This window comes from Methylobacterium sp. 1973 (genome assembly GCF_040545035.1).
GTDB lineage: Bacteria > Pseudomonadota > Alphaproteobacteria > Rhizobiales > Beijerinckiaceae > Methylobacterium > Methylobacterium fujisawaense.
The window spans coordinates 1-110252 of record NZ_JBEPLA010000001.1; the positions used below are offsets into that span (position 1 = coordinate 1).

Annotated in this window: 109 protein-coding genes, 1 tRNA gene and 1 other RNA gene (1 of these 111 running past the window's edge); 60 read left to right on the forward strand and 51 right to left on the reverse strand. The window is 70.2% G+C overall.

Translation table 11 applies throughout. The annotated features are described in order from the left end of the window. The 5 genes from ABIC70_RS00005 to ABIC70_RS00025 all read right to left on the reverse strand — a co-directional run. Positions 1-212: KUP/HAK/KT family potassium transporter (locus ABIC70_RS00005; protein ID WP_354438919.1), on the reverse strand; the 212-nt coding region annotated here is incomplete at its 3' end. A 230-nt stretch (positions 213-442) separates the two neighbouring features. Then, positions 443-1315, reverse strand: coding sequence for a carboxylating nicotinate-nucleotide diphosphorylase (gene nadC, locus ABIC70_RS00010; protein ID WP_354438538.1), 873 nt, complete (start codon positions 1313-1315; stop codon positions 443-445). Further along, the gene (locus ABIC70_RS00015; protein ID WP_043387524.1) at positions 1312-2835 is read right to left on the reverse strand and encodes an L-aspartate oxidase; all 1524 of its coding nucleotides are present in this window, start codon (positions 2833-2835) and stop codon (positions 1312-1314) included. Before ABIC70_RS00015 ends, nadC begins: the two co-directional genes overlap by 4 nt. Then, the gene (nadA, locus tag ABIC70_RS00020) at positions 2832-3848 is read right to left on the reverse strand and encodes a quinolinate synthase NadA (RefSeq protein ID WP_043387528.1); all 1017 of its coding nucleotides are present in this window, start codon (positions 3846-3848) and stop codon (positions 2832-2834) included. Before nadA ends, ABIC70_RS00015 begins: the two co-directional genes overlap by 4 nt. Positions 3849-3985: 137 nt before the next feature. Next, a complete protein-coding gene (locus ABIC70_RS00025; protein ID WP_354438539.1) occupies positions 3986-4810 on the reverse strand; it encodes an aldo/keto reductase in 825 nt (274 codons plus the stop codon). A gap of 313 nt (positions 4811-5123) precedes the next feature. On the opposite strand from ABIC70_RS00025, the gene paoA reads away from it, so the two are divergent. From paoA to ABIC70_RS00045, 4 genes are all read left to right on the forward strand, one after another. Continuing rightward, the gene (paoA, locus tag ABIC70_RS00030; RefSeq protein ID WP_274926228.1) at positions 5124-5774 is read left to right on the forward strand and encodes an aldehyde dehydrogenase iron-sulfur subunit PaoA; all 651 of its coding nucleotides are present in this window, start codon (positions 5124-5126) and stop codon (positions 5772-5774) included. A 10-nt stretch (positions 5775-5784) separates the two neighbouring features. Continuing rightward, positions 5785-6759, forward strand: a complete 975-nt coding sequence (locus tag ABIC70_RS00035; protein WP_043760371.1) for an FAD binding domain-containing protein — start codon at positions 5785-5787, stop codon at positions 6757-6759. 24 nt (positions 6760-6783) lie between these two features. Continuing rightward, positions 6784-9006 carry a xanthine dehydrogenase family protein molybdopterin-binding subunit gene (locus ABIC70_RS00040; protein WP_179697742.1) on the forward strand — a complete coding sequence of 741 codons (2223 nt, stop codon included), beginning with the start codon at positions 6784-6786 and terminating at the stop codon, positions 9004-9006. An 88-nt stretch (positions 9007-9094) separates the two neighbouring features. After that, the gene (locus ABIC70_RS00045) at positions 9095-10636 is read left to right on the forward strand and encodes an acetate--CoA ligase (RefSeq protein ID WP_053611152.1); all 1542 of its coding nucleotides are present in this window, start codon (positions 9095-9097) and stop codon (positions 10634-10636) included. 126 nt (positions 10637-10762) lie between these two features. Here the strand turns inward: ABIC70_RS00045 and mgtE are convergent, their stop codons facing one another. Further along, the gene (mgtE, locus tag ABIC70_RS00050) at positions 10763-12133 is read right to left on the reverse strand and encodes a magnesium transporter (protein WP_354438540.1); all 1371 of its coding nucleotides are present in this window, start codon (positions 12131-12133) and stop codon (positions 10763-10765) included. Between the two features lie 435 nt (positions 12134-12568). Between mgtE and pqqA (ABIC70_RS00055) the strand changes: the two genes are divergently transcribed. From pqqA (ABIC70_RS00055) to ABIC70_RS00065, 3 genes are all read left to right on the forward strand, one after another. Then, positions 12569-12658 carry a pyrroloquinoline quinone precursor peptide PqqA gene (pqqA, locus tag ABIC70_RS00055; RefSeq protein ID WP_007559223.1) on the forward strand — a complete coding sequence of 30 codons (90 nt, stop codon included), beginning with the start codon at positions 12569-12571 and terminating at the stop codon, positions 12656-12658. A gap of 80 nt (positions 12659-12738) precedes the next feature. Beyond that, positions 12739-12828: a pyrroloquinoline quinone precursor peptide PqqA gene (gene pqqA / locus ABIC70_RS00060; protein WP_007559225.1), complete on the forward strand. Its 90-nt coding sequence runs from the start codon at positions 12739-12741 to the stop codon at positions 12826-12828. Between the two features lie 158 nt (positions 12829-12986). Then, entirely contained in the window at positions 12987-13940 is a 954-nt protein-coding gene (locus ABIC70_RS00065) for a class I SAM-dependent methyltransferase (protein WP_354438541.1), read from the forward strand. A 4-nt stretch (positions 13941-13944) separates the two neighbouring features. Here ABIC70_RS00065 and ABIC70_RS00070 read toward each other — a convergent pair whose 3' ends face one another. Both ABIC70_RS00070 and ABIC70_RS00075 read right to left on the reverse strand, forming a co-directional pair. Next, complete coding sequence (locus ABIC70_RS00070; protein WP_182591180.1) at positions 13945-15192, reverse strand: NupC/NupG family nucleoside CNT transporter; 1248 nt, start codon at positions 15190-15192, stop codon at positions 13945-13947. A gap of 57 nt (positions 15193-15249) precedes the next feature. Further along, positions 15250-15912, reverse strand: a complete 663-nt coding sequence (locus ABIC70_RS00075; protein WP_051044742.1) for a TetR/AcrR family transcriptional regulator — start codon at positions 15910-15912, stop codon at positions 15250-15252. A gap of 99 nt (positions 15913-16011) precedes the next feature. On the opposite strand from ABIC70_RS00075, the gene ABIC70_RS00080 reads away from it, so the two are divergent. From ABIC70_RS00080 to ABIC70_RS00090, 3 genes are read left to right on the forward strand one after another with little or no spacing between them, the layout of a single operon-like run. Then, positions 16012-16857 carry an SDR family NAD(P)-dependent oxidoreductase gene (locus tag ABIC70_RS00080; protein WP_053611149.1) on the forward strand — a complete coding sequence of 282 codons (846 nt, stop codon included), beginning with the start codon at positions 16012-16014 and terminating at the stop codon, positions 16855-16857. 1 nt (position 16858) lies between these two features. Further along, the gene (locus ABIC70_RS00085; RefSeq protein WP_043387506.1) at positions 16859-17761 is read left to right on the forward strand and encodes an alpha/beta hydrolase; all 903 of its coding nucleotides are present in this window, start codon (positions 16859-16861) and stop codon (positions 17759-17761) included. Continuing rightward, entirely contained in the window at positions 17758-19236 is a 1479-nt protein-coding gene (locus ABIC70_RS00090) for a flavin-containing monooxygenase (RefSeq protein WP_354438542.1), read from the forward strand. Before ABIC70_RS00085 ends, ABIC70_RS00090 begins: the two co-directional genes overlap by 4 nt. Before the next feature lie 78 nt (positions 19237-19314). Here the strand turns inward: ABIC70_RS00090 and ABIC70_RS00095 are convergent, their stop codons facing one another. After that, entirely contained in the window at positions 19315-19968 is a 654-nt protein-coding gene (locus ABIC70_RS00095) for a protein-L-isoaspartate O-methyltransferase family protein (protein WP_043349657.1), read from the reverse strand. A 317-nt stretch (positions 19969-20285) separates the two neighbouring features. Between ABIC70_RS00095 and ABIC70_RS00100 the strand changes: the two genes are divergently transcribed. Beyond that, a complete protein-coding gene (locus ABIC70_RS00100; RefSeq protein WP_354438544.1) occupies positions 20286-21560 on the forward strand; it encodes a PQQ-dependent sugar dehydrogenase in 1275 nt (424 codons plus the stop codon). Next, positions 21560-22150: a c-type cytochrome gene (locus ABIC70_RS00105; protein ID WP_354438920.1), complete on the forward strand. Its 591-nt coding sequence runs from the start codon at positions 21560-21562 to the stop codon at positions 22148-22150. The genes ABIC70_RS00100 and ABIC70_RS00105 overlap by 1 nt, the downstream gene beginning before the upstream one ends. Positions 22151-22320: 170 nt before the next feature. Here the strand turns inward: ABIC70_RS00105 and ABIC70_RS00110 are convergent, their stop codons facing one another. Further along, complete coding sequence (locus ABIC70_RS00110) at positions 22321-23091, reverse strand: MOSC domain-containing protein (protein ID WP_043387500.1); 771 nt, start codon at positions 23089-23091, stop codon at positions 22321-22323. A gap of 199 nt (positions 23092-23290) precedes the next feature. Between ABIC70_RS00110 and clpB the strand changes: the two genes are divergently transcribed. The 3 genes from clpB to ABIC70_RS00125 all read left to right on the forward strand — a co-directional run bounded on the left by clpB (position 23291) and on the right by ABIC70_RS00125 (position 28662). Then, entirely contained in the window at positions 23291-25927 is a 2637-nt protein-coding gene (gene clpB, locus ABIC70_RS00115; RefSeq protein WP_354438546.1) for an ATP-dependent chaperone ClpB, read from the forward strand. Positions 25928-26112: 185 nt separating this feature from the next. Further along, on the forward strand, positions 26113-26457 hold the full coding sequence (locus ABIC70_RS00120; protein ID WP_279898654.1) for a hypothetical protein: 345 nt from the start codon (positions 26113-26115) through the stop codon (positions 26455-26457). Positions 26458-26715: 258 nt separating this feature from the next. Further along, positions 26716-28662 (forward strand): DUF4139 domain-containing protein, encoded by a 1947-nt coding sequence (locus ABIC70_RS00125; RefSeq protein ID WP_354438548.1) that lies wholly within the window; start codon positions 26716-26718, stop codon positions 28660-28662. A 92-nt stretch (positions 28663-28754) separates the two neighbouring features. On the opposite strand, the gene ABIC70_RS00130 is transcribed toward ABIC70_RS00125, so the two are convergent. The 4 genes from ABIC70_RS00130 to ABIC70_RS00145 form a co-directional block, all read right to left on the reverse strand. Next, complete coding sequence (locus ABIC70_RS00130) at positions 28755-29648, reverse strand: inositol monophosphatase family protein (RefSeq protein WP_354438549.1); 894 nt, start codon at positions 29646-29648, stop codon at positions 28755-28757. Beyond that, positions 29645-30220 (reverse strand): NUDIX domain-containing protein, encoded by a 576-nt coding sequence (locus ABIC70_RS00135; protein ID WP_083683686.1) that lies wholly within the window; start codon positions 30218-30220, stop codon positions 29645-29647. Before ABIC70_RS00135 ends, ABIC70_RS00130 begins: the two co-directional genes overlap by 4 nt. A gap of 7 nt (positions 30221-30227) precedes the next feature. Continuing rightward, entirely contained in the window at positions 30228-30935 is a 708-nt protein-coding gene (locus ABIC70_RS00140; protein ID WP_043760353.1) for a glutathione binding-like protein, read from the reverse strand. Positions 30936-31042: 107 nt separating this feature from the next. Next, the gene (locus tag ABIC70_RS00145) at positions 31043-31993 is read right to left on the reverse strand and encodes an SMP-30/gluconolactonase/LRE family protein (protein ID WP_043387050.1); all 951 of its coding nucleotides are present in this window, start codon (positions 31991-31993) and stop codon (positions 31043-31045) included. Between the two features lie 352 nt (positions 31994-32345). On the opposite strand from ABIC70_RS00145, the gene ABIC70_RS00150 reads away from it, so the two are divergent. Together ABIC70_RS00150 and ABIC70_RS00155 are read left to right on the forward strand one after the other, a co-directional pair. Next, positions 32346-32422 (forward strand) — tRNA-Pro (locus ABIC70_RS00150). Between the two features lie 25 nt (positions 32423-32447). Beyond that, positions 32448-32759, forward strand: coding sequence for an ETC complex I subunit (locus tag ABIC70_RS00155; RefSeq protein WP_043355257.1), 312 nt, complete (start codon positions 32448-32450; stop codon positions 32757-32759). Positions 32760-32775: 16 nt separating this feature from the next. On the opposite strand, the gene ABIC70_RS00160 is transcribed toward ABIC70_RS00155, so the two are convergent. Further along, entirely contained in the window at positions 32776-33234 is a 459-nt protein-coding gene (locus ABIC70_RS00160; protein WP_043355254.1) for a nucleoside deaminase, read from the reverse strand. 64 nt (positions 33235-33298) lie between these two features. Beyond that, positions 33299-34366, reverse strand: coding sequence for a spore photoproduct lyase family protein (locus tag ABIC70_RS00165; RefSeq protein WP_354438552.1), 1068 nt, complete (start codon positions 34364-34366; stop codon positions 33299-33301). Between the two features lie 306 nt (positions 34367-34672). On the opposite strand from ABIC70_RS00165, the gene ABIC70_RS00170 reads away from it, so the two are divergent. Further along, a complete protein-coding gene (locus ABIC70_RS00170) occupies positions 34673-36586 on the forward strand; it encodes a putative bifunctional diguanylate cyclase/phosphodiesterase (protein WP_354438554.1) in 1914 nt (637 codons plus the stop codon). Between the two features lie 33 nt (positions 36587-36619). Here the strand turns inward: ABIC70_RS00170 and ABIC70_RS00175 are convergent, their stop codons facing one another. Further along, positions 36620-36844 (reverse strand): hypothetical protein, encoded by a 225-nt coding sequence (locus ABIC70_RS00175; protein ID WP_179697730.1) that lies wholly within the window; start codon positions 36842-36844, stop codon positions 36620-36622. 830 nt (positions 36845-37674) lie between these two features. On the opposite strand from ABIC70_RS00175, the gene ABIC70_RS00180 reads away from it, so the two are divergent. The 3 genes from ABIC70_RS00180 to ABIC70_RS00190 all read left to right on the forward strand — a co-directional run bounded on the left by ABIC70_RS00180 (position 37675) and on the right by ABIC70_RS00190 (position 42823). Beyond that, complete coding sequence (locus tag ABIC70_RS00180) at positions 37675-39264, forward strand: TolC family outer membrane protein (protein WP_051045025.1); 1590 nt, start codon at positions 37675-37677, stop codon at positions 39262-39264. A gap of 197 nt (positions 39265-39461) precedes the next feature. Further along, entirely contained in the window at positions 39462-39992 is a 531-nt protein-coding gene (locus ABIC70_RS00185) for a PopZ family protein (RefSeq protein WP_043355243.1), read from the forward strand. A gap of 113 nt (positions 39993-40105) precedes the next feature. Continuing rightward, positions 40106-42823, forward strand: coding sequence for a valine--tRNA ligase (locus tag ABIC70_RS00190; protein WP_354438556.1), 2718 nt, complete (start codon positions 40106-40108; stop codon positions 42821-42823). An 85-nt stretch (positions 42824-42908) separates the two neighbouring features. Here the strand turns inward: ABIC70_RS00190 and ABIC70_RS00195 are convergent, their stop codons facing one another. After that, positions 42909-43274, reverse strand: a complete 366-nt coding sequence (locus ABIC70_RS00195) for a hypothetical protein (RefSeq protein ID WP_182591190.1) — start codon at positions 43272-43274, stop codon at positions 42909-42911. 327 nt (positions 43275-43601) lie between these two features. Here ABIC70_RS00195 and ABIC70_RS00200 point away from each other — a divergent pair, with 327 nt between their 5' ends. Beyond that, complete coding sequence (locus ABIC70_RS00200; RefSeq protein WP_354438558.1) at positions 43602-45128, forward strand: Do family serine endopeptidase; 1527 nt, start codon at positions 43602-43604, stop codon at positions 45126-45128. A gap of 175 nt (positions 45129-45303) precedes the next feature. Here the strand turns inward: ABIC70_RS00200 and ABIC70_RS00205 are convergent, their stop codons facing one another. The 6 genes from ABIC70_RS00205 to hpnA form a co-directional block, all read right to left on the reverse strand. Continuing rightward, a complete protein-coding gene (locus ABIC70_RS00205) occupies positions 45304-46002 on the reverse strand; it encodes a phosphorylase (RefSeq protein WP_043387061.1) in 699 nt (232 codons plus the stop codon). Between the two features lie 222 nt (positions 46003-46224). Next, a complete protein-coding gene (gene shc, locus ABIC70_RS00210) occupies positions 46225-48222 on the reverse strand; it encodes a squalene--hopene cyclase (RefSeq protein ID WP_043387030.1) in 1998 nt (665 codons plus the stop codon). A 42-nt stretch (positions 48223-48264) separates the two neighbouring features. Then, positions 48265-49566, reverse strand: coding sequence for a hydroxysqualene dehydroxylase HpnE (hpnE, locus tag ABIC70_RS00215; RefSeq protein WP_111473208.1), 1302 nt, complete (start codon positions 49564-49566; stop codon positions 48265-48267). Continuing rightward, a complete protein-coding gene (gene hpnD, locus ABIC70_RS00220) occupies positions 49566-50417 on the reverse strand; it encodes a presqualene diphosphate synthase HpnD (RefSeq protein WP_053611139.1) in 852 nt (283 codons plus the stop codon). The genes hpnE and hpnD overlap by 1 nt, the downstream gene beginning before the upstream one ends. Further along, positions 50414-51310 carry a squalene synthase HpnC gene (gene hpnC / locus ABIC70_RS00225; RefSeq protein ID WP_354438560.1) on the reverse strand — a complete coding sequence of 299 codons (897 nt, stop codon included), beginning with the start codon at positions 51308-51310 and terminating at the stop codon, positions 50414-50416. Before hpnC ends, hpnD begins: the two co-directional genes overlap by 4 nt. Then, positions 51307-52335: a hopanoid-associated sugar epimerase gene (gene hpnA, locus ABIC70_RS00230; RefSeq protein WP_043346872.1), complete on the reverse strand. Its 1029-nt coding sequence runs from the start codon at positions 52333-52335 to the stop codon at positions 51307-51309. The genes hpnC and hpnA overlap by 4 nt, the downstream gene beginning before the upstream one ends. A gap of 528 nt (positions 52336-52863) precedes the next feature. Between hpnA and rpsF the strand changes: the two genes are divergently transcribed. The 10 genes from rpsF (at position 52864) to ABIC70_RS00280 (ending at position 61698) form a co-directional block, all read left to right on the forward strand. Continuing rightward, positions 52864-53325 (forward strand): 30S ribosomal protein S6, encoded by a 462-nt coding sequence (gene rpsF, locus ABIC70_RS00235; RefSeq protein WP_020090632.1) that lies wholly within the window; start codon positions 52864-52866, stop codon positions 53323-53325. A gap of 3 nt (positions 53326-53328) precedes the next feature. After that, positions 53329-53580, forward strand: a complete 252-nt coding sequence (gene rpsR, locus ABIC70_RS00240) for a 30S ribosomal protein S18 (protein ID WP_007561044.1) — start codon at positions 53329-53331, stop codon at positions 53578-53580. 127 nt (positions 53581-53707) lie between these two features. Further along, complete coding sequence (locus ABIC70_RS00245; protein ID WP_182591195.1) at positions 53708-54787, forward strand: DUF2232 domain-containing protein; 1080 nt, start codon at positions 53708-53710, stop codon at positions 54785-54787. A gap of 41 nt (positions 54788-54828) precedes the next feature. After that, positions 54829-55401 (forward strand): 50S ribosomal protein L9, encoded by a 573-nt coding sequence (gene rplI, locus ABIC70_RS00250; RefSeq protein WP_043346875.1) that lies wholly within the window; start codon positions 54829-54831, stop codon positions 55399-55401. A gap of 369 nt (positions 55402-55770) precedes the next feature. Continuing rightward, complete coding sequence (locus tag ABIC70_RS00255; protein ID WP_043346877.1) at positions 55771-57258, forward strand: replicative DNA helicase; 1488 nt, start codon at positions 55771-55773, stop codon at positions 57256-57258. A 132-nt stretch (positions 57259-57390) separates the two neighbouring features. Further along, complete coding sequence (locus ABIC70_RS00260) at positions 57391-57840, forward strand: cupin domain-containing protein (RefSeq protein ID WP_354438561.1); 450 nt, start codon at positions 57391-57393, stop codon at positions 57838-57840. A gap of 10 nt (positions 57841-57850) precedes the next feature. Continuing rightward, positions 57851-58753 (forward strand): SMP-30/gluconolactonase/LRE family protein, encoded by a 903-nt coding sequence (locus ABIC70_RS00265; RefSeq protein ID WP_053611134.1) that lies wholly within the window; start codon positions 57851-57853, stop codon positions 58751-58753. Between the two features lie 5 nt (positions 58754-58758). Continuing rightward, positions 58759-59646 (forward strand): VOC family protein, encoded by an 888-nt coding sequence (locus ABIC70_RS00270; RefSeq protein ID WP_354438563.1) that lies wholly within the window; start codon positions 58759-58761, stop codon positions 59644-59646. A gap of 82 nt (positions 59647-59728) precedes the next feature. Beyond that, positions 59729-60631 (forward strand): prolipoprotein diacylglyceryl transferase, encoded by a 903-nt coding sequence (lgt, locus tag ABIC70_RS00275; protein ID WP_374701296.1) that lies wholly within the window; start codon positions 59729-59731, stop codon positions 60629-60631. Further along, entirely contained in the window at positions 60628-61698 is a 1071-nt protein-coding gene (locus ABIC70_RS00280) for a class I SAM-dependent methyltransferase (RefSeq protein WP_354438564.1), read from the forward strand. The genes lgt and ABIC70_RS00280 overlap by 4 nt, the downstream gene beginning before the upstream one ends. 43 nt (positions 61699-61741) lie before the next feature. Here ABIC70_RS00280 and ABIC70_RS00285 read toward each other — a convergent pair whose 3' ends face one another. Beyond that, a complete protein-coding gene (locus ABIC70_RS00285; protein WP_354438565.1) occupies positions 61742-61933 on the reverse strand; it encodes a fibronectin-attachment protein (FAP) in 192 nt (63 codons plus the stop codon). A gap of 144 nt (positions 61934-62077) precedes the next feature. Here ABIC70_RS00285 and pgeF point away from each other — a divergent pair, with 144 nt between their 5' ends. The 3 genes from pgeF to ABIC70_RS00300 all read left to right on the forward strand — a co-directional run bounded on the left by pgeF (position 62078) and on the right by ABIC70_RS00300 (position 64916). Next, on the forward strand, positions 62078-62848 hold the full coding sequence (pgeF, locus tag ABIC70_RS00290) for a peptidoglycan editing factor PgeF (RefSeq protein WP_354438921.1): 771 nt from the start codon (positions 62078-62080) through the stop codon (positions 62846-62848). 268 nt (positions 62849-63116) lie between these two features. Next, entirely contained in the window at positions 63117-63956 is an 840-nt protein-coding gene (locus ABIC70_RS00295; protein ID WP_354438566.1) for an outer membrane protein, read from the forward strand. Between the two features lie 198 nt (positions 63957-64154). Then, positions 64155-64916, forward strand: a complete 762-nt coding sequence (locus tag ABIC70_RS00300) for a DUF2076 domain-containing protein (RefSeq protein WP_354438567.1) — start codon at positions 64155-64157, stop codon at positions 64914-64916. A gap of 111 nt (positions 64917-65027) precedes the next feature. Here ABIC70_RS00300 and ABIC70_RS00305 read toward each other — a convergent pair whose 3' ends face one another. Next, positions 65028-65843: a L,D-transpeptidase gene (locus tag ABIC70_RS00305; RefSeq protein ID WP_502915927.1), complete on the reverse strand. Its 816-nt coding sequence runs from the start codon at positions 65841-65843 to the stop codon at positions 65028-65030. 278 nt (positions 65844-66121) lie between these two features. Between ABIC70_RS00305 and ABIC70_RS00310 the strand changes: the two genes are divergently transcribed. From ABIC70_RS00310 to ABIC70_RS00330, 5 genes are all read left to right on the forward strand, one after another. Next, positions 66122-66838 carry a protein phosphatase CheZ gene (locus ABIC70_RS00310; RefSeq protein ID WP_043382723.1) on the forward strand — a complete coding sequence of 239 codons (717 nt, stop codon included), beginning with the start codon at positions 66122-66124 and terminating at the stop codon, positions 66836-66838. 73 nt (positions 66839-66911) lie between these two features. Continuing rightward, entirely contained in the window at positions 66912-68966 is a 2055-nt protein-coding gene (gene uvrC, locus ABIC70_RS00315; RefSeq protein WP_354438569.1) for an excinuclease ABC subunit UvrC, read from the forward strand. A gap of 73 nt (positions 68967-69039) precedes the next feature. Then, the gene (gene pgsA / locus ABIC70_RS00320; protein WP_043355549.1) at positions 69040-69639 is read left to right on the forward strand and encodes a CDP-diacylglycerol--glycerol-3-phosphate 3-phosphatidyltransferase; all 600 of its coding nucleotides are present in this window, start codon (positions 69040-69042) and stop codon (positions 69637-69639) included. A gap of 54 nt (positions 69640-69693) precedes the next feature. Then, positions 69694-69945: a molybdopterin converting factor subunit 1 gene (gene moaD, locus ABIC70_RS00325; protein ID WP_287089235.1), complete on the forward strand. Its 252-nt coding sequence runs from the start codon at positions 69694-69696 to the stop codon at positions 69943-69945. 218 nt (positions 69946-70163) lie between these two features. Then, positions 70164-70394, forward strand: a complete 231-nt coding sequence (locus tag ABIC70_RS00330) for a hypothetical protein (protein WP_043355551.1) — start codon at positions 70164-70166, stop codon at positions 70392-70394. An 88-nt stretch (positions 70395-70482) separates the two neighbouring features. On the opposite strand, the gene xylB is transcribed toward ABIC70_RS00330, so the two are convergent. Further along, on the reverse strand, positions 70483-71259 hold the full coding sequence (xylB, locus tag ABIC70_RS00335; protein ID WP_354438570.1) for a D-xylose 1-dehydrogenase: 777 nt from the start codon (positions 71257-71259) through the stop codon (positions 70483-70485). Between the two features lie 150 nt (positions 71260-71409). Here xylB and ABIC70_RS00340 point away from each other — a divergent pair, with 150 nt between their 5' ends. Continuing rightward, positions 71410-71823, forward strand: coding sequence for a flagellar biosynthesis repressor FlbT (locus ABIC70_RS00340; RefSeq protein WP_043355555.1), 414 nt, complete (start codon positions 71410-71412; stop codon positions 71821-71823). Positions 71824-71836: 13 nt separating this feature from the next. On the opposite strand, the gene flaF is transcribed toward ABIC70_RS00340, so the two are convergent. Continuing rightward, the gene (gene flaF / locus ABIC70_RS00345; RefSeq protein ID WP_043355557.1) at positions 71837-72208 is read right to left on the reverse strand and encodes a flagellar biosynthesis regulator FlaF; all 372 of its coding nucleotides are present in this window, start codon (positions 72206-72208) and stop codon (positions 71837-71839) included. A gap of 168 nt (positions 72209-72376) precedes the next feature. Between flaF and ABIC70_RS00350 the strand changes: the two genes are divergently transcribed. Beyond that, positions 72377-72622, forward strand: a complete 246-nt coding sequence (locus ABIC70_RS00350) for a hypothetical protein (protein WP_043355558.1) — start codon at positions 72377-72379, stop codon at positions 72620-72622. On the opposite strand, the gene ABIC70_RS00355 is transcribed toward ABIC70_RS00350, so the two are convergent. The 3 genes from ABIC70_RS00355 to ABIC70_RS00365 form a co-directional block, all read right to left on the reverse strand. After that, positions 72623-72844, reverse strand: a complete 222-nt coding sequence (locus tag ABIC70_RS00355; protein WP_139231596.1) for a hypothetical protein — start codon at positions 72842-72844, stop codon at positions 72623-72625. A gap of 4 nt (positions 72845-72848) precedes the next feature. Continuing rightward, positions 72849-73163, reverse strand: coding sequence for a hypothetical protein (locus tag ABIC70_RS00360; protein WP_043355560.1), 315 nt, complete (start codon positions 73161-73163; stop codon positions 72849-72851). 138 nt (positions 73164-73301) lie between these two features. Continuing rightward, positions 73302-73811, reverse strand: coding sequence for a metallophosphoesterase family protein (locus ABIC70_RS00365; RefSeq protein ID WP_182591198.1), 510 nt, complete (start codon positions 73809-73811; stop codon positions 73302-73304). A 158-nt stretch (positions 73812-73969) separates the two neighbouring features. Between ABIC70_RS00365 and ABIC70_RS00370 the strand changes: the two genes are divergently transcribed. The 6 genes from ABIC70_RS00370 to ABIC70_RS00395 all read left to right on the forward strand — a co-directional run bounded on the left by ABIC70_RS00370 (position 73970) and on the right by ABIC70_RS00395 (position 81613). Next, positions 73970-74689 carry a cytochrome c biogenesis CcdA family protein gene (locus tag ABIC70_RS00370; protein WP_043760334.1) on the forward strand — a complete coding sequence of 240 codons (720 nt, stop codon included), beginning with the start codon at positions 73970-73972 and terminating at the stop codon, positions 74687-74689. 39 nt (positions 74690-74728) lie between these two features. After that, positions 74729-75775, forward strand: coding sequence for a selenide, water dikinase SelD (gene selD / locus ABIC70_RS00375; protein ID WP_043760332.1), 1047 nt, complete (start codon positions 74729-74731; stop codon positions 75773-75775). 104 nt (positions 75776-75879) lie between these two features. Then, positions 75880-77892, forward strand: a complete 2013-nt coding sequence (locus ABIC70_RS00380; RefSeq protein WP_354438571.1) for a glycosyltransferase — start codon at positions 75880-75882, stop codon at positions 77890-77892. Continuing rightward, positions 77889-79001 carry a glycosyltransferase gene (locus ABIC70_RS00385; protein WP_354438572.1) on the forward strand — a complete coding sequence of 371 codons (1113 nt, stop codon included), beginning with the start codon at positions 77889-77891 and terminating at the stop codon, positions 78999-79001. Before ABIC70_RS00380 ends, ABIC70_RS00385 begins: the two co-directional genes overlap by 4 nt. Before the next feature lie 280 nt (positions 79002-79281). Then, the gene (locus ABIC70_RS00390) at positions 79282-80757 is read left to right on the forward strand and encodes a GumC family protein (RefSeq protein WP_354438574.1); all 1476 of its coding nucleotides are present in this window, start codon (positions 79282-79284) and stop codon (positions 80755-80757) included. A 10-nt stretch (positions 80758-80767) separates the two neighbouring features. After that, positions 80768-81613, forward strand: coding sequence for a WecB/TagA/CpsF family glycosyltransferase (locus ABIC70_RS00395; protein ID WP_236961732.1), 846 nt, complete (start codon positions 80768-80770; stop codon positions 81611-81613). Between the two features lie 2 nt (positions 81614-81615). Here ABIC70_RS00395 and ABIC70_RS00400 read toward each other — a convergent pair whose 3' ends face one another. The 5 genes from ABIC70_RS00400 to ABIC70_RS00420 form a co-directional block, all read right to left on the reverse strand. Beyond that, positions 81616-82191, reverse strand: a complete 576-nt coding sequence (locus ABIC70_RS00400; RefSeq protein ID WP_043353113.1) for an NUDIX domain-containing protein — start codon at positions 82189-82191, stop codon at positions 81616-81618. A 38-nt stretch (positions 82192-82229) separates the two neighbouring features. After that, entirely contained in the window at positions 82230-82487 is a 258-nt protein-coding gene (locus ABIC70_RS00405) for a sulfurtransferase TusA family protein (RefSeq protein WP_043353112.1), read from the reverse strand. 105 nt (positions 82488-82592) lie between these two features. Beyond that, a complete protein-coding gene (locus ABIC70_RS00410; protein WP_043382692.1) occupies positions 82593-82940 on the reverse strand; it encodes a hypothetical protein in 348 nt (115 codons plus the stop codon). Between the two features lie 97 nt (positions 82941-83037). After that, entirely contained in the window at positions 83038-84405 is a 1368-nt protein-coding gene (locus tag ABIC70_RS00415; protein ID WP_354438577.1) for a glutamate--cysteine ligase, read from the reverse strand. A 294-nt stretch (positions 84406-84699) separates the two neighbouring features. Then, the gene (locus tag ABIC70_RS00420) at positions 84700-85452 is read right to left on the reverse strand and encodes a 16S rRNA (uracil(1498)-N(3))-methyltransferase (protein ID WP_043382687.1); all 753 of its coding nucleotides are present in this window, start codon (positions 85450-85452) and stop codon (positions 84700-84702) included. 220 nt (positions 85453-85672) lie between these two features. Between ABIC70_RS00420 and ABIC70_RS00425 the strand changes: the two genes are divergently transcribed. After that, positions 85673-86152 (forward strand): hypothetical protein, encoded by a 480-nt coding sequence (locus tag ABIC70_RS00425; protein WP_043353104.1) that lies wholly within the window; start codon positions 85673-85675, stop codon positions 86150-86152. 88 nt (positions 86153-86240) lie between these two features. Then, positions 86241-87188, forward strand: coding sequence for a 4-hydroxybenzoate octaprenyltransferase (ubiA, locus tag ABIC70_RS00430; RefSeq protein ID WP_043353102.1), 948 nt, complete (start codon positions 86241-86243; stop codon positions 87186-87188). 15 nt (positions 87189-87203) lie between these two features. Here the strand turns inward: ubiA and ABIC70_RS00435 are convergent, their stop codons facing one another. Continuing rightward, entirely contained in the window at positions 87204-87659 is a 456-nt protein-coding gene (locus ABIC70_RS00435; protein ID WP_182591202.1) for a DUF6101 family protein, read from the reverse strand. 421 nt (positions 87660-88080) lie between these two features. Between ABIC70_RS00435 and ABIC70_RS00440 the strand changes: the two genes are divergently transcribed. Next, positions 88081-88896, forward strand: a complete 816-nt coding sequence (locus ABIC70_RS00440; RefSeq protein ID WP_354438580.1) for an inositol monophosphatase family protein — start codon at positions 88081-88083, stop codon at positions 88894-88896. Between the two features lie 35 nt (positions 88897-88931). On the opposite strand, the gene ABIC70_RS00445 is transcribed toward ABIC70_RS00440, so the two are convergent. Continuing rightward, on the reverse strand, positions 88932-89168 hold the full coding sequence (locus tag ABIC70_RS00445) for a hypothetical protein (RefSeq protein WP_043353097.1): 237 nt from the start codon (positions 89166-89168) through the stop codon (positions 88932-88934). Between the two features lie 217 nt (positions 89169-89385). Then, complete coding sequence (locus ABIC70_RS00450) at positions 89386-89595, reverse strand: cold-shock protein (protein ID WP_010682786.1); 210 nt, start codon at positions 89593-89595, stop codon at positions 89386-89388. A 317-nt stretch (positions 89596-89912) separates the two neighbouring features. Between ABIC70_RS00450 and ABIC70_RS00455 the strand changes: the two genes are divergently transcribed. After that, positions 89913-90302, forward strand: coding sequence for a hypothetical protein (locus ABIC70_RS00455; RefSeq protein WP_043353095.1), 390 nt, complete (start codon positions 89913-89915; stop codon positions 90300-90302). Between the two features lie 7 nt (positions 90303-90309). Here ABIC70_RS00455 and ABIC70_RS00460 read toward each other — a convergent pair whose 3' ends face one another. Next, the gene (locus ABIC70_RS00460) at positions 90310-90513 is read right to left on the reverse strand and encodes a hypothetical protein (RefSeq protein WP_043353093.1); all 204 of its coding nucleotides are present in this window, start codon (positions 90511-90513) and stop codon (positions 90310-90312) included. A 166-nt stretch (positions 90514-90679) separates the two neighbouring features. Between ABIC70_RS00460 and ABIC70_RS00465 the strand changes: the two genes are divergently transcribed. Then, the gene (locus tag ABIC70_RS00465; RefSeq protein WP_043382680.1) at positions 90680-91258 is read left to right on the forward strand and encodes a type 1 glutamine amidotransferase domain-containing protein; all 579 of its coding nucleotides are present in this window, start codon (positions 90680-90682) and stop codon (positions 91256-91258) included. A gap of 36 nt (positions 91259-91294) precedes the next feature. Here ABIC70_RS00465 and ABIC70_RS00470 read toward each other — a convergent pair whose 3' ends face one another. Both ABIC70_RS00470 and ABIC70_RS00475 read right to left on the reverse strand, forming a co-directional pair. After that, positions 91295-92950, reverse strand: coding sequence for a calcineurin-like phosphoesterase C-terminal domain-containing protein (locus ABIC70_RS00470; RefSeq protein WP_354438581.1), 1656 nt, complete (start codon positions 92948-92950; stop codon positions 91295-91297). A gap of 215 nt (positions 92951-93165) precedes the next feature. Then, entirely contained in the window at positions 93166-94464 is a 1299-nt protein-coding gene (locus tag ABIC70_RS00475) for a L,D-transpeptidase family protein (RefSeq protein ID WP_043760317.1), read from the reverse strand. 229 nt (positions 94465-94693) lie between these two features. On the opposite strand from ABIC70_RS00475, the gene ABIC70_RS00480 reads away from it, so the two are divergent. From ABIC70_RS00480 to rcdA, 5 genes are all read left to right on the forward strand, one after another. Beyond that, positions 94694-95071 carry a hypothetical protein gene (locus ABIC70_RS00480; protein ID WP_354438583.1) on the forward strand — a complete coding sequence of 126 codons (378 nt, stop codon included), beginning with the start codon at positions 94694-94696 and terminating at the stop codon, positions 95069-95071. 42 nt (positions 95072-95113) lie between these two features. Next, positions 95114-96088 (forward strand): copper chaperone PCu(A)C domain-containing protein, encoded by a 975-nt coding sequence (locus tag ABIC70_RS00485; protein WP_354438584.1) that lies wholly within the window; start codon positions 95114-95116, stop codon positions 96086-96088. Positions 96089-96233: 145 nt separating this feature from the next. After that, positions 96234-96566 carry a DUF2946 family protein gene (locus tag ABIC70_RS00490; RefSeq protein ID WP_043353080.1) on the forward strand — a complete coding sequence of 111 codons (333 nt, stop codon included), beginning with the start codon at positions 96234-96236 and terminating at the stop codon, positions 96564-96566. Positions 96567-96610: 44 nt separating this feature from the next. Beyond that, entirely contained in the window at positions 96611-98749 is a 2139-nt protein-coding gene (locus ABIC70_RS00495) for a TonB-dependent receptor family protein (protein WP_354438586.1), read from the forward strand. Positions 98750-98944: 195 nt separating this feature from the next. Beyond that, positions 98945-99475, forward strand: coding sequence for a protease adaptor protein RcdA (rcdA, locus tag ABIC70_RS00500; RefSeq protein ID WP_043353077.1), 531 nt, complete (start codon positions 98945-98947; stop codon positions 99473-99475). Positions 99476-99487: 12 nt separating this feature from the next. Here the strand turns inward: rcdA and ABIC70_RS00505 are convergent, their stop codons facing one another. Beyond that, positions 99488-100849: a diguanylate cyclase domain-containing protein gene (locus ABIC70_RS00505; protein ID WP_274926253.1), complete on the reverse strand. Its 1362-nt coding sequence runs from the start codon at positions 100847-100849 to the stop codon at positions 99488-99490. A gap of 298 nt (positions 100850-101147) precedes the next feature. Then, a complete protein-coding gene (gene rpmE / locus ABIC70_RS00510) occupies positions 101148-101396 on the reverse strand; it encodes a 50S ribosomal protein L31 (protein ID WP_012322259.1) in 249 nt (82 codons plus the stop codon). Positions 101397-101636: 240 nt separating this feature from the next. Between rpmE and ABIC70_RS00515 the strand changes: the two genes are divergently transcribed. Next, positions 101637-103481: an ABC transporter transmembrane domain-containing protein gene (locus ABIC70_RS00515; RefSeq protein WP_354438588.1), complete on the forward strand. Its 1845-nt coding sequence runs from the start codon at positions 101637-101639 to the stop codon at positions 103479-103481. A 40-nt stretch (positions 103482-103521) separates the two neighbouring features. Here the strand turns inward: ABIC70_RS00515 and ABIC70_RS00520 are convergent, their stop codons facing one another. The 7 genes from ABIC70_RS00520 to ABIC70_RS00550 all read right to left on the reverse strand — a co-directional run bounded on the left by ABIC70_RS00520 (position 103522) and on the right by ABIC70_RS00550 (position 108427). Further along, positions 103522-104037 carry a methyl-accepting chemotaxis protein gene (locus ABIC70_RS00520; protein WP_342143624.1) on the reverse strand — a complete coding sequence of 172 codons (516 nt, stop codon included), beginning with the start codon at positions 104035-104037 and terminating at the stop codon, positions 103522-103524. Positions 104038-104317: 280 nt separating this feature from the next. Next, complete coding sequence (locus ABIC70_RS00525; RefSeq protein WP_043352140.1) at positions 104318-105331, reverse strand: peptidoglycan -binding protein; 1014 nt, start codon at positions 105329-105331, stop codon at positions 104318-104320. Then, positions 105331-106311, reverse strand: coding sequence for a MotA/TolQ/ExbB proton channel family protein (locus tag ABIC70_RS00530; protein ID WP_043382654.1), 981 nt, complete (start codon positions 106309-106311; stop codon positions 105331-105333). The genes ABIC70_RS00525 and ABIC70_RS00530 overlap by 1 nt, the downstream gene beginning before the upstream one ends. Before the next feature lie 206 nt (positions 106312-106517). Continuing rightward, positions 106518-107336: a TIGR00282 family metallophosphoesterase gene (locus tag ABIC70_RS00535; RefSeq protein ID WP_043382652.1), complete on the reverse strand. Its 819-nt coding sequence runs from the start codon at positions 107334-107336 to the stop codon at positions 106518-106520. Positions 107337-107339: 3 nt separating this feature from the next. After that, positions 107340-107957: a 5-formyltetrahydrofolate cyclo-ligase gene (locus ABIC70_RS00540; protein WP_354438590.1), complete on the reverse strand. Its 618-nt coding sequence runs from the start codon at positions 107955-107957 to the stop codon at positions 107340-107342. Beyond that, positions 107947-108103, reverse strand: a non-coding RNA gene (gene ssrS, locus ABIC70_RS00545) — 6S RNA. The genes ABIC70_RS00540 and ssrS overlap by 11 nt, the downstream gene beginning before the upstream one ends. 69 nt (positions 108104-108172) lie before the next feature. Next, complete coding sequence (locus ABIC70_RS00550) at positions 108173-108427, reverse strand: hypothetical protein (RefSeq protein ID WP_354438591.1); 255 nt, start codon at positions 108425-108427, stop codon at positions 108173-108175. Between the two features lie 441 nt (positions 108428-108868). Between ABIC70_RS00550 and ABIC70_RS00555 the strand changes: the two genes are divergently transcribed. Continuing rightward, a protein-coding gene (locus ABIC70_RS00555; RefSeq protein WP_274926258.1) for a GumC family protein crosses the window boundary here: on the forward strand, positions 108869-110252 show its 5' portion. Its footprint extends 722 nt past the window's final position; the window shows 1384 of its 2106 coding nt (coding positions 1-1384); the start codon lies at positions 108869-108871; its stop codon lies beyond the right edge, outside the window.

Below are 110252 nucleotides of genomic sequence, written 5' to 3' on the forward strand. Positions count from 1 at the left end.
AGCGACACGATCAGGATCAGCGACCACAGGATCAGCGACACCGCCCCCGTGGCCGCCGCCGGCACCGACGCCCCGCCGGCGGTCGCCGCCTTCACAGCCTCCTTGAACGCGTAGAGCGGGCTCGTGCCGATGTCGCCGTACACGACGCCCAGCGCGCCCAGCATCAGCGCGGCGCCGGGCCCATGTCGGACGGCACCGGGTTTGCGCGCCACCGGCGCCGCCGGAAGATCGACCGCCGGGGCAGCCGCGGAGGGCAGGGCTTGGCTCACGGTCACGTCCGGTCGATGGCGTCGCGGTTGGGCGAAACCTTAGCGAGTCGGTCGCGCGGCGATAGACTTCGGGTGTCTCAGCCGCGCTGATGACGAAGACTTGTCACCCGAACGTGATGATCTTCGAGCCCTGCCCGACGGCGGATCCCCGCGGCGACCCGGAGGTCGCCCATTCAGGCCGCGTCGAGACCCAGGTCGATGATCGCCGCCGAGTGGGTGATCCAGCCGCAGGAGATCAGGTCGACGCCCGAGGCCGCGACCGCCCCCACCGTCTCGCGGGTGATCCGGCCCGACGCCTCGGAGAGCGCGCGTCCGTCGATCATCGCCACCGCGCGGGTGAGCTGGTCGGGCCCCATATTGTCGAGGAGCACCGCGTCGACCCCGACCGAAAGGGCCTCCTCCAGTTGCTCCAGGCTGTCGACCTCGCACTCGATCTTCACGAGATGGCCGGCCCGGGCGCGGGCGCGCTCGATGGCCGGCACGATGCCGCCCGCCACCACCACGTGGTTGTCCTTGATCAGCACGGCATCGTCGAGGCCGAAGCGGTGGTTCGACCCCCCACCCGCCCGCACGGCGTGCTTCTCCAGGGCGCGCAGGCCCGGCGTGGTCTTGCGGGTGCAGACGATCGAGGCCTTGCCGTGCGGGCGGGCCGCCTCGACGAGGCCGTGGGTGGCCGTGGCGACGCCCGACATCCGGCAGAGCAGGTTCAGGGCGACGCGCTCGGCGGTGAGGATGGCGCGGGCCGGCCCCTCGAGGTGCAGCACCACGTCGCCCGGGGCGACGCGGGCCCCGTCGCCGCGCTCGACCGTGACGGTGACGGCCGGATCGACCAGCGCGAACGCGATGGCGGCGGCATCGGTGCCGGAGATCACGCCGTCCTGGCGGGAGGCGATCACGCCGCGCATCCGCTCGCCGGGGGGCACGATGGCGTCGGTGGTGATGTCGCCGGCCCGGCCGAGATCCTCCAGCAGGGCGGCGCGCACCACCGGCTCCACCAGGAGCCGCGGCAGGGGCAGGATCGCGTCGGAGAAGACCGATCGGGTCATGGCGTCAGGGCCTCCTCGGCGACCGTCCGGCCGCTCTGCGCCGCCCGGAGATCGGCCAGCGTGGTCTCGGTATGGGTCGCGGCTGCGAGATGCGGATGATCGCTGCGCCAATGGGCGCCGCGGCTCTCCTGGCGGTCCAACGCGCCGCGGGCGATCAGCAGCGCCACCAGCGCGGCGTCGCAGGATTCTGCCTCCGGCGTCAGGGCGGCGACCGCCCCCCCGAGGCCGGCGGCGTCGCGCACGACCCCGACCTGGCGCTCCATCAGGCCGCGGATCGCCGTCAGGTCACCGGAGGTGCGGGCGGTCACGGCCTGGGGCACGATGGCCGCCGGCGGCGGCGCATCGAGCCCGTCGGCGATGAAGCGGGCATAGGCGAGCCCTTCCAGCAGGGAGTTGCTGGCGAGGCGGTTGGCGCCGTGCAGGCCCGTGGAGGAGACCTCGCCGCAGGCATAGAGGCCCGGCACCGATGTGGCGCCGTGCGCGTCCACCTTCACGCCGCCCATATGGTAGTGCGCCGCCGGGCGGACCGGGATCGGCTGCACGGCCGGGTCGATGCCGGCGGCGGCGCAGAGTCCCGCTACCGTCGGGAAGCGCGTCGGCATCGCGGCGCCGAGCGCCCCGCGGGCGTCGAGATAGACCGTGCGGCCGCGCTGCAGCGCCTGGAAGATGCCGCGGGCGACGACGTCGCGCGGGGCGAGATCGCCGCCGGCGATACCGGCCATGACGGGTGCGCCGGTCTCGTCGATGAGTCGGGCGCCCTCCCCGCGCAGGGCCTCGGTGGCGAGCGGCATCGGGTCGGCGCCGGCCGCGATGGCGGTCGGGTGGAACTGCACGAACTCCATATCGCGCATGACGGCACCGGCCCGGGCGGCGAGCGCCAGACCGCGGCCGACGGCGCCGGGCGGGTTCGTGGTCGCCGCGTAGAGGGCGCCGACGCCGCCGGTGGCCAGCACCACGGCGCGGGCCGGGATGCGGAACAGGGCACCGTCGCGCTCGGCGACGATGCCGGCCACGGCCCCGCCCGCGTCCCGGAGCAGGTCGCAGGCCCGCGCCGTGACGATCTCGACGGACGGTGCAGCGAGAACGGCCCGCACCAGCCCTTCGAGCACGCGCGCCCCGGTCGCGTCGCCGCCGGAGCGGACGATGCGGCGGCGGCCATGCGCGGCCTCAAGCCCGAGCGCGAGCGCGGCATCGTCGGTCCGGTCGAACGGGACGCCGATCCGCACCAGCCAATCGATCAGGCCCGGCCCTTCCTGAGCCACGCGGAGCGCGACGTCGGACTCGGTCAGCCCGGCGCCGGCCGCTTCCGTATCGGCGGCGTGCAGTTCCGCCGCGTCATCGGCGCCGACCGCGGCGGCGATGCCGCCCTGCGCCCAGCCGGTGGCGGTGCCGAGGCCTAGGGCCGACGCGGTGACCAGCGTCACCGGCCGGGGTGCGAGACGCAGCGCGACGCTGAGCCCCGCGACGCCGCCGCCGACCACGACGACGCGGTCGGCGGTGCTGGGCGAGACGGCGTTCATCGCGTGCGCACCTGGAGCATGCGCTCCACGGCCGCCCGGGCCCGGTCGGCCAAAGCCGGATCGACCGTGACCTCGTGGGTCATCGTCTCCAGCGCGCGGCGGATGTTCGCCAAGCTCATCCGCTTCATGTGCGGGCACATGTTGCAGGGCTTGATGAACTCGATATCCGGGTTCTGCGCCGCGATGTTGTCGGCCATCGAGCACTCGGTGACGAGCACCACCTGCTTCGGCCGCTTCTCCACGACGAAGTCCATCATCATCGCGGTGGAGCCGGAGAAGTCGGACTCGGCCACCACGTCGGGCGGGCATTCCGGATGCGCGATCACCGTCACGCCGGGATAGCTGTCGCGGACCTCGCGGATGTCGGCCGGGGTGAAGCGCTCGTGCACCTCGCAGTGGCCGGCCCAGGTCAGGATCTCGACCTCGGGAATCTCGGCCTGGACGTTCTGCGCCAGGAACTCGTCCGGGATCATCAGCACGCGGGGCGCGTTCAGCGACTTCACCACCGCGACGGCGTTGCCGGAGGTGCAGCACAAATCCGACTCGGCCTTCACGGCCGCCGAGGTGTTCACGTAGGTCACGATCGGCACGCCCGGATACTTCGCCCGCAGGCCGCGCACGTCCGCGGCCGTGATCGAATCGGCCAGCGAGCAGCCCGCGCCCATGTCGGGGATCAGCACGGTCTTGGCCGGGTTCAGGAGCTTGGCGGTCTCGGCCATGAAGTGGACGCCCGCCAGCACGATCACGTCCGCGTCGACATTCACCGCCTCGCGGGCGAGCGCGAGGCTGTCGCCGACGATGTCGGCCACCGTGTGGAAGATCTCGGGCGCCTGATAATTGTGCGCCAGGATCACGGCGTTGCGCTCCCGCTTCAGGCGCAGGATCGCCTCGATGTCGGGGGCGAGCGCCGGCCACTCGATCGCCGGAACGTGCCGGCTGACGCGGGCGTAGAGATCCGGAAGCGGCAGGCCCGGGATGGGCGTGCGGGAGACGGGTGCAACGGTCGCCGCCATGGCGTCCTCCATTATGCTCAGTTTGAGCATTGTGCCGTCTAACTTATGGGTGCCGGACGCGCCTGTCCAGATATGCTAGCTGTGAGCATAAATCTTTTGCGGCGCGATGTTACGCTGCGCCGCCGAAGGGATGTCGGTCAGCAGAAGGACGCCGGGTCGGGGCCGATGCGGCCGTCGGGGCGGTCGAGGGCCGCGATCTCCTCCATCTCGCCGGCACCGAGTTCGAAATCGAACAGCGCGATGTTCTCGAGGATGCGCTCAGGCCGGGCGGTCTTCGGGATCGCCACGCAGCCGATCTGCACCTGCCAGCGCAGCACCACCTGGGCGGGCGTCTTCCCATGGGCCTTCGCAATCGCGAGGATGACCGGGTCGTTCAGCTCCCTGCCCTGGCCGAGGGGGCTCCAGGACACGGTCACGATGCTGTGACGCGCGTCGTCCGCGCGCGGCGCCTTGCGCTGGAAATGCGGGTGCAGCTCGATCTGGTTCACGGCAGGCGCCACGCCGGTCTCGCCGATCAACGTGGCGATGTGCTCGGCTGTGAAGTTCGAGACGCCGATCGACTTGGCCCGCCCCTCCTCGCGGAGCTGGATCAGCGTTTTCCAGGTCTCGACGAAGAGGCGCCGCTGCGGACACGGCCAATGGATCAGGTAGAGATCGACATACGGAAGGCCGAGCCGCTCCAGGCTCTCGTCGAAGGCACGCCGCGCCTCCTCGCGTCCCTGGCGGTCGTTCCAGAGCTTGGTGGTGAGGAAGACCTCCGCGCGCGGCACCTGCGCATCGCGGATGCCACGTCCGACGCCCGCCTCGTTGCCGTAGGCGGCGGCGGTGTCGATCAGGCGGTAGCCGGCCCGAAGCGCCCGGCCGACGAGGTCCGGCGCCTGAGCGTCGGAGAGTTGCCAGCAGCCGTAGCCGATCTGCGGGATGCGGCGCCCGTCGTTCAGGGCCAAAGTCGGGACGGCCATGGGGTGAGCCTCCGGAAACGCTTTCCGATCTACCCAAACGCCGGCGGTGCGACGCGTTCCGATGATCGCGTCCTTTGCAAGCGGAGCGCGGCGGCCCGGAGGCGCCACGCCCGGCCCTGCCGCGCGGCTGCGGGCCGATTCTCTGCGCCCGTATCGCGGATCGGATAGGGCGGCCCATGGACCAGCGGACCACCTCGGCCCGCGGTGAACGGGCGCAGTCTGGACTGGATCTAATCGGCACGACCGCACGTTGGCGCACCGGATTCCAGGTTGCGCCGCGCCGTCGAGCGCGGCGCACGGACGGGATGGCAGCATGACAGACGCGACTCCGAAGAAGCCGTTCGCCCTGACGCGGCGCGCCGTGGTGGAAGGCTGCGCGGCGGCCGGGGCGCTCGGCGCCCTCGGCTTCCGACCGGCCCCCGCAGCGGCGGCGCCGGGAGATCCCGCCCCGCAGACGATGCCGGTACGGCTCACCATCAATGGGCAGCCGCACGATCTCGTCCTCGACACGCGCACCACGCTCCTCGATGCGCTGCGCGAGCATCTGGCTCTCACCGGCACCAAGAAGGGCTGCGACCACGGCCAGTGCGGCGCCTGTACGGTGCTGGTGGACGGGCGTCGGATCAATGCGTGCCTGACGCTCGCGGCGATGCACGAGGGCGATCAGGTCACCACGATCGAAGGCCTCGCGGATGGCGAGAAGCTTCACCCGATGCAGGCCGCCTTCCTGGAACATGACGGCTTCCAATGCGGCTACTGCACGCCGGGCCAGATCTGCTCCTCGGTCGGCATGCTGAACGAGGCCAAGGCCGGTTGGCCGAGCCACGTCACCGAGGATCTCGCCTCGACCCCGACGCTCAGTGACGCCGAGATCCGCGAGCGGATGAGCGGCAACATCTGCCGCTGCAGCGCCTACCCGAACATCGTCGCGGCGATCCGCGACACCGCCGCCAGCAACCTCTGAGGGGGCGGACATGAAGGCTTTCACCTACGAGCGTCCCGCCACGGTTCAGGACGCGGCCAAGCTCGCGGCCGAGCGGCCGAACGCCAAGTTCATCGCGGGCGGCACCAACCTGCTCGACCTCATGAAGCTGCAGATCGAGACGCCGGCCACGCTGATCGACGTGAACCGGCTGCCCCTCGAGAAGGTTGAGGCCACGCAGGAGGGCGGCCTGCGTATCGGTGCGCTGGTGCGCAACTCCGACCTTGCCGCGGAGCCGCGGGTCCGGAAGGACTACGCCGTCCTGGCGAAGGCTCTGCTGGCCGGCGCCTCGGGGCAGCTGCGCAACAAGGCGACCACCGCCGGCAATCTGCTCCAGCGGACCCGCTGCTACTATTTCTACGACACGGCCATGCCCTGCAATAAGCGCGAGCCGGGTTCGGGCTGCGCGGCGATCGGCGGGTTCAACCGGATCATGGCGGTGGTGGGCGCCAGCGACTCCTGCATCGCCACCAACCCGTCCGACATGGCTGTCGCCATGCGCGCCCTCGACGCCACCGTCGAGACGATGGATCCGGCGGGTCAGACCCGACGGATCCCGATCGCCGATTTCCACCGGCTCCCCGGCGACACACCGCAGATCGAGACCGACCTGCGCAAGGGCGAGATCATCACGGCCGTGACCCTGCCGAAGCCGGTGGCCGGCATGCATATCTACCGCAAGGTCCGCGACCGGGCGTCCTACGCTTTCGCGACCGTCTCGGTGGCGGCGGTGATCGCGGGCGCCGAGGGCGGCAAGCCGAGCGCGGCGCGGCTCGCCTTCGGCGGCCTGGCGCACAAGCCCTGGCGGGTGGCCGAGGCCGAAGAAGCCCTGGTCCGGACCGGCTCAGCGGATGAGGCCGCCGACGCGGTGCTGAAGGGTGCCCGCGGCTACGGCAGCAACGACTTCAAGATTCCGCTGACCCGGCGGACCCTGCGCGCCGTGGTGGCGCAGGCGACCCGCGCTTAAGCCCCCCGATCAAGGACCGTCCCCATGGAGATGAACCAGCCGATCGGCCGGACGCCCCTCGACGACCGCGCCGACGGGCTCGTCGGGAAGCCGCTCGACCGCGTCGAAGGCAAGCTCAAGGTCACGGGCCACGCCCCCTACGCGTACGAGACCCGGGCGCTGAAGAACCCCGCCTACGGCTTCATCGTGCCGGCGACGATCGCGGCCGGCACCATCACGTCGATCGACGCCGAGACCGCCCGCCGGGCGCCCGGCACGATCCTGGTCATGACCCACGAGAACGTCCCCGAGCAGGGCGAGAAGAAGGAGCAGGTCTGGCCGCAACTCCAGGGGACGAAGGTCACGTTCTATGGTCAGCCCGTCGCCTTCGTGGTTGCCGAGACCTTCGAGCAGGCCCGCGCCGCCGCGATGCTGGTGAAGGTCCGCTACGACGCGGCTAAGCCCAAGGGGCTGCTTAAGGACAACCTGGCGGCGGCCTACGAGCCGAAGCCCGTCAATTCGCCGCCGGATTCGAAGCTCGGCGACTTCGACGCCGCCTTCGCGGCCGCGCCGGTGAAGCTCGACGTGGAATACGTCACGCCCAACCAGATCCACGCGCAGATGGAGCCGCACGCCACGATCGCGTCGTGGGAGGGCGACGGCGTTGTGCTCTACACCGCCAACCAGATGCTGAACCGCGGTCAGAAGGCGCTCGGCTCTGTGCTGAAGCTGCCGCCCGAAAAGGTGCGGATCGTGAGCCCCTATATCGGCGGCGGCTTCGGCTCGAAGCTCCAGGCTCAGCCGGAGGCGACGCTCGCCGTGTTGGCCTCGAAGCTGATCCAGCGCCCCGTGAAGGTCGCGCTCACGCGGCAGCAGGAGTTCCACGTCGGGACCCACCGGACCGACACGATCCAGCGGATCAGGCTCGGTGCCGATCAGGACGGGCGGCTCTCGGCGATCAGCCATGAATCCTGGTCCGACACGGCCGAGGGCGACGGGTTCTTCGAGACGTCGGCCAACGTCACCCGGTCGCTCTACGCGGCACAGAACCGGATCACGCGCCATCGGCTCGTGAACCTCAACATGCCCATCGCCTCGTCGATGCGCGCCCCTGGCGAGGCCGTGGGCCAGCTCGCCTTCGAGTGCGCCATGGATGAGCTGGCCGAGCATCTGAAGGTCGATCCGATCGAGCTGCGGGTGCGCAACGAGCCGGTCGAGGATCCCGAGAAGAAAGTCCCGTTCTCCACCCGCCAGCTCGTGCCCTGCATGCGCGAGGGGGCGCGCCTGTTCGGCTGGGACAAGCGGCAGGCGGCGGGCAGCCGCCGCGACGGCAACTGGCTCGTCGGCATGGGCATGTCGGCCGCCGCCCGCCTCAACCCGCTGATGCCCTCCGCCGCCAAGGTCCGTCTCGGGCCGGACGGCGTGCTGGTGGTGCGCATGGCCATGACCGATCCCGGGACCGGCACCTATACGATCCTCACCCAGATCGCCGGCGAGATGCTGGGCCTGCCGCCCGAGCGGGTCCGCGTCGAGATGGGCGACACCGACTTTCCCTTCGCCTCGGGTTCCGGCGGCTCGTTCGGCGCTGCGTCGGCGGGCTCTGCCCTCTACGTCGCCTGCGACAACCTCCGGCAGGCCCTGCTCAAGGCCGGCGACCTTAACCCGGACGGGGCGGTGTTCCGCGACGGCGCGGTGACCTCGGGCAACCGGACGGAGTCGCTGACCGATCTCGCCCGGTCGGGCATGGAGGCCGCCGGTGAGATCAAGCCCGGCGAGATGAAGCAGAAGTTCTCGCAATACTCCTACGGTGCGCACTTCGCCGAGGTCGGGGTCGATGTCGATACCGGTGAGATCCGGTTGCGGCGGATGCTCGGGGTCTTCACCGGGGGGCGCATCCTCAACGCCAAGACGGCGCGCAGTCAGGCGATCGGCGGCATGACCTTCGGGGTCGGGGCGGCTCTGATGGAAGATGCGGTGGTCGATCCGCGCTACAGCTACTTCGTCAACCACGACATGGCCGAGTACCATGTGCCGGTCCACGCCGACCTCCCGGCGATCGACGCGGTGTTCCTGCCCGAACTCGACGACAAGGCGAACCCGCTGAAGAGCAAGGGACTCGGCGAGCTCGGCATCTGCGGCGCCGGCGCCTCGCTCGCCAACGCGATCTACAACGCCACCGGGATCCGCGTGCGGGACTATCCGCTCACCCTCGACAAGATGCTCAAGGGCTTCGAAGAGCAGGAGGGCCAAGCGCAGCGGCGGACCTGACCGGAGGCAAAGGCCTGGGCGGCCGCGGTTGACGGCCGCCCGCGCAGGCGGGACACCCGGCCGAAAGCCCGAATACGGGGAGCGCCCGGTGCCCGACAGCCTTGCCAACGACCGTCATCCGCCCGCGCGGTTCAACGCCGCGCGGTACTGCCTGGCCGAGAATGCGCGCCTGCGCCCCGACAAGACGGCGCTCGTGATGGTCGGGGACGGCACCGCGGAGCGGCTGAGCTTCAGCGACGTCGAGCGGGCGGTGCGGGGCATCGCGGCGGGCCTGCTGGATCTCGGCCTGGAACCCGGCGACCGGGTGATGATCCGCATGGGCAACGAGGCCGACTACGTCCTCGTCTATTTCGGGGCCCTGGCGGCGGGCCTCGTCGCCCTGCCCTCCTCGCCGCAGCTCACCGCGGGCGAGGCGGCGTTCCTCATGGACAATTCCGGCGCCGCCGCGGTGGTGATCGGAGGCGGCTGCACGGTCGCGACCGAGGCCCTGGGCGGACGCCTCCTGCTCGACGCCGCCGCCATCGCGCGGATGAAGGCGGGGCCGCCCCTGCCGGCCTACGCCGACACCGCCGCGGACGACCCGGCGATGCTGATCTACACCTCCGGCACGACGAGCCGGCCGAAGGGCGTGCTCCACGCCCACCGCGCCACCTACGGCCGCCGGCCGATGCGCGACCACTGGCTCGGCCTCACCGAATCCGACGTGATGCTGCATGCCGGCACCATGAACTGGACCTACACGCTGGGCGTCGGCTTGAGCGATCCCTGGTCGGTGGGCGCGACGGCGGTGCTCTACAACGGTCCACGCGACCCCGCCGTCTGGCCGCGCCTCATCGCCCGGTACGGCGCGACCCTGTTCGCCGCCGTCCCGACGCTCTACCGCCAGATCCTCAAATACGGCGACCTCGGCGCCCAGGACCTGTCGAGCTTGCGCCACGGCTGCACGGCGGGCGAGCCCCTCTCGGTGGAGTTGCTCGATGCCTGGCGGCAGGCCACCGGCAAGCCCCTCTACGAGGCGCTCGGGATGAGCGAGATCTCGACCTACATCTCCAGCGGCCCGACGATTCCCGTGCGTCCCGGCTCGCCGGGCAAGCCGCAGCCCGGTCGGCGGGTGGCGATCCTGCCCGTCGAGGGCGAGCCGGTCCCGCTGCCGGCCGGCGAGAGCGGGCTCCTCGCCGTCCATCGGACCGAGCCGGCGCTGATGCTCGGCTACTGGAACCGCCCCGAGGAAGAGGCCGAGGTGATGCGGGGCGACTGGTTCGTCGGCGGCGATCTCGCCCGGCTCGATGCGGACGGCTACCTCTGGTTCGAAGGCCGCAACAACGACCTGATGAAGGCGATGGGCTACCGGGTCTCGCCCAACGAGGTCGAGGCGGTGCTGTCCGACCACCCGTCCGTGGCGGAGGTCGGCGTGGCCGAACTGCCTGTGCGGGCAGACGTCTCGGTCATCTGCGGTTTCGTGGTGCTCCAGCCGAACGCCGAGCCTGACGCGGAGGGCCTGCTGGCCTGGTGCGCCGAGCGGCTCGCCGCCTACAAGCGGCCGCGGGAAATCCGCTTCCTCGACGCCCTGCCGCGCACGCCCAACGGCAAGGTCCAGCGCAAGCGGCTCGCCGCGACTGCGGCCGGTTGACCGGCGCCGCCGCCCGCTGGTTCGCCCCGGCGTTTCGAGGGCGCCGCAACAGGCCCCCTCTCCCGTCCGGGAGGGGGTCGGGGGGAGGGATCGGGTCTTGCCGAGGCTTGCCGGACCGGACGCCCCCTACAGCAGCGTCCCGCGCAGGATCAGCAGGGCCACCGAGAAATAGATGACGAGCCCGGTGACATCGACCAGCGTCGCCACGAACGGCGCCGAGGCGGTGGCCGGATCGAAGCCGATCCGCTGCAACAGGAAGGGCAGCATCGAGCCGGCGAGCGATCCGAAGGTCACGATCCCGACGAGCGCCGCGCCCACCGTTGCAGCCACCAGCGGCCAGTGCTCGCCGTAATCGTAGAGGCCGAACTTCTGCCACGCGACGATGCGGATGACCGCGATCACCCCGAGGATCGCCCCGAGCACGATCCCGGTAGGCAGCTCCCGCAGGGCCACCCGCCACCAGTCCCGCAGCCGGATCTGGTGCAGGGCCAGCGCCCGGATCAGCAGCGAGGTCGCCTGAGATCCGGAATTGCCCCCCGAACTCATGATCAGCGGGATGAACAGCGTCAGGACGATCGCCTTCTCCAGTTCCCCCTCGAAGCCCTGCATGGCCGAGGCGGTGAGCATCTCCGACAGGAACAGCGCGCACAGCCAGCCGGCGCGCTTCCGGATCATCGTGAAGAAGCCGATATCCATGTAGGGCTCGGGCAGCGCCTCCATGCCGCCGAAGCGCTGCACGTCCTGCGTCTGCTTCTCGATCATCGCGTCGATCATGTCGTCGACCGTGACGATGCCGATCACGTGCCCGACCGCGTCGACCACCGGCAGCGCGAGAAGATCGTATTTCGAGATCAGTCGGGCCGCCTCCTCGCGGCTGGCCGTCGGCGAGACGGCGAGGGGCCGGCGTCCCGGCGCGACGCTGAGGACGTTGTCGCTCGGATCGCCCGAGATCAGCCGCCGCAGGGGCACCGCCTTGGTCAGCGCGCGGGTGCGCGGGTCGAGCACGAAGATCGCGTAGATCGTCTCGCGGGTCTTCTCCACGTGGCGGATGTGCTCCAGGGTCTGGCTCACCGTCCAGGTGCCCGGCACGGTGACGAACTCCGTGGTCATCAGAGAGCCCACGGTCTCCTCGCCGTAGGCCGAGAGCCGGTCCACGGCGCCGCGTGTCTCGGCGTCGAGGCGCGCGCGCAGGTCGGAGCGGCCGGGCTCCTCGATCTCGCGGAACACGTCCGTGACCCGGTCGGCCGACATGCCCGACAGGTAGCCGGCCACCCGGTCCCGGGGCAGCATCTCGATGATGTCGGCGGCGCAGTCGAGTTCCGGCTGGTCCAGCACCTCGATCGCCCGCTCCGTCGGCAGACCGAGCAGGATGGCGGCGGCAACCTCCGGAGCCTCGTCGTTCAGCGCTTCGACGATGTCGGGCGCCCGTTCGTCCGAAAGACGTGCGGCCAAGACGGAGGGATCGACTCGCGTGTCGAAGGGCGCGATCTCGTTCATGGCCTCGCCTCGTGGGTTACGAGGCGACGCGTCGCCGGTCATCCTAGGTCAGGGCCGTGGCCGGCCGCCGCGTCGATCGCCCCGCGGCCAGGCCTCTCAGCGGCTCAGGCGGGATGACGACACGGGGCCGGGCACGGCAGGCACGATCGGTCGGGCACGTCGCTTCGCTGGTCGCTGCTGGAAAGGGAACGCGGCACCGTCGAAGACGCCGTCGCGCGGGTGCGTCGTGCGCCCGAGCAAGAGGCCCGTCAAGCCGAAACAGCGCCCATCCGCAGCCGATGCCGAACGACGCTCCGTCGGGTGGCCGCGCGGCCACGGACAGGCGGGCCCCGCCGGCCAGCAACCCACCCTATGAGAAATATAAGTGTTGTGCTCACTTGTATTGCGTCCAAGATATTGCCTATATGGAGTTCACCAACAGCGAGGAGAAACGCCATGGCCTGGTCCGCCCCGATCGTGTCCGAGATCTGCGTCGGCATGGAAGTCACCAGCTACGAGTCGGCTGAGATCGATACGTTCAACTAAGTCGCTCACGGTTCGGAGCGCCCGACGCTCCGGCCATCGCGGCTTCTTCATCCATCGCGTCAATTCACTTGGAGGAAATCATGGCTTGGTCCGCCCCCGTCGTGTCCGAGATCTGCGTCGGCATGGAAGTCACCAGCTACGAGTCGGCTGAGATCGACACGTTCAACTGAGACGTCGACATCACGTTCTGGGGCGCCGCTTCATCCGAAGCGGCGCTTTTCTTTTGTGCGCGCATGACATGCTGCGCCTCGGCTTGACCTGCCACACCAAACCGTGCCGCTGAACCGCCACCGGGCCATGTGAGCCTGCACAGCGAGCGAGGACGGGTTTGGCGGACACTGCGTATTCGGCCGATCAAGCGATCCCACCCTGCCCGATCACCGGTGCCCCCGCCCTGCGCTGCGTCGAGCGCCTGGACGCCGCCTTCCTGACGCTGCTCTGGCACTATTCCGGCCGCGTCGATGTCGGGCCGCTGCTGCGCACCGCCGGGACGTTCCGGCTCTGGGAATCACCGACCGGGCTGATCTTCTTCGATCCGCCGGTGGCTGGCGATGCGGCCTTCTACCGGGCGTTCTACGGCCGGATCGCCGCGCACGATAAGCTCGCCGGGCCGGAGACGGAGCGCCTGGAGTTCCGCCAGGCCGCCACGCATGTGCCGTCGGGTGCCCGGGTGCTCGACGTGGGCTGCGGCCACGGCGGTTTCCGCGCCTATGTGCCGGAGGCCACCTATACCGGCCTCGACCCGAATTTTTCCGCCGAGGCCCCGACCGGGACGATCCTCGCCGAGACCGTGGAGGCGCACGCGGCGCGCCTCGGTCCGGTCTACGACGTGGCCTGCGCCTTCCAGGTCATCGAGCATGTGGCGGACCCGCTGGGATTCGCCCGGGCGCTGGCGGCCTGCGTCAAGCCGGGCGGCCTGATTCTGATCGGGACGCCGCTCTGGCCCTCGCCCAACACCACGATCCCGAACTTCGTCATCAACGCGCCGCCCCACCATCTGACGTGGTGGACGCCCGCCGCTCTCGAGGCACTGGCCGGAACCTTGGGCTGCACCGCCGAGGCGGTCCATGCCATCGGCATGGACCGGCACGATTCGCTGATTCACTGGATGGCCAAGGTCAGCCCCGTCCGCTGCCGCGACCGCTTCTTCCGGCGGACGTGGTCCTGGGCGCTGGCGCTCGCCTTCGCCTACGGCGTCGGGTCGGTCCTCGACCGCTGCCTGCCGGTGCCGAAACGGACGCGCCCGAACGCGCTGCTGCTCGTGGCGCGGACGGGCACCTGATCCCTCACGCCACGAACAGCCCCGCGATCGCCGCGCTCGTGAGATTCGACAGCGTCCCCGCCAGGATCGCCCGCAGGCCGTACCGGGCGACCTCGGCGCGGCGCTCCGGGACGAGGCTGGAGAAGCTCGCGAGCTGGATCGCGATCGAGGCGAAGTTGGCGAAGCCGCACAGGGCGAAGCAGACGATCGCCTGCGCGCGCGGGTCGAGGGTGCCGGCCTTCAGGACCGGCGACAGGTTGGCGTAGGCCAGGAACTCGTTGAAGGCGAGCTTCTGGCCGATCGCCCCGCCGACCAGGGTCGCCTGCTCCCAGGGCACGCCGAGGAGCCAGGCCAGCGGGGCGAGGGCCCAGCCGAGCACGCCCTCGAACGAGGCGGCGGGATACCCGACCCATCCGCCCAGCATGCCGAAGAGGCCGTCCGCCAGGGCGATCAGCCCGACGAAGGCGATCAGCATGGCCCCTACCGAGACCGCCACCGCGAGCCCCTTCTGGGTCCCGTCGGCCGCCGCCTCGATGATGTTGGCCGCCCGCGTCTCGCCGAACTCGACCCGGGTGGTGGTGATCCGGGTCGGCTCCGTCGATGGCATCAGGATCTTGGCGTAGACGAGGCCCCCCGGGATCGCCATCACCGAGGCGGCGAGCAGGTAGGTCATGGGCACGCCGAGGGCCGCGTAGCCCGCCAGGATCGATCCTGCCGTGGACGCGGCGCCGCTCGACATGACGGCGAACAACTCGGCCCCGGTGAGCAGGGCGAGGAACGGGCGCAGCGCGACGGCAATCTCGCTCTGGCCGATGGCGATGGTGATCACCGCCGAGAACGACTCGATGGGGGACGTGCCCAGAATGCGCCGGAGCGCCGCGCCGAGCAGGCGAGCCAGCGCCTGCATCACGCCGAGATGGTAGAGCACGCCGATGAGCGCGGAGACATAGAGGATCTGCGGCAGGACCCGCAGCGCCAGGATGAAGCCCGAGCCGCCGAACAGCTCGAACATCCTCGGCTCGACGAGACCGCCGAACAGGAAGGCGGTGCCGCGATCGCCGTAGGACAGCACGGTCACGACCGCGTCGGCGACAGCCCGCAGCGCGGCCTGCCCGGCGGGAAGAAACAGGACCAGAGCACCGAGCCCCACCTGCAGGGCCAGCCCGGCGAGCACCACGCGGAGACGGATCGCCCGCCGATTGGTCGAGAACAGGATGGCGACGGCGAGCAGCACCAGAAGGCTGAGGCCGGCATGGATCAGGCGGTCGAGCATCGTGTCCTTCGGCTCCGAGCTTGGCCGGAGCGTATGGAAGGTTCAGGCCAGACGCCGTCAATCCGGGCTGTCCGGTGCGAGATAGGGGGCGAACAGGTCGCGGAGCTGCGCGAAGCCCCAGTCCAGATCGGCCTCCGTCAGGGTGGTGCCCCCCTGGAGGCGATGGTTCATCCAGTGGCTGGACACGATCCAGGCATTGTCGATGAGCCGCCCGAGGGCCTCCGGTGCGATCCGCAGCCGTCCCGCCCGCACGGCCGCCTCGAAGACACCGCGGGCCAGCGCCTGGGTCTCGGCCCGCAGGGCATGGATCCGCGGGCGCAATGCCGGGGCGATGTCCACCATGGCGATCCCGTCGCGGTAGATGCAGCGGTAGCGCCAGATCAGGTCGAACCACGCCCGCTGGTAGCCGAGCAGCGCTTCCGGAGCGGCGGGGTCGGCGGGCATGCGGCCGGCCACCGCCAGGGCCTCCGCTTCGAAGGCGGCGAACACGGCTTCGACCAAGCCGCTCTTGCGCGGAAAGTGATACTGCAGATTGCCCTCGCGGATCCCCGCCGCGGCCGCGATCTCCGCCGTCGTGACACGGCCGAGCCCGCGGGCGTTGAACAGCGCGAGGCTGACTGCCAGAATTCGCGTGCGCGTATCCGGGATCGGCACGGCAGGACCGGCCTCTGGGCTGGCCTCCACATCGAAGTCGAACCTGCGGCCCTCGCCCCGCGGCATGATCCCATCCTCGTCTAGGGTGTTCACCCTAGACAATCAGGCCGGCCGAGCCTATCCCCCTGAAGACGGATCCAGGTCGACGATACGGGGAGGCGCGGTTTGGCACAGCGGTTCCAACTCGCGGGCGCGGTGGCCCTGATTACCGGCGCGGCGAGCGGTATCGGTGCGGCCCTGGCCGAAGGCCTCGCCGCGAAGGGCTGCAATCTTCTCCTCGTGGACCGGGACGCGACCGGGCTGGCGGCCACCGCCGGCAAGATCCGCGGCGTCTCGGTCGAGACCCGCGTCCTCGATCTCACGGATGCCGAAGGGATCCGCGCGCTGCCGGACTGGGTCGCAGAACGGTCCGGGCATCTCGACATTCTGATCAACAATGCCGGCGTCGCCCTCGGCGGCCGGTTCGACGAGACGCATCTCGACGATTTCGAGTGGCTGCTCGACATCAACCTGCGCGCCGTCGTGCGGATGTGCCACGCCTTCCTGCCGATGCTGCGTGCCCGGCCGGCGGCGCAGATCGTCAACCTGTCGAGCCTGTTCGGGCTGATCGCGCCGCCGGGTCAGGTCGCCTACAGCACCAGCAAGTTCGGGGTGCGCGGCTTCTCGGAGGCCCTGCGGCACGAATATGCCGGCACCGGACTCGGGGTGACGGTGGTCCATCCGGGCGGCGTCGCCACCGCCATCTCGCGCAACGCCCGCGGCCGGCGACCGCCGACCGATCCGGAGGCGGCGAAGCGCGCGTCCGTGGAGGACGAAAAGGCGCGAGAGGCGTTCGGCAAGCTTCTGACCCTGGCGCCCGCCGACGCGGCCGCCGCGATCATCCGCGGCATCGAGGCCCGGGCGCCCCGGATCGTCGTCGGCAAGGACGCCAAGAATGCCGCGCTGATCCAGCGGCTGATGCCTGTGGGCTACTGGAAGACGATCGTGCGTCTGTCCGGAGGGGCGCTCTGAGATGGCGAGCCTGCGTGCGTATCTCGGGGCCTACATGGTCCGAAGCCGGGTCCGGGGGCCTCTGGCACGGGCGCGGGACGTGGCCGCGTTCCGCCGCATCTTCGAGGCGCCGGCCTTCCCCGACCCCAAGGGCGTGACCTACGAGCCGGGCATCGTCGGCGGCGTCAAAGGCGAGTGGATCCGGCCGAAGGCGGGTCCCGGCCGGCGGATGCTCTACATCCATGGCGGCGGCTTCATCGCCTGCTCGCCCCGGACGCACCGTCCCGTCACGGGCGCCCTCGCGAACCGGGGCTTCACGATCTTCGCCCCCGATTACCGCCTCGCCCCCGAGCATCCGTTCCCCGCGGCGGTCGACGACGTGACGGCGGTCTGGGCGGCGTTCAGCGCCGAGGGCGCCGCCTGCGTGGCGGGGGAATCGGCCGGCGGAAACCTCGCCCTCGTGCTGATGGGCGAAGCCCGCGCCAGGGGTCTGCCGATGCCCTGGGCGGCGGCGCTCTTCTCCCCGGCCACGGATTTCGTCTCCGAGGACGGGTCACGGGTTTCCAATGCATGGCGCGATGCCATGTTCGACCCGCAGGCCCTCGCGGCGATCCGGCCGATGTATCTGGGCGGCGCCGATCCGGCCGATCCGCGAATCTCGCCGATCTACGGCGACCCGACCGGCTTCCCGCCGCTGCTGTTCCATGTCGGCGCGCGCGAGGTCCTGCGCGACGATTCCGTCCGCATGGCCGAGCGGGCCCGCGCGGCCGGCGTCGAGACCGAACTCAAGCTCTTCCCGGTCGTGTCCCACGCCTGGCAATTCGCCGCCGGCATGCTGCCGGAGGCGCGGGCCTCCCTCGACGAGGCCGCGGCCTTCCTGAAGGCGCACGCGCCCCACGCCCCCTCCGGGAGCCCTCTGCCATGACCGAGACCGCGTCCGAGACCGCGTCCGTGACCCTGGCCGTCCTGATCGTCGGCGCGGGCTTCTCGGGGCTCGCGATGGCGATCCGGTGCCGGCAGGCGGGCATCGGCCCGCTGCGGGTGATCGAGAAGGCCGACGGCATCGGCGGCACGTGGCACGACAACACCTATCCGGGGGCGGCCTGCGATATCCCCTCGCACCTCTACTCCCTGTCCTTCGCCCCGAAGGCCGACTGGAGCCGGATGTACGCGCCGCAGCCGGAGATCCTGGCCTACCTGAAGGACACCGCCGAGCGGAACGGGCTGATGCCCCTGATCCAGCTGGGGACGACCTTCACCGGGGCCACGTGGGACGCGGCGCGCGCCCTGTGGCACGTGGAGACCGACCGGGGGCCGATCACGGCGCGCGCGATCGTCTCCGGGATGGGCGGGCTGCATCATCCCGCCTATCCCGACATCCCGGGTCGCGAGGCGTTCGCCGGGCCCGCCTTCCACACGGCGGCCTGGGACCATGCCGTGGCGCTCGAGGGCAAGCGCGTCGGGGTGATCGGCACGGGCGCCAGCGCGATCCAGGTGGTGCCGGAGCTCGCCGCCATCGCGTCCCACCTCACCCTGTTCCAGCGCACGCCGCCCTGGATCATGCCGAAGAACGACCACGCGATCGCGGAGGGCACCAAGAGCCGCTACCGGCGCGTGCCGTTCAGCCGGCGGCTCGAACGGGCGCGGCTGTTCTGGCTGCACGAGGTGCGTGCGCTCCTCGGCTTCACCAAGGTCTCGAAGCTCACCGGTCAGGCCGAGGCTCTGGCCCGGCGCCATCTCGCCAAGGCGGTCCCCGACAAGACCCTGAGGGCGAAGCTGACGCCGAGCTACCGGCTCGGCTGCAAGCGGGTGCTGATTTCCGACGACTATTACCCCGCGCTCCAGCGCCCGAACGTCACCCTGGAGACGGACGGCATCGCCCGGATCACCGAGACCGGCGTGACCACCGAGGCCGGACGGCACCACGACCTCGACGTGATCGTCTACGCCACGGGCTTCGACGTGACCGCGACCTTTGCGCGGATGAAGCTCGTCGGCCGCGGCGGCCGGTCTCTGACCGAGGCCTGGGCCGACGGCATGGGCGCCTACCAGGGCATCACGGTCGCGGGGTTTCCCAACTACTTTATGCTGCTCGGGCCCAACACCGGGCTCGGCCACAACTCGGTCGTCTCGATGATCGAGATCCAGGTGCAGCACGTCCTCGACTGTCTCAAAGCCCTGCGTCGCGGGACGAAGACCGTCGAGGTCCGGCCGGAGGCCCAGGCCCGGTTCGTCGACCGGATCCACAGCCGCATGGCCGACAGCATCTGGCAGGCCGGGGGCTGCCGCAGCTGGTACCTCGACGCGAGCGGGCGCAACAACACCCTCTGGCCCGACTCGGTCATGGCATATCGCCGGAGCGCCCGCAGGGCCCGGCTGGGGGATTACAGGCTCGGCTGATCGCGGCCTGCGCGCCCCGTCACGAATCCACCCGCTCCGCCCGCGAGGACGGAGGCGGGGGTGATCCGGCGCGCGGTGTCAGAACGCGAAACCGGCTTCCGCCGCGAAGGCCTCGAGACCGGGCAGCGACGCGTCGAACAGCGGCCGGGCCCCGAACGCGTCGCCGGCACGCACGAAGAGCGTGACCTTGGCGTTGCGGTGCGGGCCGAACACGCAGACCAGGCGGCCGTCATCCTTGAGCTGGTTCAGCAGCGCCTGCGGCCGGACCTCGACGCGGCCGTTGATCAGGATGACGTCGAAGGGCCCCTGCTTGGGCGCGCCGGCGGCGATCGGGCCTTCGATCACCTGTGCGGAGGCGCCGAGCCGGGTGCGCGCCGCCTCGGCGAGGTCGGGCACCGATTCCAGCGCCGTGACCTGCGCGCCGAGCTGCGCCATGACCGCCGCCGCGTAGCCGGTGCCGGTGGCGACGTCGAGGGCGGCGACGCCCGGCCGGATCCGCAGGGCCTGGATCATCCGGGCCACGACCATCGGGGCCGGCATGCAGCGGGTCTCGCCGCCGGCCTCACCGAGGCTCAGGGTCTGGTCGATATACGCGAAGGGCTCGCGGCCCTTCGGCACGAAGTCCTCGCGGGGCACGGTGTCGAACGCATCGAGCACCGTGTTGTCGTTCACGTCGAAGGTCCGCAACTGGCAGTCGACCATCATCCGCCGCGCCTGCGCGTAATCGATCATCGATACGTGTCCTCGAACCGGATCGGAACGCCGCGTCGGCCGGGCTCCGGCGGACGGCCGGCAGCCCCGGCCAAGCCTAAGCTTCCCGGACGGGGGGCGTTTTCGGAGATCATTGCCCAAAACGCAAGGTGAGCCGACACGGCAGCCGACGTCGGTCGCGGAGGACACGGCAGCGCGCGTAATCCCGGGCCGCGTTACGGCGGCCGCCGAGTGTCGCCTCGGCGCCCCCAATCCCGGTCGCGCTCTCCAGCCGACCGTTGAATAAAGAGTGCAGAGCGAGCGGGCGGTCCGTGAGACCGTCCCCACCGGGAGACACCATGACGCCGATCCGCCAGCCGATCCTGATCCGCAGCCTCACCGCGGCCCTCGCCGGCCTGAGTTTCGGCCTGATGGACCACGGCCGCGCCGCGGCACAGGAGACGGCCGCCACCGCGGCCCCGCCGCCCAGCGTCCAGGTCGACCGCGGTTCGGCGCTCTACGGCCGCCCCGAGGGCGGCGCCGCAGCCAAGCTCGCGCCGGTGGCGGGGCCGCCGTTGGCGGCCGCGGTCGCCAAGCTGCCGCTCGACAAGCTGAAGGTGCCGGAGGGCTTCAAGATCGAGGTCTATGCCAGCGGCCTCGCCAATGCCCGTGAGATGACCCAGGCGCCGGACGGCACGCTGTACGTGGGCACCCGGACGGTGGGGAAGGTCTACGCGGTGCTTCCGAAGGCGGATGGGGACGGCAAGCGCGAGGTGAAGACCATCGCGTCGGGCCTGCACCGGCCGAACGGCGTCGCCTACCACGACGGCGCGCTGTACGTCGCCGAGCTCTCGAAGATCTGGCGCTACGACGACATCGCGAACCACCTCGACGGCGCGGCGAAGCCGACCCTGGTCTATGACGACCTGCCGAAGGACGAGGCCCATGGCTGGAAGTTCATCGCCATCGGCCCGGACAACAAGCTCTACGTGCCGGTCGGTGCCCCGGGCAACATCGTGATGCCGCCGGACACCCACGCGCAGATCCGGCGCATGGACCTCGACGGCAAGAACGCCGAGGTGATCGCCCGCGGCGTGCGCAACACCGTCGGGTTCGACTGGAACCCGAAGACCAAGCAGCTCTGGTTCACCGATAACGGCCGCGACTGGGTCTCGGAGGACATCCCGAACGACGAGCTGAACGTGCTCACGGAGCCGGGCAAGCAGCATTTCGGCTATCCGTACTGCCACCAGGGCACCTTCACGGATCCGGAATACGGCTGGGGTCATTCCTGCTCGGAATTCGCCGCGCCGGCGGCGCTCCTCGGCCCGCACACGGCTTCCCTCGGCCTGCGGTTCTACACCGGCACGCAATTCCCGGAGGCCTACCGGGACGCGATGTTCGTCGCCCGGCACGGCTCGTGGAACCGCACCGCCAAGCTCGGCGGCGACGTGGTCGTGGCCAAGCCCGGACCGGACGGCAAGACCGCAGCAACGGAGCCGTTCCTGACCGGCTTCCTCCAGGACAACAAGTATGTCGGCCGCCCGGTGGACGTGCTGGTCGCCAAGGACGGATCGCTGCTCGTGTCCGACGACTACAACGGCGCGATCTACCGCGTCAGCTACGGCCGGTGATCCGCCGCCACCTCCGGTCGATCCGCGGGCTGGCCCCTGCCCTCGGCGGGCTGCTCTTGGCGGGTGCGGCGCTTGCCGCCCCGGACGCGGCGCTGCAGGAGCGCCTCGCCCCCTGTATCGGCTGCCACGGTGCGGGCATGTCTGCGACGGAGGGCGTGCCCTCGCTCGGGGGGCAGCTTCCGGACTACGTGGTGACGCAGCTCTTCCAGTTCCGGGAGAAGCAGCGGGAGGCGCCGCCGATGAACGAGGTGGCTGCCGGATTCTCCGACGACGACCTGCGCAGCTACGCCGACGCGGTGGCGACGCTGCCGCCGCCCGCCTGGTCCGGGCCGCCGGCCGATGCGGCCCTGACGACACGGGCCCAGGCGCTAATCGCCAAGCACCAGTGCAATTCCTGCCATGGACCGGATCTCGCGGGTCGGGACGCGATCCCGCGGATCCGGGCACAGCGCGAGGACTACCTCGCCAAGGCGCTCGCCGGCTACAAGTCGAACGCCCGGCCCGGCTACGATCCCGCCATGAACGAGGCGGCGCAGGGCCTGAGCGAGGCCGACATCAAGGATCTGGCGGCCTACGTGTCGCGGCTCTGAGGGCGGGCTCGGGCGCTTCCCCGCCCCTCTCATCCTGAGGTGAGCGCGAAGCGGGCCTCGAAGGCGTAATCCAGGGATCGCGCGGCCGGCTGAAGCCCCAATCCGAGGCTTGCGCCGCGCTCCGGCCCCTCAGGATGACGGGGGCTTATGGGACCGCTCTTCCGGTCCCGTCACCGCACGACCCGCAGTGCGTCGCCCTTCGCCAGCGCCCCGCCGGCGATCACCTCCGCGTAGACGCCGAGGTCGCGGTGGCCGAGGCGGGCGTCGAGCGTCCAGGGGATGTCGCAGTCGCGGATGCCGCTGGTCGGCTCGACGTTTGTCGCCGCGCACCGCACCGTCCGCTTGGTGATCTTGAGCCGCAGCCCGCTCGGCGCCTCGACCACCTGGCCGACCATCTCCAGTTCGGCGAAGGGGTCGAGCCCCTCGACGAGCAGGTTGCCGCGGAAGCGCAGCGGGTCCACGGGCACGCCGAGATAATCCTCCACCGCCGCCACGCTCGCACGGTTGATGAGCGACACGTAGCCGGTCGGGGAATCCGTGAACCGGTATTGCGGCGGGGCGGCGAGCACCTTCGGTTCGCCCCGCAGGCTTGCGGGAATGAACCGCCGCATCAGATCCGCAAGCCCCTCTCGCCCGGCCTCGGTGTCGAGGTTGAAGGCCTGCGGCTCGCCATGGCCCTCGACGGTGAGAGTCGCCGTAGCATCCTCGTAGCGGGTGCGCAGGCGGGCGAGCGCCTCGTCACGCATGAGCATCAGGTACTTCGTCTTGGGCTGATGGCGGGGCGCCACCGCGTTGAAGCCCGAGGGCCCGTTCTCGATGGCGTAGAGCCGGTCGCCCGGGAAGAAGCCGCTGGTCTCGAGGTCCGCCCGCTCGACGGGTTCGGGACTCAAGCCCTTCACCGGATAGCGGTAGAGAGCGCTGACATGAATCAATGCGGTCATGCGCGAAGCGTGGCCCTGAAATGATCCGTCACGCAAGAGCCTCATCGCCCCTTGTGGTGCCCAATTGCAACACCACATCGGGATCACCGGCGGCCGCCAATGGCGCCGGGGCCCTCGCGCGGCGGATAGCCGGAGGGCGACGTTTCGGTGGCGCCGCGCCTCTCATCGGGCGGCGGATGCCGGTACGGGAGGGTTGTGCATGAACTTCGAAAAGTACACCGAGCGCGCCCGTGGCTTCGTGCAGGCGGCTCAGAACCTCGCGATGCGCGAGGGACATCCCCAGCTTCAGCCGGGTCACCTGCTCAAGGTGCTGCTCGACGATCCGGAAGGCCTCTGCGCCGGCCTGATCGACCGCGCGGGCGGGCAGTCGCGGGTGGCGCTGGCTCAGACCGAGCAGTGGCTCGCCAAGCAGCCGAAGGTCTCCGGCAACGCGGCCGCCCCGCAGGCGACGCGCGAGCTGATGCGCCTGTTCGACACCGCCGAGAAGGCCGCCGAGAAGGCGGGCGATTCCTACGTCACGGTGGAGCGGCTGCTCCTCGCCCTGGCGGTGGAGAAGGATTCCGAGGCCGGCCGCGCGCTCCAGGCGGCGGGTGTCACCCCCGCCTCGCTGAACGCGGCGATCAACGCGCTCCGCAAGGGCCGCACCGCCGACAACGCCTCGGCCGAGAACGCCTACGACGCCCTGAAGAAGTACGCCCGCGACCTCACCGAGGCCGCCCGGGACGGCAAGCTCGACCCGGTGATCGGCCGCGACGAGGAGATCCGGCGGACCATCCAGGTCCTGTCCCGGCGCACCAAGAACAATCCGGTGCTGATCGGTGAGCCCGGCGTCGGCAAGACCGCCATCGTCGAGGGTCTGGCCCTGCGCATCGTCGACGGCGACGTGCCGGAGAGTCTCCGGGACAAGAGCCTGCTCGCCCTCGACATGGGCGCGCTGATCGCGGGCGCGAAGTACCGGGGCGAGTTCGAGGAGCGGCTGAAGGGCGTGCTCTCTGAGGTCACCGCGGCAGAGGGCAGCATCATCCTGTTCATCGACGAGATGCACACGCTGGTCGGCGCCGGGAAGGCGGACGGGGCGATGGACGCCTCGAACCTGCTGAAGCCGGCGCTTGCCCGCGGCGAGCTGCACTGCGTCGGCGCGACCACGCTCGACGAGTACCGCAAGCACGTCGAGAAGGACGCAGCGCTCGCCCGGCGATTCCAGCCGGTCTTCGTGTCGGAGCCGACCGTGGAGGACACGGTCTCGATCCTGCGCGGCCTGAAGGAGAAGTACGAGCAGCACCACGGCGTGCGCATCCAGGATTCGGCCCTGGTGGCGGCGGCGACGCTCTCGAACCGCTACATCACCGACCGGTTCCTGCCCGACAAGGCCATCGACCTCATGGACGAGGCCGGCTCGCGCCTGCGCATGCAGGTCGATTCGAAGCCCGAGGAGCTCGACAACATCGACCGGGAGATCGTCCGGCTGAAGATCGAGGCCGAGGCGCTCAAGAAGGAGACCGATTCCGCCTCCCGCGACCGGCTGGTCCGGCTGGAGAAGGAACTCGGCGACTTGGAGGAGCGCTCGGCGGCGATCACCGCCCGCTGGAAGGCCGAGAAGGACAAGCTCGGCACCGCGGCCACCTTGAAAAAGAAGCTCGACGAGGCCCGCAACGAGCTCGCCGCGGCGCAGCGCCAGGGTCAGTATCAGCGCGCGGGCGAGCTCGCCTACGGGGTCATCCCGGGCTTGGAGAAGCAGCTCGCCGAGATCGAGGCCAAGGCCGATGCCAAGTCGGAGAACGGCCGCGACGCGATGATGGAGGAGGCCGTCACCCCCGCCCACATCGCCGGGGTCGTCTCCCGCTGGACCGGCGTGCCGGTGGACAAGATGCTGGAGGGCGAGCGCGAGAAGTTGCTGGCCATGGAGGAGGCGCTCGCCAAGCGCGTCGTCGGCCAGCGCGAGGCGGTGGAGGCAGTCTCGACCGCGGTCCGGCGCGCCCGAGCCGGGCTTCAGGATCCGAACCGGCCAATCGGCTCGTTCATGTTCCTCGGCCCCACGGGCGTCGGCAAGACCGAGCTGACCAAGGCGCTCGCCGGCTTCCTGTTCGACGACGACACGGCGCTCGTGCGCATCGACATGTCGGAGTACATGGAGAAGCACGCGGTCGCCCGGCTGATCGGGGCGCCTCCCGGCTATGTCGGCTACGAGGAAGGCGGTGCGCTGACCGAGGCCGTGCGGCGCCGGCCCTATCAGGTCGTGCTGTTCGACGAGGTCGAGAAGGCGCATCCGGACGTGTTCAACGTCCTACTGCAGGTTCTCGACGACGGGCGACTCACCGACGGCCAGGGGCGGACGGTCGACTTCCGCAACACGCTGCTGATCATGACCTCGAATCTCGGGTCCGAGTATCTGGTGAACCAGCCTGCGGGCGAGGACACCGACGCGGTCCGCGACGAGGTGATGGGCGTGGTGCGGGGCCACTTCCGGCCGGAATTCCTGAACCGGGTCGACGAGATCATCCTGTTCCACCGCCTGGCGCGGTCGGAGATGGGGGCGATCGTCGAGATCCAGCTCGGGCGGCTGCAGAAGTTGCTGGACGAGCGCAAGATCACCCTGGAGGTCGACGAGGAGGCCAAGACCTGGCTCGCCGACAAGGGCTACGACCCGGCCTACGGGGCGCGGCCGCTCAAGCGGGTGATCCAGAAGAATGTCCAGGATCCGCTGGCCGAGCTGGTGCTCTCGGGCAAGATCCATGACGGCGAGACGGTGCCGGTCCGCCTGGGCGCGCTGGGCCTGATGATCGGCGACGTCACGGTCGGAGCCGAACGGCGGCCGGTCAACGCGACGCTGAACTGATCCTGAGACAGACGATCGGGCGGCGCGCCCACACAGGGTGCGCCGCCTTTTCCGTCTCGGCTTCGTTCCACCGGCCCTCGCGACGCGATCGCGATCCCGAGTGACGACGCGTGCCGTATCGGCCGCCAGCGTCACGATGAGCTAGTTGCCTGGACAGCGCGGACGGGCCTGGGGATCCTGGCGGCATGCGTCGCGCCCACGCCGCCCTGATTCTCGCCGAACCCCGCGTCGCTGCGGCGGACCATCACCCGCCGCCCGTCGCGGCTGCCCTCACCAGGGCCAAGGCCTCCTGCGGATCCGAGGCGGCAACGCACGAGCCCGATGTCATCACGCGGCGGGCCGTCAACGGCAGCGCTATGGCCGACGTCGTCCTGCGTTTGAGTGCCGTTCCGTGCGGTGATGACGCCGCGTCCGACGGCGGCACCGCAGGCTGCGAGATGCGGGTCTCCGCATCGAAGAAAGACGAGTTCGTCGAGGCCGTCGATCCGATCGCCTTCTGGAACGGGAGCACAGACAGCCGGATACGCTAGCGTGCAGCCGCGGGCCGCAGCATGTCGACGAGGCACTGCGCATTCGTTCAGCGGCATCCGTGCCGCATGGGGGCGTGCTCCGGTCCGGACAGCAGGCGAGTTCCGACCGCGATCGGTTTGCGGCCGCGGGCGTCACGCAGCCTTTGCCGGACGGCGCACGGTCGGCCAGAGTGGCCTCGTGCTCGGCGGCGTGCCCCCTGACGGGAGACAGGCGAATTGATCCCATCGCATCTGATCTTAGCCGGAGCCCTGTTGTCCATGATCGCAGCCGCGCCGCCCCTGATGGCAGCCCCCGACGGCATCCGCGCCGTCACCCTTTCGAGCGGCGGCCTTGCCGAAGTGACCCTGGTTCATGCGGTCGACGGCGATACGACGATCGGGCTCAACGTCAGGCCCGAGCAGATCGACGATATCCTCAAGAGCCTCGTCGTGCGTGATCCGCTCGGCACCGTCGGTGCCCTGCGTCTGGACGGGGTGGATCAGGTCGACGAGACGCTGCGGACGATGCCGTTCACCGCGGACGATCTGTCCGCGCCGGCGCGCCTCGTGGGGAAGCTGCAGGGCATTCCAGTCAAGATCCAGAGCGCCGGGCGCACGCTCGAAGGTCGGGTGCTCGGCGTATCCGAGCGTAATGCCGGAACCGAGGCGGGCGAGGTCGCGATCCTGACCGTGCTGACCGGGTCGGGCACGCTCGAATCCGTGCCGATCGAGGACGGCGCGACCGTGACGATCCAGGATCCGGTCATGGCGGCCAGGATCGCCGCGGCCGTCGACGCGGCCGGCAAGGCCAAGGTCGGCGATGCCCACCGGGTCGAGATCGATGTCGCGGGACGCGGCCGGCGCGAGGTCCGGTTGACCTACGTCGTCGCCGCGCCCGTCTGGAAGACGAGCTATCGCATCGTCGACGGCGGCGAAGGCCGGGCGAATCTGCAGGCCTGGGCGGTCCTCGAGAATGCCCTCGGCGCGGACTGGAAGGGCGTCGACGTCACCCTGTCGTCCGGATCGCCGGTGGCGCTGCTCCAGCGCCTGCACCGGCGTTACTGGCGCACGAGACCGGAGGCGCCGGTGATGGTCGACGATGTCGGCATGCCCGATCTCGACCAGGGCACGGTCGCCCCGAAGACGCTGTCCCGTCTGCGTGCCCCCGCGGCGCCCGCTGCCGCTGTGCCCCTTCCGGCTCCGATGGCGCGCCTCGACGCGCGCCTGGACGCTGCGGAATCCGGCTACGAGGCGGCGGCCGCGACGGCGAGTGCCGGGGCCAGCGAGGGAGATGTGTCGGCCAACTTCACGCTGCCGCATCCGGTCGATCTCCGCGCCGGCGGCACGCTGTCCGTGCCGTTCATCGATACCGAGATCGAGGCCGAGCGGATCGCCCTCTGGAAACCGGGTCAGGGAATCCATCCGATCGCGGCCCTCAGGATCCGCAACGGCACCGCCGCGATGCTGCCCGCCGGTCTCATCACCCTCTACGACCGCAAGGCCGGCTACCTCGGGGATGCGCGCCTGCCCGCGACCCCCGTCGGCGAGCAGCGGCTGGCCAGCTTCGCCGTCGACCGGAAGGTCGCCGTCCAGGCGGAGACGAAGCCGAGCGAGGCCTTGACCAAGATCACGGTGGTCGACGGCGTGGCACGCGCGACGATGATTGCCCGTGAGGTCACCACCTACACGATCAAGGGTGCGCCGGACGCCGCCCGGGCCGTGATCATCGATCATCCCCGACGCGATGGCTGGACCTTCACGTCCTCCGCCCGCGACAGCGAAACCCCAACGGCCTATCGCCTCAAGGTCGCGGTTCCCGCCGGCGGGTCGGCAGAGACCCAGGCCGTGTTCGAACGCGTTCAGATCGATGCCTACGATCTCGTCGATGCCGATGAGGCGCTGCTGGTCCGGTGGGCCTCCCTCGCCGCCGAACCGGACCTCGGCGGCAAGCTCAAGACCCTGTCGCAGGTCCGCGCGGAGGTTGCCGCGGCGACGCGCACCGTCGAGGAGATCGGCGAGCGCGCGGCGAAGGTGCAGGCCGAGCAGGAGCGCATCCGCAGCAATCTCGGCGCCGTCCCCAAGGACAGCGAACTGGCGCGGCGCTATCTCGCCCGTATGGGCGCTCAGGAAGACGAACTGGCGAAGCTGGCCGCCGACCGGGCCGGGGCCGAGAGCGAGCTGAAGGCCGCACAGGCGCGGATCCGGACGCTGATCGCGGCGCTCTGACCGCCCGTCCCGGATCCGTTCGCGGTCCGGACCCGAAGTCCCGTCCGCGAAGGGCGTCCCGCGATCCGGGCGCCCGCCTCCGGGATGATGTCCTAGGCCCGGCGGATCGCCGCGGCCAGATCGGCCGCCCGATCGCGATCCCGACACACCAGCCAGAGATCGTCGTGAGCGGACAGCTCAGCGTCGAACAGGTCGACGAAGGCGGCCGGCGGATCCCCGAGGTCCGGCCAGTGGAACAGGCGGAAGCCCAGCGCCTCGAACAGGGGCAGGATCGGGCCCAGGTCCCACAAGCGGTTGTTGCTCAGGGTCGCGTCGAGGCGTCCCGTGGCCAGGAGCGCGGCATCCGAGATCGCGCCGCCCTCGCTCCAGGGGAACCAGCCGCAGCCGTAATCCAGGGTGTAGCGCTGCGCCGTGACCGACAGCCAGCCGACATGGCCGGTCCGGCGCTCCGGCCGGTGGAGCGGGCGCAACGCCGCAATCATGCGGCCGCCGCGGGTCGGCGCCCAGAAGGCCCGGCCTTCACTGGCCGCGAGCAGGATGCCCTCCGTCGCCTCCGCCGGGATGCTCCGGGCCGGCGCTGAGCGGTCTTCGTTCCAGGCCGGCAGGCTCATCACGCAGCTCCGGGGCCAGCCCGTGCGGCAGGCCGCAACCATCACGCCCCAGCCCGACAGGCCGCCCGCGAAGGGTCGGGTGCCGTCGATCGGATCGCCCACGAAGGTCCAGGCATTTCGGGCGAGCAGCGCCCGGGCCGCCGCCTGTCCCAGATCCTCGGCGGTCTCCTCCTCGATCAAATCGGGGCCGAACCGCGCGTGCATCAGCTGGCTGACGGCGAGGTCGGCCTCGGTCAGGGCCTGGCCGAGATCCGGGCCCTTGTTGGTCATGTCCAGGCCCGTCGCCCGCATGGTCAAGGCCAGGGATGCGGCCTCCTCGGCGAAGGCCAGCATCTGCGCGAGGACATCGGATTCGGACGTGTCGGACGAGGTCATGCGGCGAACAAGTCGGGGCTTCGGAGCATCAGGGCCTGGACCAGGACCAGCGTCTTGAGATCGGGCAGGCGACCGGCACGGGCCTGATCGCCCAGCGTGGCGAGGGGCACTTCGAGGGCGAGAACCTGCTCGCCCTCTTCGTGGAGGCCGCCGCCGGATCCGACCCGGTCGGAGGCGCTGTAGGGCGCAAGGTAGAGCCAAAGCCGCTCCGAAGAGATGCTCGGCATGCTGTAGGCATGCGCCACCGGCTCGAGATCCCGAAGGCGGACGCCCGCCTCCTCCATCGCCTCGCGGATCGCGGTCTCCTCCGGCGCGGCGCCGTCGAGGCCGCCCGCGGGCGCCTCGTCGAGATCGGCCGGCTCGCCCCAGAAAGCCGGGCCGACCCGCGCCTGCCGCACGAGCAGCGCCACGCGCCGAACGGGATCGTAGGGCAGCACGCAGGCCGCCTCGCCGTGATCCTCCAGCGCCCGCCGAACGGTGCTCCCGTCCGGCAGCGTCAGCGTGGCGATGCCGAAGGTGTTCCAGCCGCGGTGGATCACCTCCAGCGGCAGGGCAGGCGCGGCCTCGGTCATGTCCCGGTCAGCGCTTCGTGCTGGAAGCGGTCTGGCCGAACATCACCTTCTTGGCGTCCTCGCTCATGGTCTTGCCGTAGTCGGGATTGACCTCCGGGGCGCGGGCATAGGCCGCCTGCGTGGCCGGCCGCTCGGCGATCGCCGTGAACCAGCGCTTCAGGTTCGGGTGGTCATCGAGGTTCTGACCCTGCTTCTCGTAGGGCACGATCCAGGGATAGCAGGCCATGTCGGCGATGGAATAATCAGGGCCGGCGACGAAGGCGCGATCGGCCAGGCGCCGGTCGAGGACGCCGTAGAGCCGGTTGGTCTCGTTGACGTAGCGCTTGATCGCGTAGTCGATCTTCTCCGGCGCATATTGCGAGAAGTGGTGGTTCTGGCCGAGCATCGGGCCGAGGCCACCCATCTGCCAGAACAGCCATTGCAGCACCTCTGCCCGGCCGCGCAGATCCCCCGAAATGAAGCGCCCGGTCTTCTCGGCGAGGTAGAGCAGGATCGCTCCCGATTCGAACAGCGAGACCGGCGCGCCGCCGCCGGCCGGCTCATCGTCGACGATCGCCGGCATCCGGTTGTTGGGCGCGATCTTGAGAAAATCCGGATTAAACTGCTCGCCCTTACCAATATTTACAGGGTGAATGCGGTAGGCAAGCCCCGCCTCTTCGAGAAACATCGTGATCTTATGGCCGTTCGGCGTCGGCCAGTAGTGGAGTTCGATCATCGGCTGGTGTCCCGTTATGCCCCGGCGGACGGGAAGTGGGTCGGCGCGGCGCTCCGGTCAAGCACGCGACCGGCGGCGCGGGCGAGCCGCGATATCCTGGCCTTGCCTCATCCGCCGGCGCAGCCCTGGACCTCGACGTAGAGGGCATAGAGCGACTGGCTCGCCGCCATGAACAGGCGGTTGCGGTGCCGGCCGCCGAAACAGAGGTTGGCACAGCGCTCCGGCAGCCGGATGCGCCCGATCGGCCGGCCGTCGGGATTGAACACCATGACGCCGTCCAGGGCGTCGTCACCCATGCCCCAGCCGCACCAGAGATTGCCGTCGACGTCGCAGCGCAGCCCGTCTGGCGTGCCCGGCCCGGCATCGATCAGCACGCGCCGGCCCGAAAGGGCACGGCCGCCGGCCACGTCGTAGGCGACGATCCGCCGGGTCGGCCGCCCGCGCGATTCCACGAGGTAGAGCACGCGGCCATCGGGGGAGAAGCACAGGCCGTTGGGGCCGGCGAGGTCGGTGGCCACCGTCTCCAGCACGCCGGTGACCGGGTCGAGCCGATACACGTTCTGCGGCAGTTCGGCCTCGGCGCGGGCGCCCTCGTAGAACCCCGCGATGCCGAAGGGCGGATCGGTGAACCAGACCGCACCGTCGGCGGCCGTTACGACGTCGTTGGGGGAGTTGAGCCGCCGGCCCTCGAACGCGTCCGCGAGCACGGTGATCGCGCCGTCATGCTCGGTCCGGGTGACCCGACGGTTCCCGTGCTCGCAGGTGACGAGCCGCCCTTGACGGTCGCGGGTGTTGCCGTTGGCGAAACCGGACGGCTTCCGGTAGAGGCCGACCGCGCCGCTCTCCTCATCCCAGCGCAGGATGCGGTCGTTGGGGATGTCGCTCCACAGCAGGTAGCGACCGTCGCCGAACCAGACCGGGCCCTCGCACCAGCGGAAGCCGGTGGCGAGGCGCTCCACGGCCGTGTTGAACACCCGGTAACGGGCGAAGGCGTCGTCGAGGATCTCGACCGCCGGATCGGGATAGCGCGGGCTCGGTGTCCACACGGGAAGGTCCATGTCGCTCGCGGCGATCGTCGCGGTTTCGGCGCCCGCCGGCAAGGGTCATCAAGGGCCAACAACCGCCCCCGCATGGCCGAAGGCCCGACGGTGGCGACGAGGGCCGGTGTTCCCGGCGCGGCGATCCGTAACGCCCCATCCTCCACCCCCCAGTGATGGTGGACGCTGGTTCGTCAGCAGGGAGGCCCGGCCCTCGTCCCGAATCGGACGCTATCGTCCCGCGATTTGTCTGACAAGTCGTCCGGGCGCTGCAGGCGCGCCGGAAGCACGCAGGCGGGGGAATGGGCCACCGGCGTGCCGCGCCTTGCGGGGGACCGGCGGAACCGCTACGGCATTGAGGCCGTGTGGCAGTCGGGGTGTAGCGCAGTCTGGTAGCGCACCTGGTTTGGGACCAGGGGGTCGTAGGTTCGAATCCTATCGCCCCGACCATTCGATCAGGAGCTTGTCGAGTCCGATGCCGAGCGCCCGCATCTTCCGTCCGTCTCGGGATGCCACGCAGTCGGGCCTCGCCCGGACCAAGCAGTGGGTTCTGGAATTCGACCAGACCAGCCCGCGCGAGATCGATCCGCTGATGGGGTGGAACGGCTCCTCCGACATGCTTCAGCAGGTCCGCCTGGAATTCGACACCGAGGCGGAGGCCGTCGCCTACGCGAAGCGCGAGGGCATCGCCTTCCGCGTCGAGCAGCCGGCCAAGGTGGTCCAGCGCAAGGGCCTGTCCTATTCCGACAATTTCAAATTCAACCGCACGGCGCCGTGGACGCATTGAGTCCGGCGAGGCCGGATCAGGCCGTCCGGCGCGCCTTCCAGGCCGGGTAGGGCGAATCGCCCGGCGGACGGATCTGGCTGATCCGCATCGGCTGCGCATCGAGGGGCTGGCAGAGTTCGGCGTAGATCGTCGCGCTGCCGGCGCCGTAGGTCTCGGCCTCCTCGGCCGAGAAGGCGAAATAGCCTTCCTTGAAGCCGGCAAGCCGCATCGCCGCGTGACACATGGGGCACGGGCGGCCGCTCGCGTACATCACGCAGTCGCCGAGATCGCGCCGGCCGAGCAGGCGGCTGGCTTCGCGCAGCGCAACCATCTCGGCATGGGCGCTCGGATCGTTGGTGGCGTGCACGGTGTTGGCCGCGCGGACCAGCACGGTGCCGTCCTGCACGATCACCGCGCCGTAAGGGGCACCGCCGGCCTCGACATTGGCCTCGGCGAGGGCGACTGCCTCGCGGATATGATCTTCGTGCATCCCCATGGACGATCCCCTCTGCGCTGGCGCGGCAACGCCGGGCGCGGCGGGAAGTTCAGCGACCGGGGCCTCAGAACGCGTAGCGCACGGTGCAGTAGGGCATGGCCTCGGCCAGCAGGGCCTTGAACCGGACGAGCCACCGGCCCTTCCAGCCGGCCCGGTAGCGCAGGTTCGTGCCCCCGCCCTCGGAAACCTTCGCCTCCTGAATGTCCGGCCGCCAGAGCAGGTCCTCGGCCTTCGGGTGCCAGCCGAGATTGACCGCATGCAGATCCGCATTGTGGGTCAGCATGATGATCTCGCACTTGAGCTGCGCCTTGGCGGCGTCGGACAGGGTCGCGTCGATCTCGGCAAACAGGGCCCGCCAGTCCGCCTCCCAGTCCTCGTACAGGATCACGGGCGAGAAATTGACGTGGACTTCGTAGCCGGCGGCCACGAAGTCGTCGATGGCGGCGATCCGCTCCGGGATCGGGGCGGTGCGCACGTCCACGATCCGGGCGATCCGCGCCGGCATGAGCGAGAAGCGGATCCGCGTCTTGCCTTGCGGATCGTAGGCCAGGAGTTCGCGGTTCACGGCCTTGGTGGCGAAGGAGGCCTTGGCGTTGGGCAGGGTGCGGAACAGCGCGATCAGGGCGCGTACGCCGCCACTGACCGCCGCATCCACCGAGAGGTCGCCGTTCTCGCCGATGTCGTAGACCCAGTATTCCGGGTCGATCGGATCCGGCGCCGACAGGCGTCCCTGACGGCCGGCGTGCCGGGCGATCGCCGCGCAGGCCTGCTCGACGTTCACGAACAGCGAGATCGGGTTGGAGAAGCCCTTGCGGCGCGGCACGTAGCAATAGGCGCAGGCCATGGCGCAGCCGTTGGAGGTCGAGGGCGCGATGAAATGGGCGCTCCGGCCGTTGGGGCGCATCGCGAGACCCTTCTTCACGCCGAGGACCAGGGTCGAGCGCTTGATCCGCACCCAATCCTCCACCGATCCCGCATTGCCGTGGAGTTCCGGGATGTTCCAGTGCGACGGCACGACGATGCGCTCGGCGTCCGGGAAACGGGCCAGGATCTCCCCGCCGAGCGGAAAGTCGCGGACGGCAGGCTCGTGGTAGATCGTCCGGATATCGAGCAGGTCGCGGGTGAGGGCCATGGACGATCCGGGGCCCGGGAGCGGCCCGGGTGTCGATATGGTGCTTTCGGGCGCGGCCGGAATGCCCCGCGCGCCGGCGCTTCCGCGCATCCGCAGCGCGAAAAGATCGAGATCGCTTGCGGTGGTCGATGATCGTTCAACGATATCTAACGATTCGCTGTCATGAGTCGCTCAGCTTTGAGTGGACATATGATGATCGCTTGGGACCAGGAGAGATCCGGGCCAGGCTCACCCGGCTCCGGTGAATCTCTCGACCCTGCGGATCCGAGGTGGGACGCGCTGGTCCGGCGGGACCAGCTCGAGGCCATGCGCGGGACCGTGCTGGCGGCCATCCCCGTCAACATGCTGCTCGGGCTGGCGAGCATCCTGGTCGCCTATCGGAGCGGGCACGGCGCCCTGGGGGCCGCCTGGTTTGCGGCATCGACCTGCGTCAATCTCCTGCGGATCGTGCTGTGTCGGATCCCCTGCCTCGGCCTCGCGCTGACCGCCGACATGACGCCGAGCCTGGCCGCGACCGCCGCGCGCTCCGTCGACCGGCACCTGCGCGTCTGCACGCTCGCGGCGTTTCTCTCCGGCCTGGTCTGGGCTTGCCAGCCGCTCCTGTCCGCCGGCTACACCTCGCCCGAGACCCTGTTCTATCTCACGATCACCTGCGGCGTGACCGCCGGGGCGGTGACGCACGGGATTGCCTATGCGCGCATTCCGATCGCCTTCATCGCTCTGCCGCTGCTGTCGGTCTCCGTCTGCCTGACCTATGCGGGTGACTTCGACCGGAACTGCCTTGCGGCCTGCGTCGCCCTCTATCTCATGGCGCTGACGCACACCGCGTTCCGGAGCCAGGCCGTGTTCCGCGAGGCGAGCCGGCTCAAGAACGAGGCCCATGCCCTCGCCCGGTCGCGGGCCGAAGCGCATGCCAGCGCCAGCGCCCTCGTCGACGAGATGCGGTGGCGCGCCACGCACGACGACCTCACCGGCCTGCTGAACCGCGCGGGATTCCTCCAGGCGGCGGAAAGCCGGCTCCACAGCGGGACGCTCAGCCTGCTGCTGCTCGACCTCGACGGCTTCAAGTTCGTCAACGACGTCTACGGACACAAGGCGGGCGACCGGGTGCTCGTCGAAGTGGCGCGCCGGCTGAGGGATGCGCTGCCGGAGAACGGCCTTGCGGCCCGGCTCGGCGGCGATGAATTCGCCGTGCTTTACGATCCCGCCACCTCCGGTCTGGCCCACGACGTCATGGCGGCCAACTTCATCACGGCCGTGGCACACCCGTTCGACGGTTTCGACGCGGGCCGGCTCGGGGTCAGCATCGGCGTCCATGCCGGTCCGGAGCCCAGTCTGACCGAGATGCTGAGCTGCGCCGACGAGGCCCTCTACGCCGCGAAGGCCGGAGGCCGGAATCGCTTCCGGGTGTTCGATGCGGGCCTGCGCGAGGGCCTGCAGATGCGGCGCGACCTGGAGCGCGACCTGTCGCAGGCCCTGGTCGAGAACGCGCCCAGGGTCTGGTTTCAGCCGATCTACGCCGCGGATGGCCACACGCTGGTCGGGCTGGAGGCGCTGATCCGCTGGGAGCATCCGCGGCTCGGCTGGATCGCCCCGCCGGACCTGATCGCCGCCGCCGCGATGGCGGGCCTCACCGAATCGCTGCTCCGCTACATCCTTGAGCAGGTCTGCGCGATGCTGAAAATCCTGCGCAGCCGTGGCCTCGATGGGGTCCGCGTCGCGATGAACGTCTCGCCCCGGGAGATGGCGCAGGTCCCGGTGGACGAGATCGTCATCGAGCGCCTCGGCCTGCTCGACCTGCCGCCCACCATGCTCGAGATCGAGATCACCGAGGAGACCGCCCTCGACATCGGCGCGGTTCAGGGGAAGCTGCAGGCCCTGTCGCGCGCCGGCATCCGGATCACCCTGGACGATTTCGGCATCGGCTACTCGTCGCTCTCCTCCCTGCGGCAGCTCAAGGCGGATCGGATCAAGATCGACCGGAGTTTCGTGACCGGGCTCGGGACATGCGACGACAAGCGCGGGCTCGTCCTCGCCGTCCTGGGCCTCGGGCGCCTGCTCGGTCTCGACGTCGTGGCGGAGGGCGTGGAATCGGTCGACGACCTGCACATCCTCCAGGCGATGGGTTGCCCGTTCCTGCAGGGCTATTATCTCGGCCGTCCAATGCCGGTGGAGGCCCTGGAATACACGCTGCTCGTCACGCGCATCGCGGCGGCCTGAAACCCGCATTCGCCGCGGAGCTTCCGAACCGGATCAGAAGCGCTTCGCGCCCGCCGGCCGGCGGCGCAGGACCCGGCGCTTCGCCGCGCGCCACAGGCGGTCGGGAACCCCGTAGAGCCAGACCAGCCCGGCGACGACGGCGACCGCCAGCAGGAACAGCCACGCCAGACATTCGAGGACGGGACCCGGTGCCGGCCCGGACTCCGCCCGGTCATACCAGAGGGGATCGGTGTCCCAGGGCGGATCGTTCTCGTCCACGATGAAACCCTCCACCACGCCGCCGACCCGCGGACCCGGATGTTCGCACGGCGGTGGCCGGCGGATCGCCGGCCGCCCCGGCTTACAGGGCCTTTGGATCCGTTCCGCGCACCGACCCGAACGACCGGCACCGAACCGGCCCGGTGAGTGGACGCTACTGCCGAGGTTCGATTCCATCGAATACTCAATTCGGACGACACCCCGCGCCGGAAAATCCTGTTCCGACCGGATCAACCCGTACGCTGTCGTCCCGCCCGCGTGACACGTCCCCTCGGTGGCCGGAATGGTCGCGGATCCTGCGAGATGCGACGACCGTGCGGCGGTCGATGGCGGCCGTGGATGGCGGCTCTCTCGGCCGCCTGTCTTGCGCGCCCGCGAGCCGGTCCCGAACCGGGCGGTGAACGCGACGCCCGACATCCGCCTCCCGCCACAAATCGGGGCCCGAAACCCGGCTCCCCTCCCGGGCGGCAAAGCTGGCCCCGTCTCGGGCAGCGCGCGGACGTTGCTGATCCACAGCCATTTATATTTGCACCGATACCGTATTCGGGACGGCACTTACCGTAACGGCCCAGCACGCGGGGTAACGGAGACCGGATGTGTCACCTTAATGCCCCAACGCCGGACTTTCCGCCGCCATCCCTAAGCCGAGGCGAGCCAAAGCGCCCGGTTTGCGCTAAGCGTGACGGTGGGGCGGGCTTGATCGGAGACGAGCGAAACGCCGTACCTTGGCCGTTTTCGTCTCGGACATCCGAACCGAAAGAGACCGCAAGGGCTTGTTCATCGTGACACGACGTCCACAAGCGAGTTGCTCGACATTCCGTTTGGTCGGGATGGTCTCCGGGCTCGCGATTCTGGCAGCGATGCCGGCGTCTGCCGAGACACTCGAAAGCGCGCTCGCGAAAGCCTATCAGGGCAATCCAAGCCTCAACGCCAGCCGCGCCGGCGTGCGCGCGACCGACGAGAGCGTCGCGATCGCGCAGTCGGGCTATCGCCCCCAGGTCAATCTCGGGGCACAGATCGGCGTCCAGTACCTTCAGACCCGCAGCTCCAGCACCGCCGCGGCCGCGGCAGGCTCGGCCAGCACCGGCACGTCGGCGACCGGCACAGCCGGTCTCGGGGGCACCACGGGCGGCGTTACGGGCGGCACCGGAATCGGCGTCGGAACGAGCACGACGGGTGTCGGCACGACCGACATCGGAGCGGGCTCGTCCGGCGTGGCCGGCACGTCGGCGACCAGCGGAGCCGGGGCGACATCGAGCACGGCTGAGATCGCCTCGGCCCAGACCATCACCTCCAAGCGGACTGTCCGGACCACCTACCTGCCGAGCACCGCGAGCCTGACGGTCTCGCAGACGCTGTTCAACGGCTTCCAGACGGACAACCTGACCCGCCGCGCCGAGTCGACCGTGTACAGCCAGCGCGAGACGCTGCGCTACACGGAGCTGACCGTGCTCTACAACGCCGTTCAGTCGTACATGAACGTGCTCAGCAACACGGCGACGCTGGAACTCAACCGGAACAACGTCGAGGTCTTGGAGGAGCAGCTGCGCCAGACGCGCGACCGCTTCAACGTCGGCGAGGTGACGCGGACCGATGTCGCCCAGGCCGAGGCCCGTCTCGCGGGCGCCCGCTCGCAGGTGAGCGCGGCGGAATCGGCCCTGCGGACGAGCATCGGCATCTACCGGCAGAATATCGGTGTCGAGCCGCGCCAGCTTGCGCCCGGCCGGCCTCTGGACCGGTTCGTTCCGCACAGCCTGGACGCCGCCATCGCCATCGGCCTGCGCGAGCATCCGCAGATCGTGTCGGCGATCCACGCCGTCGACGCGGCCGAATCGCAGGTGAAGGTGCTGGAAGGTCAGCTGGCGCCGCAGGTCAGCCTGCAGGGCTCCCTCAGTCAGGTCTACGACCAGACCGGCCCGAACCAGAGCTTCTTCGTCGGATTCGTGGGCGGCCGGCTGAACATCCCGATCTACGAGGGCGGCCAGACCTACGCGCAGATCCGGCAGGCGAAGGAGACCGTCGGCCAGACGCGCATCCAGGTGGATCAGGTCCGCGATCAGGTCCGCGCCCAGATCGTCGATTTCTGGGGTCGCCTGGAAGCCGCCAAGGCCCAGGTCATCGCCGCCCAGGCCCAGGTCCAGGCCAACGAGGTGGCGCTGAACGGCGTGCGCGAGGAGGCCCGCGTCGGCCAGCGCACCACCCTCGACGTGCTGAATGCGCAGCAGGAATTGCTGAACTCCCGCGTGAACCTCATCGTCGCCCAACGCGACCGCGTGATCTTCTCCTACGGCGTGGTCCAGGCGATCGGGCAACTCACCGCGCGGTTCACGGCACTGCCGGTCGAATATTACAGCGCCAAGGTCCACTTCGATCAGGTCAAGGATCTGTGGTTCGGTCTGCGCACGCCGGACGGCCGCTGAGGGCTTTTCCACGGGGAGTGTGTTGCGGGCACGCTTGCCGCCACGAAACGGCATGGAATACTGATTGAACAACGATCCGATCGGGTCGCGTTCCAGTCTCCCATGCCCGAGTGCGCCTGCCGATGAGTGCAGCAAGCCCAAAGATCCCGGACACGAAATTCCAGGACAAGGCTGCCGATAAGGCGCACGAGCCTTCGATGGAAGAGATCCTCGCGTCGATCCGCAGGATCATCGCCGACGATCAGGCCGCCAAGCCCGCCGAGACGACGGTCGCGCCGGAGCCCGATGACGTGCTCGACCTCGCTGAGGTCGCCGAGCCGGTGACGCGCCCGCGCGTGGTCGAGCCGGAGCCGGAGCCGGAACCTGCTCCGGATCTGCTCGATTTCGACGCGATCGACTTCGAGGACCCGGTCGCCGCGGCACCGGAGCCCGATCCGATCCCGGAACCGCCGGCACCACCGCGGCCGCAGCCCGTGCTCCAGGCCGTGCGCGCGCCGGAACCGGAGCCGGAGCGGGAGGCCCTGGTCTCCCCGGCGACCGACGCCAGCGTCAGCGGCGCGTTCAACCTGCTGGCCCATACGGTGCTGACGCAGAACGCCCGGACCCTGGAGGATCTCGTCAAGGAGATGCTCCGGCCGATGCTGAAATCCTGGCTCGACGACAACCTGCCGGCCGTGGTCGAGCGCCTCGTGCGCGCCGAGATCGAGCGGGTCTCGCGCGGCCGCTGAGCCGGCGGCCTGGGTACGGTGGCCGCGAGCCGCCGTCCGCGTGTTGACGGGAGCGGCGTGACGGTCGAAAGCGGGGCCAACCCCGTTTGGACAAGCGCCGGCCCGTACCCGCGATGATGGACAAGACCTTCGAGCCCACCTCCGTCGAGGCGCGGATTTCCGCCGCCTGGGCCGAGGCGGACGCCTTCCGCGCCGGCCGGCCCGAGCGCGCCGGGGCTCCGCCGTACTGCATCGTGATCCCGCCGCCGAACGTGACGGGCTCGCTGCATATGGGCCACGCCCTCAACAACACCCTGCAGGACATCCTCTGCCGCTTCGAGCGCATGCGCGGCAAGGACGTGCTCTGGCAGCCGGGGACGGACCATGCCGGCATCGCCACCCAGATGGTGGTCGAGCGGCGGATGATGGAGCATCAGGAGCCCGGTCGCCGCGAGATCGGCCGCGCGGCCTTCGTCGAGAAGGTCTGGGCCTGGAAGGCGGAATCCGGCGGCGCGATCGTCAACCAGCTGAAGCGGCTGGGCGCCTCCTGCGACTGGTCCCGCGAGCGCTTCACCATGGACGAGGGCCTGAGCCGGGCCGTCCTCAAGACCTTCGTCGACCTGCACCGGCAGGGCTTGATCTACCGCGACAAGCGGCTGGTGAACTGGGACCCGAAGTTCCAGACCGCGATCTCGGACCTGGAGGTCCAGCAGATCGAGACGAAGGGCCATCTCTGGCACTTCGACTATCCGGTCGTCGACGAGAGCGGAACCGAGACCGGGGCGGTCATCACGGTGGCGACCACCCGTCCCGAGACGATGCTGGGCGATACCGGCGTCGCGGTCCATCCCGAGGACGAGCGGTATACGGCGCTGGTCGGCAAGCGCGTGCGCCTGCCGCTGGTCGGGCGGCTGATCCCGATCGTCGCCGACACCTACTCGGACCCGGAAAAGGGGACGGGCGCGGTCAAGATCACCCCCGCCCACGACTTCAACGATTTCGATGTCGGCCGCCGCCAGGGGCTCGGCGTGATCAACGTCCTCGACCCCGAGGGGCGGATGCTGCTCGAGGGCAATGCGGCCTTCCTCGACGGGACCTCGCCCGAGCCGGAGGCCCTGGCGCTCCACGGCCTCGACCGGGCGCAGGCCCGCAAGGCGGTGGTCGCGCTGATGGAGGCGCGCGGGCTCCTGCGCGCGACCGAGGCGAACACCCACGCGGTCCCGCACGGCGACCGGTCCGGCGTGGTCATCGAGCCCTACCTGACCGACCAGTGGTACGTGAACGTCAAGCCGCTCGCGGAGCGCGCCCTCCAGGCGGTGCGCGACGGGCAGACCAAGTTCGTGCCCGAGAACTACGAGAAGATCTTCTTCCAGTGGCTCACCAACATCGAGCCTTGGTGCATCTCGCGCCAGCTCTGGTGGGGCCACCAGATTCCGGTCTGGTACGACGCGGAGGGCGGCATCTTCGTCGCCGAGAGCGAGGCGGAGGCGCTGGAAGCGGCCGAGGCGAAGCACGGCCGCTCCGTCGCGCTGACCCGCGACGAGGATGTCCTCGACACGTGGTTCTCCTCGGCCCTCTGGCCGTTCTCGACCCTCGGCTGGCCGGATTCGACCCCGGAACTCGGCCGCTTCTACCCGACCAACACCCTGGTGACCGGCAAGGACATCCTGTTCTTCTGGGTCGCCCGGATGATGATGATGGGCCTGCACCTCACCGACCGGGCCCCCTTCGACACGGTCTACCTGCACACCCTGGTGCGGGACGCGTCGGGGGCGAAGATGTCGAAGTCGAAGGGCAACGTCGTCGATCCGCTGGAGCTGATCGATCAGGTCGGCGCCGACGCCCTGCGCTTCACCCTCTGTGCGCTGGCCGTCCAGGGCCGCGACATCAAGCTGTCCACCGACCGGGTCCAGGGCTACCGCAACTTCGCGACCAAGCTCTGGAACGCCGCCCGCTTCGCCGAGCTCAACGGCTGCCGCCTGGACCCGGCCTTCGATCCGCGCTCCGCCACCGGCGCGATCAACCGCTGGGCGCTCACCGAGGCCGCGCGCGCAGTCGACGAGGTCACGGGTGCCCTCGAGGCCTTCCGCTTCAACGACGCCGCGGCGGCCGCCTATCGCTTCGTCTGGAACATCTTCTGCGACTGGTATCTCGAACTCGCCAAGCCCGTGCTCCAGGGCGAGGGCGTCGACCCCGCGATTCGGGCCGAGACACAGGCGAGCGTGGCGTTCCTGATCGATCAGGTCGCCAAGCTGCTGCACCCGTTCATGCCCTTCCTCACGGAGGAGCTGTGGGCGATCAAGGGGGCCGAGCTGCCGGAGCGGGGCCTCCTGACCCTGGCCTCCTGGCCGGACCTCGGCGGCCTCGCCGATGCGGCCGCGGAGGCCGAGGTCGGGTTCGTGGTCGATCTCGTCAGCCAGATCCGCTCGGCGCGGTCCGAGACCAATGTCCCGGCCGCCGCGCAGATCCCGCTGGTGATGGTCGGCGCGGCCCCGGAGGTCCGGGCGCGCGTGGAGGCATGGCGGGACACGCTGCTGCGCCTCGCGCGCCTGTCGGACATCACCTTCGCGGAGGCGCCGCCGAAGAACTCGGTTCAGCTGCTGGTGCGCGGTAGCGTCGCCGCACTGCCCCTGGAAGGCGTCGTCGATCTCGCCGCCGAGGTCGCCCGCCTGAAGAAGGAGCAGGGCAAGGCGCAGGGCGAGATCAAGAAGATCGACGCCAAGCTCGGCAATGCCGACTTCGTGGCCCGGGCGCCCGAGGAGATCATCGAGGAGAACCGGGAGCGTCGCGACAGCGAGGCGGCGCGGCTGGTGAAGATCGAGGAGGCTCTGGTCCGGCTCAGCGGGGACTGAGCGCCCGTCCCGGGCCGCTGAGGCCCGGGCTCGGCGCCCTGCGCCGGCGGGACCGGCAGCGCGCCGTCACCCGGACGGCCAAGCGTCAGCGGCGGGTGCCGAGGGTGCCGGTGAAGGCCCGCGGCCCGGCCCAGTTGGCGGCCGACGCGTCGTTCGGGCTCCAGAACCCGTCCTGCGACGCGGCCCGCGGATGCGTGGAATAGTCCGGCGGAACATAGCCGCCGGCCTGGTTCCAGTAGCCGGGCCGCAGGTGGGGCGCCGACTTGGCGGTGCGATCGTCGCCGGGGCGGCGCGTATCGACCCCGTATGTCCTCTTGGACCCGCCGCGCGGCGCGTGATCTGCCACGGCGGGCTTCGCGTCAAAGTAGTCGCGGTAATCCGCGTACGAGTCGGCCGCCAGCGCGCCGACAGTCGGCCCGAAGAACATGGCGGCGGCCAACAGCGTCTTCATTGCAATCCCCTCTGCCTGAACACTGGGATCGAGCAACGCCGAAACTTATGCCGGCCTGCCGAACTCAGCGGGATTTAAGGCCGCCCCTCGGAAATCGCGGTGTCGGACAGCACAGGCCTGGGCCTGTCCCGTGCCGCATCGAGGCGTCGCACTCTTCCGATCGCAGGCCACCGCCGGGATCGCGATGGGGCTCCGCGACCGCTTGGCCACCTGTCCAAACGGTAATCTGACCGCCACGCCCGGGTCAGGCGGCGCTCTCTAGACAGATCCCATCGACGGCCGCGACCGCAGGCGTCGTCCCGATCAGTTTCGAGAGGTTGAGCCCCCATGACCGAGACCCGTCCCACTGGCCGCACCTCGCGCCGCGCCCTCGCCTCCGTGGCGGCGGCGGCGCTGATCGCCGGCGGTGCCATTGGCAGCGGCTATCTGCCGAGTGCGACTCCGGCCTACGCGCAGGCCCTTCCGAAATCCCCGATCGAGGCCCCCGAGCATCCGCCGGGCTCGTTCGCCGGCATCGTCAACAAGGTGAAGCCGGGCGTCGTCTCGGTGAAGGTCAAGCTCGACGACTCCGCGAGCAGCGACGACGATGACGGCCCGAGCCAGGGCCGCAACCTTCAGAATGTGCCGCCGCAGCTGCGCGAGTTCTTCAAGCGCTTCGGCCAGAACGGCCCCGGCGGGATGCAGCCCCAGCGCCAGGGTCCGCGCGGCGCGGTCGGCTCCGGCTTCATCATCTCGGCCGACGGCTACGTGGTCACCAACAACCACGTCGTCGATCACGCCAAGACCGTGCAGGTGACCCTGGACGACGGCCGCACCCTCGACGCGAAGGTCATCGGCAAGGATCCCAAGACCGACGTCGCTCTGCTGAAGATCACCGAGGGCTCGAACTTCCCCTACGTGCAGTTCGGCAAATCCGCGCCTCAGGTCGGCGACTGGGTTGTGGCGATCGGTAACCCCTTCGGCCTCGGCGGCACCGTGACCGCCGGCATCGTCTCGGCCCGCGGCCGCGACATCGGCGCCGGTCCGTACGACGACTTCCTGCAGATCGACGCGCCCATCAACAAGGGCAACTCAGGCGGCCCGACCTTCAACGTCAACGGCGAGGTCGTCGGCGTCAACACCGCCATCGCGTCCCCGTCGGGCGGTAGCGTCGGCCTCGCCTTCGCGATCCCGGCCGAGACCGTTCAGGCGGTGGTCGATCAGCTCCGGACCGACGGCAAGGTCGCCCGCGGCTATCTGGGCGTCCAGATCCAGCCCGTGACGCAGGACATCGCCGAGGGCCTGGGCCTCGACAAGGCCAAGGGGGCGCTCGTCGACCATGCCGAGAACGGCACCCCCGCGGCCAAGGCCGGGCTGAAGGCCGGTGACGTGATCGAGAAGGTCAACGGCGACACGGTGGACAGCGCCCGCGAGCTGTCGCGCAGGATCGCCGGCATGAAGCCCGGCGCCAAGGTCGAGCTGAGCTACCTGCGTGGTGGCAAGTCCGACACCGCCACGGTGACGCTGGGCACGATGCCGACCGACGGCACGAAGATGGCGAGCCGTGACGAGGATTCGAACAACGGCCAGCCGCGGCTCGGCCTGCAGCTCGCTCCGGCCGGCGATGTCGGTCTGTCGGATCAGGGTGTTGCGGTGGTGCAGGTCGATCCCGACGGGCCGGCTGCCGCCAAGGGTATCGAGGCGGGTGACGTGATCCTCGATGTCGGCGGCCAGAGCGTGTCCCGTCCGTCGGATGTGGCGACGCAGATCCGGGCGGCCGAGTCGAGCGGACGCAAGGCCGTGCTGATGCGGGTGAAGAGCGGCAAGGGCCAGACCCGGTTCGTGGCGGTCTCGCTCAACAAGAAGGACGGCTGAGGCCGGCTCCTCCCGGCGCGGGGCCCCTCCCCCGCGCCGCCGCGTGGTGACCTCCGACTGGCGCCGGCCGAACAGGCCGGCGCCTTTTGTCGTCCCTCACGATGGTCCTGGCGCGCACTGGGAAGCGAGAAACCGGCCTGCTTCGCGTCCGCTGGCAGAAACGGGCTCTGACGTCTCAGCGCTCCGCAGCCGGTATTCCCAGCCCCGGTCCGAGCCGGGCGCGACAGCGTCCAAGCGACGCGAAGGCCGCATTGGAGTCACGGGCCAACCGCATCAGGTCCCCCAGCCGTGCCCGGCCGCGGGCGAAGGCGAAGAACACCGCCGCAATGTCGGGTTCACCGTCCGCCGTGAGCGCCTGTGCGGCGAAGGCGGGCAGCGCCTGACCGGCCGGATCGCAGATCACGCGCAGCGCCGCGAAGGGCACGCCGTGCCGGCCCGCGAAGGACGCAGCCACGTGCGATTCCATGTCGACGGCGGCCGCGCCGGAGGTCGCCCGCAGATCGGTCTTGCCCTCGACGGAGAGCACGGCCGTATCGACACCGGCCAGATCGGCGGCGATCACCCGCGCGCCGGAACCGGACAGGAGATTGAGGAGCGCCGCCGAGAGGTCGAGATCGGCGGCACGCCGCCCGTCTTCGCTCACCACGCCGGTACCGACGACGACGTCACCCGGCTTGAGAGAGGGATCGAGCCCTCCAGCGATGCCGAAGCTCACAACCGCCCGGCAGCCGGAGGAGACGCGCGCGTCGAGGAGGTGACGCAGGCGATGCGGGTTGCCGCCGGCCCCCACCGCCTCGACCCCCTCCCCCGCCGCCATGCGGCGCTCGCGGGCGAGGCCGGTGACGGCCAGGACGGGTGCGGTGGGATCAATCATGGCGCGCTGGTGGACCAGTCCGGCCAGGTCCGCAAGCCGGCGCGGACGTCGCGGCGGCGTCTGGGCCGGCTCCGGCGCGGAACGCGGTTCGCCCGGTCCCGCGGGGTCGCTGTCTGAGGAGGCCACGTCTGGAATACCGGGCTCGCAGATCGGTCGTCGGAACGGTCGAACGCGCTGCGATCCGGCGAGGCGCGGCCGGCCCTGCGGGCCGGCCGCAGGCCGTCACATGCCGAACTGGACGCGCCGGCTGTTGCCGCGCTTGAGGTTGCGGAAGCGCGCCATCGCCCAGAGCGGGAAGAACTTCGGGTAACCATGATACCGCAGGTAGAACACCCGCGGGAAGCCCGTGGCCGTGTAGCGCTCTTCCTTCCAGAACCCGTCCGCGCCCTGCGTGCGGGTGAGGAAGTTGATGCCCCGGGTGACGGCCGGATCGTCGACCGCGCCGGCCGCCATCAGGGCGAGCAGCGCCCAGGCGGTCTGCGAGGCGGTGGACGAACCGGGCTCGAAGGCCGGGTCGATCTTGTACGAAGAGGCGTCCTCACCCCAGCCGCCATCCGGATTCTGGATCCGGATCAGCCAGTTCACCGCCCGCTGGATGCGGGGATCGGCGGGATCGACACCCGCGGCGTTGAGGGCGCAGAGCACCGACCACGTGCCGTAGATGAAGTTCATGCCCCAGCGGCCGTACCAGGATCCGTCCTCTTCCTGGTCGTTCAGGAGGTAGTTCACGCCGCGGTCTAGGGCGCGGGAGGTCTCCCGGGTCTCGCCGAGCTGGGCCAGCATGCCGACCACGCGGGCGGTCACATCCGCGGTCGGCGGATCGAGCAGCGCGCCGTGATCCGAGAACGGAATGTGGTTGAGGTACATGTGGTTGTTGTCGGCGTCGAACGCCGCCCAGCCGCCGTCTTCCGACTGCAGCCCCTCGACCCATTCGCGGGCGCGGGCGATGGAGACCTTGTAGTCCGGCATGCCGGCGACCAGACCGTGCTGGCGCATGGCCCGGTCCATCGCCATCACCACCACGGCGGTGTCGTCGAGGTCGGGATAATGGGCGTTGGCGTACTGGAATGCCCAGCCGCCCGGCCGGACCTTCGGCTTGCGGGCCGCCCAATCCCCGACGATGTCGAGCACCTGCCGGGGCTTCAGCCAGTCGAGCCCGGCGCGGGCCTGGGCCTCGGCCTCGGGGCCGCCGGCTTCCAGGAGCGCGTGACTCGCCAGCGCCGTATCCCACACCGGCGAGACGCAGGGCTGGACATAGGCCTCGTCGGCCTTCTCGACGACGAGCTTCTCGATGGCGTCGCAGGCGACGCGGACCTGCGGGTGATCGGGCCGGTAGCCCATCACCTCGTACATCAGCACCGAATTGACCATGGCGGGGAAGATGGCACCCAGGCCGTCCTCGCCGTTCAGGCGCTCGCTCACCCAGGCACGGGCCATTTCCATGGCCCGCTGGCGGCTCTTGCGTGGCAGGTGGTTCTCGACCCGCTGGAGCACCCGGTCGATGAAGCCGAAGATCGGGGTCCAGGGCCAGGTGGCATGGGGCGAACCCGGCCACGAGCGGACGCTCTCCGGCGGCGTGATGAACAGCTCCTGCACGCTGATGCCCCGCGGGTTGCGGGCCCGGGGCTTGGTCGCCTGGAGCACGAACAGCGGCACCACGGTGGTGCGAGCCCAGTAGCTGATCTTGTCGAGGTGGAAGGGGAACCACTTCGGCAGGAACATCACCTCGACCGGCATCACCGGCACGGCGCGCCACGGCACCTCGCCGTAGAGCGCCAGCATGAAGCGGGTGAAGACATTGGCGTTGGCCGCGCCGCCGCGGGACAGGATGCCCTCGCGTGCCCGGCGCATGTGCGGCGCCTCGATGTCGTCGCCGATCATCTTCAGGGCGAAATACGCCTTGACCGTGCAGCTCATATCGAACGGCCCCTCGTGGACGAGGGCCCAGCCGCCGTGACGGCCCTGGGTGCGACGCAGGTAGGTGCCGATCTTGGCCTCGAGGTCGCCGGGGACCTGCGTGCCGCGGAAGTGGTGGAACAGGATGTACTCGGACGGGATGGTGGCATCCGCCTCGAGCTCGAAGCAGATATGCCCGTCGTCATGCGCCAAGTCGGTCAGCGCGCGCGTCGCCTGTGCCACGCCGCGCTCGACGTCCTCGAGCGCGATCCCCTGCGTCTTGGAGCGCTGCAGCGCCTCGACTTTGCTTACGGCCTCTCTCATAGTCCTCGCCTCGAACGACCGCCTCGCGGCGGACGCCATGCCTCAAGCTGCGCCGCGCGCTGGGGTTCCAGAGCGCACGACCGATGCCGCGCGCAAGGAACGCGCGGCCGTCTGGCCCGAACGGATCGCTCCCTCGATCGTCGATGGCAGGCCGGTCGCAGTCCAATCGCCTGCCAGGACGAGATTCTCGTAGGCGGTTTCGGCCCCCGAGCGCCGCGCGGCTTCTGCCGGCGTCGCCGCGAAGGTCGCACGCTTCTCCTTTACGATCTGCCAGCTGGGCAGATCCGGTGCAAGGTTGCACAACTGTGCGATCTCGGCCCAAATCTGCCGCGCGAGGTCTTCGCGGGGCACATCGAGAAGCCGGTCGGCACCGCTGATCGTGACCGAATACCGGTCCGGATAGGCGAAAAGCCACTCCGTGAGACTGTTGACGACGCCGAGGACGAGGGGGCTGCCGGGCTTCGGAGCGAGCGCGAAATGCGCGTTCACGATGGAGCGGAATTCCGTCGGGGCGAGGAGACCGGGCAACACTTCCCGGGCCACCCACGGGGGCAGCGCCAGCACGACGCCGTCCTCCGGGCCGAGGCTCTCGGCGCCATCCGCGAACACGAGCTGCCCGACGCGACCGTCCACGGTCTCAAGCCCGCGCAGGCGCCGGCCCAGGCGGATCTCGGAGCCGCGCGCGGTGAGATAGCGAATCGCCGGGTCGACGAAGGCGTAGGACAGGCCTTCCACGGCGACGAGGGGTCGGCAGGCCTTCCCGCCGGCGCCCAGGGTCTCGCGGAGGATCCGGGCCGCCAGCCCGACATCGCTGTCGCGGGGCTCGGTGTTGAGGGCGGCGAGCAGCACCGGATGCCAGAGGCGCCGGTAGAGCGGGCCCTCGCAGGCCATGTGCGCGCCGATGGTCCCGCCCGCGCCCTCCGCCTTGCCGGAGGCCGCCCGCAGGATGCCGAGGGGCGCCAGGTAGTCCCGCGCCCGGGTGCCGGGAACGCGGCGCGCCGGGCTCATCACCCACCAGGGCAGCCGCCCGGCGTTGGGCCGCAGGCGCCAGCGCTCGCCCGTCTTCAGATCGGCGAAATCGAACTCCGCCGTGTCCGGACCGGTCAGCGCATCGGCCGGGGCACCGATAGTCCTGAGGAAGCCCAGGGCATCGGCATTGCCGGACAGCAGCAGGTGGTTGCCGTTGTCGATGGTCAGGCCGAGTGCCGGATCGTAGTACGAGCGGCAGCGGCCACCCGCCTGCTTGGCGGCCTCATGCAGGACCACCCGGACACCGGATTCCGCGAGGGCGACGGCGGCGGAGAGGCCGGCCAGGCCGGCGCCGACGACGTGGACGGTGCCCATCAGATCAGGCCGTGCCGGAGGACGACGCCCAGCAGCGCGAGCTTGCCGGGCTTCACCCGCGCCCGGGGCATCGCCCAGCCGCGGTCGACGACCGCCTTGAGATAGAGGTGATAGGCCGCCGCCATCAGCCGGGCGGCCTTGGTGGCCTTGCGGGGGCTGCGGCGGATGATCTCCCAGGTCGCCTCGTAATGCTCCTCCGCCTCGCGGGCGAGGGAGATGCAGACCTCGCCGATGCGCGGGTGGCTGATCGCCTGGACCGGCGTCGGATCGGTGAGGCCGATCGCCTGGAGCTTCTCGCGCGGCAGGTAGAGCCGGCCGCGCTCCGCATCCTCGTCGATGTCGCGGAGGATGTTGGTGAGCTGGAGCGCCCGGCCCTGGTGCCACGCCAGCCGGATGCCGTCCGCCTCCGGCATGCCGAAGATCCGCACCGACAGCCGGCCGACCGCGCTCGCGACCCGGTCGCAGTAGAGGTCGAGGGTTTCGGCGTCGGGGGCGACGATGTCCTCGACGGCGTCCATGGCCATGCCGTCGATGACCGCCTGGAAATCCTCGCGCTTCAGGCCGAAGCGGCGCACGGGCTCCACGAGGTCGCGCACGCGCGGCGCGGGCCGGCCGGCGTAGAGCGCGTCGATATCGGCCCGCCAGCGGTCAAGCTCGGCCTGCCGCACGGCGCGGCTGCCGCCGTCATCGGCGACGTCGTCGACGGCGCGGCAGAAGGCGTAGACGGCATACATCGCCTCCCGCCGCTCCTTCGGCAGCAGGCGCATCGCCGTATAGAAGGAGGAGCCGGCGGCGGGCAGCGCCGGGGCGGCGCTCTCTGGGTTCTGGGCGGGCGTGGCGGTGGCGGTCACGAGCGGATTCCTTGAGCCGCGGCCCGGATCGTGCGCCCGCGGAAGGGCCGGCGTGCCAGGGTGGCGGCGACGCCACCCAGAGCCGTCAGGGCGAAGGCGGCCTTGCCGTGATGGACCTTCTCCGAGAGCGGGTCGCGCTCCAGCAGGCCCCGGCTCAGCACCACGGCGAGGCGGTGGATGGCGGCGATCTCCAGCGACAGGCGCAGGTCGTCGATCAGATCCGGCAGGACCGCGCCCTCGTCGAGGAGGTCGAGGCATCTCTGCGCCAGGTCGCGGATCACCGCCCGGAGTTGCGGCGGCGCCTTGGCCTCGCCGAGCATCGCCACCGTGGCGCCGTGCCGATCCAGGCAATCCTGCGGGAGGTAGACCCGGTCCAGGGCGGCGTAGTCCTTGCCGCAATCCTGAAGGTGGTTGATCACCTGAAGGGCCGCGCAGATGGCGTCGGAGGCCCCGTAGACCCGGGCCGGATCCTCGCCGTGCACGTCGAGGACGAAGCGCCCCACCGGCATGGCCGAAAAGCGGCAGTAGTGGATCAGCTCATCCCAATCCGCGTATCGGCTCTTGCGGGCGTCCATGCGGAACGCGTCGAGGAGTTCCAGGGCGTGGCGGGGCGGCAGGCCGCGGGCCGCGAGCTCGCGCTTGAGCGGCTCGGCCTCCGGATCGGACGGGCCGGCGCCGGTCAGCGAATCGGCCAGGCTGTCGAGGAGCGCGATCTTGCGCTCCGGCGACAGCTCCGCGTGATCGGCCACGTCGTCGCCGGCGCGGACGAAATTGTAGAAGGCCAGGATCGCGCCGCGATGACGGGGATGGATCAGGTGCGAGGCGACGGGGAAGTTCTCGTCGCGGTGCCCCTTGCCGGAACGGGTCGCGGTGGCGGATTCGAGGGTGCTCATGCGAGGTACCCCGCTTCACGGAACCACGTGATCGCGTCCGACAGGCCCTCGCGGTAGGGCCGGGCCGTGTAGCCGAGTTCGGCGCGCGCCTTCCGATCCGAGAAGAACATCCGGTACCGCGACATGCGGATGCCGTCGATCGTCGCGAAGGGCTGGTTTCCGGTGACCCGGGCGGCGAGCTGGGCGAAGAACGCGACGGGATAGACCACGGCCCGCGGCAGGTTCACGGTCGGCGGCTTGCGCCCGACCATGCCGGCGATGTCGGCGAGCATCTGCGACAGGAACACGTCCTCGCCGCCGAGGATATAGCGCTCGCCCACCCGCCCCTTGCGGAGCGCCAGGAGATGGCCGTGGGCCACGTCGTCCACGTGAGCGAGGTTGAGCCCGGTATCCACGAAGGCCGGCATCTTGCCCAGCGCCGCCTCCTGGATGATCCGTCCGGTGGGCGTCGGCTTGACGTCGCGGGGGCCGATCGGCGTCGACGGGTTGACGATCACCGCCGGCAGGCCGTCCCGGGCGACCATCTCCTCGACCACCCGCTCGGCCACGACCTTGCTGCGCTTGTAGGCGCCGATGGCGGTCTCGGGCGTCAGCGGCATGGTCTCGTCGGAGGGCGTGACGCCGTCGGCCGGCGGCCGGATCGTCGCGACGCTCGATGTGTACACGACCCGCTCAACCCCGGCCTCCAGCGCCGCGCGCATCATCAGGCGCGTGCCGTCGCGGTTGGTGCGGACGATCTCTTCCATGTCCGGCGCCCACAGCCGGTAATCGGCGGCGGCGTGGATCAGGTAGCGCTGGCCGCGCATCGCCGCCGCCACGGCGGCCGGGTCGCGCATGTCGCCCTCGGCGATCTCCACGTCGGTCCAGGTGAGGTTGCGGCGCGGGCTCGACGCGCGCACGAGGATGCGCACCGGGAAGCCGGCCCGGCGAAAGACGTCGACCAGGGCTGAGCCGAGGAAGCCGCTCGCGCCGGTGATCAGCACGGGACCGACCTCGGAGGGGCCGGAAGATGGGGCCTCTGCCATCACGGATCTGGAGAATTACCGAACAACCAGCGCGGCCGGGGATCCCCAGCTGCGCCGCGCTTGTGTCATCGAACCGCCCGAGCGGCAAGCCGCGGTGCCCGTCGACGGATCCGGAGACCGATCGTGGCCGCCCCGCCGTCCGCTCGCAGAATCAGGCCCGGACGGCGCTGCCCCCGCGCGGTCTCCGGCACGAGCCCGGCCACGAGCCCGGCAGCGTGGCGCGCCAGATCCGAAGCCCGCTTCGACGCCGCACCGGGATGCCTGAAGCGCGCGGCGAACTTGCCAGAGCGGGAAAAACCGACTATGCGCCGCCCCTCGCGTTCGCTCCGGCCGGGGGCTGAACGGACAATGCTGCTTGCGGCATAGGGATCTTGTCGGATCCCGTCGTCCGGTGTCTCCGCCTTCGATCAACCGCTCGGGCCTGAAAATCGGCTCGAAGGGCTTGGCGCCGAGCGTCTCGCGAGATGAACCGGCCCGACTCAGCCGCCCTCCGGCGGCCGGGCTCCTTTTGACGATGAAAGGCCCGATATGCCTCTCTACGAGCATGTGCTCTTGGCCCGCCAGGACGTGACGTCCCAGCAGGTCGAGACGATGATCGACACCTACAAGGGTGTGATCGAGCAGAACGGTGGCCGTCTCGAGAAGATCGAGATGTGGGGCGTGAAGTCCCTCGCCTACCGGATCAAGAAGAACCGCAAGGCGCATTTCGCGCTCCTCAACATCGATGCCCCGCCGGCCGCCATCGCCGAGATGGAGCGCCAGATGCAGATCTCCGAGGACGTGCTGCGCTTCATGACCATCCGGGTCGAGGAGCTCGATTCCGAGCCGTCCGCCATGATGCAGAAGCGCGACCGCGACGACCGCAAGGATCGCGAGCGCGGCCGTCGTCGGGATGACGAGGGCTTCGGTGGTGGCGGCTTCGGCGGCGACCGGGGTGACCGCGGCGATCGCGGTGACCGCGGCGAGCGCAGCTTCGGCGGGGAGGGCTAACCCATGGCTTTCGGTGCTGGTGCAGGCGGCGGACGCCGTCCCTTCTTCCGTCGTCGCAAGACCTGCCCGTTCTCCGGCGCGAACGCGCCGAAGATCGACTACAAGGACGTCAAGCTCCTCTCCCGCTACGTGTCGGAGCGCGGCAAGATCGTCCCGTCGCGGATCACCGCGGTCTCGGCCAAGAAGCAGCGCGAGCTCGCCCAGGCGATCAAGCGTGCCCGCTTCCTCGGCCTGCTGCCCTACGTGATCAAGTAGGTCACCGAACCGACCGGCCCGGCTCTCGCCCGGGCCGGTCCTCACAGAGGGCGGCGCGCGCCGCCCGATCGTTGGGGCGTATCCGTGCCTCTAACCCTGCCGCACCGGCAGCGGGACAGCGGAATTCATGGCACAGCATATCGGCATCGGTATCGGCGCGGGCCTCGTCTCGGCACTCCTGTTCGGGGTGCTTCTGAAGGCGACCCCCCTCGCGATCCTGCTCTACCTCGTGGCTCCGCTGCCGATCCTGATCGTCGGCCTCGGCTGGAGCCATAAGGCCGCCCTCGTGGCGGCGGCCACCGGCAGCCTCGTGCTGATCCTCGTGATCGCCCCGTTCATGGGGCTCGCCTTCGCGGCCTACATCGCCCTCCCCGCCTGGTGGCTCGCCTACCTCACGCTCCTCGGGCGCGAGACGCAAGCCGGCCTTGAATGGTACCCGACCGGCCGCCTGCTCGGCTGGATCGCCGCCACGGCCGCCCTCGCCTTCATCGCCATCGCGGTCCTGTCGTCGCCGAATCACGCGGCCTTCGATGCGCAGCTGCGCGGGCTCGCCCAGACGCTGGTGCAGACGCGGATGCCTGCAACCCGGAGCCCTGCCGAAACCCGACGCGCCGGTGCGCCGTCGACCGGCTCCGTCGCCGCCGGCCAGGACGCCGCCGGCCAAGGCACGGCCGGACAGGACGCGGGCGGACAGGACGCGGCGGCCGCGCCCGAGCCGGCGCCGCAGACCGGTGACGATCAGGCCGACGTGACGCGGACCGAGGTCGCGGATGCCCTCGCCCGAGTGGTGCCGGCCTTGGCGGCGAACGGTCTCGCGCTGCTGCTGGCCTTCTATCTCTGGGCCTCGGCCCGGATCGTGAAGATCTCGGGCCGCCTGCCGCGGCCCTGGCCGGACATCCCCTCCACCACGATGCCGCGCTCGACGCTCGCGGCGCTCGCGGCCGCCGTCGCGATGTGCTTCGCCCCCGGCTATGTCGGCGTCTTCGGCGTCGCGCTGGTCGGAGCCTTCAGCGCAGCCTTCGCCCTTCAGGGACTCGCCGCCTTCCACGACCGTTCCCGCGGCCGGCCCGGACGCGGGCTGATGCTGTTCGGCATGTATCTGATCCTGTTCGTGACCCAGGGTATCGCCCTGGTCGCCCTCACCCTGTTCGGCCTCGCCGATACAGCCCTCGACCGCCGGCGTCCCAAGGACAGCCCGGCGCCGTGAGACCCCGGCCTCAGCGGCCGACCACCTGAAGGAGAAAGACCATGGAAGTGATCCTGCTCGAGCGCGTGGCCAAGCTTGGCCAGATGGGCGAGACCGTGAATGTCCGCCCGGGCTTCGCCCGCAACTTCCTGCTCGCCCGCGGCAAGGCCCTGCGCGCGACGGAAGCCAACAAGAAGCATTTCGAGGCCCAGCGCGCCCAGCTCGAGGCCCGCAACCTCGACCGCAAGAAGGACGCCGAGGCCGTCGCCGAGAAGCTGAACGGCCAGAGCTTCGTCCTGATCCGCCAGTCGGGCGAGACCGGCGTGCTCTACGGCTCCGTCTCGACCCGCGACCTCGCCGAGGTCGTCTCGAAGGAGGGCTTCACGGTCGACCGCGGCCAGTTCACCCTGAACCAGCCGATCAAGACCCTGGGTCTCCATAAGGTCCCGGTGGTGCTGCACCCCGAGGTCGAGGTCGAGATCACCGTCAACGTCGCCCGCAGCCCCGAGGAGGCCGAGCGTCAGGCCCGCGGCGAGTCGGTCACCGAGCGCGAGGCGTTCAACCTCGACGACCTGGGTCTCGAGGTCGGCATGGCGCTGGCCGATGCCGGCGAGGGTGCCGACGACCGCGGCTGATTTCTTCCGCGGATGGTCCGACCGGCTTCGGGGCCGGTCGGACGTGCGGGACATAGCGGGCCGGGTACCGGACCGGGCCACGTCCTAGGCCGGGCGCCGGACGCGCCGCGTTCGGGCTCGGCTGGGAACCGTCCCCAGCCCTGTATACCGGTGAACACTGGGGACGATTGCCCCCGAGACTTGACACGTTCCAGTTTTGTTCCAGCATGGACGCCCGCCGCTCGCGAGAGTCGGCGGGCGTCCGCTTTTCCGCGCCCCGGCCCGGGAGAACCGGCCGTCGGCTAAGCTTCGGTAACCATACCGAGGCCAAGGTCGTGCGGTGTGATCCTGGCGCGCCCGCCGCGGCGCCTGATACGGAGTCGTCCGCCGATGGCCCTGCCCAATGCGCTCACGGCCAAGCTCGAAACGGTCCAGGCCGAGTACCGCGTCGCCCCGCACAACATCGACGCGGAGCAGGCGCTGCTGGGCGCGATCCTGGTGAACAACGACGCCTATTACCGGGTGTCGGACTTCCTGCTGGCCGAGCACTTCATGGAGGATGCCCACCAGCAGATCTTCACGGTGGCGGCGTCCCTGATCAAGGCGGGCAAGCTCGCCACGCCCATCACCATGAAGACCTATCTGGGCGACGCCGATTTCGGCGGCCAGACGGTGATGCAGTACCTCGCCCGGCTCGCCGCCGACGCCACCACGGTGATCAATGCCGGCGAGTACGGCCGCACGATCTACGACCTCGCCATCCGCCGCCGGCTGATCACCATCGGCGAGGATCTGGTGAACGGCGCCTACGAGGCGCCCGTGGAGCAGGCGCCGCGCGACCAAATCGAGGAAACCGAGCGGCGGCTCTACGAACTGGCCGAGGCCGGACGCTACGACGGCGGCTTCCAGAAGTTCTCCGACGCGCTGACCGCCGCGGTCGACATGGCCGCCAAGGCCTATCAGCGCGAGGGCAAGCTCTCCGGCATCGCCACGGGCCTCAGCGATCTCGACGCCAAGATGGGCGGCCTCCAGCCCTCCGACCTGATCATTCTCGCGGGCCGCCCGGCCATGGGCAAGACCTCGCTGGTGACCAACATCGCCTTCAACATCGCCAAGGCCTATCGCGGCGAGAAGCAGGCGGACGGCACGACCAAGACCGTGAATGGCGGGATCGTCGGGTTCTTCTCCCTCGAAATGTCGGCCGAGCAGCTCGCCACCCGTATCATCGCCGAGCAGTCGGGCGTCCCCTCCTATAAGATCCGCCGCGGCGACATCCGGCCGGAAGATTTCTACAAGATCACCGATGCCGCCCGCGACATGCAGACGATCCCGTTCTACATCGACCAGAGCGGCGGCATCTCGATCGCCCAGCTCGCCGCCCGGGCCCGGCGCCTCAAGCGCCAGAAGGGGCTGGATCTGCTGATCGTCGATTATCTCCAGCTGCTGTCGGGCTCGGGCAAGCGCAGCGACAACCGCGTGCAGGAGATGACCGAGATCACCACGGGCATGAAGGCGCTCGCCAAGGAACTGGCGGTGCCGATCATCGGCCTGTCGCAGCTCTCGCGTCAGGTGGAGAACCGCGACGACAAGCGCCCGCAGCTCGCCGACCTTCGCGAATCGGGCTCGATCGAGCAGGACGCCGACGTGGTGATGTTCGTGTTCCGTGAGGAATACTACGTCGGCAACAAGAAGCCCCGCGAAGGGACCGAAGAGTTCTTCGCCTGGGAGGCCGAGATGCAGCGCGTCCACGGCAAGGCCGAGGTCATCCTCGGCAAGCAGCGTCACGGCCCGACCGGCACGGTCGAGCTGCAGTTCGACGCCAACATCACCCGGTTCTCGAACCTCGCGCAGACGGATCGGATCCCCGAGCAGATGTGACGGCGCGGGCCGCTGGCGGGTCCGGCCTCGGGACGGCACGTCGGCCGTCCCGATCGCCGACATCCGCGCGCGAACCATCGCCAAGCCCGGCCGTTGTGGGACAACAAGTGTCCCGCCGCGGCAGGAGCGACGATGAGCGAGCAGACCCCTCCGAAGATGCCGTACTGGCACGTCTACACCGATGCGGAGGGGGTGAGCCGCCAGGAGCTGTTCCATCTCGAGCGGTTCAAGTTCGAGGGGATCAACCCCGAGACCGCGCCGCAGTGGAACGACAAGATGGATCCGGCCCCGTCGGTCGTGACCTTCACGGTCCTGCCGGTCGGGTGGGTGGGCGAGTGGCACGAGAATCCGCGGCCGCAATGGATCGCCATCCTCTCGGGGCGCTGGTTCGTCGAGACCATGGACGGCCACCGGGTCGAGATGGGCCCGGGCGAGCTGATGATGGGCGAGGACCAGAACACGAAAGCGCGGGACGGCAAGAAGGGCCACCTGTCCGGCACGGTGGGCGACGAGCCCTGCACCATGATCGTGACCGGCCTGCAGGTCGAGCCGACCGTCAATCAGCCCGGCCGCTTCAGGTAGGCCCGGTCTGATGGAGGGCTTCGACCTCACGCAGCCGCGCTTCAAGGCCTACATCCTGCCGAACGCGCCGCTGGAGAAGCTCGCCGAGGGGTTCCGCTGGACGGAGGGTCCGGTCTGGTTCGGCGACCGCGACGAGCTGCTGTTCTCGGATCTCCCGAACAACCGGGTGATGCGCTGGTCCGACTCTGCCGGCCTGAGTGTCTACCGGGCGGCGAGCGACTTCGAGAACGGCCACGCCCGCGACCGCCAGGGACGGATGCTGTCCTGCTCGCATCGCGGCCGGCGCATCCACCGCACCGAACTCGACGGAAGCATCACCAGCCTCGTGGAGCGCTACCGGGGGCGGCGGCTGAACTCGCCCAACGACATCGTCTGCAAGTCGGACGGGACGATCTGGTTCTCGGATCCGCCCTACGGCATCCAGACCGACTATGAAGGCGGCAAGCAGGATTCCGAGCTGCCCGCCGCGGTCTACCGGTTCGACCCGCGCGACGGCTCGCTGCGGGTGGTGGCCGACGATTTCCAGGGGCCGAACGGGCTGTGCTTCTCGCCCGACGAGCGCAGGCTCTACATCGTCGAGACCGGCCTGCAGTTCGACACCGACCCGCTCCAGCACGTCCGCGTGTTCGACGTCGGCGAAGACGGCGGCCTGTCCGGGGGCGCCGTCTTCTGCACGATCGCGCCGGGCAATGCCGACGGGATCCGCTGCGACGAGCATGGCAATCTCTGGTCGAGCGCCGGGGACGGGGTCCACTGCATCGACCCGGGCGGCGAGCTGGTCGGCAAGATCCGCGTGCCCGCGACGGTCGCCAACCTGACCTTCGGCGGCCGCAACAACAGCCGCCTCTTCCTCTGCGCCTCGCAGGCGCTCTACGCGATCTACGTGAACGTGCGGGGGGCTCCTCTCCTGTGAGCGGGGTGCGGGCGCTCATCGGGTTCGGCCGCACCGTCGCGGACCTTGCCGTCACGGAAGTTTTCTACCGGGACGGGCTCGGCTTCGCGCGGATCGCGCCGCCGGAACCCCTGCCCCCCGCGCAGGCGGAAGCGATGGGACTCGGGGACAGGCGCGCGACGCAGCTGCGCATGCGGCTCGGCGCGCAGACCGTCACCTTCCTCACGGTGGATCCGCCCGGTGCGCCCTACCCGGCCGATCCGGCGGCGACCGACCCGTTCTTCCAGCATCTCGCGATCCCGGTCCGCGACATGGCGGCCGCGATGGCGCAGCTCGCGCCGCTATCCCCGCTTCCCATCAGCCGCGGCGGTCCCCAGCGCCTGCCGGAATCCACGGGGGGCGTGACCGCCTACAAGTTCCGTGACCCCGACGGGCACCCGCTGGAGCTGATCGTCTTTCCCGGCGGCCCCCCGGCCGACCGCTGGCGCGAGGCGCCGGGGCTGTTTCTGGGGATCGATCACTCGGCGATCACCGTCACCGATCTTGAGGCGACCCTGGCCTTCCTGACCGGCCCCCTCGGTCTCACGCTGGCGGAACGCGGCCTGAATCAGGGCCCGGAACAGGCACGCCTCGATGGCCTGGACGATCCGCAGGTCGATGTGCTGGCGCTGGAACCATCGGAGCCGGTGCCGCACGTGGAACTGCTGCATTATCGCGTGCCCGCCACCGAACGGCGGCTCGTCTTCGGGCCCGCCGACCGGGCCGCGACCCGCTACGTCTTCGCCACGGCCGATCCGCAGGCCTTGTCGCGACGCTTGCGCGCGGCCGGACGGGTTCCGCAGGCCTCCGCCGACGGCGCAGCGGTCTATTGCGCGGGGCCGGACGGACACGGCGTCTTGTTCGTGCGCGCCTGAGGCCTCCACTCCGGCAGGGTGCCCTCGGGCTTGACGCGTCGCCCCTCCGGCGTCCAATCCGGCCGCCCCGGAGGTGAGACTGATGCCGTTCCTCGCCCTGCCCTTTCCGGCCATCGATCCTGTGGCGCTCGCGATCGGGCCGATCACGATCAAATGGTACGCCCTCGCCTACATCGCCGGCCTGATCGGCGGGTGGTACTACGCGCGCCGCCTCGTCATGGCCGACAGCCTCTGGGGCGTGGTGAAGCGCCCGCAGGTCGTCGACATCGACGACCTCGTCGTCTGGGTGGCGCTCGGCGTCGTGCTCGGCGGCCGGATCGGCTACGTGCTGTTCTACAATCTCCCGATGTACATCGCCGATCCGATGGAGATCCTGGCGATCCGCAACGGCGGCATGTCGTTCCACGGCGGCTTCATCGGGGCGATCCTGGCCTTCCTGCTGTTCGCGCGCGGCAAGGGCCTTAACGGCTACACGCTCCTCGATATCGGCGCGGTGGTCGTACCGATCGGCCTGTTCTTCGGCCGGATCGCCAATTTCGTGAACGGCGAACTCTGGGGCCGCGTGGCGCCGGACTTCCCCTACGCCATCGTGTTCCCGAGCGGCGGGCCCGTGCCCCGCCATCCGAGCCAGCTCTACGAGGCCGCCACAGAAGGTCTGCTGCTGTTCATCGTGATGGCGGTGAGCGTCCGCCGGTTCGGCTTCCGCAAGCCAGGCCTCCTCGGCGGCATCTTCGTCCTCGGCTACGCCCTGGCGCGGACCTTCTGCGAGTTCTTCCGCGAGCCGGACCGCCAGCTCGGCTTCCTGTTCGGCGACCATTTCGGTCCGATGGGCGGCGGCGTGACCATGGGCATGCTGCTGTGCGTGCCGATGATGGTCGTCGGCCTCACCTACATCGTGCTGGCCGGGACCGGCCGGACGCGTCCGCGCCATCCGGTGGCGACACCCGCCGCCGAGGCGGACCGCAAGGCGGCCGTCGAGGCGTGAGCCCCCTCGGAGCCGAGATCGCGGCGCTGATCCGCCAGAACGGGCCGATCGGCGTCGATCGCTACATGGCCCTGTGCCTCGGCCATCCGGTCCACGGCTACTACCGCACCCGCGACCCTCTGGGCGCCCGGGGCGACTTCACCACCGCGCCCGAGATCAGCCAGATGTTCGGCGAGCTGATCGGTGCCTGGAGCGCCTATGTCCACGAGCTGATGGGACGACCCGATCCGCTGGTTCTGGTGGAGCTGGGGCCCGGCCGCGGCACGCTGATGGCGGACGCGCTGCGGGCGTTGCGGGCGGCGCGCCCGGGAATGCGCGTGGCGCCGCAACTGGTGGAGACCAGCCCGGTCCTGCGGGCCGCGCAGGAACGCCTCCTCGCCGGGACCGGCGCGGCGTGGCACGCCGACATCGAGTCGCTGCCTCCGGGTCCCGCGATCATCCTGGCGAACGAGTTCTTCGACTGCCTGCCGGTGCGCCAGTTCGAGCGCCGGCCGACGGGCTGGCACGAGCGGCAGGTCGGCCTCGATCCGCAGGGCGGCCTCGCCTTCGGGCTGTCGCCGGAGCCGACCCCCGGCCTCGACGCGGACGGCCCGGACGGGGCGCTCATGAGCGTGCCGACGGCCGGGCTCGCGCTGATGCGCAGCTTGGCGCGGCGTCTGTGCACCCAGGGGGGCAGCCTGCTGGCCATCGATTACGGCCATGTCCGACCGGGCTTCGGCGACACCCTCCAGGCCCTGTCGGGGCATCGCTTCGCCGATCCACTGGCCGCGCCCGGCGAGGCGGATCTGACGCATCATGTCGATTTCGCCGCCCACGCGAAGGCGGCGCAGGCCGAGGGCGCGGCGATCCAAGGGCCGGTGGACCAGGGCGACTTCCTGGCCGCCCTCGGCCTCGGCGCCCGTGCCGAACGTCTGAAGGCCCGGGCCAATGCGGCGCAATCCGCCGCGATCGACGCGGCAATCACCCGCCTCACGGATCCGAGCCGGGGCGGGATGGGCAGCCTGTTCAAGGTGATGGCGGTGAGCGGCCCGGCCCTCGGACCACTCCCGGGGTTTCCGGCGGCCTGAGCCGCCGGGCCGATTCCTCGGCCCCGCAGGGGGCCGGATTCGGTCAGCCGAAGGAGCCGAAGCCGGAATCCGTCTGGGTGGACGGCCGCGGTGTCGGCGGTGCAGGCGGGTTGAGGTCGGTCGGGTCGAAGTCGGCGGGCTCTCCCGTGACGGGGTGGGCGGGCGCGCTCGGGATCCGGGGCTCTTCAGCCTCGGGCGTCTCGGGCAGGACGTCGGTCTCGATCCCTCGTGACATTGCGATCCTTCTCAAGGCGGAGCCGGATCGGCTCCATACTGCAATGCAGCAAGAATCTGACGGTTGAACGACATCGTCAAGGGTCCGCCCTTGCGCTATCGGGGCGCGATACGAGCAACCGCGAGGCCGACCGTGACCGCAGGCATGATCATCGAGGCGCCGGAACTCTCCGCGCATGCGGGCGTGCGCCACGCCTTCTTCACCCGCGTCGGCGGGGTTTCGGACGGCCTCTACGCGTCGCTCAACGGGGGGCTCGGCTCCCAGGACGTGCCGGAGCGTGTCGCCGAGAACCGGGCGCGGATGTGCGGCCGGCTCGGCCTGCCGCCGGATCGGCTCGTCAGCCTGTACCAGGTCCACTCGGCCGATGTCGTCACCGTCGAAGTGCCCTTCGCGGCGGCGGAGCGGCCCAAGGCCGACGCCATGGTGACGCGGGTGCCGGGCCTGGCGCTCGGTATCGCCACGGCGGATTGCGGGCCGATCCTGTTCGCGGATCCCGAGAACGGGGTCGTCGGTGCCGCCCATGCCGGCTGGAAGGGCGCCCTCACCGGCGTGATCGGCGCGACGGTGGCGGCGATGGAGGCGCTCGGCGCGCGGCGGCAGCGGATCGTCGCCGTGCTGGGCCCGACGATCGGGCAGGCTTCCTACGAGGTCGGCCCGGACTTCATCACCCGGTTCCGGTCCGACGCCCCCAGCATGGAGCGCTTCCTCGCGGCCGGCACGCGGCCCGGACACGCGCAGTTCGACCTGCCGGGCTTCATCCTGGCCCGGCTCGCCGAGGCCGATGTCGGGAAAGCCAGCGCGCTCAACCTCTGCACCTACGCGGATCCGGAGCGGTTCTACAGCTATCGGCGGACCACGCATCGCGGCGAGGCCGATTACGGACGCCTCATCTCCGCCGTGACGCTCGTCCCCTGACGGCGCGGTCCGCCACCGGACACGGGGGTGCGACACTTTGTCGATGCACGGGTGAGAAAAAAGCGTAGCCGTGAATGAACCTTGGCCATTCGCCCGCGTTGGGGGGTCAAGGTGCCGGGGATAAACGGCGGGTTGCCATAAGGGGCCGCGAATGCGGTCGGCGACACCGCGGAGCGCAAAGCAGCCCTGGAACCGCTGGAACGCAGCCAGATCCGGTTACGCCCCCGTCCGGCCACGGTCGGGGCGGACCACCAGTGAGGACCAGATCATGAAATCCCTGCTCCGTGTGACCACGGCCCTCGCGGGCGTCGCCTTCGCCGGCTCGGCCTTCGCCGCCGACCTGCCGCGCCGCGCCGCCCCGCCGCCGATCTTCACCCCCGTCCCGGTCTTCACCTGGACCGGCGCCTATTTCGGTATCAACGCCGGCTACGCCTTCGACGCCAGCGACCGCAACACCGGTTCCAGCTTCGGCGTGCCCTTCCCCTACGCCGCCCCCGGCACCGTCGCGACCTTCCGCAACCGCAGCCAGGACGGCTTCTCCGGCGGTGGCCAGGTCGGCTACAACTACCAGTTCACGCCCGGCTCCGGCATCGTCATCGGCGTCGAGGCCGACGCCCAGTACCTCGACTTCGGCCGCAGCCGGAACAACGCCTTCATCTCCGGCGCGCTGGCCCCCGGCTACTACGTCACCGACCCGCGCGGCCTCTCCAGCCTCGACTTCTTCGGCACCGTCCGCGGTCGCCTCGGCTACGCCTTCGACCGCACCCTGATCTACGGCACCGGCGGCTTCGCCTACGGCTCGGGCAGCGCCGACCGCTCCTTCGGCGGCTATGCCGGCAACGACAGCTTCCGCACCGGCTGGGCCGCCGGCGGCGGCATCGAGTATGCCCTGCCCACCGACTCCTTCCTGAACTTCTTCCGCTCGTCGGCCGTGACGCTCAAGGTCGAAGGCCTGTACGTCAACCTCGACCGTGGCACCCGCAACCAGGGCGCGCTCGTCGTCAACGCCGCCAACAACTTCCCCGTCGTCTACAGCGGCATCGGCCGCCGCTCCGACGAGTTCGCCGTCGTCCGCGCCGGCCTGAACTACAAGTTCGGCACCTTCTAGGATTGCGCGACGGCGCGGCTACGGCCGCGTTCGGGATCCGCCTCTGGGAAGCCCGGCCGAAAGGTCGGGCTTCTCGTTTTTCGCAGTCGGCGGATGAAGTTTTCGCAATCCCCCTGACAAAGCGTCGCCGCGCACCCATGTCGTGTCTGCCATGCGGCGCGTTCGGGCCCGCGGGTGAGATTCGAGGAGGACGACTCCATGAACAGCGAAGAACGCGACGTCATTTCGGGCATCTTCCAGCGGCTGGAGCAGGCGCAGACCCAGCCCCGCGACGCGGAGGCGGAGCGCTTCATCGCCGACAAGATCCGCGCCCAGCCCTACGCGCCCTACGCGATGGCGCAGCTGATCTACGTCCAGGAAGAGGCGATCAAGAGCCTGAACCAGCAGCTGGAGCAGGCGCGCAGCCAAGCGGCCTCTGCGCAGCCCTCGGGCGGCGGCGGCGGCTTCCTGTCGAGCATCTTCGGCGGCGGCAGCCAGCGCCAGGAGCCGCAGCCCGGCTACGCACAGCAGCGTCCCGCCGGACAACCCTGGGGCAATCAGGGCGGCGCGCCCCCGCAGGGCTATCCCCAGCAAGGCTACCCGCAGCAGGGGGGCTATCCCCAGCAGGGCGGCCCGTGGGGCGGTCAGCCGCAGGCGCCGGCCCGCGGCGGCGGCTTCATGGCGACGGCGCTCCCCATGGCGGCGGGCGCGGCCGGCGGCATGCTCCTGGGCAGCGCCCTGTCGAACGCCTTCGCGGGCGGCCACTCGAGCCTCGGCAGCGCTGCGGCCGCCGGCCTGGGCGGCGGTGCCGGCGAGACCGTGGTCAACAACTACTACGGCGACGGTGGCAACCAGGATCTCGGAGCTGCCCTGGACAACAGCGGCGGCGACCTGGGTAGCTTCCAGGACGCGAACTACAGCGATCCGGGTGGCGATTTCGGCGGCGACCTGGGCGGCGGCGACGACAGCGACTGGACCTGATCGTCCAGCCCCGGCTCAGCCCCCAAAGAGAGAGGCCCGGTCGCGTCAGGCGCGGCCGGGCCTTTCCGTATCCGAAGGGTCAGCCTGCGTGATGCCGACGACGTCAGGCGCTCACAGGACTTCGACGCGTGTTCCCACCGGCACGCGGTCGTAGAGGTCGACGACGTCGTCGTTCATCATCCGGATGCAGCCCGACGAGACCGACTGACCGATCGTATTGGGCTCGTTGGTGCCGTGGATCCGGTAGAGCGAGGAGCCGAGATACAGGGCCCGCGCCCCGAGGGGATTCTCGGGCCCGCCGGCCATGTGGCGCGGCAGGTCGGGCCGGCGGGCGAGCATCTCCGCCGGCGGTGTCCAGTCCGGCCACTCCGCCTTGCGGCTGACGGTCTTCAGACCGCTCCAGGCGAAGCCGGGACGGCCGACGCCGATCCCGTAGCGGAGGGCGCGCTGGCCGGCCTGCACGAGGTAGAGATGCTTGCCGGCGGTATCGATGACGATCGTCCCGGGCTTCTGCGGCCCCGCGAACGGAACCTCCTGGCGCTGGAATTCCGGCGCGACCGCGCGGGCGATCCGGGCGGGATCCGCCTGGGATGTTCCGTAGGCGGCCGCGGGCGGCGCGCCGTAGGGCTGAGCCGCACCGTAAGCCTGTCCGTAGGATTGTCCGTATGCCTGAGCGGCCTCCGGTTCGGCCGGCACCAGCTCCCCGGAATAGGCCGCGACCCGCTGGGACGTCGCCGCCCGCTGCGGGGCCGCGGAGCGCTGCGGCCAGCCGCGGCCGCCGCCCCCGGCGCTTCCGGTGACGAGGTACTCGATCAGGCCGCCGCCGTAGCCGCCCTCGGCGTAGCGCGCCTGTTGCGCGCGCGCAGGCCCGCACAGCACGAAAGCGGCCGCGGCCGCCGCCATTCCCAATCGGACCGAACCCCGCATCGTTGCATGCTCCCGAGCCGGCGCCCAAGCGCCCGGCCCGCGAACGATCCCGCGGCATTTTACCGAATCAGGTGAAGGAACGTGGTGAATCGCGCCGAGGCCGCGGTCTCTCCCCGGCCCGTCGGCGGCAGCGTGAATCGCCGGTTAACCGTTCATCGCAGCCCGCCGCGCCTTCGGGAAGGAGCCCGGAGCGGTCGGAAAAAGCTTGGCAGTCACAGTCCGCTAACCGATGTGGTAGAGAGTTGCGTCGACGGAACCCGAACGCCCACGCCCGGACGATGACCCAGAAGCGCTATCGCATCGAAGACAGCCTCGGGATTCCCGCGGCCCCCCAGCCTGGTCCGGGCTCGATCGCCTCGAACGAGCGACTCGAAGAAATCTTCAGCGCCATCCAGGACTTGCGCCGCGTCACGCAGATGAGCGCCAGCGAGACGATCGAGTCGTGCCGGCGCGAGCTGCACGAAGCGCTCGCGATGCGCACGGAACTCGACGTGATGAAGGAGGCGATCACCCGCACCAAGTCGGAGCTGGCGACGCTGCATCGGACGGAGAATACCGGCAAGGGCATGCGCCGGGCGGCCGACGAACTCGACGCCGTGGTCGATTCGACGGAGCGCGCCACGACGCAGCTCCTCGGGGCGATCGAGGAGATCGAGAGCCACGCCGGCATGCTCAACGCCGCGACGCTGCCGCCCGGGCTGAAGCAGCACGTCGACGTGATCCTCGAGCGCGTGATCACCGCCTACGAGGCCTGCAACTTCCAAGACCTGACCGGCCAGCGGATCACCAAGATCGTCGGCGTGATGAAGTTCATCGAGGAGCATCTCGACCGGCTGATCGCCACGTGGTCGGAGCTCGACAGCTTCAAGGAGCTCATCACCGTCATGCCGGTGCCGACCTCCCTGGACGACGAGAGCTCGCTCCTGAACGGTCCGAAGCTCGACCACGATCCCGGCCACGTCGACCAGAGCGACATCGACTCGCTGTTCGACTGATCTCCGGTCCGGGCGCGCGATTTTTGTCGCCGCCCCGGTCCCGCTGGCGCTCAGGAACGCTTAGATCTGCGGTATGAGCCGCAGAGCCCTCTCAGACCTGCCCCCGGACACTTTCGACGACGGCCGCGACGCCGAGCGGGACGAGACCGCCGACGCGCCGGAAGCCGGCCTCCCCGACACGGAGGCGCCGGAAATCGATTTCGACTTCGAGCCGGGTGCCGTCCAGGCCGGCACCGAGGTGATCCGCCGGTTCTGGTCGACCCTGCCGTCCTCGCCCGGCGTCTACCGGATGTTCGATCATCGCGGCGACGTCCTCTATGTCGGCAAGGCCAAGAACCTGAAGGCGCGGGTCGGCTCCTATGCGCGGGGTCAGGCGCATTCGAACCGCATCGCCCGGATGATCTCGCAGACGGCGGCGATGGAGTTCGTCACCACCGCCACCGAGACCGAGGCGCTGCTCCTCGAAGCCAACCTGATCAAGCAGCTGAAGCCCCGCTTCAACGTGCTGATGCGGGACGACAAGTCGTTCCCCTACATTCTGGTCACCGACGACGGCCCCGCCCCGCAGATCGTCAAGCACCGAGGCGCCCGGCGCCGGAAGGGCAATTATTACGGGCCCTTCGCCAGCGTCTGGGCGGTGAACCGGACGGTGAACGCCCTGCAGCGCGCCTTTCTCCTGCGCACCTGCACGGACAGCTACTACGAGAACCGCACCCGTCCCTGCCTGCTCTTCCAGATCAAGCGCTGCTCCGGTCCCTGCACCGGCGAGATCGCCACGGAGGATTACGCCGCCATGGCGGATTCCGCCCGGGCGTTCCTGGCGGGCAAGTCGAACGCCGTGAAGGACCGGATGCGCACCGAGATGCAGGAAGCCTCGGAAGCGATGGAGTTCGAACGCGCCGCCCGCTTCCGGGACCGGATCGCCGCGCTGTCGGCGATCCAGGGCGTGCAGGGGGTCAACACCCAGGGCGTGGAGGAAGCGGACGTGTTCGCCCTCGACGAGCAGGCCGGCCAGTTCTGCATCGAGGTGTTTTTCTTCCGGAACTTCCAGAACTGGGGCAACCGCGCCTATTTCCCCAAGGCCGACCGGTCGATGACCCCCGACGAGGTGCTCGGGTCGTTCATCGGCCAGTTCTACGACGACAAGCCGGCGCCCCGGACGGTGCTGACGAGCCATGCGGTCGAGGATGCCGAGCTGGTGGCGGCGGCCCTGTCGAGCCGGGTGGAGTACCGCGTCGAGATCCACAAGCCGAGCCGCGGCGAGCGGAAGAACCTCGTCGACTACGCGCAGCGCAACGCCAAGGAAGCCTTGGCGCGGCGCCTCGCCGACACGGCCTCCCAGGGCAAGCTGCTCGCGGCGCTCGGCCAGGCCTTCGGGCTCGACGGCGCGCCCCGCCGGATCGAGGTCTACGACAACTCGCACATCATGGGGACGAACGCGGTCGGCGGCATGATCGTCGCCGGCCCGACGGGCTTCATGAAGACACATTACCGCACGTTCAACATCAAGTCCGAGGAGCTCACCCCGGGCGACGATTACGGCATGATGCGCGAAGTCCTGCAGCGGCGCTTCAAGCGGCTGGTGAAGGAGTCACCGCGCACCGAACGCGAAGCCGCGGCCGCCGCCGTCGAGGGCGGCGTCCAGGAGCCGGTTGAGGAGAGCGAGGCGTTCCCGGCCTGGCCGGACCTCGTGCTGATCGACGGCGGCAAGGGCCAGCTCGACGCCGCGCGGACGGCCCTGGAGGAGGTCGGCGTCTCGGGCGTGCCGCTGATCGGCGTCGCCAAGGGCCGCGACCGGGATGCCGGGCGCGAGACGTTTTTCGTGCCCGGCCGGCCGCCCTTCAAGCTTCCGCCGCGCGACCCGACGCTCTACTTCGTGCAACGGCTCCGGGACGAGGCGCACCGCTTCGCCATCGGCAGCCACCGGGCCAAGCGGAAGCGCGAGATGGTGAAGAACCCCCTGGACGAGATCGCCGGCATCGGGCCCAGCCGCAAGCGCGCGCTGCTCCATCATTTCGGGACCGTGAAGGCCATCGAGCGTGCGGCCTTCGAGGATCTGGCCAAGACACCGGGCGTGAACGCCGCCACCGCGCGGGCGGTCTACGACTTCTTCCATGCCAGCGCCTGAGAACCCGACCGCGATGGCCGAGACCGAAACCAGGACGTTGACGCCCGGGCCCCGCTCTGATTTCACCCCTGCGATGAACGCCGTCCTTCCCCGACGACGGTCGCCGGCCTGGACGCTCGCGAATTGCCTGACCTACGGGCGCCTCGTTGCCGTGCCGGTGATGGTCGCTCTGCTGTTCTGGCCCGAATCCCACACCGCCCGGTGGACGGCGCTGGGCGTTTTCGTCGCGGCCGCGATCACCGACTACTTGGACGGGTACGTCGCACGCACCTACCATCAGAGCTCGGCGCTCGGCCGGATGCTCGATCCGATCGCCGACAAGCTTCTCGTCTCGGCGTGCCTGCTGATGCTGACGGCGGACCACACGATCGTCGGCTCGAATATCTGGGCGGCCATCGTGATCCTGTGCCGCGAGGTGCTGGTTTCCGGCCTGCGCGAGTACCTGGCCGAGCTGAAGGTCGGGGTGCCCGTCAGCAAGATCGCCAAATGGAAGACCACCGTGCAGCTCGTGGCTCTCGGCTTCCTGGTCGCCGGCCCGGCGGGCGAGACCCTGCTGCCGGGGACCGAGCCGATCGGCCTGACGCTGCTGTGGCTGGCCGCCGCCCTCACGCTCTGGACCGGCTGGGACTACATGCGGGCCGGGATCAAGCACGTCATCGACGATCCGCGCTGACGGATCGGCCTGCGGGACGTGCGGTCCCTGCCCTGTCTTCGCTACGGTGATGCGATGAAGCTCGTCTATTTCGCCTGGGTCCGCGAGCGGATCGGCTGCCCCGAGGAGGAGCTGGCACCGCCGGCGGACGTCGCCACCGTCGCCGACCTCGTCGGGTGGCTCCGGGGCCGGGGCGAGGAATATGCCTACGCCTTCGAGGATCCGGGCGTCGTCCGGGCCGCGATCGATCGGGTCCACGCCAAGCCGGACGCGCCGATCGCGGGCGCCCGCGAGATCGCCTTCTTCCCGCCGATGACGGGCGGCTGAGGCCCGGCCACGCCGCGCACGTAGTCCACCGGGGTTGTCTTGGTCCCGGTTCCGCAGTCATTGGCGCCGTCGCTCCGGCTCTGCTTCGAACCGAACGGCGCGCGGGCCGAGCCAAGTTTTTTTACGGGTTCGGTCCGCCTTCGAGACCGACGGCTCTGCGGAACGCTCAAGCTGTGACCGCCGTTACCCGGTACCGAAACCGGTATTGGAGTTTCAGCATGCGCAAGACCTTGCTCGCGACCGCCGCCCTGTTGAGCCTCGGCGCCGCCGCACAGGCCCAGACCACCGTCATCGAGCGCGACCGGCCGGCCGTCGTCGTCGACCGCCCGGCGACCGAGTCGAAATCCGTGACCGTCCACGACCATGGCGACGGCTGCGTCACCAAGACGGTGCGCAAAGAGAACGACATGGGCGACTCCAAGACCGTCAAGAAGGAGACGTGCGACTGAGGCACGGAAGCGGGCCGGGCCGGAGCGCGGACCCGCGCCCCCTGTCCGGCCGGTCTCATGTCCGGCCGGTCTCCTGCCCGGCTCTCGGTCAGCGCCACCCCGCATCGATGACGTAGGGGTGGCCTGTGCACATCCGGGCATCGTCCGAGGCGAGGAACAGGACCAGCGCGGCGACGTCGGCCGGCTGGATCCGGCCGTCGAGGCATTGCGCGGCGACGATGTCCGCCTCGCCCTCCGGCGTGTACCATCTCTCCTGCCGCGGCGTCTGGACGTTGCCGGGGATGATCGACACCACCCGGATCCCATCGCGGCCGAGGTCGCGGGCCAGGGCGCGGGTCATCCCCTCGATCGCCGCCTTGGCGGTCTGGTAGAGCGGCATCTCCTTCAGCCCGAGATGCCAGCTGATCGATCCGAAATTGAGGATCACGCCGCCGCCCGCACGCCGCATCGCCGGCACCGCCGCCTGGGCGGCGAAGAACAGGTGGCGCAGATTCACCGCCATCCGGTCGTCCCAATAGGCGGGCGTCACCTCGGCGAGGCTGTGGCGGTCGTCGTTGCCGGCATTGTTGATCAGGATATCCAAGCCGCCCAGAACCGTATCCGCCTCGGCGACCAGCGCGCGGACCGCATCGACATCCGTCAGGTCGCAGCGCCGGTAGAGCGGGGCGTGCGCGGCGCCGGGCGTCAGACGCGCCACCACTGCGTTCGCCGCATCATCCGCGATGTCGCAGAACAGGACGCGGGCCCCCTGGCCGACGAAGGCCTCGACCAGACCCTCGCCGATTCCCGAGGCTCCGCCCGTGACCAGGACGCGCTTGCCACCGAGGCTCGGATACCGTGCGCGCCGATCCGTCTGCGCCGTCATCGGACCTCCCCGACACGTCTGACCCGGTCGTCATTTGTGGGAGTTTATCACGGCGCCCGCGTGGTGCAACGGCCGCGCTCGGGGCGGGAATTCTCGAAACGTTAACGGTTCGCGAATGAGATCGCCGGGTCTTCTAGAAAGGAACGCCCGATGCCCCTGCGTCTGGAACTCAAGCCCTTCGAACGGCTGATCATCAACGGTGCCCTGTTGCGCAACGGCGACCGGCGCTCGACCTTCCTGATCGAGACGCAGTGCAAGTTCCTGCGCGAGAGCGAGATCATCACGGAGACCGAGGCCGACACGGCCTGCAAGCGCCTCCACCTGACCCTGACGGTCATCTACCTCGCCGACGATCCGACGCAGGGAATCGACCTGTTCTTCCGGCAGGCGACGGATCTGCTGGGGCTCGCGCCGGCGGCGGCCCCTCACATCGCGGGGATCGCCCAGGCCGTCGAGACCGGCGCATATTATCGGGCGCTCAAGCTGAGCCGCAAACTCGTCGAGTGGGAAGCCGCCGGCGCGGTGTCCCAGCCGGACCTGCCGGAAACGTCGGCGGCTTCCTGACGGCTCTCGGGCCTCAGCCGGGATTGCCCTGCAGGCCGGCGGCGATGTGGTTATTGATCGACACGAGCGTCGCGATCTTCTCGGGCGTCGGCGCGATCATCGTGTCGATGCAGCTCTGGAGCACGAACACGCCCAGGCGGCCGACGCCCTGCTTGACGTCCGAAGGGAGCGGGTTCAGGTCCGACGTGGCCTCGGAGGTCAGCAGCGTCCAGACGCGCTGGTTGAACGACAGGGCGTCGTTGAGGCGCCCGGCATCGCCCTCGGAGAGCCCCTGGCTCGCACCGATCAGCTTCTGCGCCGCTTTCAGCAGAACCGCGGATTCGGCTTCGCGCGGCGAGAGGGCGCTGTGGGATGTCTTGGCGTAGGCGTTGGCGGCGTAGTTCATCGGCGGTCCAGCCCCGTCGTCAGGCCTGCCTTGGCGGCAAGCTGGCGCGTAGCTGTCGCAGACCAGGAGTTAAAAGCGCGTGAGCGCCAGGTCCGCCATGATGCCGCCGGGTTGCTTATCGACGACGCTGTGTGGCCCAAAGGAATCGGGCCCCGGATCCCAGGCCCGATGTTGAATTTCGTTCTCGGAACTGTTGCCGGCGGCCTGATCGCCTGCGTGCTGACCATCGCGGCGGCGCGGCAGCCCGAGGTTCAGACGCGCCTGGGCCTGATACCCGTGCCGGCCCACACGACGCTCGCGGCCGTCACGAAGCCGGCCGAACCCGATTGCGGGCGGCGGACGGAGCCGGCACCGAAGGTCGGCTCCCAGGACATGTTGTTCAACCGTCAGCGATTCTGGTCGGTCGCGCCCTGATCAGAACGCACCGATCAGCATGAGCAGCATCGTCGTCGCGACGGTGGTGCTGACGAAGCCGCACAGGGCGGCCGCGAAGGACGGGCCGGTGCGGACGACGGCGGGCTCGATGTCGTTCGAAAGCGTGGCGGGGGTCATGGGCGCAGAACCTTTTCGGCGACCGGCGTCGCGCGTGACGGGGTGATGCTGCAGGAACGGGACGTCCGAGGTGCGGATGCGCACCCGATCAATCGCAGCGGTTAATTTTCTTGGCGATCCGCAGGCCCCGCAGTTCGCTGCGGAGATCGATTGCCACGACGCCCTCGCCGCATCGCTCGAAGGCGTCGCGGGCATCGTCGTAGCGGTCGCCCACTTCATCGAGCGTGTCGCAGACGCGGTCATGATCGCCCAGACGGGCCTCCTGACGCGCCTGGAAGCGCAGGGCATTCGCCTCGTCGACCTTGCGCTGGGCTTCGATGCAGGCCGGCACAGCCGACGCCGCGGAAGTCATCACGAGGCCTGCCACGAGGCTGGCGAGGCAACGGGTCAGAGTGACCGACATGGCACTCACTTCAACACTCACACACGGTTTGGGATGGCCACTCCGAAGGCGGACCGGCCGGGTTTCTCGGAGCGGCACGAGTCCACTCCCTTTCTGTCCGCTGAAACGGTGAAGCTGACGTGAAAGTTCCGCCCCGACTCACCGCCCCCGACGCCGGCGGGACGCGAGGATTGCGGAGAGCGGCACGGGTGCCGGCCCCATCGGGTCGACGCCCACGTCGTACTGCTTCGGCATTGGCTTGAGCTTGCCGTGGCTGTGCCCGTGGAGGTTGAGGGCACCCCGGCTCATGCCGTTCCAGGTGCGGAACGCGTAGTGGCAGAGCACGACCATGCGGCCTTCGACCTCGATTTCCGCGTAGTGCCGAACCGACGTCCAGCCGGGTGCATCCAGAGTTTCTGGCCCGTCGTTGTTGCCGACGATCAGGTGCTTCTCGCCGTTCAGCCCGGCGAGGATCTCGCGAATCCGGTCCCCGCTCGGCCCGAGGGCGAAGTCGCCGAGGTGCCAGACCGTGTCGCCGGGCGAGACCGCGGCGTTCCAGGCCGCGACCAGCCCGGCATCGTGGGCCTCAAGATCCGGATAGGGCCGGTGGTCGAAGCGCAGTGCCCGCGGGTCGCCGAAATGCGTGTCGCCCGTGAAGAAGATGGTCACCGGTCTGCTCCGCCTCGCCCGGGAACGCCACCGGACTGCCGCCGAAATCGGCTGGCCGCCGCCTTGTTCCCGCACGCCCGCGGCCGCCTGGCGCGTTGACCGCCCGCGCGGCACGGAGGAGACCTCCGCAGGGCGAGCGGGATCGGGAGCGCGAGGGCATGCTGGGAACGGTCGGATTCGCCTTCCTGGCCGGGCTTCTGTCGGTGCTCTCGCCCTGCGTGTTGCCGCTGATCCCGATCGTGCTCGGCACCGCGGCCGCGGAGCATCGCCTCGGCCCGGTGGCGCTAGCCGGCGGGCTGGCGATCGCCTTCACGGCGATCGGGCTGTTCGTCGCCACGATCGGCTTCACCATCGGCCTGGACGGCGACGCGTTCCGGCGCGCCGGCGCGGTTCTCCTCCTGCTTCTGGGCGTGGTGCTGATGCTGCCGCGGCTCCAGGCCCGGGTCGCGACGGCGGCCGGCCCGGTCGGCGCCTGGGCGGAGGAACGCTTCGGCGGCTTCGGCTCCGGCGGATTGTCCGGCCAGTTCGCCGTGGGCCTGCTGCTCGGCGCCGCCTGGAGCCCCTGCGTGGGACCGACCCTGGGCGCGGCCTCGCTGATGGCGGCGCGGGGCGAGCATCTCGGGAGCGTCGCCCTGACGATGCTGGCTTTCGGGATCGGGGCCGCGGCCCCGCTGATGCTCCTCGGCTTCGTCTCCCGCGAGGCGCTGCTGCGCTGGCGCGGCGGCCTCGCCGCGGCCGGCCGGGCCGCGAAGGCCGCGCTGGGCGCCGTGATGGTGGTCCTCGGCCTGCTGGTGCTGACGGGACTCGACAAGCAGGTCGAAGCTGCGGCCGTCGCGGCTTCGCCGGACTGGCTCAATGCGCTGACGACGCGCTACTGAGTCGCCATGGTCCCAGGACGTCCGGAACGGAGATCAGCGATGACCGATGCCCCCCGCCTGACCAGTCTTGCCCATGGCGGCGGCTGCGGCTGCAAGCTCGACCCCGCCACCCTGCGCCAGCTCCTCGCCCAGCAGCCGGCGGCCGGGCCATTCGAGCGGCTCCTCGTCGGCAACGAGACGGCGGACGATGCGGCCGTATGGGAGCTGGAGGACGGCACCTGCATCATCGCCACCACGGATTTCTTCACACCGATGGTGGACGACCCCGTCGATTTCGGCCGGATCGCCGCGACGAACGCCATCTCGGACGTCTACGCCATGGGCGGCCGGCCGCTCTTCGCGCTCGCGATCCTCGGGATGCCCCTGGGCAAGATCGACCCGGAGGTGGTCGCGCGGATCCTGCGCGGCGGCGCAGAGCAATGCGCCGAGGCCGGCATCCCGGTGGCGGGCGGCCACTCGATCGATGCCCCCGAGCCGATCTACGGCCTCGCGGTGATCGGCACCTGCCGCCGGGAGGCGGTGCGACGCAACGCCGACGCGATGGCGGGAGATGCCGTCCTGCTCACCAAGGCCCTCGGGGTCGGGGTCTACTCCGCGGCGATCAAGCGGGAGACCCTGGACGACGCCGGCTACCGCGACTTCATCGCCACCACCACGCTGCTCAACCGGATCGGACCCGACCTAGCCGCCGAGCCCGCCGTCCACGCTCTCACCGACGTGACCGGCTTCGGCATCCTGGGCCACGGGCTGGAGATCGCCCGCGGCGCCGGTCTCACGCTGACCCTCGAGGCCGACGCCCTCCCCCTGCTGCCGCAGGCGGAAGCGCTGGCGCGCGCCGGCGCCGTCACCGGTGCCTCGCACCGGAACTGGTCGGCGTTCGGCGAGGCGGTCGACCTGCCGGAGGGTTTCCCGGACTGGCGCCGCCACATCCTCACCGATCCGCAGACCTCGGGCGGGTTGCTGGTGACCTGCTCGGCCGACCGGGCCGACGCGCTCCTCGCGCGCATCCGATCGGCGGGCTACCCGGCGGCCGCCCGCATCGGCCGGATCGAGGCCGGTCCGGCGCGGATCCGGGTGATGGGCTGAGACGCCGTCGGCCCCGAGAGGCAATCTTCAACCTTCCCGTCCACTCTGTCGCCCCGCACGAGACCCGAGCCGCCGTCAGAGCCGCCGTGACCGAGGCCGCAGACATGTCACCGCCTCCCCACGGCGTCGCCGGCTGGCCGTACGGGCGCAGCCCCCCCGGACCCGCACGTCCGCGGTCGCTGCCCGACGGGCGCCCCTGGCCGCGGATCCGGATCATCACGGTGGCCCACGCGGATGCCGCCCTGGCCGGGACCGTCGCGTCGGTCCTGCGCCAGGACTATCCGGAGTTCCGACACGACGTGCTGGCGCCCACGACCGGACGCGCGGCCGTGGAGCGGATCCTGACCGATCCCGGTCCGGATCATCTGCTCTGGCTCGCTGCCGGCGACCTGCTCGCCCCGGGTGCGCTGATCGCTCTGGCGCTGGAGGCCTCGCTCGCCGAGGTCGACGCGGTCGCGGGGTTGCGCGTCCTGTTCGACCACGCCGTGCGGGGCCTCGACGGGCCCGATCGTGCGGCGGACGCCGGTGGCCGCAGGTCTGCGGGGGCTGGGATCCTCTGGCGGCGCGACGCGCTGGCGGACCATGCGGACTTCGACCCCGACGGCATGCTGAACGAGGGGGTCGCCTGGTCGACGACATCCGAGAACCGGCGCAGCCTGATCGGTCGTCCCGCCCTGCTCCACAGGCTGCTTTCGGACCTTCCTCCGCCCGCCAGCGGTCTGTCGATCGTTTCGCTCACCGGGACGGGCACCCAGGGCGGGGCCGGCGTGGCCCAGCGCCGGCTCGCCGAGGCACTGACTCTCGCCGGTCACCGGATCGCGGAGGTCACCCTGAGCGGCCGTCCCGAGGCCGCCGAGTGGCGCGACGTCTTCCCTCCGGCCGAGGCCGCGATCGCGGCGACCGCACCGGATCTCGTCCTGGCCGGCAACCTGCACGGCGCCACCCGCAGCCTCGACGTCGTCGGCCGTCTGGCCCGGCAGGGACCGGTCGGCCTCGTGCTGCACGACCTCTTCCCCCTCACGGGCCGGTGCGCCCATCCGCGTGCGTGCGGCCGCGCCGCGATCGGCTGCGATGCGGCCTGCCCCACCCCCGACGAGTATCCGCAACTGGCCCCCGGCCGGATCGCCGGCATGCACGACCGCAAACGCGCGGTGCTCGCCGGCGCCCCGGTCGGGCCCGAAGTGCGATCCCCGGCCCGATCTCCGGCCCGATCTCCGGCTCCCTGGCTTCTCGCCAATTCCGACTGGACGCTGGCGCGGGCCCGCGAACTCGCGCCGCCCGGCACCGTGGTCGAGCCGATCCGCCTCGCCTTCCCGACCGCCGTCTTCCGGCCCGGCGATCGCGCCGGCCTGCGCGGCCGGCTCGGCCTGCCCCCCGATGACGTGCTGATCCTCGTATCCTCGGTCATCGTCGACGGGCCCGACAAGGGCTTTGCCGATCTCCGGGCGGCGCTTCAGGCCGTGGCAAAACCGGGCGTCGGCGTCGTGGCGATCGGTCGCCTCGACGATCCGGCCCGGCTCGGGATCGCGAACCTGTTTGCGCCCGGCCTCATCGCGGACGAGGCGATGCTGGCGGCGTGGTACGGCGCCTGCGACCTCCACGTCACCGCGAGCCGCCACGAGACTCTCGGACAGACGCCCGTCGAGGCCGGCCTGTGCGGGGTCCCGACCCTGGCCTACCGCACCGCCGGGCTGACCTCGGCGGTGATCGACGGCGTCTCGGGCCGCCTCGTGCCGATGCGGCCCGGCGCCCTCGCCGACGCCCTGGCCGCCCTGGTCGATGACCGGGCGACCCGCACCCGCCTCGGCGCCTTCGCGCGGATCGCCCTGGAGAGCCGCTACAGCCCTGCCGCGGCGGCGCTGTCGCTGGAGGCGGTCTTCCGGCGGCAGGGCCTGGGGGACGGCGCAGCCCATCCGCGCTTCGCCCCCGCGATGCTCGGGCATTTCCCCTTCGCGGCCGATCTGCGGACGGGCGCGACCGGCACGGTCCCGGCGGTCTCGCCTCCGCTCGTGCGCCGGCTGCGGCGGGCCAAGCAGATGGTGTTCGGGCGCCGGATGCCGCTCTTCGTGCGGCGATGCCTGTACTTGGCCGGCACGCTGCGGCGCAGGGTGCCATGACGGACCACAAGGCGAAATCCGGCATGGCGCAGCGGCGGATCTACCTCGACCAGACCCATCTGCGGGCCCATGTCACGGGGATCGAACGGGTCACCCTCGACCTGTTCGCCCCGGAGAAGCTCGCCCCGCACAATGTGCGGCCGGTGACCGCCGGCTCCCTGCCCGGCATGATCGCCGCGCAGCAGATCGGCCTCCCCGCGCGGGGGCTCACGGACAGGGACGCCCTGTTCCTGTTCCCGGGTTTCCCGCCCGGGCCGCTCTGCGCCGTCGCGGCGGCACGGTGCCTGCTCTACGTCCACGACACCTTCCTGCTCACGCGGAAGGCGGATCTGAGCCTGCGCAGCCGGATCTACATGAGCCCGAGCTTCGCCCTCGCCCTGCGCTGGTGTCCGAACCTGTTCGTCAACAGCCGCACCACCGGCGCGGCCGTGCGCGCCCTCTGCGCGGAGCATGCCCGCGTCGCCCTGCTGCGACCCGCCGTCCGCGACGCCTTCGGCCTGGCCGACCTGCCGGGGCCGGCGGCCTACGAGCCCGGCGCAACGCTGCGGCTCCTCGCCATCGGGACCATCGAACCGCGCAAGAACTATCCGGCGACCCTCGCCCTGACGGCGGCATTGATCCGCGCCGGCATCCCGGCGGAACTCCATCTCGTTGGCCGGGTCGGATGGGGGCGGCACGCCTTCCTGGAGGCACCACCGCCGTTCCTGCACCGGCACGGATACCTCGCCGACGCGGAGCTGCGGGCCCTCGCGGGGTCGTGCCACCTGCTGGTCTCGACCTCCAAGGCGGAGGGGCTGGGGTTGCCGCTCCTGGAAGTCCAGCATGGCGGCCTGCCGGTCGTGGCGCCGGACGACCCGGTGTTCCGTGAGGTGCTGGGGACGTCCGGCCTGCTGATCCGGCCGGAGGATCCGGACGGCGCCGCTCGGACCATCGCCGCCTGGCTCCGGGATGGCGGTCTGACCCGCGCGGCGGCGGCAAGCCGGGCCAACGTGGCGTGCTGGAACGCCACCGCGGCCGAGGACGGGCTGCGCTTTCAACGCTTCCTGTCGGGCGACCCGACAGCCTACGCACCGTTGGAGTCAATTGTCGCATGCGACCGCAGCGCCTGAGGCGGCCTGCGTAGTCCCCAACAAATCGGAGACTTTTCACGTTCGATTGTCGTGACAGTTAGGATTACGTCTGTATGCGATATCTGCGGGCTTCCTGAAGCAGGAACCGCAGCGGGGCGATACTACTGGTCCGGTATGCTGATTGCTGGACTCCCGACGAAGACGGCGCCTCGGGCGAGCACCTGTTCCAGACCGGCACGAAGCTGGTCAGAAAGGGAACAGGCGACGAGGTTGGCGGCGGGCGGTTGTCTCCGTCCCGACAGGTCAGGGAGCGAGGCGTATGTTCGACTTCTCGACACGGATGAGCGGTGAGCAGCCCGTCCGAATGGTGCTGCCGCAGGTGACCCCGCAGACGGACAGTCGCGTGATCCTCCGGCGCCTGTGGCGCGGCAGCGGCTTCATCGTGCTGGGCGGTCTGTTCATGGTCGCCGTGGCGGTGGCGCTGCTCGGCCTGATCCCGCCGCGCTACACGTCCAGCATCCAGGTTCTCGTGGATCCGAGCGATCTGCGCGTCGTCGAGAACGACGTGAACGCGCGCCAGCCCCAGGCCGACAGCGGCGTCTCGATCGCCGAGAGCCAGGTGCGGGTGATCCAGTCCGACAGCGTCCTGCGCCGGGTGATCGCCAAGCTCCACCTCGATCAGGACGACGAGTTCGTCCTGCCGGACGGCAACAACCCGACCCTCACCTGGGTGAAGGGCGCTCTGGGCATGCTTCCGCCGGCGGCGAGTCGCGATCCGGTCATCACCGCTCTCGACACGCTTCAGAACCGGCTCACCGTCCGGCGGGCCGAGCGGACCTTCGTGATCGATGTCGCGGTGCAGTCCCGCGATCCCGAGAAGGCCGCGCGCATCGCTAACGCCGTCGGGGACGCCTACTTCGCCGAAGAAGCGGCGGCCCGCACCGAGACCGCGCGCCGCGCGTCCAGCGCCCTGGCCGGACGGCTCGCCAGCCTGAAGCGGGATGTCGAGCAGGCGGAGGGCGCGGTGGTGCGCTACCGTGAGGATCACAAGCTCGTGGCGGCCAGCGGCCGCCTGCTCACCGACCAGCAGCTCGGCGACCTCAATCAGCAGCTCGTCACCGCCTCGATCAAGACCGCCGAGGCCAAGTCGCGCCTCGACCAAGCGCGCCGGATGCGCTCGTCGGATCCCAGCACCGCTTTGCCGGAGATGCTGCAATCCCTGGAGATGCAGGCTCTGCGGCAGCAATACGCCACGCTGTCCCGCAACACCGCGGAGCTCGCCACCCGCCTCGGCGAACGCCACCCGGCCATGGCCGAGCAATACGCCCAGCAGCGCGACCTGCAGCGCCTGATCCAGCGCGAGAAGGAGCGGATCATCGAGACGACCCAGAAGGATTACGACCGCGCCGCCGCGAGCGAGGCGGCGATCCGGACGAATCTCGACCGGGTGAAGACCGAGACGGCGAGCAGCGACCGGGCCTATGTCGGCCTGCGCGAACTGGAGCGGACTCTCGAGGCCCGCCGCGGCATCTACGAGGCCTACCTGAAGCGCGCCCGCGAGGCGAGCGAGCAGGAGCGGCTCAACACCACCAACGTCCGCATCATCTCGGCCGCGACACCCGCGCGCCAGCGGACCTTCCCGCCGTCGCCCAAGATCGTCCTGCCGGTGGCCCTGATCCTCGGCCTGCTGCTCGGCGGCGGCATCGCCCTGCTCCTCGGCGCCGACAGCGACCGTCGCCGCACCCTGCGCGCCGCCACTCGGCCGGCGGCCAGCTTCCGGGCCGCCGATGCGTGACATCGGAGAGATGAGCCTCTACCTCGGCGCCATGGATCCGGTCCGCGGGGAAGCACACACGGTGAGCGGCCCCGCCTGCGCGGCGTCCGGGTCGCCGCAGGCGGAGGCGACCGTCGAACTCTTCGGATACCAGTTTCACACCGGACCCGTCGCGGCCCTCGTGGCCGCCGTCGCAGCCCGGCGAGACGGCCGGCCGCGGATGATCGTCACGGCGAATGTCGATCATGTCGTCCAGCTCAGCGAGAATGCCCCCTTTCGCGAGGCCTACGCGCGTGCTGCGGCCAGGACCCTCGACGGGATGCCGCTGGTCTGGCTGGCCCGGAGGGCCTGTCGCCGGCCCGTGCACCGGATCACCGGGCACGATCTCCTGGGCTGCGTCCTCGCCGATCCGCCGGCCTTCGCGCAGCGGGTCTTCTTCGTTTCCGCCCGCAAGGATGCGGCGGACGCCCTGGCCCTTCGCCTGCAGACGGCGGGCCTTCCGGCCGGCGCCGTAGCCAGCGCAGTCCCGCCCTTCGGCTTCGAGCACGATGCGGCCTACAGCCGCGCGCTGGCGGAGCGGATCCGCGCCCACGGTACGACACTGCTGGTGATGGGTGTGGGCGCGCCCAAATCCGAGATCTGGGTGGATCGGCACGGCCAGACGCTCGGTGAACCGGTGGTGTTCTGCGTCGGCGACGCCCTGAACGTCGCGGCCGGGTTCCTGCCGCGCGCGCCGCAGCTGATGCAGCGCCTCGGCCTCGAATGGATCTACCGGTTCCTGCAGGCGCCGCGGCGGCTGTTCCGCCGCTACTTCATCAAGTCCTGGCGCTTCATCGGCCTCGCGATGCGGGAGCAGATGGGGCGGCGCGCCGGCTGATCTCAGCGCGTCGCCTCGAAGAGGTCCGGCCGCCGCAATTGGAGCGCGAACAGCAGCGTCAGCGATTTCATGTCGGTGATCGTGCCGCGGCGGCCCATGGCGGCCAGCTCCGGCAGCGGGATCTCATGCACCGCTACGGCCTCGCCCTCCGCGGCGAGGCCGCCGCCGCTTCCGGTCCGGTCGGCCTCGCCGTAGGCGGCGAGGAACAGGTCCATCCGCTCCGTGGAGATGCCCGGCATCGACCAGGCGCTGGCGACGAAGTCGAGCGACCCCAGGCGCAACCCCGTCTCCTCCAGGGCCTCGCGCCGTGCCTCGTCCTCCGAGGCGCCCTCGTCGAGGAGGCCGGCCGGGACCTCGATATGGCTCGGCGGCCCCCCCGAGTAGAGGACCGGCGCCCGGAACTGCGAGACCAGCGTGGCGACCCGCCGCTCCGGATCGTAAGGCAGCACCGCGACCGCCCGGCCGTGATCCTCCATCTCCCGCGTGAGGCGGGTTCCGTCCTCCTGCATCACCTCGGCCACGAGGTAGCGCGCCCAACCGTCGTGCACGAGGCGCACGCCCCCGATCCGCGGTGCCATACCGATCCTGCCTTGCCCCTGGAAGGCTCACGGATCGTTCAGGAATGCGGCGGCCTTGCGGACACGGTGATGCGGAAGCGCAGGCGTTCCGCGCGCCGCTCGACAGCGTCGAGGCGCGCGCCCTCCTCCCGCACGAGATTCGGGATGTCGAGGGCAGCCAGCGGATCCGTGCACGTCACCACCAGCGTGCGGCCGGCAGGAAGGCTTCGCAGGGCCTTGCGCGTGCGCAGGACCGGGAGGGGGCATTTCAGCCCGCTGAGGTCGAGATCGACGCAATCCGGATCTTCGTCCCGCACGCCGCAAGCTCCCGAACCGGCGCAGCGACCGGCATAGCGACCGGCATAGCGACCGGCACCCGGCGCGTCATAGGCATCGCCGGCCCGCGAAGCCAGCGGATCCGCTCACCATTCGTAATAACCGAAGGCAGGCCCGTAATAGCTGTCTGGTGCAGACCAGACATAGCGCGGACCGGAATAGCCGTAGTCGAAGCCGTGGCTCGGCACCGGCGCGTAGGCATAGCCGTAACCGAAGGGTGCGGGATAACCGTACTCGCCATAGTAGCTGTATTGCGGACGCCCGCGGGCCGCCACGGTTCCGGCGATGCGTCCACCCGCCCCGTAATGCCAGCGGCCGGGGCCCGGCGCCGAGCCTGGAGCCTCGAACCGTGCCAGATCGGCCGCCTGACCTGCGCCCCCGCTCGCCGGCAAGGAAGCCATCGCCAGAAGGATGACGGCGGTGACACGGGTCATGGTAAGATCCTCCAGCGGCAAAACGCCCTGCTGGAACGTTCCAATAGCACGCTCTGGACGTGATTCGCGCCCGGTGCGTCGGTCGATCAGAGAGGCGTCAGAAGACGCATTCGGCGAAGGCCGGCCGCACGCAGGCGCCCCAGCGGCCCTCGTAATCGGCGAGCAGATCCTCTGCCCGCGTCCGGCCGGCCGCGACGATGGCCTCGAGAGGCTGCAGGTAGATGGTCTCGTCCCGCCCCTCGGCGTCGCGGCGGCCCCGTGCCCGCAGACCCGACCGGGCAATCGCCAGGGCCTCGGCGGCGACCGCGCCGAGGGTGGTGTTGGCCACCGGAGTCGCGAGCCCGAGGCGCGGTGCGGTGGCCCGCGCAGCCTCGCGATTGGCCGGGCTCCACCCCTTCACGAGGTCGAGGGCCGCGTCGAGGGCCGCCTCGTCGTAGAGGAGGCCCGCCCAGAAAGCGGCCTGGGCGGCGATCATGCCGGAGTCGCCGACATCGGCGCCGCGCATCTCCAGGAAACGCTTCAGCCGGACCTCGGGGAAGGCGGTGGAGGCGTGATTGGCCCAGTCCGAGACCGTCGCGAACTCGCCGGGCAGCTGCGGCAGCTTGCCGGCCATCAGGTCACGGAACGAGGCGCCCGACACGTCGTGGTAGGTGTCGCCCCGCTTGACGAAGTACATCGGCATGTCGAGCAGCCAATCGACATAGGCCTCGTAACCGAACCCGGCATCGAAGGCGAAGGGCAGCATCCCCGTCCGATCGGCATCGGTGTCGCGCCAGATCTCGGACCGGCGCGACAGGAAGCCGTTCGGCCGGCCGTCTGTGAAGGGAGAGTTGGCGAAGAGCGCGGTGGCCACCGGCTGCAGCGCCAGGGATGCGCGCATCTTGCGCACCATGTCGCCCTCGGAGGCGAAATCCAGGTTCACCTGCACCGTGGCGGTGCGCAGCATCATGTCGAGGCCGAGCGATCCGACCTTCGGCATGTAACCGGCCATGATCCGGTATCGGCTCTTGGGCATGACCGGGGTCTCGTCCCGGCGCCATTTCGGACTCATGCCCAGCGTCAGGAAACCGATTCCCAGAGGATCGGCCACCCGCTTCGTGGCGGCGAGATGCGTGGCGAGTTCCGCGGCGGTGGCGTGCACGTCGGGCAGCGCGGCGCCGGACAGCTCGAACTGGCCACCGGGCTCGATCGAGATCGCACCGCCCGCCTCCGCCGACAGGCCGATGATGTTGCCGAGATCGACAATCGGCTCCCAGCCCGTCTCGCGGGCAAGGCCCTCCAGTAGGGCCCGGATGCCGCGATCCCCGTCATAGGGGACGGGCGCCCGGCTCTCCCGGTAGAACGGGATCTTCTCGTGCTCGGTGCCGATCGCGAAGCGGGCGCGCGGCTTCTCGCCCGCCGCGAACCATTCGATCAGTTCGGCGCGCGTGGTGAGCGGCGTGGTGTCGTTGCTGTCGCGCGCCATGCGCTGCCTGCCCGTGCGTCTGACTTATGCGTTGGAACGGGCGCGCCGAACTGCTTCGGCGGATCCACCCGGTATCGACCCGCTCTCGCGAGCGGGCTCCGGGCGGACACCCGCCCCCGACCCCGATGAGCCCGCGGCGCAGGCGGCGTCCGTTCCGGGACATAATCGAGCCGCCGGGAACCCACAACGCGGCGGCCTCGGCCGGCGCGCCGCTTCACGTCCGATCCGGGGAAACAATCGTCCGGGCTGACGCCTTCATGTGCGCGGGCACACATGGATCGGGCCGGCCCGCCTTCAGCGCGCGTCGCCGAGGACCGCCTGCACCAGGGCCAGCACGGCGACCGCGGCCGTGTCGGCCCGCAGGATGCGCGGTCCCAGGGAGAGCGCGACGGTGTTCGGCCGCGCCCGGATCAGCGCACGCTCCTCCTCCGAGAAGCCGCCCTCCGGACCGACCAGCACGGCGAGCGGTGGCGGGACCTGCGGATCGCCGGCCGCCCGCAGCGCCTGCACGGGATCGCGCACCGGCGCGTCCTCGTCGCAGAACACCAGGAGCCGCTCGGCGGCGAGCCCCGCCAGGGCCGGGGCGAGACGCTCGGGGTCGGGACAATCGGGAATCGTCAGGATGCCGCATTGCTCGGCCGCCTCGACGGCATTGGCCCGCAACCGGTCCATGTTGATTCGGTCGCCCTGCGTGTACCGGGTGATGACCGGGCGGATCGTCCCGGCGCCCATCTCGACCGCCTTCTGCGCGAGGTAGTCCAGGCGCGCGCTCTTCAGCGGGGCAAAGAGATAATGCAGGTCGGCCGGCTTCGTCTGGGCGCGCGTCAGTGCGGCGACGTGGAGGTCGGCGCCCTTGCGCCCGGTCTGGACCAGATGCGCGCGCCACTCGCCGTCGCGTCCATTGAAGACCAGGACTGGATCATCCGGCCCCCGGCGCAGCACGTTGAGTAGGTAGTTGGCCTGGGCGCGATCGAGGGGGAGAATCACGCCCGCGGCGAGATCGGCCGCGACGTGAAGGCGCGGGGCGGTGAAGTCATAGGCCGGCATGGCGGCGTGGTCGCGCGGGGCGGCGAGCCTGTCAACGCGGGGGGCGCGCCCGAAAGTGTTGCCGAATGGTTACGAGCCCCGGTTTTCGGCAGCCAGTCCACCGGTGCATGGCACAGCCGGTTTGCCGCTCGATTGACGCCACAATCCTATGGCGAACCCAGGGGAACGGAAGAAAGCCGGCCGCTCGCGGATTCGGCAGGGGCGTCGAGGGAGTCTCGGAATGGCGAAGGGGAGTCTGAAGCTGGGGGCGGCGGTGCTGGTCGGCACCGTCGTGTTCGGTACCGCCGCGTTCGCGCAGAGCGCGGCACCGGAATGCGGCGCCATCCAGAAGACCCTGGCCGAGCGCAAGGCACTGGTCGGCCGCGCCAATGCGGCGTCGCAGTCCAAGAAGAAGATGACCCCGCAGGAGGCCTGCGCCCTGTTCGGGAAGCTCCAGGCCAACGGCACCGAGGGCATCAAGTGGATCGCCGCCAACAAGGAATGGTGCTCGATCCCGGATTCCTTCGCGGAAGGCTTCAAGGCCGACCACGTGAAGGTCAGCGGCATCCGCACCAAGATCTGCAGCGTCGCCGCTCAGGCGACCAAGATGGAGGCGCAGGCCCGCGCCCAGGCCCAGGCCCAGGCCGGCGGCGGTGGCGGCGGCCTGCTCGGCGGACCGGGCTTGACCGGCAGCTTCAAGCTGCCGCAGGGCGCTCTGTAAGATCGTCTGAGAGGATCACGGATCCGGCGCGGGTCCCCCCTCTGCAGCGATGGGGGACGCACGTGTGGCACGACCGGAGATCCGACCGATGAACGGGACGGCGCTTGACGACGGGCGGCCAGCCGATGCCGTCTCCGGTCACTGGGTCGACCGGCTGGCGCCCCGTTCCTGGCGTCCATACCTGCGCCTCGCCCGGATCGATCGGCCGATCGGCTGGTGGCTCCTCCTCCTGCCCTGCTGGTGGTCGGCCGCCCTGGCGGCGATCGCCGCGGATCAGGCCTTTCCCGATCCCTGGCACTGCCTCCTGTTCCTGATCGGCGCGGTGGCGATGCGCGGGGCGGGCTCGACCTACAACGACATCGCCGACCGCGACCTCGACGCGCAGGTCGAGCGCACGCGCCTGCGCCCCCTGCCCTCCGGTCAGGTCCGTCCGCGCCATGCTGCCCTTTTCCTGGTGATCCAGGCTCTGATCGGGCTGGCCGTCCTGCTGCAGTTCAACGCCGAGGCGGTGATCATCGGCCTCTGCTCGCTGCTGCCGGTGGCGATCTACCCGTTCATGAAACGGGTCATGCCGATGCCGCAGGCGGTTCTGGGCCTGGCCTTCGCCTGGGGAGCGCTGATGGGCTGGGCCGCCGTGTTCGCCCGCCTCGATCCGCCGGCGCTGCTGCTTTACGCGGGCGCCCTGTGCTGGATCATCGGATACGACACGATCTACGCGGTGCAGGATATCGAGGACGACGAGATCGCGGGGATCCGCTCGTCGGCGCGCCTGTTCGGCCGGCATGTGCGTCTTGCCGTCGGGCTCTGCTACGCGCTGGCGGCTGCCTTCGTGATGCTGGCGGCGCGCGGGGCCGGTGCGGGATTCGTCGGGTATCTGGGCGTCGCGGCCTTCGCCGGGCACCTGGCCTGGCAGGTCCTGTCGCTGCGGGAACGCGATGGGCGCGGGGCTCTGGCGCTGTTCCGGTCGAACCGGGATGCCGGGCTGCTTCTGTTCGTCGGCCTCACCGCCGACCTCGTGCTGCGCAATCTCGTCTAAGAACGGTCGGCGCCCTCAGGTGCGGGCGATGATCTCGTTCTCGCCGCGGAAGATCTGCGGACGCGCCGGCAGCCGGCCGGTCTTGCGGCGGGCCAGGAACCGCGGGCGGCGGCGGCCGAGGCCTGCATGACGGCGGCGGATCCGGACCTGGCCGAGAATCAGCCGGCCGATCTGCTGCGAGACCGGGACCAGGAGGCCGTCCTCGCGGACGATCATCCGCGTCAGTCCGGCCCGCGCCGCGATGTCGCGCCACACGGCGACGACGTCGTCCTCCTCGAAGCTGCCGAGGCGCTGGAGCACGTCGCCTTCGGCATCCACCAGGATCAGGCTGAACCGGTCGGCCCCGGTGATCTCCGCATCCTCGGTGGCATAGGCGAGCGCGATCCCGACGGCGCGGCGCGCACCCGCGCCGCGACCGATCACCGGAAGCGGCGAAGCGACGAAACGGGGCGCGGTGTCGGCACCGTGCATCGGGTGTCCTGCGTGGCTTTTGTCCGTGGCCGGGGAAGTGTTCATCAGTCCGAGTCCCTGGAGCAAGTGGCCGTCCCTGTCGGGCCGTCCGTTATGCCAAGCAAAATCGCACCCGAACTCCTCCGCACCGCTTAAGAGCCGTCGTTAAGCGAATCTGGACAGCGCTGTCATTTGCGGAATGCTCAATGCTTCCTTGAATGCTCAACATTTCCTTGCCCAGACCGGTCGTTATCGAACGATCAACCAGCATCCTTGTGGCGCTGCGGGAGGCGCCGTACAACGAGGCGACCGGGCGCGCGATCCTCCGTGCCGGGTCTTCTCAGCCCGAGCGGGTGAGCCCAGGCGGGCCCGGACGTCCGCGTCACCGGACGGACGGGACAGCAAGGCCCTCGCGGGCCGCACGGATTCCACGCGGAGCGCGATGCCCGACTCTCTCACCGACGATGCCGTATCCGCCCTCATGCCGGAGCTGCGCGCCGTGATGCGCGAGGCGGCCGACATCGCGCGGCCGTTCTTCAGGCTCGGCGGTCAGACTTCGGCCCGCATCTGGTCAAAGGCCGGCGGCTCGCCGGTGACCGAGGCGGACGTCGCGGTGGATGCATTCCTGAAGGTGCGCCTGAGCGCCCTCGTGCCGCGCGCCGCGTGGCTGTCGGAGGAGACGGCCGACGACCCGGCCCGCCTCGGCCACGACCTCGTCTGGATCGTCGATCCGATCGACGGGACGCGGGCCTTCCTGTCGGGCCATCCGGATTGGTCGATCGCGGTTGCGCTCCTGTCGGGCGGCGAACCGCTGATCGGGTTCGTGCACGCGCCGGTGGGCAACGCCGATTACGAGGCGGTGCGCGGTCGCGGCGCGACGCGGAACGGCGAACCGATCCGCGTCGATGCACGGCAGCACCTGACGGGCGCCCGCATCACCGGCCCGAAGCCGATGCTCGACCGTCTGACCCGCGGCGCCGGTATGGAACCGGATTTCGAGGTGATCGCGCGGATCCCGTCTCTCGCCCTACGGCTCGCCCGCGTGGCGGACGGAACGGTCGATATCGGGATGATTTCCGGCAATGCCCGCGATTGGGACCTTGCCGCGGCCGACCTCGTCCTGCGTGAGGCAGGGGGCGTGGTCTGCGATTTCGGGGGGGCGGCGACGCTCTACAACCGCCCCGACCCGGTGCACGGCGAGCTGCTCGCGGCACCGGTCGGCCTGCGCGACCCCGTCCTGTCCGCCTGGGACGTCTGAGGACGAGGCCCTGCGCAGACCGGCGGTCCGGCCTCTCAGGCCGCCGCCGCCTCGCGAAGCTTCACCGCGCCGGGCGCGAGCCCGAGGCGCTCGGCGAGATGCCAATGCAGCTCGCGCGGGGAATGGTAATTGTAGGATCGGTCGATCAGGTCGCTGACATCGACCCCGGTCTGCTCCGCGGTCTTGGCCCGGGCCAGCTTGCCCACCCGGAAGGTCGGCGCATCGGTCACGGGGGAACGGACGCCGCGGCGCCGTGTAAACTCGAACAACATCTGTGTCTTTTCTTCTCTGGACCGAACGTTGGCTCCGTCCGGCGTCGTTTCTGGGATATTGCCTCCGACGCGACCCGGACCGGGCGATCTTGCCCGGAATGGCAGCGTCGGAAGGGGGAACCGCTTCGGGCGGCCGCTTCGCGCGTCATGCGCGCCTTTCACCTGTACCGGCTGGCGCAAGGAAAGCCGCGTGAGGCGCCTTCAAATCCTGCGACGGTCAGGCCGCCTGCAGGTTGCCGGCGGCGTCCTTGCCGCTGCGCTTGTCCGTGAGGATCTCGTAAGTGATCCGCTGGCCTTCGATCAGGTTGCGCATCCCGGCGCGCTCGACTGCCGAGATGTGGACGAACACGTCCTTGCCGCCATCGTCGGGCTGGATGAAACCGTAGCCCTTGGTCTCATTGAACCACTTTACAGTGCCGGTATTCACGTAGTGTACCTCGTTCGTCCATAGGCCATCGGCGCGGCACGAGGGCCGCGTGATGCACCACGGTCTTTCTGGATTTGGCCAGTGCGGCGGGGCGCGAGTCGCTGAACCTTGAGCAGCGTCAGCCTCGGTGGAAAAGCCCCCCGAGGACGTATTTAAGCGCAGGCTGCGGCCGCAACAAGGCATGAGCGGCGTATCATCTGCGTCGCAGGCCGGGATCGGGAGGCGGCCGAGAGGCCCCGCCCCCTGTGATTCCGGGCGTTCACGATGCATATACGGAATGCGCTCAAGCAGTTAAGGCGCGTGGCTCTGGACGATACATGGCAGGCATCTCGGTCTCGCTGGACGGTGCGAACATCCAGCTGTCCTTCCAGAAGGACGATCAGGCGACGGCAGTGGTGATGGATGCCCGCGCCGCCCGGGCACTGGTGCGCGCCGTCGGGCAACTTCTGACGGCGATCGACGACACGGACGAGCCCGACATGGCCGACGAGATGGGCGACGAAGAGGTCGCCATGCTCGACGTGACGTCGTCCGCGATCGAGATCGGCACCGATGACGAAGGCCAGGCCGTGGTCGCCCTCCAGGCCGGCGCGCTACCGCCCTTCCAGCTTCGCCTCACGGACGAAGAGGCCCGCCACGTGGTGACGAGCCTCTCCGAAATCCTCAGCGCGCCGCGCGACGTGCGAACCTCGCACGGCGGTCACTGACAGCATTTCACATGCGGGTGCCGGGATCGGTCGGCGTGCCCGGGAAGACATCGGGTTCGGAGCCCGGGCCGCCGGGCTCTCCGATCCCCGGATCGTTCACCGGATAAGGCGTGCGCGGACCGGTCGGACCGATATCGGGCTCCTCATCGGGCGCCGGCGGGGGCGGCGGCAGGTCGCCGGGCGTGGGCTCGGGAAGACCGGGATTGGCCATGACGCGACTCCTGGCGGTTGGGGTGGTGACCAACGGGTCGCCCTCGCGGGAGTTCCGTTGACCGCACCGACATCCGGTTTGGGACGCGGCCGGGCGGCCGAGGGCCGCAGGAACAGGGCGAACGACCCTCCGTTAGCCGGGCAGATCCCCAAAGAGGACACCCGCCATGCCCGACATCCGCCAAGCCAAGATCCTGATCCTCGCCACCGACGGCTTCGAGGAGAGCGAATTGACCGTCCCGCAGGCCAAGCTGGCCCAGGCCGGCGCCACCGTGACCGTCGCCGCCCCGCAATCGCGCCAGAGCAAGGGTACGATCCGCGGCTGGGACAAGACCGACTGGGGCAAGGAGGTCGCGGTCGATACCGATCTGGAGCAGGTCGATCCCGCATCCTATGACGCCCTGGTCCTGCCGGGTGGTCAGATCAACCCGGACAAGCTCCGGTTGGAGCCCCGGGCGCTCGACGTGATCAGGAGCTTCCTCACATCCGGCAAGGTCGTGGCCGCGATCTGCCACGCCCCGTGGCTGCTGATCGAGACCGGCGCGGCCAAGGGCCGCGATCTGACCTCGTTCAGCTCGATCCGGACCGACGTGATCAATGCCGGCGGCCGCTGGCACGACAAGGAAGTCGTGACCGATCACGGCATCGTCACCAGCCGCAACCCGGGCGACCTCGACGCCTTCTGCGCGAAGGTCATCGAGGAGATCCAGGAGGGTGGCCACGGCGCCCGCCAGCTGGCAGCGTGACCCGCACGGGCGCCGCCGAGCACGCGGCGCCCGGATTCAGCCGCGGCTGCGCTCGCCGGTGATTTCCAGCACCGTGCAGCCGCGGATCGGGCGGCCGTACTCGTCCGTCCCCTCCACGATTACCCGGTGGGCCCCCGGGGCGAGATCGTCCGGAAGCCGCGCCGTCCAGATGTGGGTCGAGGGCGTCGCCTTCACCCAGCTTTTCTTGGTCTCCGGGTAGCGCTCGTAGAGCTCGGTGACGAACGGGTCGAGGCGGCGGGTGCGCGCCATCGGTCGGGCCGGCGCCTCGCCGATCCGGAACGCGAGGTGCGTACGCGGGCCGCCGTCGAACACGTTCACCACCAGGGTCGTGTCGGGGAGCGCGTCCTGCGGCACCGGCGGCCGGAGGCCCTGCACGGGCCGGGTCCAGCGCACCACCTCCGGCGCGCCGGCCCGCAACTCGCTTTCGAACAGGATCCGCATGGTCTCGTCCGGCTGACCCTGCGCGGCGACGTAGCGCGACGTGTAGTCGGCGCCGCGGATCGACAGGACGTGGAACCCGTTGGGCGTGCCGTCGCGGCTGTCGGCGGAGGGGATGCCGGTGCGGGCGTCGGGACCGCTCCACCACGAACCCGAGACGGCGGTCAGCACGTGATGGTGGTGCCCGTCGGCGAGGTAATGGTGCTCGGTCGTGTGGGTATGGCCGGCGAGGCTCAGAACCTTGCGGCCGGCGAGCAGCTCGAGGAGCGCGGCGCGGTCGGTGGTGGTGTTGCGCGGATCGTCCGGCGCGGTGTCGGTGTGCAGCGGAATGTGCATGGCCAGCACGATCAGGTCGTCCCGGGGCATCTCGGCCAGGAGGTTGCGCAGGAAGGTGAGGCTGCGTTCGCCGATCCGGCCTCGATAGGTGTTGGCGCCCACCGGCACGGGCGGCCCGAGCCACTCGACGTTGTCGAGCATCACGAACCACGCCCGGCCGTGCCGGAACGCGTAGGTCGGCGCGCCGAACACCCGCTTCCACGTCTCGCGGCTGTAGCGCGCGTCCGGCGCCTGCATGTTGAGGTCGTGATTGCCCGGCAGATTGTACCAGGGCAGACCGATCCGCCCGACGATGCGGTTGGACCGCCCGTAGAGCGACAGGTCGTCGAACAGCACGTCGCCGGTGGTCAGGCCGAAGGCCGCCGGGATCGCCATGGCGCGGGCGACCGCCGTGTCCCGCACATGGTCGAGTTCGAACCGGCTCTCGGGCTGGGGATCGGTGAACAGCACGACGTCGAAGTCCGTCGTCTCGTCCACGCGGGTCAGGGTGAAGTCGATCGAGGCCGGGAGCGGCCCGGTGGGCGCGAGCCCGCGATAGCGCAGGCCCAGCTCGGCGGGCGTGCCCCCGGGCTGGTGGATGTAGGAATGGCGCGGCACGTTGTCGGCGTCGCGCGGCAGGGCGTAGCCCGGCGGCTTGATCACGAAGACCGCCCCGTCGCCCGACATCGGCAGGCGGTAGCGGCCCTGATCGTCCGTGCGCACGACCTCGCGACCGTTGGACACCAGCACACCCGGCAACGGAGCCGGGTCCCCGCCGGCCGCATCGCGCGCGGAGACGATCCCGGTGGCCTCGGCGGTCTCCTGCGCGCCGGCCCGGCCCGCGACGAGGCCCAGGGCGGCGGCGCCCGCCATGGTGCTCCGGCGGGTCAGGCCTCCGAGTTGAGTATCGCGCGACATGGATGGCTCCTGCACGGCTTCGCGGCGCGTCGTCTCGCGGGAGGCCGGCAACCGGCATCCTGGACGTAGCGACCCGCGGCCAAGCAGACGCGTTTGACTTCCGGATGACAGAAGCGGCCCCGAACGCACGAGGCCCGCGCCTCGGCGGAGGTGCGGGCCTCGGATCGGGTTCGATGGGCGGGCGCCGCCGGAGGCGGCCGGCGCCCGCGGAACGACTATTCTTCGTCGCCGGGCTCGAAGGTCTGCGGCATCGGCTCGGCGCTGGCGACCGGGGTCGGTGCGCCGATGGTCGAGGGGACGTTCACGCCGTCGCGCTTGTAGATGTCGTCGCGGAACTGGACGATGCCGTCCGGGGTCGACCAGGCGGTGATGTAGGTCCAGTAGACCGGCACCGGCTGGGCGATGTTGGCGTCGACGCGCTTGCCGCTCTCGATCGCCTCCTCGACCTTCTGGCGGTCCCAGCCGGGCGTGTCCTTCAGCAGCCACGTGATGTACTCGCGCACGTTCTGCACACGCACGCAGCCCGAGGAGATGAAGCGGAAGTCGTCGCCGAACACGCCCTTGGTGTTCGTGTCGTGCATGAACACGCCGTAGGGGTTCGGGATGTTGATGCGGACGATGCCCATCGAGTTGAAGTCGGCGCCCGAATCCTGCCGGTAGGTGTAGCGGGTGCCCTCATCCGAGAACCAGTTCACCGACTTCGGCGAGATCTCGGAGCCGTTCGACAGGATCCGGATCTTGTTGTCCGTGAGGTAGTTCGGATCCTTCTGCATCTTCGGGATCAGGTCCTTCTTCACGATGGAAGCCGGGACCGTCCAGGTCGGGTTGAAATTGATCTGCGTCGCCTTGGTGTTCATGATCGGCGACTGGCGGTCGATCTTACCGACGCCTGCGGCGTGGAGCGTCACGACCTGACCGTTCTCGACCGTCTCGACGAGCGCGGCCGGGATGTTGGTGATCACGAAGCGCCGGCCGAGATCGCCCGAGTAGGAGCGCAGGCGCACGACGTTGATCTCGAGCTGGCGGAGGCGCACCTCGGCCGGGACGTTCATGGCCTGCTGGGTGGCCATCGTCATCGCGCCGGTCTGGCTGAGGCCGTGACGAGCCTGGAACCGCTTCACGCCCGCGGCGACGTACGAATCGTACACGCCCGAGCCACCGGCGGCCGGATCGAGGTCGCCGGTGACGATCAGGCGCTGGCGGATGGCCGCCACGGCCGGGCCGCGCGAGCCGACCCGCAGATGGTCGGCGCCGGAAACCTGACGCCAGCCGCCGCGGGCGACGATGTCCTTGTAGCGCTCCACCATCTGCTCGGTGGACGTCACGGTCTGCGGCGAGAGGATCGGAACCGTCTCGCGCTGCACCTGCATACCGGCGGGTGAAGCGTAGTCCTGCGCCCATTCGGCCTGGGCATAGTTGCCCTGATCGCGGGCTTGGGCGGCGCCGAAGCCCAGCGCGCCGAAAGCGGCGACGCTCAGGATTGCGGTGAACCGGTTTTGTGCCTTCTTGCGCATCGGTCGCTGGCTCTGGTCCGGGGTTCGTCAGATCGTGACGGGAGCGGATTGTCTCGTGCGCCACGGTGTCGGGATGGCGTTAAGACTCCCTATCGAAGGGGCCGGAATGTGGCATCGCCGTGCGCCAGCGCACGCAGCGTCCCGGTGCGGCACCCTGGCAACAGCCTAAGGCCGCCCGGTGTGGCAGGGATGCCATAGCGGTCCGGTTCGGACGGTGCGCGGGAGCAGCATGGATACGGGCGAGGCCCTTTCGGATCGACGTGTCGGGCCGGCCCTGCGGGCCGTGATCGCCGTGCTGGCGCTCTACGCCCTGCTGCTCCAGGCCTTCCTCGGCGGCCTGATGCCGTGGCCGGCGACGACCGACGGCCTCTGCGCGCAGCATTCCGACCCGGCGGCCATACCGGAAGCGCCCGTTCCTCACAGCCATGCCGATTGCTGCACGGCGGCCCAGGCCACCGGGCCGGCGCTTCCGCCGCGACCGGCCGTGACCGCACTCCGGTGGGCCGCGGCCGCGGATCTTCATCCGGCCTGGCCCCTCACCGGCAGCGTCGGTGCCCGCGCCCCGCCCGGGACAATTGCCTCCCCCCGGGGGCCGCCGACCGCCTGAGCGATCACCACCTCTCGGATCCCTCAGGACGGATAAACTCCCATGAAGACCCTTGTCTCGGCCGCCCTCGGCCTCGGGCTGCTCGCTTCCGCGGCGCAGGCTCACGCAGTGCTGGAACGCAAGCAGGCCGCCCCCGGCGCCGCGTATCGCGGCGTCGTCCAGATCATGCACGGCTGCAACGGCAAGCCGACCACCCGCGTGAGCGTCAGCATCCCGGAGGGCCTCGTCGGCGCCAAGCCGATGCCGAAGCCCGGCTGGACCCTCGCCACGACGCGCGGCCCCTACGCCAAGACCTACGCGACCCATCACGGCACGGCCTCTGAGGGCGTGACGGCGATCACCTGGAGCGGCGGCTCCCTGCCGGACGACCAGGTCGACGAGTTCACGTTCCTGGCGCAGGTGGCCGACACCTTCGAGCCCGGCGCGACCGTCTACGTCCCGGTCCAGCAGGATTGCTCGGAGGGCGGCTATTCCTGGTCGGAGATCCCCAAGGCCGGCCAGGACGCCCATGACCTGAAGGCGGCGGCACCGTCCTTCCGGATCGTCCAGGTGGCTCAGGCCGGCGGCGCACCGGCCGCGGCGACGCCCGCCGCCGGCTCGACCGTGAAGGCCGGGGACCTGACGATCGAGACGCCGTGGCTGCGCGCCACGCCGAACGGCGCCAAGGTCGCGGGCGGGTATGTGCGCATCACCAATACCGGGAGCACGCCCGACACGCTCACGGGCGCGACGGTGCCCTTTGCCAAGAGCAGCGACATCCACTCCATGTCGATGGAGGGCGGCGTCATGAAGATGGCACCGGTCTCGGACGGCCTGACGATCAAGCCCGGCGAGACCGTGGAGCTCAAGCCCGGCGGCTACCACCTGATGTTCGAGGGTCTCACCGGCGCGCCGAAGGCCGGCGAGACCGTCGCGGGGACGCTCACCTTCCAGCGGGCGGGCGCCGTGCCGGTGACCTTCACGGTGGCCCCGATCGGCGCGGGCGCGCCGAGCGGCCAGCATCAGCACCAGCACTAGCCGCCCGACAGGGAGCATCGGCCGCCGGGCGACCGACGTGAGAAGGGAGAACCCACGAGGCCGGGCCGCCACAGCGCCCGGCCTGCGCGGCCGCGCGGATCGTCGGGACGTTCCCGCACGGTCGGTCCGTGCATGCGCTCGGGTCGTGGCGTTCCTCGCCCTCTACGCCCTGGCGCTGCAGGGCATCCTCGGCGGGATCGCCTCGGCCAATGCGGGACCGGACCATATCCTGTGCCTCGACGATGGCGGCCAAACAGATCGGGCACCGGCCGGCAAGCAGTTGCCGGCTCATCACCACGGGGATTGCTGCGTCGCCTGTCACGCGGCGGGGCCAGCCACCCTCCCCGCGCCCTCGACCGTGACGGCCGTCCCCCTCGCCCGTCCGGTCGCGGCCGCCGGCCCGCGGCCGCAGCGCGTCGCTTTCCCGCGGGCGCCGCCACGTCCCGGTCTCGGAGCCCGCGCCCCACCCGTCGTCTGACCGATCGCCGCCCGCCCCCGATCATCAGACACGGATTCTGCCCCATGCCCCGCCTGTTCCGGGCCGGCCGACGCGCCGCGCTCCTGCTCTCCGCCTGCGCGACGTCGGCCGCAGCGCAACCTCAGTCATCGGCCGCCTCGGTCACCCTGTCCGAACTCAGCGTCGTCGGCGCCGCCGCGACGGACGCTCCGTCGGGCGAGACCCGCGGCTCGCTCTCGGTGCCGAGCGTCGACCGCCAGCGGGCCGCCCTCGCGGGAACCGTCGGGTCCGTGGCCTTCGTCGACGCCGCGACGCTCCAGGACCGCTATGCCAACACGCTCCGCGACGTGCTCAAGGACGTGCCGGGCGTCTACGTGCAGGAGCGCTACGGGCAGGAGCTGCGCCTGTCGGTCCGCGGCTCCGGCATCGCCCGCGCCTTTCACCTGCGCGGCATCGAGCTGCTGCAGGACGGGATCCCGCTCAACCTCGCGGACGGGAGCGGCGACTTCTATCAGGTCGATCCGCTCGCCCTGCGCTCGGTGGAGGTCTACAAGGGTGGCAACGCCCTCACCTTCGGGGCAACGACCCTGGGCGGCGCCGTCAACGTCGTGACGCCCACGGCCTACACGGCGCTGGCGCCCAACATCCTGCGGGTCGATGGCGGCAGCTTCGGCACGATCCGCGAGCAGGCCCAGATGTCCCGCATCGACGGGCCGCTCGACGTGCTGGTCAACGCGACGCTGACCAATTCCGACGGGTTCCGTGCCCACGAGGCGCAGGCCACGAAGAACTTCAACGTCAATATCGGCTACCGGATCGCCCCCGACATCGAGACCCGCTTCTATCTCGGCACCTATCTCACCGACCAGAAGCTCCCGGGCACCCTGACCCTCGGCCAGAGCCTCACGACGCCGACGCTGGCCAATCCCGCCGCCATCTCGGGCAACCAGTCCCGCAAGGTCGAGACGGAGCGCATCGCGAACCGCACCTCGTTCCTCCTCGACGTGGGCAAGCTCGACGTCGACACCTGGGCGATCCACAAGAGCCTGTACCATCCGATCTTCCAGGCGATCGACCAGGATGGCTGGACCTACGGGATCAGCCCGCACTGGGCCGGGACCTTCGATCTCGGCGGCTTCCGCGACGACGTCGTCCTCGGGCTGCGCACCTTCGCGGGCCAGAACTCCGCGCTGCAATTCGTCAATGTCCGCGGACAGCGGGGGGCGCAGACGCTGAATTCCCTCCAAAGCGCGTCGAGCGTCGAGGCCTATGGCGAGAACCGCTTCTGGTTCCTGCCGGACGTGGCGCTGATGACCGGCGCGAAGGCGTTCTCGTCGAACCGGACCTTCAGCGACAAGGGCGGCCTGCCGGGCAACCCGAGGCCGCGCTTCGCCGATGTGACCTACGAGGGGCTCAACCCGAAGGTCGGCCTGCTGTGGCAGCCGCGGCCCGACATCCAGGTCTTCGGCGACGTCGTCCGGTCCCGGGACGTGCCGGATTTCTCCGATCTCGTTCAGCAGAACCTCCTAAGCACCACCTTCGTACCCCTGCGGGCGCAGCGCGCCTGGACCTACGAGGCCGGCGCCCGCGGGCGCTTCGGCCGCCTCGCCTTCGACGTGACGCTCTATCGGTCGGACCTGCGCGACGAGCTGATCAACTTCGCGACCAATCCCGGCCTCAACATTCCGGCCGCCACCTTCAACACGCCCCGCTCCGTCCACCAGGGCGTCGAGGCGGCCGTCACCCTGGACCTCGTCCGCGATCTCGCCGGGACCGGCGACGGGGTCAGCCTGACCCAGATCTGGACCCACAACGACTTCCGGTTCGTCGGCGACCCGGTCTTCGGCAACAACCGCATCGCCGGGATCCCGGCGGACGTGCTGCGGACGGTCCTGAGCTACCGGCACCCGAGCGGCTTCCACGTCGCACCGTCGCTCGACTGGGTCCCGCAGGGCGCCTTCGCGGATCACGCCAACACCTTGCGGGTGCCGGGCTACGTCCTGCTCGGCGTCGAGGCCGGCATCGATTTCGCCGACGGCGTCGCCCTGTTCGTGGATGCCCGCAATCTCACGAATGCCCGCTACGTCTCGGACATCGCCGTGGTCGCCAACGCCGCCGCGACGGCCGGCGGAGCGGGCGCGCTGGCGGCGTTCTATCCCGGCAGCGGCCGCAGCGTCTTCGGAGGGATCCGGGCCGCGTTCTGAGGCGTTCTCCGCCGCCGGACCCGAAACCCTTCTCCCAACCCTTCTCCAGGCATCGGACGGCGGGTTAAGGTTAAAAAAACATGAACCCTGCTGTTCGGGCCAATCGGCGCTAGGATTGCGGTGTCGTCCGAAAGCCAAGGACGGAGCGTCCCGGATCGGAACGAGCCGGGCCGTCGGACGGCACAGGAGAGGCAGATGAACGGCTTCGATGTCACGTTTCGGGACGATCAGGACTGGATCGATTTCGGCAGGTCCTACGTCAACTCGGACGCCTTCAAGGCGCTGTTCCGCGACGGGATGACCCTGGTCGAGGAGACCGCCGCCTATCTCGACGGCGAAGGCCGCGACGAGTCGCGTCTGGTCTCCCGCGACGCGACCCTCAGCTACGCGGCCGAGAGCATGCGCCTGACCACGCTGCTGATGCAGATCGCCTCGTGGCTCTTGGTGCAGCGCGCGGTCGCTGAAGGCGAGATGACCCCGGCGGAAGCCCTTCAGGAGAAGCACCGGGTCAAGCTCGGCACGGCGGAGCCGCCGAAGCAGCAGGATTTCAACCTGCTGCCGATGCGTCTCCAGCAGCTGATCGTGCGCGCCCGGCGCCTGCACAGCCGCATCCTGCACCTCGACGCGCTGATCGCCGAGGACCGGCCGACCCCGGTCCCCGTCGAGAGCCCGGTGGCCCAGCAGCAGGGCCTGCTGCGGATGGCGTTCCGGATGGCCGAGGGCTGATCGCCTGAGGCCTCAGCCCGCGAATCGGAAGGTGTTCCGGCCCTGGGCCTTCGCACGGTACAGGGCGCGGTCCGCGCTGTTGTAGAGGCTCAGCGGATCGTGGCCGTCGGCGGGCGCCAGGGCGATCCCGACGCTGAGGCTCACCGAGAGGGTATGCCCCTCGAGCTCGATCGGCTGCTCCACGGTGCCGATCAGGCGCTCGGCGAGGGCGGAAGCGCTCTCGGGCTGCTCGGCCTCGGTCTGGATGATCACGAACTCGTCGCCCCCGATCCGCGCCAGCATGTCTTCCGTGCGGATGACGGCCTGAAGTCGGGCTGCGACGATCCGGAGCAGCGCGTCGCCGACCGAGTGGCCGTGGGTGTCGTTCACGGCCTTGAAGCGGTCGATGTCCAGGCAGAACAGCGCGAAGGTGGCGCCGTGCCGGCGGACACGGGCAATCTCCGCGTCCAGACGGTCGTGGAACAGCGTTCGATTGGCGAGCCCGGTCAGGGGATCGTGGCACGCCATGTGGGCGATCTTCGCCTCGGCCTCCTTACGGGCGGTGATGTCCAGGCTGAGACCGACGACCGCGGTGACGGCACCGGCCGCGTCGGTCTCCACCTGCCCGAGGCCGGTGATCCAGCGCACCCGGCCATCCGGCAGGAGAACGCGGAAATCCGTGACGACTTTCGTTCGCCCGGCAATGGCCGCCCCGAGATCCCGCAAGGTCCGCTCGGCATCGTCGGGATGGATACGCGGTCGCCAGTCGCGCTCGACGTCGATCTCGATGGGCTGGTCGCCGAAGCCGTGGTGACGCGCCATCTGCTCCGAGAGCTGGGCGCGCCCCGTCCGGACACAGTAGCGCCAGGTTCCGGCATCGGCGGCCTGCAGGGCGAGATCGAGAAGCAGCGTCTTCTCGGCGAGCTGCTCGTTGGCCATGCGCAGGCTGGTCTCACGCTGGAGCTCGACCATGAGCCGCCGCGTGGATTGCGCCAACGCCGCGTTGGCGTCCGAGGCCCGCCGCATCCTCTCGATGAGGATCAGGTTGATGCCCACGACGATCCCGAACAGGATCAGGGCGATGGCGGCCGACGATGCGCCCGTGGCTGGAAGGTTCGACGGCAGCACGGCGTACCACACGGCCACGCCCGATAGGATCGTGCAGACGAGTGCCGGACCGAGACCGCAGAAATAGGCGGTGAGGATGACCGCGGGATAGAAGGTGATGAACGGAAGGCCGGGCGGAAGCGCCGCACGCGCAGCCAGCGCGCAGAGCACCGCGGCAATCGCGATGGCGTAGCCGTAACGTGCCGCCCGCGGCTCGCGGCGCTCGATCGAGAGAGTCCGGTCGACGTTTGCGCGGTCGACATGCTCTATCGACGGAGCCCCACTCATCGTTGCAACCGTTCCCTGACGCAGAAACCCCGCCCGCGACGGCAGCCGCGCTGCCTCTGGTCAGATCGCGCTCGATCTCCCTATGTTTTTCTCCGCAAAAAATCAATAATTCTTAAGTCTAAGTCCAAAAACAACTTGCGCGAGAAGTCTCCACTCCGAACTGAAGACCATCCGCCGGACAGGACCATGCGCCCCGCTGTGCGAGGACGTGCGCTGGGCAGCGCGCACGAAAACGGGCGGCCCCGAAACGAGACCGCCCGCCTGATTGCGCGATTCGCGTGAGCGAGGTGTTCGGGACTCAGCGCTTGCCGAGATTGCCGAAGCGCGAGTTGAAGCGCGACACCCGGCCGCCGCGATCGAGCATCTTCTGCTCACCGCCGGTCCAGGCCGGATGGGTCAGCGGATCGATGTCGAGATTGAGGGTGTCGCCCTCCTTCCCGTAGGTCGAACGGGTCTGGTACTCGGTACCGTCCGTCATCACGACCTTGATGAAGTGGTAATCGGGGTGCTCGGTCCCCTTGGCCTTTGCGGCCGCGTCCTTCGCCATGACCTTGGTCCCTGTCTGGCACGCCGGCGGGAAGCGCAGGAGGCGCCGCCCGGCCCGGAATGCGGAAGATATCACCGGTTGCACCGAACCATGGGTTCGTGGCAACGGCACGTCCAAGCCGACCGTGGTGGCGGCCCGCGGCCATTGAACACACGCAATCGGATGAGCGGCGGCCTATACCGCAGCCGCTCCCCGGTCACAAGCGCCGCGGACCGGGACAAAGAAAACACGTGAGGCGTGATGGCCCGTAAGACCAAGGCGGCCGCGGATGGCCGACCCAAAGCCCCGCTGAGCGCCCTCCGGCCGCTCATCCCCTTCGCCCTGCGCTACCGCGTGCGGATCGCCGCGGGCCTGATCGCCCTCGTCTGCGCCTCCGCCTCGACGCTGGTCGTGCCGATCGCCATGCGTCGGGTCATCGACCACGGGTTCACCGCCGACGGTTCGGGGGTGATCGATGCCTATTTCCTGGCTCTGCTCGGCGTCGTCGCGGCCTTCGCGCTGTCGAGCGCGGCCCGCGTCTACACGGTGGTGTCCCTGGGCGAGCGGGTGGTCGCGGATCTCCGCAGCGCGGTCTTCGCCCGGCTGACCCTGCTCGACCCCGCCTTCTTCGACCGGTCGCAATCCGGCGAGATCGTCTCCCGGCTCACCGCGGACGCGACGCAGATCAAGTCGGCCTTCGGGGTCTCGGTCTCGATCCTGCTGCGCAACCTGTTCCTGTTCGTGGGCGCCACGGCCATGATGGTCGTGACGAGCCCGCGCCTGTCCGTGATGGTGCTGGCCGCAATCCCCATCATCGTCTTCCCGCTGATCGTCTCGGGCCGCGGCGTGCGGCGGCGATCCCGTGCGGCCCAGGACCGCCTCGCCGATGCCTCCGCGTACGCGGCCGAGGCCGTCGGGGCGGTGCGCACCATGCAGGCCTTCGGCCGCTCGGCCGCGACGGCGGCCCGGTTCGCCGCAGCCTCCGAGGAGGCCTACCTGGCCGCCCGCGCCTCGATCCGCGCCCGGGCCCTGCTCACGGGGGTCGCGATCTTCCTGATCTCGGCCTCGGTTGTCGGGGTGATGTGGTACGGCGCCCAGGGCGTCCTCAATCACACGATGACGGGCGGCGAACTCTCGCAATTCGTGCTCTACGCCGTGTTCGGCGCGGGCGCCCTCGGCCAGCTCTCCGAGGTCTACGGCGACCTCGCCATGTCGGCCGGGGCGGCCGAGCGGCTCACCGAGATCCTCGCAGCCGAACCCGCAATTCGCGCGCCGTCGCCCGTCATGGCGCTTCCCGAGCCTGCGCGGGGTGCGGTGTCGTTCGAGGAAGTGCGCTTCGCCTATCCGACCCGACCGGAACATGCCGCCCTGGGCGGGTTGAGCTTCACGGCCGCACCCGGCGAGCGCATCGCCATCGTGGGCCCGTCCGGCGCCGGCAAATCGACGGTGTTCCAGCTGCTGCTGCGCTTCTACGATCCGCAGAGCGGCCGGATCCTGGTGGATGGCACGGACATCGCCCGGGTCGACCCCGAGCACCTGCGTTCCCGCATCGCCCTGGTCCCGCAGGACCCGGTGGTGTTCTCCGGGACCGTCACCGAGAATATCCGTTACGGCCGACCGGAGGCCGGCGAGGCGGAGGTCCGGCGCGCGGCCGAACTCGCCAACGCGCACGGTTTCGTCACGGCGCTGCCGCAGGGCTACGCCACCCAGGTCGGCGAGCGCGGCGTGACCCTCTCCGGCGGTCAGAGGCAGCGCATCGCCATCGCGCGGGCAATCCTCAAGGACGCGCCGATCCTCCTCCTCGACGAGGCGACATCGGCGCTGGATGCCGAGTCCGAGCGCGCGGTCCAGGCCGCCCTCGCCACGCTGATGCAGGGCCGCACCACGCTGGTGATCGCCCACCGACTCGCGACGATCCGCGCCGCGGACCGCATCCTGGTCCTCGACGACGGCCGAATCGTCGAGACCGGAACCCATGAAAGCCTTCTGGCGCAGGGTGCGCTCTACGCCCAGCTCGCGAACCTGCAATTCACCGATGCGCTGGACGAAACGGCACGGGGCAAGGAGCCCCGCAGCCGCGGCGAGCGCCTGCCGGTCGCGGACTAGCCGGAGCGGGTTCGGACATCGCCGCGACGACCGGCGCCGCTCACTGGGCGGAGGCCTGCGCGACGCGGCGATGACGATGCCCAGCCCCGCCCTGCGCCCGCTCCGCCGCGGCCTGGATCAGGCCGACCTGCGCGACGATCGTATCCGTCGCCCGTGCCATCTGACCGGCCAGATCTTTGACGTCCGCGGCGGCGACCGCGAAGCCCTTCCCCTCCCCGCCGTCACGGACCGCCTCGATTGCGGCCCGGAGTGCCATGAGGCTCGTCTGACCGGCGATGCTTGCGAGGAGGCCGGTCGCCTGGTCGGCCACAGCCTCACCCGCGTCCGCCGCGCCGGCAACCCTCGCGCTCGCCTGCATTTGCATCAGCCCGTCCTCGAAGACCCGCACGGCCGCCGCGATCGCGCCGGCCTCGTCATGCGGCTCCTGGTCACCCAGACACTCCATCGTATCGCGGCCCACCGGAGGGCGTCGAGCGGCGTGCCCGTCCGTGGCCGGACCGGGCAGATGGCTGACGTCGCGCCGAGCGGCGTTCGGGAACAGGTTGAGCTTCGACATCGATGACACTCCCCGGATCGCCGGCACCCTGGAGCATCAAAGATAACGAGAGGTTAAATCGATGGTCCGTCAAGACGGCCGCGAATGAACCGCAAATACAGGAGGCAAAACACGCTTCGATGATAGCATGTAAAAATTATACAGATTGAATTGGACACAAATTTTGCGTCTTTATAGCCCTCTTCGACCGGGAAGACTGGGCGATCCCGACCTCGCCGGGGGAGCCGGCTCAGATCCTGCGGCCGGATGCGCCTGAGGCCACCGGGTGGGCCGCGCAGCCCTACCGCTCGGTGAGCTTCATCTCGATCCGGCGATTGCGGGCGTAGGCCTCCTCGGTCGCCCCGGCCTCGAGAGGCTGGAATTCGCCGAAGGCACCCGCCAGGAGATGCTGCGGCGGGATCCCCTTGCCGGCGAGGTACTGGACCACCGCGATGGCGCGCGCCGCCGAGAGCGACCAGTTCGACGGGAATTGCGACGTGCTGATCGGGCGCGCATCGGTGTGTCCATCCACCCGCAGGACCCAGGGCAGATCCGCCGGGATCTGCTTGGCGAGATCCGAGATGGCCCCGGCGATGCGGTCGAGTTCCGGCCCGGCCTCAGGCTTGAGGGTCGCGGAGCCGCCCGGAAACAGCACCTCGGATTGCAGCACGAACCGGTCGCCGACCACGCGGATGTCGGGCCGGTTACCGAGGATCTGGCGCAGGCGGCCGAAGAAGTCGGACCGGTAGCGGGCCAGTTCCTGAACTTTCTGTGCGAGGGCGACGTTCAGCCGGCTGCCGAGTTCGGCGATCCGCGCCTGGGATTCCCGGTCGCGGCTCTCGGAGGCCGAGAGGGCGTCCTCCAGGGCAGCGAGCTGCCGGCGCATGGCGCTGATCTGCTCGTTCAGCAGGTCGATCTGAGACAGCGCCCGCTTCGTCGCCCCGCGTTCGGCCTCCAGCTGCTTGTCGAGCGTACCCGCGGCGCCCTGGCTGACGGTCGCGGCCTCGGCCTGCACCTTGGCCCGGTCGCGCTCGGCCTCGACGCCGGCGAGGGTCGTGCGGAGGTTCCGCGCCTCCTCCTCCTGATTCCGGCGGTTCGTCCGCTCCAAAGCGAGCAGATCGGTGAGGTCGGAGATCTGGCGGTTGAGCTTGGCCAGCGTCTCGTCCCGGCCGGTCAGCTCCTGCGACAGGAAGAACTGCCCCACCACGAACACCGTGAGCAGGAAGACCACCGAGAGGAGCAGCGTCGCCAGCGCGTCGACGTAGCCGGGCCAGACATTGAGTGTGCGCCGGGTCCGCGTCGCCGTGGAGGCCACTAGACGCGCTCCCGGCCCAGCCGGTCGAGCACCTGCTTCAGCTCGCGCTCACGGCTGGCCTGCGCCTCCACCCAGTCGCGGATCATCTGCTGCTCGGCGCGCATGTGCTGGACGAGACCTTGGATGCCCTCGGCGAGATTGGTCATCGCCTGCGTCGCCGCGCGGCTCCCGCCGCCCTCGGCCACCAGAGCCGTCAGGCGGTCGACGGCGTCCTTCAATTCCTGCGTGCCCGCGGCAGGCCGCACCGCCGCGACGGTCGCCACGGCCTCAGGCGCGGTCGCGCCGGACATCAGCCAGTCCTGCAATTCGTTGTGGAACCGGGCATGGGCCTGCCCCGCCTGCAGTTCCAGGAAGCCGGTGATCAGAGACGAGGCCAAGCCGAACAGCGAGGCCGAGAAGGCCAGGCCGATGCCTGAGAGCGGCACCGCAAGACCGGATTTCAGTTCGTCGAACATCACGCCGGCATCGCCGCCACCGCGCATACCCTTGATGACGCCGCCCACCGCCGACAGCGTATCGATGAGGCCCCAGAAGGTCCCGAGCAGGCCGAGTAGGATCAGGATGCCGGCGATGTAGCGCAGGATGTCGCGGCCCTCGTCGAGGCGCACCGCGATCGTGTCCAGATAGCCGGTGGTGCCCGGCAGGGTGGCGCCTCCAGCCCGCGCGGCGATCATCGGCGCCATCGGCGCCAGCAGGGCCGGCGGCCGTTTCACCGGCCCGCCGTTGGCGACGGCGTTGACGTAGGCGGTCTCGCGGAAGAGCCGCACAACCTGACCGAAGGCGATCAGGACCGCGATCAGCAACACCCCGAGGATGAGACCGTTGAGTCCGGGATTGGCCAGGAAGGCCGGGGTGATCTGCCTGAACAGGATGAAGGCCAGGAAGCCCACCAGGATCAAGAAGATGACCATGCGCCCGAGATAGATCCCGGGTTGTGCCAGCGGCCCCTTGTTAACGTCGCCGGTTTCTCGGGCGGCCATCCGTCGCTCTAACCTGATCTCATTACGCGGCAGCCGGATGCCGGCGCCGATCGTGGGCACTGTGGGGGTAGGCCCGCACGCGATCAAGTCTCGCGAAGGTCAGCGGGAAGCTATGCCCACCCCCTTCGGGACCGGCGACGCACAAAAGGCTTAAGACCGCCGCCTCGTCCTAAGCCGAACCGGCATCCGCAGAACCGGACGGGACGCTAATCCCAGAATTGCGGCCAGCTTTCCTCCAGATTCGGCCCGAGGCGGAGGGCTGCGACCCGCGTGGCGAGGCCGCGCGCATCCGTCTCCACCGCGATGCCGCTCAGGGTGCCCTCACCGACCGCCACCTCCCATCGGGAGCCCGGCGTCTTCTGGATCATGCGCCGGATCGGCTCGTCCTTCTGCATGCCGATCACCGAATCGTAATCGCCGCACATGCCGGCATCCGACATGTAGGCCGTGCCACCCGGCAGGATCCGGTGGTCCGCGGTGGGCGTGTGCGTGTGCGTCCCGACGACGAGGCTCGCCCGCCCGTCGAGGTAGTGACCGAAGGCCTGCTTCTCGCTCGTCGCCTCGGCGTGGACGTCGACGATCACGGCGTCGGCCGCCGCGCCGAGGGGGCAGGCGGTGAGTTCCCGCTCCACGGCCGTGAACGGATCGTCCATCGGGTCGAGGAAGACGCGGCCCATCACATTGACGACGAGGACGCGGGCGCCTCCCTGCGTCTCCACGACGGTCGCGCCGCGGCCCGGCGTACCCGGGGGATAGTTCGCCGGCCGCACCAGGCGTGGCTGGCGGGCGATGAAGACCATCGCCTCGCGCTGGTCGAAACTGTGATTGCCCAGCGTCACCGCATCGGCACCGGCCTGGATCAGTTCGTCGCAGATGGCCTCGGAGATGCCGAAGCCGCCGGCCGCGTTCTCACCGTTCACCACCACGCAGTCGAGGCGCCACCGCTCACGCAGACGCGGCAGGCGCTCGCACACGACGGTGCGGCCCGAGCGCCCGACGACGTCGCCGAGAAAGAGCAGGCGCATGGGTCAGGCGATCCTGTCGCAGCGGATCACGCCGGACTCGGTGATCACGAACTGGAGGGGGCGGTCGTGCGGCTCGGCCGGCACCCGCTCCACCTCCTGGGCGGCGAAGCCGATGCCGACGGTCAGGACCGGACGGGCCCAGGAGAGGCGCGCGATCGCGCCGTCGTAGTAGCCGCGGCCGTATCCGATGCGCTGACCGGTCCGGTCGAAGGCGGCGAGCGGGACGATCAGCGCGTCAGGCTCCACCGGCGGAAGCGACGGATCGGGCTCGCTGAGACCGAATCGGCCGGCGATCAGGTCGTCGCCGACGCGCCATTCGCGGAACACCAGGCCGTCCGGCGTGACGTGCGGCAGGGCCACGGCCTGGGCGCGGGCGCGCAGGCCCTCGACGGCGGGGCGGGGGTCGACTTCGCTGCGGATCGGCCAGAAGGCCCCCACCAGACGGGCCTGGGCAAGCTCGGGCAGCGCGAGCAGCGCGCGTCCGATCGCCGCCGAGGCGGCCTGCCGGGCCGCGGGATCGAGGGCGTCGCGGGCTGCGAGGGCCGCGCGGCGGAGTTCCGCCTTTCGGGCGACGTCCGGAGCTTCGGCGCTGGCCTGGGGAGGGGTCGGGTGCGGAGCCACGTGAGCCGTTGGAGGATCGATCCCGGGAAACCTACAGCGTAGGTGGGCGCCGTGTTGGCCAAGTCCAGGGACGAGGCCAGGGACAGCTCCCGAGGGAGTCGATAAGGCCCCGGGGATAGTGCTCCTGACGAACTCTGCAGCCCCGCTGTCATCATGTAGCGGTCCTGACCCGATCCCGCCAGGGCCGTGCGTACCAAAAACCGCAGGTCGTCGCTTCAGGCCGGCGCCGCTCCGCCGTCTTTCGCGCCGGCCGCTCTAGCCCGGGCCACCGCGAGAATCTCGATGCGGTCCTCCTCGTCGGCGACCGACTGCCACAGGCGGATCAGCTCGATGAGATCGGCCAGCGGGCGCGATGCCGGAGTCCCGAAGAAGGCCGCGACCGGCACCCCGGTCACGGCCGCGATCCGACGCAGATGGGCACTGACATCGCGCCGCCCACCGGCCCGGTCCTCGAAGCTGGCTGTCTGCATAAGAGCGCACCCAAAATTGGATCGCAGGCCGCGAAGTTAGACAATGCTACGACGCCATGTGATCAATACAATTTATCCGATGGGATAATAGAGCACGCCAAAGAGGTTATCCACGCCGATAGCGCTCCGTATCGGTGAAAGCCGCAGCACGAAGGCGCTGTCTTTGCGTGGCTGGCGAGCCGGCTAGGTCGGCCTGCCGACAGACCTCCGCGATGCGGCGACGTGTGCGAGCCGCGCGCCACCGACATGCTGTAGCAACAATCGGAACGACGCAGTCATCCGGGACCGCGCCGCGTGCCGATTGTTTACCATGCCCCCAGTCATCCGCGCGATTGAGGCGCTGATCGGGGTCCCGATACATTGTCCGCAGACTGCGCGACTCTTGCAGTAGAGAAGGCGCCCGCGAGGGACCGACCAGGATTGAGACGACGGTGACCGATCGTGGCACAGATCGACCATAACATCGCTGTCGCGACGTGGCTCGCCCCCGTGCAGCCGGCTCATCCCGAGCGTCCGGGCCCGAACCGTCCGGACACGACGGCCGAGCTGGGCGACCTGTGGCGGATCCTGTGGCGGCGCAAGCGGCTGGTCTTCGGAACGGCGCTGCTGCTCGGACTCACCGTGCTGGCCTATGCCCTGATCACGCCGTCGCTCTACACGGCCACGGGACAGATCCTGATCGATCCCCGGGACCGTCAGGTCGTCACCAACGACGTCAATCCCGCCGCATTGTCGCCGGATGGTGGCATCGCGCAGGTCGAGAGCCAGGTGAAGGTGATCGAGTCGGACGCCGTCCTGGGGCGGGCGGTCGATCAGGCCGGCCTCGAGCGGGTGCCGGGCTTCGGCGTTCCGCAGGAGAGCGGCATCGCCCGTGCGTTGGCGTCCCTTCGCGAGATGCTGACCGGGCCGAGACCGGAACGCCGCGTCGATGCGCGCGGCCGCGCCCTCGACCAGCTGCGACGCCGGCTCGCGGTCAAGCGCGCCGACAAGGTGTTCGTGATCGATCTGGTCGTCACCACGACCGATCCCGATCTCTCGGCGCGGATCGTCAATGCCATCGCGGGCGCCTACCTGACGGACCAGACCGAGGCCCGCTCGGACGCCGCCAAGCGCGCCGCGGGCGATCTGCGCGGGCGCCTCGACGAGCTGCGGAACGCCGTGAACACCGCCGACAAGAAACTGGAGGATTACAAGGCGCGCAACGGCCTCATCGCCTCCAGCGGCCGGCTGGTGAACGAGCAGCAACTCACCGACCTGAATGCGCGGCTTGTCGCGGCACGGGCTCGGACCGCCGAGGCCAAGGCGCGCCTTCAGGGGATCCGCGACGCGCGCGGGCAGGCGATCGGGTCCGGAGCGATGCCGGAAGCCGTCCAGTCCTCAGTGATCGACCGGCTCCGCGGCCAGTACGCGGAACTCGCGGCCAAGGAGGCGGACCTCCGCACCAATCTCGGCGAGCGCCACCCGTTCATCGCCGCCGTGCGCACGCAGATGCAGGACGTCCGCCGGCTGATCGACGCCGAGCTGAACCGGATCGCGGGCGCCGCCGAGACCGAGTCCCAGCGGGCCCAGGCCAACGAACGGACCCTCGCGGCGGAGCTGGAGCGCCTGCAGCGGCAATCGGCGGTCAACGCCCAGTCGTCGGTGCAGCAGCGCGAGCTGGAGCGGGAGGTCGACGCGGCGCGCTCGGTCTACAACGCCTTCCTGGTCCGCGCCCGCGAGATCAAGGAGCAGACCAGCATCGACAGCTCGAACGCGCGGATCATCACCGCGGCGCGGCCGCCGCAGGATCCGAGCTGGCCACCGCGCCTGATCCTGGTGGCCGCCG

What these genes read in the sequence shown, in the direction of transcription:
- ABIC70_RS00400 (WP_043353113.1), bottom strand. Translation starts at nt 82,191, where the DNA reads ATGGCACCGCGGATCGGGGGCGTGCGCCTCGTGCACGACGGTTGGGCG.
- mgtE (WP_354438540.1), bottom strand. Translation starts at nt 12,133, where the DNA reads ATGAACGAGATCGCGCCCTTCGACACGCGAGTCGATCCCTCCGTCTTG.
- ABIC70_RS00265 (WP_053611134.1), top strand. Translation starts at nt 57,851, where the DNA reads ATGGAGGGCTTCGACCTCACGCAGCCGCGCTTCAAGGCCTACATCCTG.
- ABIC70_RS00390 (WP_354438574.1), top strand. Translation starts at nt 79,282, where the DNA reads ATGTTCGACTTCTCGACACGGATGAGCGGTGAGCAGCCCGTCCGAATG.
- ABIC70_RS00530 (WP_043382654.1), bottom strand. Translation starts at nt 106,311, where the DNA reads ATGGCCGCCCGAGAAACCGGCGACGTTAACAAGGGGCCGCTGGCACAA.
- rcdA (WP_043353077.1), top strand. Translation starts at nt 98,945, where the DNA reads ATGAACGGCTTCGATGTCACGTTTCGGGACGATCAGGACTGGATCGAT.
- ABIC70_RS00260 (WP_354438561.1), top strand. Translation starts at nt 57,391, where the DNA reads ATGAGCGAGCAGACCCCTCCGAAGATGCCGTACTGGCACGTCTACACC.
- ABIC70_RS00095 (WP_043349657.1), bottom strand. Translation starts at nt 19,968, where the DNA reads ATGATCGATTACGCGCAGGCGCGGCGGATGATGGTCGACTGCCAGTTG.
- pqqA (WP_007559225.1), top strand. Translation starts at nt 12,739, where the DNA reads ATGGCTTGGTCCGCCCCCGTCGTGTCCGAGATCTGCGTCGGCATGGAA.
- ABIC70_RS00445 (WP_043353097.1), bottom strand. Translation starts at nt 89,168, where the DNA reads ATGTTGTTCGAGTTTACACGGCGCCGCGGCGTCCGTTCCCCCGTGACC.
- ABIC70_RS00440 (WP_354438580.1), top strand. Translation starts at nt 88,081, where the DNA reads ATGCCCGACTCTCTCACCGACGATGCCGTATCCGCCCTCATGCCGGAG.
- nadA (WP_043387528.1), bottom strand. Translation starts at nt 3,848, where the DNA reads ATGGCGGCGACCGTTGCACCCGTCTCCCGCACGCCCATCCCGGGCCTG.
- ABIC70_RS00195 (WP_182591190.1), bottom strand. Translation starts at nt 43,274, where the DNA reads ATGAAGACGCTGTTGGCCGCCGCCATGTTCTTCGGGCCGACTGTCGGC.
- ABIC70_RS00485 (WP_354438584.1), top strand. Translation starts at nt 95,114, where the DNA reads ATGAAGACCCTTGTCTCGGCCGCCCTCGGCCTCGGGCTGCTCGCTTCC.
- ABIC70_RS00135 (WP_083683686.1), bottom strand. Translation starts at nt 30,220, where the DNA reads ATGACCGAGGCCGCGCCTGCCCTGCCGCTGGAGGTGATCCACCGCGGC.
- ABIC70_RS00370 (WP_043760334.1), top strand. Translation starts at nt 73,970, where the DNA reads ATGCTGGGAACGGTCGGATTCGCCTTCCTGGCCGGGCTTCTGTCGGTG.
- ABIC70_RS00295 (WP_354438566.1), top strand. Translation starts at nt 63,117, where the DNA reads ATGAAATCCCTGCTCCGTGTGACCACGGCCCTCGCGGGCGTCGCCTTC.
- ABIC70_RS00475 (WP_043760317.1), bottom strand. Translation starts at nt 94,464, where the DNA reads ATGCGCAAGAAGGCACAAAACCGGTTCACCGCAATCCTGAGCGTCGCC.
- ABIC70_RS00200 (WP_354438558.1), top strand. Translation starts at nt 43,602, where the DNA reads ATGACCGAGACCCGTCCCACTGGCCGCACCTCGCGCCGCGCCCTCGCC.
- rpmE (WP_012322259.1), bottom strand. Translation starts at nt 101,396, where the DNA reads ATGGCGAAGGACGCGGCCGCAAAGGCCAAGGGGACCGAGCACCCCGAT.
- ABIC70_RS00090 (WP_354438542.1), top strand. Translation starts at nt 17,758, where the DNA reads ATGACCGAGACCGCGTCCGAGACCGCGTCCGTGACCCTGGCCGTCCTG.
- ABIC70_RS00015 (WP_043387524.1), bottom strand. Translation starts at nt 2,835, where the DNA reads ATGAACGCCGTCTCGCCCAGCACCGCCGACCGCGTCGTCGTGGTCGGC.
- ABIC70_RS00380 (WP_354438571.1), top strand. Translation starts at nt 75,880, where the DNA reads ATGTCACCGCCTCCCCACGGCGTCGCCGGCTGGCCGTACGGGCGCAGC.
- rpsR (WP_007561044.1), top strand. Translation starts at nt 53,329, where the DNA reads ATGGCTTTCGGTGCTGGTGCAGGCGGCGGACGCCGTCCCTTCTTCCGT.
- moaD (WP_287089235.1), top strand. Translation starts at nt 69,694, where the DNA reads ATGAAGCTCGTCTATTTCGCCTGGGTCCGCGAGCGGATCGGCTGCCCC.
- ABIC70_RS00535 (WP_043382652.1), bottom strand. Translation starts at nt 107,336, where the DNA reads ATGCGCCTGCTCTTTCTCGGCGACGTCGTCGGGCGCTCGGGCCGCACC.
- ABIC70_RS00245 (WP_182591195.1), top strand. Translation starts at nt 53,708, where the DNA reads ATGGCACAGCATATCGGCATCGGTATCGGCGCGGGCCTCGTCTCGGCA.
- rpsF (WP_020090632.1), top strand. Translation starts at nt 52,864, where the DNA reads ATGCCTCTCTACGAGCATGTGCTCTTGGCCCGCCAGGACGTGACGTCC.
- ABIC70_RS00340 (WP_043355555.1), top strand. Translation starts at nt 71,410, where the DNA reads ATGCCCCTGCGTCTGGAACTCAAGCCCTTCGAACGGCTGATCATCAAC.
- ABIC70_RS00395 (WP_236961732.1), top strand. Translation starts at nt 80,768, where the DNA reads ATGAGCCTCTACCTCGGCGCCATGGATCCGGTCCGCGGGGAAGCACAC.
- rplI (WP_043346875.1), top strand. Translation starts at nt 54,829, where the DNA reads ATGGAAGTGATCCTGCTCGAGCGCGTGGCCAAGCTTGGCCAGATGGGC.
- ABIC70_RS00190 (WP_354438556.1), top strand. Translation starts at nt 40,106, where the DNA reads ATGATGGACAAGACCTTCGAGCCCACCTCCGTCGAGGCGCGGATTTCC.
- ABIC70_RS00040 (WP_179697742.1), top strand. Translation starts at nt 6,784, where the DNA reads ATGGAGATGAACCAGCCGATCGGCCGGACGCCCCTCGACGACCGCGCC.
- ABIC70_RS00505 (WP_274926253.1), bottom strand. Translation starts at nt 100,849, where the DNA reads ATGAGTGGGGCTCCGTCGATAGAGCATGTCGACCGCGCAAACGTCGAC.
- pgeF (WP_354438921.1), top strand. Translation starts at nt 62,078, where the DNA reads ATGATCATCGAGGCGCCGGAACTCTCCGCGCATGCGGGCGTGCGCCAC.
- ABIC70_RS00160 (WP_043355254.1), bottom strand. Translation starts at nt 33,234, where the DNA reads ATGGGGATGCACGAAGATCATATCCGCGAGGCAGTCGCCCTCGCCGAG.
- ABIC70_RS00350 (WP_043355558.1), top strand. Translation starts at nt 72,377, where the DNA reads ATGTTGAATTTCGTTCTCGGAACTGTTGCCGGCGGCCTGATCGCCTGC.
- ABIC70_RS00465 (WP_043382680.1), top strand. Translation starts at nt 90,680, where the DNA reads ATGCCCGACATCCGCCAAGCCAAGATCCTGATCCTCGCCACCGACGGC.
- clpB (WP_354438546.1), top strand. Translation starts at nt 23,291, where the DNA reads ATGAACTTCGAAAAGTACACCGAGCGCGCCCGTGGCTTCGTGCAGGCG.
- ABIC70_RS00480 (WP_354438583.1), top strand. Translation starts at nt 94,694, where the DNA reads ATGGATACGGGCGAGGCCCTTTCGGATCGACGTGTCGGGCCGGCCCTG.
- flaF (WP_043355557.1), bottom strand. Translation starts at nt 72,208, where the DNA reads ATGAACTACGCCGCCAACGCCTACGCCAAGACATCCCACAGCGCCCTC.
- ABIC70_RS00070 (WP_182591180.1), bottom strand. Translation starts at nt 15,192, where the DNA reads ATGCTCGACCGCCTGATCCATGCCGGCCTCAGCCTTCTGGTGCTGCTC.
- ubiA (WP_043353102.1), top strand. Translation starts at nt 86,241, where the DNA reads ATGAACGGGACGGCGCTTGACGACGGGCGGCCAGCCGATGCCGTCTCC.
- ABIC70_RS00035 (WP_043760371.1), top strand. Translation starts at nt 5,785, where the DNA reads ATGAAGGCTTTCACCTACGAGCGTCCCGCCACGGTTCAGGACGCGGCC.
- ABIC70_RS00285 (WP_354438565.1), bottom strand. Translation starts at nt 61,933, where the DNA reads ATGTCACGAGGGATCGAGACCGACGTCCTGCCCGAGACGCCCGAGGCT.
- ABIC70_RS00145 (WP_043387050.1), bottom strand. Translation starts at nt 31,993, where the DNA reads ATGGACCTTCCCGTGTGGACACCGAGCCCGCGCTATCCCGATCCGGCG.
- uvrC (WP_354438569.1), top strand. Translation starts at nt 66,912, where the DNA reads ATGAGCCGCAGAGCCCTCTCAGACCTGCCCCCGGACACTTTCGACGAC.
- ABIC70_RS00155 (WP_043355257.1), top strand. Translation starts at nt 32,448, where the DNA reads ATGCCGAGCGCCCGCATCTTCCGTCCGTCTCGGGATGCCACGCAGTCG.
- ABIC70_RS00205 (WP_043387061.1), bottom strand. Translation starts at nt 46,002, where the DNA reads ATGATTGATCCCACCGCACCCGTCCTGGCCGTCACCGGCCTCGCCCGC.
- ABIC70_RS00435 (WP_182591202.1), bottom strand. Translation starts at nt 87,659, where the DNA reads ATGCACGGTGCCGACACCGCGCCCCGTTTCGTCGCTTCGCCGCTTCCG.
- ABIC70_RS00420 (WP_043382687.1), bottom strand. Translation starts at nt 85,452, where the DNA reads ATGCCGGCCTATGACTTCACCGCCCCGCGCCTTCACGTCGCGGCCGAT.
- ABIC70_RS00410 (WP_043382692.1), bottom strand. Translation starts at nt 82,940, where the DNA reads ATGACCCGTGTCACCGCCGTCATCCTTCTGGCGATGGCTTCCTTGCCG.
- ABIC70_RS00075 (WP_051044742.1), bottom strand. Translation starts at nt 15,912, where the DNA reads ATGCCGCGGGGCGAGGGCCGCAGGTTCGACTTCGATGTGGAGGCCAGC.
- ABIC70_RS00025 (WP_354438539.1), bottom strand. Translation starts at nt 4,810, where the DNA reads ATGGCCGTCCCGACTTTGGCCCTGAACGACGGGCGCCGCATCCCGCAG.
- ABIC70_RS00165 (WP_354438552.1), bottom strand. Translation starts at nt 34,366, where the DNA reads ATGGCCCTCACCCGCGACCTGCTCGATATCCGGACGATCTACCACGAG.
- ABIC70_RS00170 (WP_354438554.1), top strand. Translation starts at nt 34,673, where the DNA reads ATGCGCGGGACCGTGCTGGCGGCCATCCCCGTCAACATGCTGCTCGGG.
- ABIC70_RS00180 (WP_051045025.1), top strand. Translation starts at nt 37,675, where the DNA reads ATGGTCTCCGGGCTCGCGATTCTGGCAGCGATGCCGGCGTCTGCCGAG.
- ABIC70_RS00255 (WP_043346877.1), top strand. Translation starts at nt 55,771, where the DNA reads ATGGCCCTGCCCAATGCGCTCACGGCCAAGCTCGAAACGGTCCAGGCC.
- paoA (WP_274926228.1), top strand. Translation starts at nt 5,124, where the DNA reads ATGACAGACGCGACTCCGAAGAAGCCGTTCGCCCTGACGCGGCGCGCC.
- ABIC70_RS00520 (WP_342143624.1), bottom strand. Translation starts at nt 104,037, where the DNA reads ATGTCGAAGCTCAACCTGTTCCCGAACGCCGCTCGGCGCGACGTCAGC.
- ABIC70_RS00425 (WP_043353104.1), top strand. Translation starts at nt 85,673, where the DNA reads ATGGCGAAGGGGAGTCTGAAGCTGGGGGCGGCGGTGCTGGTCGGCACC.
- ABIC70_RS00495 (WP_354438586.1), top strand. Translation starts at nt 96,611, where the DNA reads ATGCCCCGCCTGTTCCGGGCCGGCCGACGCGCCGCGCTCCTGCTCTCC.
- ABIC70_RS00360 (WP_043355560.1), bottom strand. Translation starts at nt 73,163, where the DNA reads ATGTCGGTCACTCTGACCCGTTGCCTCGCCAGCCTCGTGGCAGGCCTC.
- pqqA (WP_007559223.1), top strand. Translation starts at nt 12,569, where the DNA reads ATGGCCTGGTCCGCCCCGATCGTGTCCGAGATCTGCGTCGGCATGGAA.
- hpnA (WP_043346872.1), bottom strand. Translation starts at nt 52,335, where the DNA reads ATGGCAGAGGCCCCATCTTCCGGCCCCTCCGAGGTCGGTCCCGTGCTG.
- ABIC70_RS00385 (WP_354438572.1), top strand. Translation starts at nt 77,889, where the DNA reads ATGACGGACCACAAGGCGAAATCCGGCATGGCGCAGCGGCGGATCTAC.
- ABIC70_RS00140 (WP_043760353.1), bottom strand. Translation starts at nt 30,935, where the DNA reads ATGATCGAACTCCACTACTGGCCGACGCCGAACGGCCATAAGATCACG.
- ABIC70_RS00470 (WP_354438581.1), bottom strand. Translation starts at nt 92,950, where the DNA reads ATGTCGCGCGATACTCAACTCGGAGGCCTGACCCGCCGGAGCACCATG.
- ABIC70_RS00300 (WP_354438567.1), top strand. Translation starts at nt 64,155, where the DNA reads ATGAACAGCGAAGAACGCGACGTCATTTCGGGCATCTTCCAGCGGCTG.
- xylB (WP_354438570.1), bottom strand. Translation starts at nt 71,259, where the DNA reads ATGACGGCGCAGACGGATCGGCGCGCACGGTATCCGAGCCTCGGTGGC.
- pgsA (WP_043355549.1), top strand. Translation starts at nt 69,040, where the DNA reads ATGAACGCCGTCCTTCCCCGACGACGGTCGCCGGCCTGGACGCTCGCG.
- ABIC70_RS00455 (WP_043353095.1), top strand. Translation starts at nt 89,913, where the DNA reads ATGGCAGGCATCTCGGTCTCGCTGGACGGTGCGAACATCCAGCTGTCC.
- ABIC70_RS00310 (WP_043382723.1), top strand. Translation starts at nt 66,122, where the DNA reads ATGACCCAGAAGCGCTATCGCATCGAAGACAGCCTCGGGATTCCCGCG.
- hpnE (WP_111473208.1), bottom strand. Translation starts at nt 49,566, where the DNA reads ATGGGCACCGTCCACGTCGTCGGCGCCGGCCTGGCCGGCCTCTCCGCC.
- shc (WP_043387030.1), bottom strand. Translation starts at nt 48,222, where the DNA reads ATGAGAGAGGCCGTAAGCAAAGTCGAGGCGCTGCAGCGCTCCAAGACG.
- ABIC70_RS00120 (WP_279898654.1), top strand. Translation starts at nt 26,113, where the DNA reads ATGCGTCGCGCCCACGCCGCCCTGATTCTCGCCGAACCCCGCGTCGCT.
- ABIC70_RS00550 (WP_354438591.1), bottom strand. Translation starts at nt 108,427, where the DNA reads ATGCAGACAGCCAGCTTCGAGGACCGGGCCGGTGGGCGGCGCGATGTC.
- ABIC70_RS00305 (WP_502915927.1), bottom strand. Translation starts at nt 65,843, where the DNA reads ATGCGGGGTTCGGTCCGATTGGGAATGGCGGCGGCCGCGGCCGCTTTC.
- hpnC (WP_354438560.1), bottom strand. Translation starts at nt 51,310, where the DNA reads ATGAGCACCCTCGAATCCGCCACCGCGACCCGTTCCGGCAAGGGGCAC.
- nadC (WP_354438538.1), bottom strand. Translation starts at nt 1,315, where the DNA reads ATGACCCGATCGGTCTTCTCCGACGCGATCCTGCCCCTGCCGCGGCTC.
- ABIC70_RS00330 (WP_043355551.1), top strand. Translation starts at nt 70,164, where the DNA reads ATGCGCAAGACCTTGCTCGCGACCGCCGCCCTGTTGAGCCTCGGCGCC.
- ABIC70_RS00515 (WP_354438588.1), top strand. Translation starts at nt 101,637, where the DNA reads ATGGCCCGTAAGACCAAGGCGGCCGCGGATGGCCGACCCAAAGCCCCG.
- ABIC70_RS00100 (WP_354438544.1), top strand. Translation starts at nt 20,286, where the DNA reads ATGACGCCGATCCGCCAGCCGATCCTGATCCGCAGCCTCACCGCGGCC.
- ABIC70_RS00125 (WP_354438548.1), top strand. Translation starts at nt 26,716, where the DNA reads ATGATCGCAGCCGCGCCGCCCCTGATGGCAGCCCCCGACGGCATCCGC.
- ABIC70_RS00085 (WP_043387506.1), top strand. Translation starts at nt 16,859, where the DNA reads ATGGCGAGCCTGCGTGCGTATCTCGGGGCCTACATGGTCCGAAGCCGG.
- lgt (WP_374701296.1), top strand. Translation starts at nt 59,729, where the DNA reads ATGCCGTTCCTCGCCCTGCCCTTTCCGGCCATCGATCCTGTGGCGCTC.
- ABIC70_RS00415 (WP_354438577.1), bottom strand. Translation starts at nt 84,405, where the DNA reads ATGGCGCGCGACAGCAACGACACCACGCCGCTCACCACGCGCGCCGAA.
- ABIC70_RS00130 (WP_354438549.1), bottom strand. Translation starts at nt 29,648, where the DNA reads ATGACCTCGTCCGACACGTCCGAATCCGATGTCCTCGCGCAGATGCTG.
- ABIC70_RS00460 (WP_043353093.1), bottom strand. Translation starts at nt 90,513, where the DNA reads ATGGCCAATCCCGGTCTTCCCGAGCCCACGCCCGGCGACCTGCCGCCG.
- ABIC70_RS00110 (WP_043387500.1), bottom strand. Translation starts at nt 23,091, where the DNA reads ATGACCGCATTGATTCATGTCAGCGCTCTCTACCGCTATCCGGTGAAG.
- ABIC70_RS00185 (WP_043355243.1), top strand. Translation starts at nt 39,462, where the DNA reads ATGGAAGAGATCCTCGCGTCGATCCGCAGGATCATCGCCGACGATCAG.
- selD (WP_043760332.1), top strand. Translation starts at nt 74,729, where the DNA reads ATGACCGATGCCCCCCGCCTGACCAGTCTTGCCCATGGCGGCGGCTGC.